The sequence below is a fragment of the Mucilaginibacter sp. McL0603 genome (assembly GCF_049992945.1).
Classification (GTDB): Bacteria; Bacteroidota; Bacteroidia; order Sphingobacteriales; family Sphingobacteriaceae; genus Mucilaginibacter.
The window spans coordinates 1,556,917-1,672,259 of the sequence record NZ_CP188251.1; the positions used below are offsets into that span (position 1 = coordinate 1,556,917).

103 protein-coding genes (2 of these 103 only partly in view) are annotated in these 115,343 nt (G+C 40.4%); 50 read left to right on the forward strand and 53 right to left on the reverse strand.

Going from position 1 to position 115,343, the window contains the following annotated elements; all coding sequences use genetic code 11:
• Nucleotides 1–1,099, reverse strand: the 5' end (the start) of a protein-coding gene (locus tag ACPPVU_RS07230; RefSeq protein WP_426671013.1) for a tetratricopeptide repeat protein. The gene continues 1,994 nt to the left of window position 1, outside the view; 1,099 of the gene's 3,093 nt are visible here — the first part of the coding sequence; it begins with the start codon at nt 1,097–1,099; the stop codon falls past the left edge of the window.
• A gap of 210 nt (nt 1,100–1,309) precedes the next feature.
• On the opposite strand from ACPPVU_RS07230, the gene ACPPVU_RS07235 reads away from it, so the two are divergent.
• Nucleotides 1,310–2,404: a hypothetical protein gene (locus ACPPVU_RS07235; protein WP_426671014.1), complete on the forward strand. Its 1,095-nt coding sequence runs from the start codon at nt 1,310–1,312 to the stop codon at nt 2,402–2,404.
• Nucleotides 2,405–2,485: 81 nt separating this feature from the next.
• On the opposite strand, the gene ACPPVU_RS07240 is transcribed toward ACPPVU_RS07235, so the two are convergent.
• The 3 genes from ACPPVU_RS07240 to ACPPVU_RS07250 all read right to left on the reverse strand — a co-directional run bounded on the left by ACPPVU_RS07240 (nt 2,486) and on the right by ACPPVU_RS07250 (nt 5,273).
• Entirely contained in the window at nt 2,486–2,851 is a 366-nt protein-coding gene (locus ACPPVU_RS07240) for a response regulator (RefSeq protein ID WP_426671015.1), read from the reverse strand.
• Between the two features lie 849 nt (nt 2,852–3,700).
• Nucleotides 3,701–4,060 (reverse strand): response regulator, encoded by a 360-nt coding sequence (locus ACPPVU_RS07245; RefSeq protein WP_426671016.1) that lies wholly within the window; start codon nt 4,058–4,060, stop codon nt 3,701–3,703.
• A gap of 406 nt (nt 4,061–4,466) precedes the next feature.
• Nucleotides 4,467–5,273 (reverse strand): alpha/beta fold hydrolase, encoded by an 807-nt coding sequence (locus ACPPVU_RS07250; protein ID WP_426671017.1) that lies wholly within the window; start codon nt 5,271–5,273, stop codon nt 4,467–4,469.
• A 211-nt stretch (nt 5,274–5,484) separates the two neighbouring features.
• Here ACPPVU_RS07250 and ACPPVU_RS07255 point away from each other — a divergent pair, with 211 nt between their 5' ends.
• On the forward strand, nt 5,485–5,913 hold the full coding sequence (locus tag ACPPVU_RS07255) for a CBS domain-containing protein (protein ID WP_426671018.1): 429 nt from the start codon (nt 5,485–5,487) through the stop codon (nt 5,911–5,913).
• A gap of 2 nt (nt 5,914–5,915) precedes the next feature.
• On the opposite strand, the gene ACPPVU_RS07260 is transcribed toward ACPPVU_RS07255, so the two are convergent.
• Nucleotides 5,916–6,188, reverse strand: coding sequence for a hypothetical protein (locus ACPPVU_RS07260; RefSeq protein ID WP_426671019.1), 273 nt, complete (start codon nt 6,186–6,188; stop codon nt 5,916–5,918).
• Nucleotides 6,189–6,285: 97 nt separating this feature from the next.
• On the opposite strand from ACPPVU_RS07260, the gene ACPPVU_RS07265 reads away from it, so the two are divergent.
• Nucleotides 6,286–7,338: a sterol desaturase family protein gene (locus tag ACPPVU_RS07265; RefSeq protein WP_426671020.1), complete on the forward strand. Its 1,053-nt coding sequence runs from the start codon at nt 6,286–6,288 to the stop codon at nt 7,336–7,338.
• A gap of 6 nt (nt 7,339–7,344) precedes the next feature.
• On the opposite strand, the gene ACPPVU_RS07270 is transcribed toward ACPPVU_RS07265, so the two are convergent.
• Complete coding sequence (locus ACPPVU_RS07270; protein WP_426671021.1) at nt 7,345–11,010, reverse strand: CheR family methyltransferase; 3,666 nt, start codon at nt 11,008–11,010, stop codon at nt 7,345–7,347.
• 304 nt (nt 11,011–11,314) lie between these two features.
• Between ACPPVU_RS07270 and ACPPVU_RS07275 the strand changes: the two genes are divergently transcribed.
• Nucleotides 11,315–11,641, forward strand: a complete 327-nt coding sequence (locus ACPPVU_RS07275; RefSeq protein ID WP_426671022.1) for a hypothetical protein — start codon at nt 11,315–11,317, stop codon at nt 11,639–11,641.
• Between the two features lie 12 nt (nt 11,642–11,653).
• Here the strand turns inward: ACPPVU_RS07275 and ACPPVU_RS07280 are convergent, their stop codons facing one another.
• Complete coding sequence (locus tag ACPPVU_RS07280; protein ID WP_426671023.1) at nt 11,654–12,973, reverse strand: gluconate:H+ symporter; 1,320 nt, start codon at nt 12,971–12,973, stop codon at nt 11,654–11,656.
• Between the two features lie 194 nt (nt 12,974–13,167).
• Between ACPPVU_RS07280 and ACPPVU_RS07285 the strand changes: the two genes are divergently transcribed.
• The 4 genes from ACPPVU_RS07285 to ACPPVU_RS07300 all read left to right on the forward strand — a co-directional run bounded on the left by ACPPVU_RS07285 (nt 13,168) and on the right by ACPPVU_RS07300 (nt 15,172).
• Entirely contained in the window at nt 13,168–14,397 is a 1,230-nt protein-coding gene (locus ACPPVU_RS07285) for a multidrug effflux MFS transporter (protein WP_426671024.1), read from the forward strand.
• A 223-nt stretch (nt 14,398–14,620) separates the two neighbouring features.
• Nucleotides 14,621–14,773 carry a hypothetical protein gene (locus ACPPVU_RS07290; protein WP_426671025.1) on the forward strand — a complete coding sequence of 51 codons (153 nt, stop codon included), beginning with the start codon at nt 14,621–14,623 and terminating at the stop codon, nt 14,771–14,773.
• A 47-nt stretch (nt 14,774–14,820) separates the two neighbouring features.
• A complete protein-coding gene (locus ACPPVU_RS07295; RefSeq protein WP_426671026.1) occupies nt 14,821–14,973 on the forward strand; it encodes a hypothetical protein in 153 nt (50 codons plus the stop codon).
• A gap of 46 nt (nt 14,974–15,019) precedes the next feature.
• Nucleotides 15,020–15,172 (forward strand): hypothetical protein, encoded by a 153-nt coding sequence (locus ACPPVU_RS07300; protein WP_426671026.1) that lies wholly within the window; start codon nt 15,020–15,022, stop codon nt 15,170–15,172.
• Between the two features lie 143 nt (nt 15,173–15,315).
• Here ACPPVU_RS07300 and ACPPVU_RS07305 read toward each other — a convergent pair whose 3' ends face one another.
• The 3 genes from ACPPVU_RS07305 to ACPPVU_RS07315 are packed head-to-tail and all read right to left on the reverse strand — an operon-like array spanning nt 15,316 to nt 16,800.
• Entirely contained in the window at nt 15,316–15,996 is a 681-nt protein-coding gene (locus tag ACPPVU_RS07305) for an ATP-dependent Clp protease proteolytic subunit (RefSeq protein WP_426671027.1), read from the reverse strand.
• A gap of 11 nt (nt 15,997–16,007) precedes the next feature.
• Nucleotides 16,008–16,280 (reverse strand): hypothetical protein, encoded by a 273-nt coding sequence (locus ACPPVU_RS07310; RefSeq protein ID WP_426671028.1) that lies wholly within the window; start codon nt 16,278–16,280, stop codon nt 16,008–16,010.
• Complete coding sequence (locus ACPPVU_RS07315) at nt 16,261–16,800, reverse strand: RNA polymerase sigma factor (RefSeq protein ID WP_426671029.1); 540 nt, start codon at nt 16,798–16,800, stop codon at nt 16,261–16,263. Before ACPPVU_RS07315 ends, ACPPVU_RS07310 begins: the two co-directional genes overlap by 20 nt.
• A 173-nt stretch (nt 16,801–16,973) precedes the next feature.
• Here ACPPVU_RS07315 and ACPPVU_RS07320 point away from each other — a divergent pair, with 173 nt between their 5' ends.
• The gene (locus tag ACPPVU_RS07320; protein ID WP_426671030.1) at nt 16,974–17,768 is read left to right on the forward strand and encodes an SDR family NAD(P)-dependent oxidoreductase; all 795 of its coding nucleotides are present in this window, start codon (nt 16,974–16,976) and stop codon (nt 17,766–17,768) included.
• Nucleotides 17,769–17,825: 57 nt separating this feature from the next.
• Here ACPPVU_RS07320 and ACPPVU_RS07325 read toward each other — a convergent pair whose 3' ends face one another.
• Both ACPPVU_RS07325 and ACPPVU_RS07330 read right to left on the reverse strand, forming a co-directional pair.
• Nucleotides 17,826–18,236: a hypothetical protein gene (locus tag ACPPVU_RS07325; protein WP_426671031.1), complete on the reverse strand. Its 411-nt coding sequence runs from the start codon at nt 18,234–18,236 to the stop codon at nt 17,826–17,828.
• Between the two features lie 19 nt (nt 18,237–18,255).
• Nucleotides 18,256–18,414, reverse strand: a complete 159-nt coding sequence (locus tag ACPPVU_RS07330) for a hypothetical protein (protein WP_426671032.1) — start codon at nt 18,412–18,414, stop codon at nt 18,256–18,258.
• A gap of 284 nt (nt 18,415–18,698) precedes the next feature.
• Here ACPPVU_RS07330 and ACPPVU_RS07335 point away from each other — a divergent pair, with 284 nt between their 5' ends.
• Nucleotides 18,699–20,615 carry an SPFH domain-containing protein gene (locus ACPPVU_RS07335; RefSeq protein ID WP_426671033.1) on the forward strand — a complete coding sequence of 639 codons (1,917 nt, stop codon included), beginning with the start codon at nt 18,699–18,701 and terminating at the stop codon, nt 20,613–20,615.
• 56 nt (nt 20,616–20,671) lie between these two features.
• On the opposite strand, the gene ACPPVU_RS07340 is transcribed toward ACPPVU_RS07335, so the two are convergent.
• The 5 genes from ACPPVU_RS07340 to ACPPVU_RS07360 form a co-directional block, all read right to left on the reverse strand.
• Nucleotides 20,672–21,301 (reverse strand): hypothetical protein, encoded by a 630-nt coding sequence (locus tag ACPPVU_RS07340; protein WP_426671034.1) that lies wholly within the window; start codon nt 21,299–21,301, stop codon nt 20,672–20,674.
• Nucleotides 21,302–21,354: 53 nt separating this feature from the next.
• Nucleotides 21,355–21,702, reverse strand: a complete 348-nt coding sequence (locus ACPPVU_RS07345; protein ID WP_426671035.1) for a hypothetical protein — start codon at nt 21,700–21,702, stop codon at nt 21,355–21,357.
• A gap of 87 nt (nt 21,703–21,789) precedes the next feature.
• A complete protein-coding gene (locus ACPPVU_RS07350; RefSeq protein ID WP_426671036.1) occupies nt 21,790–22,788 on the reverse strand; it encodes an MlaD family protein in 999 nt (332 codons plus the stop codon).
• 15 nt (nt 22,789–22,803) lie between these two features.
• A complete protein-coding gene (locus tag ACPPVU_RS07355; RefSeq protein ID WP_426671037.1) occupies nt 22,804–23,577 on the reverse strand; it encodes an ABC transporter ATP-binding protein in 774 nt (257 codons plus the stop codon).
• A 9-nt stretch (nt 23,578–23,586) separates the two neighbouring features.
• Nucleotides 23,587–24,396 (reverse strand): MlaE family ABC transporter permease, encoded by an 810-nt coding sequence (locus ACPPVU_RS07360; RefSeq protein ID WP_426671038.1) that lies wholly within the window; start codon nt 24,394–24,396, stop codon nt 23,587–23,589.
• Nucleotides 24,397–24,741: 345 nt separating this feature from the next.
• On the opposite strand from ACPPVU_RS07360, the gene ACPPVU_RS07365 reads away from it, so the two are divergent.
• From ACPPVU_RS07365 to ACPPVU_RS07425, 13 genes are all read left to right on the forward strand, one after another.
• Nucleotides 24,742–28,902 carry a two-component regulator propeller domain-containing protein gene (locus tag ACPPVU_RS07365; protein ID WP_426671039.1) on the forward strand — a complete coding sequence of 1,387 codons (4,161 nt, stop codon included), beginning with the start codon at nt 24,742–24,744 and terminating at the stop codon, nt 28,900–28,902.
• A 526-nt stretch (nt 28,903–29,428) separates the two neighbouring features.
• Nucleotides 29,429–32,644 (forward strand): SusC/RagA family TonB-linked outer membrane protein, encoded by a 3,216-nt coding sequence (locus tag ACPPVU_RS07370; RefSeq protein WP_426671040.1) that lies wholly within the window; start codon nt 29,429–29,431, stop codon nt 32,642–32,644.
• 18 nt (nt 32,645–32,662) lie between these two features.
• Entirely contained in the window at nt 32,663–34,285 is a 1,623-nt protein-coding gene (locus ACPPVU_RS07375) for a RagB/SusD family nutrient uptake outer membrane protein (protein ID WP_426671041.1), read from the forward strand.
• Between the two features lie 13 nt (nt 34,286–34,298).
• The gene (locus tag ACPPVU_RS07380; protein ID WP_426671042.1) at nt 34,299–35,513 is read left to right on the forward strand and encodes a hypothetical protein; all 1,215 of its coding nucleotides are present in this window, start codon (nt 34,299–34,301) and stop codon (nt 35,511–35,513) included.
• 273 nt (nt 35,514–35,786) lie between these two features.
• Entirely contained in the window at nt 35,787–36,662 is an 876-nt protein-coding gene (locus ACPPVU_RS07385; protein WP_426671043.1) for an AraC family transcriptional regulator, read from the forward strand.
• Between the two features lie 226 nt (nt 36,663–36,888).
• The gene (locus ACPPVU_RS07390; RefSeq protein WP_426671044.1) at nt 36,889–38,721 is read left to right on the forward strand and encodes a sodium:solute symporter family protein; all 1,833 of its coding nucleotides are present in this window, start codon (nt 36,889–36,891) and stop codon (nt 38,719–38,721) included.
• A gap of 248 nt (nt 38,722–38,969) precedes the next feature.
• On the forward strand, nt 38,970–40,175 hold the full coding sequence (locus ACPPVU_RS07395) for a glycoside hydrolase family 130 protein (RefSeq protein WP_426671045.1): 1,206 nt from the start codon (nt 38,970–38,972) through the stop codon (nt 40,173–40,175).
• A 2-nt stretch (nt 40,176–40,177) separates the two neighbouring features.
• Entirely contained in the window at nt 40,178–41,413 is a 1,236-nt protein-coding gene (locus ACPPVU_RS07400) for an AGE family epimerase/isomerase (protein WP_426671046.1), read from the forward strand.
• The gene (locus ACPPVU_RS07405; protein ID WP_426671047.1) at nt 41,397–43,184 is read left to right on the forward strand and encodes an alpha-L-arabinofuranosidase; all 1,788 of its coding nucleotides are present in this window, start codon (nt 41,397–41,399) and stop codon (nt 43,182–43,184) included. The genes ACPPVU_RS07400 and ACPPVU_RS07405 overlap by 17 nt, the downstream gene beginning before the upstream one ends.
• 21 nt (nt 43,185–43,205) lie before the next feature.
• Nucleotides 43,206–44,417, forward strand: a complete 1,212-nt coding sequence (locus tag ACPPVU_RS07410) for a glycoside hydrolase family 27 protein (RefSeq protein WP_426671048.1) — start codon at nt 43,206–43,208, stop codon at nt 44,415–44,417.
• 65 nt (nt 44,418–44,482) lie between these two features.
• Nucleotides 44,483–45,607, forward strand: coding sequence for a glycoside hydrolase family 26 protein (locus tag ACPPVU_RS07415; RefSeq protein WP_426671049.1), 1,125 nt, complete (start codon nt 44,483–44,485; stop codon nt 45,605–45,607).
• A gap of 130 nt (nt 45,608–45,737) precedes the next feature.
• The gene (locus tag ACPPVU_RS07420; protein ID WP_426671050.1) at nt 45,738–46,970 is read left to right on the forward strand and encodes a cation:proton antiporter; all 1,233 of its coding nucleotides are present in this window, start codon (nt 45,738–45,740) and stop codon (nt 46,968–46,970) included.
• A 76-nt stretch (nt 46,971–47,046) separates the two neighbouring features.
• Nucleotides 47,047–47,316 carry a hypothetical protein gene (locus ACPPVU_RS07425; protein ID WP_426671051.1) on the forward strand — a complete coding sequence of 90 codons (270 nt, stop codon included), beginning with the start codon at nt 47,047–47,049 and terminating at the stop codon, nt 47,314–47,316.
• A 4-nt stretch (nt 47,317–47,320) separates the two neighbouring features.
• On the opposite strand, the gene ACPPVU_RS07430 is transcribed toward ACPPVU_RS07425, so the two are convergent.
• Nucleotides 47,321–48,502 carry an MFS transporter gene (locus ACPPVU_RS07430; RefSeq protein WP_426671052.1) on the reverse strand — a complete coding sequence of 394 codons (1,182 nt, stop codon included), beginning with the start codon at nt 48,500–48,502 and terminating at the stop codon, nt 47,321–47,323.
• A 134-nt stretch (nt 48,503–48,636) separates the two neighbouring features.
• The gene (locus ACPPVU_RS07435) at nt 48,637–49,344 is read right to left on the reverse strand and encodes a DsbA family oxidoreductase (protein WP_426671053.1); all 708 of its coding nucleotides are present in this window, start codon (nt 49,342–49,344) and stop codon (nt 48,637–48,639) included.
• A 210-nt stretch (nt 49,345–49,554) separates the two neighbouring features.
• On the opposite strand from ACPPVU_RS07435, the gene ACPPVU_RS07440 reads away from it, so the two are divergent.
• Nucleotides 49,555–50,781, forward strand: a complete 1,227-nt coding sequence (locus ACPPVU_RS07440) for a DUF3179 domain-containing (seleno)protein (RefSeq protein WP_426671054.1) — start codon at nt 49,555–49,557, stop codon at nt 50,779–50,781.
• Here the strand turns inward: ACPPVU_RS07440 and ACPPVU_RS07445 are convergent.
• From ACPPVU_RS07445 to ACPPVU_RS07465, 5 genes are all read right to left on the reverse strand, one after another.
• Nucleotides 50,778–51,143: a helix-turn-helix domain-containing protein gene (locus ACPPVU_RS07445; protein ID WP_426671055.1), complete on the reverse strand. Its 366-nt coding sequence runs from the start codon at nt 51,141–51,143 to the stop codon at nt 50,778–50,780. The two genes, ACPPVU_RS07440 and ACPPVU_RS07445, sit on opposite strands and share 4 nt — an antisense overlap.
• A gap of 10 nt (nt 51,144–51,153) precedes the next feature.
• A complete protein-coding gene (locus tag ACPPVU_RS07450; RefSeq protein ID WP_426671056.1) occupies nt 51,154–51,447 on the reverse strand; it encodes a type II toxin-antitoxin system HigB family toxin in 294 nt (97 codons plus the stop codon).
• A gap of 89 nt (nt 51,448–51,536) precedes the next feature.
• The gene (locus ACPPVU_RS07455) at nt 51,537–51,950 is read right to left on the reverse strand and encodes a hypothetical protein (RefSeq protein WP_426671057.1); all 414 of its coding nucleotides are present in this window, start codon (nt 51,948–51,950) and stop codon (nt 51,537–51,539) included.
• Nucleotides 51,951–52,053: 103 nt separating this feature from the next.
• Nucleotides 52,054–54,513, reverse strand: coding sequence for a TonB-dependent receptor (locus ACPPVU_RS07460; RefSeq protein WP_426671058.1), 2,460 nt, complete (start codon nt 54,511–54,513; stop codon nt 52,054–52,056).
• A gap of 217 nt (nt 54,514–54,730) precedes the next feature.
• Nucleotides 54,731–55,102, reverse strand: a complete 372-nt coding sequence (locus ACPPVU_RS07465) for a hypothetical protein (RefSeq protein WP_426671059.1) — start codon at nt 55,100–55,102, stop codon at nt 54,731–54,733.
• A 212-nt stretch (nt 55,103–55,314) separates the two neighbouring features.
• Between ACPPVU_RS07465 and ACPPVU_RS07470 the strand changes: the two genes are divergently transcribed.
• Nucleotides 55,315–56,658, forward strand: a complete 1,344-nt coding sequence (locus ACPPVU_RS07470) for a PQQ-binding-like beta-propeller repeat protein (protein ID WP_426671060.1) — start codon at nt 55,315–55,317, stop codon at nt 56,656–56,658.
• 45 nt (nt 56,659–56,703) lie between these two features.
• Here the strand turns inward: ACPPVU_RS07470 and ACPPVU_RS07475 are convergent, their stop codons facing one another.
• The 3 genes from ACPPVU_RS07475 to ACPPVU_RS07485 form a co-directional block, all read right to left on the reverse strand.
• Entirely contained in the window at nt 56,704–57,078 is a 375-nt protein-coding gene (locus ACPPVU_RS07475) for a hypothetical protein (protein ID WP_426671061.1), read from the reverse strand.
• Between the two features lie 126 nt (nt 57,079–57,204).
• Nucleotides 57,205–57,573: a hypothetical protein gene (locus ACPPVU_RS07480; RefSeq protein WP_426671062.1), complete on the reverse strand. Its 369-nt coding sequence runs from the start codon at nt 57,571–57,573 to the stop codon at nt 57,205–57,207.
• A 138-nt stretch (nt 57,574–57,711) separates the two neighbouring features.
• Nucleotides 57,712–58,080 (reverse strand): hypothetical protein, encoded by a 369-nt coding sequence (locus tag ACPPVU_RS07485; protein WP_426671063.1) that lies wholly within the window; start codon nt 58,078–58,080, stop codon nt 57,712–57,714.
• Nucleotides 58,081–58,390: 310 nt separating this feature from the next.
• On the opposite strand from ACPPVU_RS07485, the gene ACPPVU_RS07490 reads away from it, so the two are divergent.
• From ACPPVU_RS07490 to ACPPVU_RS07515, 6 genes are all read left to right on the forward strand, one after another.
• Nucleotides 58,391–60,397, forward strand: a complete 2,007-nt coding sequence (locus ACPPVU_RS07490; protein ID WP_426671064.1) for a glycoside hydrolase family 127 protein — start codon at nt 58,391–58,393, stop codon at nt 60,395–60,397.
• Between the two features lie 170 nt (nt 60,398–60,567).
• Nucleotides 60,568–62,790, forward strand: coding sequence for a putative Ig domain-containing protein (locus ACPPVU_RS07495; protein ID WP_426671065.1), 2,223 nt, complete (start codon nt 60,568–60,570; stop codon nt 62,788–62,790).
• A gap of 115 nt (nt 62,791–62,905) precedes the next feature.
• Nucleotides 62,906–63,844, forward strand: coding sequence for a dihydrodipicolinate synthase family protein (locus ACPPVU_RS07500; RefSeq protein ID WP_426671066.1), 939 nt, complete (start codon nt 62,906–62,908; stop codon nt 63,842–63,844).
• A gap of 132 nt (nt 63,845–63,976) precedes the next feature.
• Complete coding sequence (locus ACPPVU_RS07505) at nt 63,977–65,554, forward strand: aldehyde dehydrogenase (NADP(+)) (RefSeq protein ID WP_426671067.1); 1,578 nt, start codon at nt 63,977–63,979, stop codon at nt 65,552–65,554.
• A gap of 81 nt (nt 65,555–65,635) precedes the next feature.
• Entirely contained in the window at nt 65,636–66,637 is a 1,002-nt protein-coding gene (locus tag ACPPVU_RS07510) for a 4-hydroxyproline epimerase (protein ID WP_426671068.1), read from the forward strand.
• 10 nt (nt 66,638–66,647) lie between these two features.
• Nucleotides 66,648–67,901 (forward strand): NAD(P)/FAD-dependent oxidoreductase, encoded by a 1,254-nt coding sequence (locus ACPPVU_RS07515; RefSeq protein ID WP_426671069.1) that lies wholly within the window; start codon nt 66,648–66,650, stop codon nt 67,899–67,901.
• 4 nt (nt 67,902–67,905) lie between these two features.
• Here the strand turns inward: ACPPVU_RS07515 and ACPPVU_RS07520 are convergent, their stop codons facing one another.
• From ACPPVU_RS07520 to ACPPVU_RS07570, 11 genes are all read right to left on the reverse strand, one after another.
• The gene (locus ACPPVU_RS07520; protein ID WP_426671070.1) at nt 67,906–68,529 is read right to left on the reverse strand and encodes a hypothetical protein; all 624 of its coding nucleotides are present in this window, start codon (nt 68,527–68,529) and stop codon (nt 67,906–67,908) included.
• Nucleotides 68,530–68,637: 108 nt separating this feature from the next.
• A complete protein-coding gene (locus ACPPVU_RS07525) occupies nt 68,638–69,549 on the reverse strand; it encodes a hypothetical protein (protein WP_426671071.1) in 912 nt (303 codons plus the stop codon).
• A gap of 129 nt (nt 69,550–69,678) precedes the next feature.
• Entirely contained in the window at nt 69,679–70,122 is a 444-nt protein-coding gene (locus tag ACPPVU_RS07530) for a hypothetical protein (RefSeq protein ID WP_426671072.1), read from the reverse strand.
• A gap of 69 nt (nt 70,123–70,191) precedes the next feature.
• A complete protein-coding gene (locus ACPPVU_RS07535) occupies nt 70,192–70,812 on the reverse strand; it encodes a hypothetical protein (RefSeq protein WP_426671073.1) in 621 nt (206 codons plus the stop codon).
• Nucleotides 70,813–70,822: 10 nt separating this feature from the next.
• Nucleotides 70,823–71,659, reverse strand: coding sequence for a sterol desaturase family protein (locus ACPPVU_RS07540; RefSeq protein WP_426671074.1), 837 nt, complete (start codon nt 71,657–71,659; stop codon nt 70,823–70,825).
• Nucleotides 71,660–71,704: 45 nt separating this feature from the next.
• On the reverse strand, nt 71,705–72,703 hold the full coding sequence (locus ACPPVU_RS07545) for a fatty acid desaturase (RefSeq protein WP_426671075.1): 999 nt from the start codon (nt 72,701–72,703) through the stop codon (nt 71,705–71,707).
• Between the two features lie 187 nt (nt 72,704–72,890).
• Nucleotides 72,891–75,983: an efflux RND transporter permease subunit gene (locus ACPPVU_RS07550; RefSeq protein WP_426671076.1), complete on the reverse strand. Its 3,093-nt coding sequence runs from the start codon at nt 75,981–75,983 to the stop codon at nt 72,891–72,893.
• Nucleotides 75,983–76,927, reverse strand: coding sequence for an efflux RND transporter periplasmic adaptor subunit (locus tag ACPPVU_RS07555; RefSeq protein ID WP_426671077.1), 945 nt, complete (start codon nt 76,925–76,927; stop codon nt 75,983–75,985). Before ACPPVU_RS07555 ends, ACPPVU_RS07550 begins: the two co-directional genes overlap by 1 nt.
• A gap of 2 nt (nt 76,928–76,929) precedes the next feature.
• Nucleotides 76,930–78,162: a TolC family protein gene (locus ACPPVU_RS07560; RefSeq protein WP_426671078.1), complete on the reverse strand. Its 1,233-nt coding sequence runs from the start codon at nt 78,160–78,162 to the stop codon at nt 76,930–76,932.
• A 202-nt stretch (nt 78,163–78,364) separates the two neighbouring features.
• The gene (locus ACPPVU_RS07565; protein WP_426671079.1) at nt 78,365–79,663 is read right to left on the reverse strand and encodes a sensor histidine kinase; all 1,299 of its coding nucleotides are present in this window, start codon (nt 79,661–79,663) and stop codon (nt 78,365–78,367) included.
• The gene (locus tag ACPPVU_RS07570; protein ID WP_426671080.1) at nt 79,660–80,337 is read right to left on the reverse strand and encodes a response regulator transcription factor; all 678 of its coding nucleotides are present in this window, start codon (nt 80,335–80,337) and stop codon (nt 79,660–79,662) included. Before ACPPVU_RS07570 ends, ACPPVU_RS07565 begins: the two co-directional genes overlap by 4 nt.
• 146 nt (nt 80,338–80,483) lie before the next feature.
• Here ACPPVU_RS07570 and ACPPVU_RS07575 point away from each other — a divergent pair, with 146 nt between their 5' ends.
• From ACPPVU_RS07575 to ACPPVU_RS07595, 5 genes are all read left to right on the forward strand, one after another.
• Entirely contained in the window at nt 80,484–80,897 is a 414-nt protein-coding gene (locus ACPPVU_RS07575; protein ID WP_426671081.1) for an EamA family transporter, read from the forward strand.
• Nucleotides 80,898–81,065: 168 nt separating this feature from the next.
• The gene (locus ACPPVU_RS07580) at nt 81,066–83,546 is read left to right on the forward strand and encodes a TonB-dependent receptor domain-containing protein (RefSeq protein ID WP_426671082.1); all 2,481 of its coding nucleotides are present in this window, start codon (nt 81,066–81,068) and stop codon (nt 83,544–83,546) included.
• 101 nt (nt 83,547–83,647) lie between these two features.
• The gene (locus ACPPVU_RS07585; protein ID WP_426671083.1) at nt 83,648–83,890 is read left to right on the forward strand and encodes a hypothetical protein; all 243 of its coding nucleotides are present in this window, start codon (nt 83,648–83,650) and stop codon (nt 83,888–83,890) included.
• A gap of 111 nt (nt 83,891–84,001) precedes the next feature.
• The gene (locus ACPPVU_RS07590) at nt 84,002–84,190 is read left to right on the forward strand and encodes a hypothetical protein (RefSeq protein ID WP_426671084.1); all 189 of its coding nucleotides are present in this window, start codon (nt 84,002–84,004) and stop codon (nt 84,188–84,190) included.
• A gap of 257 nt (nt 84,191–84,447) precedes the next feature.
• Nucleotides 84,448–87,252 (forward strand): TonB-dependent receptor plug domain-containing protein, encoded by a 2,805-nt coding sequence (locus ACPPVU_RS07595; protein WP_426671085.1) that lies wholly within the window; start codon nt 84,448–84,450, stop codon nt 87,250–87,252.
• A gap of 6 nt (nt 87,253–87,258) precedes the next feature.
• Here ACPPVU_RS07595 and ACPPVU_RS07600 read toward each other — a convergent pair whose 3' ends face one another.
• On the reverse strand, nt 87,259–88,023 hold the full coding sequence (locus ACPPVU_RS07600) for a hypothetical protein (protein ID WP_426671086.1): 765 nt from the start codon (nt 88,021–88,023) through the stop codon (nt 87,259–87,261).
• A gap of 169 nt (nt 88,024–88,192) precedes the next feature.
• Between ACPPVU_RS07600 and ACPPVU_RS07605 the strand changes: the two genes are divergently transcribed.
• Nucleotides 88,193–88,867 (forward strand): cytochrome b/b6 domain-containing protein, encoded by a 675-nt coding sequence (locus ACPPVU_RS07605; RefSeq protein ID WP_426671087.1) that lies wholly within the window; start codon nt 88,193–88,195, stop codon nt 88,865–88,867.
• A gap of 3 nt (nt 88,868–88,870) precedes the next feature.
• On the opposite strand, the gene ACPPVU_RS07610 is transcribed toward ACPPVU_RS07605, so the two are convergent.
• The 3 genes from ACPPVU_RS07610 to ACPPVU_RS07620 all read right to left on the reverse strand — a co-directional run bounded on the left by ACPPVU_RS07610 (nt 88,871) and on the right by ACPPVU_RS07620 (nt 91,636).
• On the reverse strand, nt 88,871–90,520 hold the full coding sequence (locus ACPPVU_RS07610) for an ArnT family glycosyltransferase (RefSeq protein WP_426671088.1): 1,650 nt from the start codon (nt 90,518–90,520) through the stop codon (nt 88,871–88,873).
• 149 nt (nt 90,521–90,669) lie between these two features.
• Nucleotides 90,670–91,086, reverse strand: a complete 417-nt coding sequence (locus ACPPVU_RS07615; protein ID WP_426671089.1) for a response regulator — start codon at nt 91,084–91,086, stop codon at nt 90,670–90,672.
• A gap of 277 nt (nt 91,087–91,363) precedes the next feature.
• Entirely contained in the window at nt 91,364–91,636 is a 273-nt protein-coding gene (locus ACPPVU_RS07620; RefSeq protein WP_426671090.1) for a hypothetical protein, read from the reverse strand.
• Nucleotides 91,637–91,976: 340 nt separating this feature from the next.
• Here ACPPVU_RS07620 and ACPPVU_RS07625 point away from each other — a divergent pair, with 340 nt between their 5' ends.
• Entirely contained in the window at nt 91,977–92,513 is a 537-nt protein-coding gene (locus tag ACPPVU_RS07625; RefSeq protein ID WP_426671091.1) for a DUF2911 domain-containing protein, read from the forward strand.
• A gap of 90 nt (nt 92,514–92,603) precedes the next feature.
• The gene (locus tag ACPPVU_RS07630; protein ID WP_426671092.1) at nt 92,604–93,698 is read left to right on the forward strand and encodes a DUF3810 domain-containing protein; all 1,095 of its coding nucleotides are present in this window, start codon (nt 92,604–92,606) and stop codon (nt 93,696–93,698) included.
• A 264-nt stretch (nt 93,699–93,962) separates the two neighbouring features.
• Here ACPPVU_RS07630 and ACPPVU_RS07635 read toward each other — a convergent pair whose 3' ends face one another.
• Entirely contained in the window at nt 93,963–94,484 is a 522-nt protein-coding gene (locus ACPPVU_RS07635; protein WP_426671093.1) for a hypothetical protein, read from the reverse strand.
• A 187-nt stretch (nt 94,485–94,671) separates the two neighbouring features.
• Here ACPPVU_RS07635 and ACPPVU_RS07640 point away from each other — a divergent pair, with 187 nt between their 5' ends.
• Together ACPPVU_RS07640 and ACPPVU_RS07645 are read left to right on the forward strand one after the other, a co-directional pair.
• On the forward strand, nt 94,672–94,965 hold the full coding sequence (locus ACPPVU_RS07640) for a putative quinol monooxygenase (RefSeq protein WP_426671094.1): 294 nt from the start codon (nt 94,672–94,674) through the stop codon (nt 94,963–94,965).
• A 134-nt stretch (nt 94,966–95,099) separates the two neighbouring features.
• Nucleotides 95,100–96,431 (forward strand): sugar porter family MFS transporter, encoded by a 1,332-nt coding sequence (locus ACPPVU_RS07645; protein ID WP_426671095.1) that lies wholly within the window; start codon nt 95,100–95,102, stop codon nt 96,429–96,431.
• Between the two features lie 71 nt (nt 96,432–96,502).
• On the opposite strand, the gene ACPPVU_RS07650 is transcribed toward ACPPVU_RS07645, so the two are convergent.
• Nucleotides 96,503–97,381 (reverse strand): sugar phosphate isomerase/epimerase family protein, encoded by an 879-nt coding sequence (locus ACPPVU_RS07650; protein ID WP_426671096.1) that lies wholly within the window; start codon nt 97,379–97,381, stop codon nt 96,503–96,505.
• A gap of 77 nt (nt 97,382–97,458) precedes the next feature.
• Complete coding sequence (locus ACPPVU_RS07655) at nt 97,459–98,259, reverse strand: NIPSNAP family protein (protein ID WP_426671097.1); 801 nt, start codon at nt 98,257–98,259, stop codon at nt 97,459–97,461.
• Nucleotides 98,260–98,454: 195 nt separating this feature from the next.
• On the opposite strand from ACPPVU_RS07655, the gene ACPPVU_RS07660 reads away from it, so the two are divergent.
• Nucleotides 98,455–99,651 (forward strand): DUF1624 domain-containing protein, encoded by a 1,197-nt coding sequence (locus ACPPVU_RS07660; protein ID WP_426671098.1) that lies wholly within the window; start codon nt 98,455–98,457, stop codon nt 99,649–99,651.
• 79 nt (nt 99,652–99,730) lie between these two features.
• On the opposite strand, the gene trxA is transcribed toward ACPPVU_RS07660, so the two are convergent.
• The 4 genes from trxA to ACPPVU_RS07680 form a co-directional block, all read right to left on the reverse strand.
• Nucleotides 99,731–100,027, reverse strand: coding sequence for a thioredoxin (trxA, locus tag ACPPVU_RS07665; protein WP_426671099.1), 297 nt, complete (start codon nt 100,025–100,027; stop codon nt 99,731–99,733).
• A 65-nt stretch (nt 100,028–100,092) separates the two neighbouring features.
• Nucleotides 100,093–100,956 (reverse strand): alpha/beta hydrolase, encoded by an 864-nt coding sequence (locus ACPPVU_RS07670; protein ID WP_426671100.1) that lies wholly within the window; start codon nt 100,954–100,956, stop codon nt 100,093–100,095.
• A 17-nt stretch (nt 100,957–100,973) separates the two neighbouring features.
• The gene (locus ACPPVU_RS07675) at nt 100,974–101,690 is read right to left on the reverse strand and encodes a hypothetical protein (RefSeq protein ID WP_426671101.1); all 717 of its coding nucleotides are present in this window, start codon (nt 101,688–101,690) and stop codon (nt 100,974–100,976) included.
• A gap of 5 nt (nt 101,691–101,695) precedes the next feature.
• Nucleotides 101,696–102,592 carry an MBL fold metallo-hydrolase gene (locus ACPPVU_RS07680; RefSeq protein ID WP_426671102.1) on the reverse strand — a complete coding sequence of 299 codons (897 nt, stop codon included), beginning with the start codon at nt 102,590–102,592 and terminating at the stop codon, nt 101,696–101,698.
• Nucleotides 102,593–102,914: 322 nt separating this feature from the next.
• Between ACPPVU_RS07680 and ACPPVU_RS07685 the strand changes: the two genes are divergently transcribed.
• The 4 genes from ACPPVU_RS07685 (at nt 102,915) to ACPPVU_RS07700 (ending at nt 106,714) form a co-directional block, all read left to right on the forward strand.
• Entirely contained in the window at nt 102,915–103,448 is a 534-nt protein-coding gene (locus tag ACPPVU_RS07685; protein WP_426671103.1) for a hypothetical protein, read from the forward strand.
• Between the two features lie 29 nt (nt 103,449–103,477).
• Nucleotides 103,478–103,870 carry a VOC family protein gene (locus ACPPVU_RS07690; RefSeq protein WP_426671104.1) on the forward strand — a complete coding sequence of 131 codons (393 nt, stop codon included), beginning with the start codon at nt 103,478–103,480 and terminating at the stop codon, nt 103,868–103,870.
• Nucleotides 103,871–104,225: 355 nt separating this feature from the next.
• Nucleotides 104,226–104,897 (forward strand): hypothetical protein, encoded by a 672-nt coding sequence (locus tag ACPPVU_RS07695; RefSeq protein WP_426671105.1) that lies wholly within the window; start codon nt 104,226–104,228, stop codon nt 104,895–104,897.
• Nucleotides 104,898–105,049: 152 nt separating this feature from the next.
• Nucleotides 105,050–106,714 carry an ArnT family glycosyltransferase gene (locus tag ACPPVU_RS07700; RefSeq protein ID WP_426671106.1) on the forward strand — a complete coding sequence of 555 codons (1,665 nt, stop codon included), beginning with the start codon at nt 105,050–105,052 and terminating at the stop codon, nt 106,712–106,714.
• A gap of 65 nt (nt 106,715–106,779) precedes the next feature.
• Here the strand turns inward: ACPPVU_RS07700 and ACPPVU_RS07705 are convergent, their stop codons facing one another.
• Nucleotides 106,780–109,164 (reverse strand): ABC transporter permease, encoded by a 2,385-nt coding sequence (locus ACPPVU_RS07705; RefSeq protein ID WP_426671107.1) that lies wholly within the window; start codon nt 109,162–109,164, stop codon nt 106,780–106,782.
• Nucleotides 109,165–109,306: 142 nt separating this feature from the next.
• Nucleotides 109,307–110,173, reverse strand: coding sequence for an alpha/beta hydrolase (locus ACPPVU_RS07710; protein ID WP_426671108.1), 867 nt, complete (start codon nt 110,171–110,173; stop codon nt 109,307–109,309).
• Nucleotides 110,174–110,334: 161 nt separating this feature from the next.
• Between ACPPVU_RS07710 and ACPPVU_RS07715 the strand changes: the two genes are divergently transcribed.
• Nucleotides 110,335–111,597: a serpin family protein gene (locus ACPPVU_RS07715; protein WP_426671109.1), complete on the forward strand. Its 1,263-nt coding sequence runs from the start codon at nt 110,335–110,337 to the stop codon at nt 111,595–111,597.
• A 122-nt stretch (nt 111,598–111,719) separates the two neighbouring features.
• Here ACPPVU_RS07715 and ACPPVU_RS07720 read toward each other — a convergent pair whose 3' ends face one another.
• Together ACPPVU_RS07720 and ACPPVU_RS07725 are read right to left on the reverse strand one after the other, a co-directional pair.
• Complete coding sequence (locus ACPPVU_RS07720; protein WP_426671110.1) at nt 111,720–113,264, reverse strand: S53 family peptidase; 1,545 nt, start codon at nt 113,262–113,264, stop codon at nt 111,720–111,722.
• 152 nt (nt 113,265–113,416) lie between these two features.
• On the reverse strand, nt 113,417–113,659 hold the full coding sequence (locus tag ACPPVU_RS07725; RefSeq protein WP_426671111.1) for a hypothetical protein: 243 nt from the start codon (nt 113,657–113,659) through the stop codon (nt 113,417–113,419).
• A gap of 425 nt (nt 113,660–114,084) precedes the next feature.
• On the opposite strand from ACPPVU_RS07725, the gene ACPPVU_RS07730 reads away from it, so the two are divergent.
• The 3 genes from ACPPVU_RS07730 to ACPPVU_RS07740 form a co-directional block, all read left to right on the forward strand.
• Nucleotides 114,085–114,441 (forward strand): hypothetical protein, encoded by a 357-nt coding sequence (locus ACPPVU_RS07730; RefSeq protein ID WP_426671112.1) that lies wholly within the window; start codon nt 114,085–114,087, stop codon nt 114,439–114,441.
• A gap of 191 nt (nt 114,442–114,632) precedes the next feature.
• Nucleotides 114,633–114,818 (forward strand): hypothetical protein, encoded by a 186-nt coding sequence (locus ACPPVU_RS07735; RefSeq protein WP_426671113.1) that lies wholly within the window; start codon nt 114,633–114,635, stop codon nt 114,816–114,818.
• A gap of 277 nt (nt 114,819–115,095) precedes the next feature.
• Nucleotides 115,096–115,343, forward strand: the 5' portion of a protein-coding gene (locus tag ACPPVU_RS07740) for a response regulator transcription factor (RefSeq protein WP_426671114.1). Its footprint extends 478 nt past the window's final position; 248 of the gene's 726 nt are visible here — the first part of the coding sequence; it begins with the start codon at nt 115,096–115,098; its stop codon lies off the right edge, out of view.

Here is a 115,343-nt window from a genome sequence, read left to right on the forward strand (position 1 = left end):
AAGCATCTTGTTGCAGTTGTGCATCAAAGGCTAGTTTTGAGGCCACAAAGAACGCATTGCGCGCGCTTTGCTTATTTTTCATTTTCAGGAAAACATTGCCGAGCGTATAATTACCGTTCTGTGCATAGATGTCATTCTGATCAACTAGCTTTTCCAACTCAGTTGCGGCTTTGGTGTAGTTGCCTACTTTGTAGTAAGCGTAGCCCATCTGGTAGCTATCCTGTGTATTTTGTGTTTTACCACGGTCCTTATCTTCAAAACGACTGTAATAGGCTACAGAATTATCGTAGTCCTTTTTGGCAAAGTACGAGGCACCAATAATACGCAGCATCTCGGTTTCGTGCTGCTGATGTGTAGTCTTAAGGATTGGCACCGCATAGCTGATCACATCATTATAGCGGGCATCCAAAAAGTAAACTGCCGTAATATAGTATGGATAACTGTCTTCGTATTTTTTTGAGTTTTTTAGTTTCTCAAAATTCACCAGTGCTAAATGGTAATCCTTATTCAGATAAGCAATGTATGCAAAGTAATAAGTGGCGTCTTCAGTATAAGGTGATTTTTTATTTTTTACCTCGCTAAAAAGCAACTGCGCATTTTTATAATCATTAGTGGCAAAATAAGCATATCCTTTGCGGAACTTATATTCGGTCTCCTGGTCGCCTATCAGTTCTCCTGCTCCTACTTTATTGAACCATATCAAGGCATCTGCATATTTTTCCTGCTTGAAATAAAATTTACCGATCTGGAAATAGGCCACTTTAGCCAGTGGATTTTCCGGATGCTCCTTAATAAATTTCATAAACAGGCTTTCGGCATCATCATTCCCTAATTCAAGGGCACAAACTGCTTCGTAATACTGAGCATTTTCTTTTACCAGCGATAGTTCCGATTCGAATTTTGACTGAGTGCTGGTTTGCAGCCTAGATCTTTCTACTAACCTGAATTGCTCGGCGGCGGCAACGTATTTACCTTTACTAAGCAGGTCATTTGCAGTATGATAGGTTCGGTATATCTGGAAAGAGGGGTCTTGCTGAGCGCTGGCGGTTAAGGTAAAAAATACGGGAATAAGTATAGCGGTGTACTTCAATTTGATCATAAGCGCAGGATATCGATATGCGAAAGTAGTTATATCACAAAGATGCTATCAACACAAGTAATTCACAAATGTGAATAACACTTTATTAAAGTGAACGGGTAGTTTACAGGTATGTTATTGGTGTGGAAAACTTTATTGAGTTTAGATTAAATAACAAAACGGCGGTGAACATTAGGTAATTTTGTATGTTGATAATCAACATTTAATAGGATGTCCAAACCATTATATTTATTATACGCTTTTGTAAGCATTTTATTTTTCACAGGTTTTGGTAATGCCCAAAAATCTGATGGACCTATCACGTTGCATGATGAAAAGCTGAATTTTATCCCGCACGAATTTTACATTGCTGATGTGGCAGATGAACGTAAAGACCGTAATACCGTAGCCTCTCTGATCGAAAATAATCCCGATCATTCATCTGCAATGAAGCAAGTCGACCTAAAGGATGGTGCTGTAGTTGCCATCAGCGGTTTTCTTAACCGCAACCTGCATCGGGATACCACACTGCACCCGGTAATGATCACACTTAAGGAATTTAAAATCACCGAAACCAGTGCACCCGGAGGACGGGTAAGCGGCCGTTTGGCTGTAGTGTTTTCCTTTTCACTGCAATTGAGCTATAACACAGTGCACCTGATTGATTATACAAGTGGCATTCGATATGACCGGCCCGATAGCCAGCAGGCTGATGCAGAAGCTATTTTGCGCCACGGTATAGAAGGTGCAATGTCCTTTTTTAATACATGGATAAATAGCCAGGCGGAAACCAATGCACTATTGGCAAAAAAGGTAAAAATAACTTTCACAGATTATACAGAAAATCCGGAAGGCGATACAATCTATTACTCGGCTAATCGACCACTAACCTGGGCCGATTTTAAAGACCGGCCAAGAGAGAATGGCTTTGAAGCCGAAATATTTACAAGCATCGGGTATATTGAACGGAATGAAGTTGTAAAAGGAATTGTAAATGTTAACATGGCCATAAAGGTAGATTTGCCAAAAAACGATTGCTGGGTAAGGGGAGATCGCAATGCTTATACACTTAACCATGAACAACGGCATTTTGATATTGAAAAGCTGGCAAGCGAACATTTTAAGCAAAGACTATTGGCCATTGACCTGCCGGTCGATAATTTCTACGGACCTATTAATATCGAATACCTGGAAGCGCTGCGCGATGCAACACGTATGCAAAAGCAGTACGATGCAGAAACCCAGCACGGCCGTGACAGAGGGGAGCAGGAACGATGGAATGAAAAGATAGACAAGGAGTTAATTTCCTACGGCATAAAAAGGTAAGCTCTTAAGCTTGGCAATTACTATGTGACCGCGTATAAAGCCGGGAAATTTCAATAGAAATTAAAATGCCTGGTGAAGTAATTATGCGGCGGCTAATTGGTGCTGAACCTTATCAACAAGTTCTGAGATATCAAATGGCTTCGCCAAAAAATCGTTAGGAGCATCGTATGGCTTATATTGTCCGGATAAACCATGACTTGCTGATATCATAATGATTGGTATGTCGTGGGTGTCCTTATTTGATTTTATAGTTTTACATAGTTCGCGTCCGTCAATCTCTCCAAGCATAATATCAAGAAGTATCAGATCAGGTTTATACTCTTCTATCTGTTCAACTAATAGACGCCCATCAGCCAGGGTCTTTACATCATAATCGTAATCTTCCAGTATCAACTTTAAAACTTCTAAGATGTCTTCATTATCATCCACCGCTAAAATCTTTTGCATCGTGTCCATTTATTTTATGTGTTTCATATTGTGTGTGATAAACACAATAATTATACCAAGCAGATAATATGGATGTTTAAAAACCCTACGAAGTATAATTAATATAAACAAGAAAAAAATTTAGGACACCATATTTCCTGATTTCAGTACATTAGTTGTCTTTTCAGGAATTTCAGTTTTCTTTTTTTTAACAATAACATAACGTGACTTTTGGCACTTCGCACAAAAATATACTCTTAGTGGGAGAAAAAAAAGAAAGGTCTTTACGAGCCAGTTGCGATGCAGCTGGAAATGAAATGAAGATCCGCATTTGGCGCAATAACGGACAGTAGGGGGTTTAATAAATGCAGTTGTATCCTGATCCACCGATTGTATTTTTTTAGGTCCGAATAATTGGATTACAAAAATAGTAAAATTTAGATTACTACAAATCAGGCTTTAGTGACAAAACAATTATTGTTTCCACACATAATTTTTTTGCCGGCAATTATAGCAATAGTATCTTTTTACGGGAAGGAAGCCCAATAGGTTTTTGAATAAAAAACCTCGCCGAACCCTGAAGCCCAGCTCTAAGTTGCACTTAGGGCAAAGTGGTTTTCTATGTATCTTATCTGCAGGGGTATGTTCTCTGGCTGCTGTTTTCATGTTAATACAATCAGGGCTATTGTATCTTATTTGTTAAAAATTTCCGCAGCAAATATAGATTATTGAGTATTAGTTAATAGGATATTATTGTCAATGTATTGTTACAGAACTTATTTTCTTTATAAGAACATATGGTAATTCAGGCGCAAGATTTGCAGGCGTTTTGACGAAATCGAAATGCCGAATAACTAGCCCGGGACTATTTTAGTAGATCAAATCGTTTACTTTTTTAATCAATTCCACAAGGTCAAATGGTTTATTGATTACAGCATCACAGCCATAGGCAAATATTTCATCGGCGTGATTAATATATGCCGAGAAGATAATAACAGGTACATTATTAAATTCGGGATGTGATTTGATCTGCAGGCAAATTTCACCACCGTTCTCTCCGGCTAATCTGTAATCCAATATAACCAGGTCGGGTTTAAAAGATTTCATTAAGGACATTACTTCTGTGCTTTCAGCAATGCTTTTCACCTCAAATTGTTCATATGCCAGCGTTTCATGAACAACTTCAAGTATATCCTCATTATCATCCAAAACTAAAACGCGCTTTAACATAATTATAATTAATTTAGGTACCGCCGAAAAAGAGTTTACTGGGTCAATCGCGAAATACTCGGTTTAGAGTATGGGTTTGGGCTAAATATCTTTATCGAACTATATCTGAACAAAGATAATAGATTTTTTGAGTTTCGGAAATAAAATATCCAGCTACAACTTTTAACAGTTATTTTGCATGGATGCAGGTATTAAAATGCCTCCCCCAGGCCTAATATCAATGTCATTAAGTTGGGGAAAAACAGAAGGGCTGATAATATCGAATAATGAATTTTGAATACCGAACACCGATGTTTTTACTTCATCATTCAGCATTGGACATTCAATGTTCGATATTTAAAACGCTCGCAATTCATTAACTCTTCCGGATCGCTGGTAAAAATCCCAGCCTATATATACTTGACAGCTACTGAAAGAAAAAGAATACTGCTGCCGAAAACTGGTTGTTCTTCGACGCTTCATTATGGTCGCCAGGTACATAAGTAACCTGAGAGCCTGGTATTAGCAGATGTAACCTGTTTTCAGACCCATTCTCATGATCTTCACTGCCACGAATAATAAGTACTGGTTTTCTTATTTTTGATAATTCTAACGGACTGGTTGATGGCTGGTATTTTTGTTGCAGGGCAAGCGCCTGTTCATCTAAATGCTGACTGCGGACATAATTTACCAGGTCATCCACATCGTGATAGTTTTTGGCGCCCATCAGTGCTTTGTAAGCATGTATCCTTCTTGGCCAGTTAGGGTCAGTATAAGCATCGCCCATGCCGCCCATTACAGTTTTGTTTACCCTTTTGCTATCAAGCACCATCAGCCTTGAAGCAATGATAGACCCTCGTGAGTAACCCACGATATTATATTGGGTAATGTTTAGGGAAGTCAGCAACCCCATAATGTCTTTTGCCTCGGCATCATTTTGATAAGCTTCATCAGTATGCGGCTTGTCTGACAGGCCATTGCCACGCAGATCTAATATGATCACTTTAAATCCTGCTTTAAGCAGATTGGTATAAAGAAATCCACTTTTCCACCCCTGGCTGGTGCCCGAAAACCCGTGAATCATTACCACCGGGAAACCATTGCCACTTGCTTCATAATATATTTTTGTCCCGTCAAAAGATGTATAAAACTGGCCCGTCGCTTTCTGTTGGGCAGAGGCTATACCAATGGTGAAAACTAAAAGCAGAATTAAATTAATAACCGTTTTTTTCATGCGCTATGGTGTGTATGATATTAAAAATAACAATACATCCCGCTTTATACGTTTAAAACGCCGTAAAGGATGCAAAAAGATATTTTTGGCGATTGCAATATTAACTATATCAATTTAACCGGAGTAAATTTTGTCAAAATAATACTCTTATTTATATAATTCTTTTAGTATATTTGATTATAAGCCAGTTAGCCAACTAAATCTGTTTGTTATGAAAAAAGTTTCAAATATTCTTGACCGTAAGGGGTCTAGTGTTATGACTATTGATGCATCAACCACAGTACTGGATGCATTGCGATTAATGGACGATATGAATATCGGATCGGTAGTGGTTACCGATGAGGGGAAATATGTTGGCTTGTTAACTGAACGCGATTATGCGCGTAAAGTGATACTTCGCGGTAAATCTTCCCTGGAAACATCCGTGCGCGAGATCATGAGCACTGATCTACCCCCCATCATCCCTGAAAACTCAGTTGAGACCTGCATGCACATCATGAGCGAGAATAATATCCGCTATCTGCCTGTATTTAAAAATGATCAGCTATGCGGTATTATTTCCATTAATGACCTGGTAACGGAAACCATCCTGACGCACGAGGAAACCATCGAGCAACTAAGAAGCTACATTCAGTCCTGATCTCAGGAAGTGATATGGCGTGAATGTCCGCTGATTTCGTCTTTGCTGTTTATCGGTATTTCAACCTTTTTTATTTGTGGATGTTTATCTGTGGGGAATGATATTTTCACAGCTTCGCGGCATTTTTTTATCGCCCTGCGTAATTCCCTGTTTGCATAGGCTTTTCCGCTGAACATCAATTTTTCATTTTCATTCTTCGTCAGGTCAAACCCACTGCCATTCCACAGGTAATGCTGCTCATCTTCAGCTATGTAAATGATATTATAATCAGCCATAATATAATCAGAACATCTAAAACCGGTAATTAGTTTGTTATCGGGCCCGAATAGACAAGATTTTGTAAATTAGCTGCTTCACCAATTATTCTCCGGGATGAGTTTTCTGAAAGCTATATGGAATGAGTTTACCGGTTTTTTCGGTTTCGGAAACCTGATTGATATTTTACATTCGGGTAAATATAACGAACTGCTTACCTGGCATGGTATAACTTCTGTCTTAGGCCCGCTAATCCCATTTCTGCTGATTATTGAGATCATAAGGGCGGCATTTTACAAACGGTTTAAGGTGATCGATTATAAAATACCCTTCTTTACCTATGTGTTAAATGCATTTGTAGGCAGACTTATCTCTTTTGCTATGGTTGGCCTGTGCATAGGGTTATTTGAGAAGCATGCTATTTTTAAAACCGTTTTTACCTGGTACTGGTTCATATACGGCTACATCATTTGGGAATTTGCCCATTTTATCTATCACCTTTTGGCGCATAAGGTGCGCATATTGTGGTGCCTGCATTCTACCCACCATGCACCGGTATCCATGAATTTATCAGTTACCTATGCGCATTTCTTTTTAGAAGCACCTTATGCTGATGTTGTGCGTACCACCATTTGCATTTTATTGGGAGTAAACCCTGCCATGCTGTTTGTTATTATGTTTATTGATGGTACCTGGGGTGCTTTTATACATATCGGCGAAAACCTGGTTGAGGACGCCCGCTTCGGATTTTTAGGCAGGATCGTTCTTACACCATCTCATCACCGGGTACACCATGCCAAGAATCCGGTTTACATGGATACCAATTTCTGTAATCTGTTAAATGTTTGGGACAAAGTATTTGGCACCTATCAGCCAGAAGATCGTAAAATGCCTATTGAATATGGTATTACACGACCTATGAAACCACATCATTTTTTGGATGCTTATTTTGGTGAAATAGTGGCGCTGGGAAAAGATGTAGCCAAAGCTCCCGGGATCAAAAACAAATTCCTGTATATTATTATGCCTCCCGGATGGAGCCACACCGGCGACCATAAAATGGCAAGCGTGGTAAGAAAGAAATATATGGAAGAGCATGAAAAGAATGTGCTTTCGCACAAGACTATTACTGATGATAAAGGTGATCTAACATCAGTAACCTTTAAATAAATTAGTCTACCCCGGTATTACAAACCAAAAGGTTGATCCTTTGCCCTCTTCGCTTTCAATATTAATAGTGCCGTTATGCTGCCGGATGATCTCTGCCGAGATATACAGACCCAGACCCAGGCCGGCATATCTTTGTGATTTTTCATTTACACGGTAAAACCTGTCGAATATCAGAGGTAACTTACTGGCAGGTATCCCGATGCCAAAATCAGTGACCGAAACTTTTACACCCGCCGTTATTTTTTCAACCCGGATGATCAATTTGTCTGCATCCGGAGAATATTTAACTCCATTAGCAATAAGATTCACCAATACCTGTTCTATACGGTTTCTGTCAGCATTTACAGTAAGATTCTTATCACCCTCTGTAATAAATTGATAATGGGGTGATTGCATTTGGATTTCTTCAATACATTCCACTATCAGCTCATCCAGTAAAAATGAAGTTTTCCGCAGTTCTAACTTGCCTGATTGTATCTTGGTTACATCCAGCAGATCTTTAATTAGCTCAACCAGTTTATCTACCTGCTTCACTGATTTTGCCACAGTTACACTAAAAGCTTTCATTTCCTCGCTCTTAGCGGCTGTACGCTCCATCATTTGAAGTAATAACTTAAGGCTGGTAATAGGAGTCTTTAATTCATGACTTGCTATACTGACAAACTCATCTTTCTTTTTTAATAATTCGATAGTTGCCACATCGATCATTTTTTGAATAGTAACGTCGAGCAAAGTTCCGATAAAACGGGTAGCTAATCCCTGCTCGTTAAAATAGGCCCTGCCCTTTGCTTTTAACCATTTAAATTTTCCGTCAAAGGGAGTAGTCCTGAATTCTACATCAAATTCTCCGTAATCCTTATTCGTCAGGGTCTCATTAATTTTGTTTTCAAGTGCATCATGATCATCAGGATGGATCATTTTATAAAAACACTGCAAGTCAACCGAAGCCAGTGGTATTAAACCGAAAATTTCCTTACAGCGCTTATCGCATATTAAATCCCTTTTTTGCGGGTCGTAATCCCAGGTGCCTAAACCTGCTGAATCAACCGCAAATTTTAACCGTTCCCTGCTCTCACTTAAAAGGCGCTCGGCCTGGGCCAATCCTTCTTCTACCTGGCGTTTGTAAGTGATGTCTTCTATGGCTAGTAATATCAGTGGTTCGCCATTTATATTATCAATTTGCCGGGCATTAAGACACATGCTTCTTTTCCCCAGTGACGGAAATATTTGGGTGACATCGAAATCGTCCAATTCCTTCTTCTCCGGCAAAATTTCATCTAACAATTCCCGTAGTTTTGGAATATCCCATTGCCCATTGTTGATCTCATATAGATAATGGCCCTCGATCTCCTTCTCATTGGTTTTAAATTTATTATAGAAGCCGTTTGTAGCGCGCTTTATCCGCAGGTCAGTATCTAATATAAGCAAAGGGTCGCGTATGGTATTTACGATCCCTTCTGTATACAAACGTGCATTGTTCAATTGCTCATTCCTATCCAGTAACTCCTTATTAACGATTAGGATCTCTTCGTTAATACTTTGCAGTTCTTCTTTGGATGTTTCCAGTTCCTCGTTCAGGCTTTGCAGTTCTTCACTGCCGGATAGCAGTTCTTCATTGGCGCTTTGCAGTTCCTCATTAGCGGTTTCCTGGGCATCAGTGATCGCGCGCATATCTGCACGTGTTTGTATCAGTTCGCGTTCCAGGTGTTCAATGCGCAATTCCGAGGCGTTATAATTCATGTTTTCAGTACTCTGTCCGGTATCGAACATAGGAGCCTGTAAACCGGTTGACGATGCAGGTTGAAAAACAATGAGATAATGCAATTCGGAATTTTGGCTGAGCTGCAATGCCTGGATGTTCACAAATTGCTGCATATCATTCACTTTGAAGAAAATGCCGAATTTATGCACCGGCTGTTTGGTCTTTTGTGCGAGATGCAGGATGTTCCGAAGCTCAAAAGAAAGGCCTTCGCGTGCCATTTTTAATATATTAAAACTAGGCTTCCCGGCGGGGGGTATAAGCCAGGTCTCAGTTGAGCCACGGAACTGGATGATATCAAATTTTTCATTCACCAACACAGCGGCAGGCATAAAATTGGCAAGCATAGCATCGTCTGCTATTTTAAAAACATCCTTATTGGCACTTTCCTTCTGAATGTTCTTATCAATTTCCCTGAATGTTTGCTCGGTATCGCGGGATGCCACATTGATGAATCTGCTCAGCGGGCCTTTCCTCAGATATATTTTTTCAGAATTCTTATAAGCTTTAAAAATGTCTGTGTTATTTCCTATACTTTCTGACTTGCCCAGCATCAGGTAGCCTTCTTCTTCATTTAAAGAGTAATGAAAAGTAGTTAGCGCCCTTTTTTGTAAAACAGGTTCCAGATAAATAAGCACATTGCGGCAACTCACCAGGTCGATCTTCGAAAAAGGAGGATCTTTAAGCAAATTGTGGTGGGCAAATACACACATATCCCGGATCGTCTTGGTCACCTGGTAGCTGCCGTCCTGCTTAATGAAAAATTGCTGTAATCTGGAAGGAGAAACACCTGCGAGCTCCGTTTGGTTATATATGCCGTTTCGCGCTTTAGCAATAGCTATTTCGGAAATATCAGTTGCAAATATCTGAATTTTGATCGCTGCAGCCTTATCACCTAAATATTCCTGAAGGCACATGGCAATTGAATAAGCTTCTTCTCCGGTGGCACATCCTGCTACCCATATCCTCAATGCTTCATTAGCTGTTTTTTTGCTGAGCAATGCCGGGAAAATCGTTTCACATAACACTTCAAAGCTTTGTATGTCACGGAAAAAATCAGTGACCGAAATAAGCATGTCATTATAAAGGGCATCCTGCTCGTTCTTGTTTTCGCGAAGAAAATTCAGGTAATCAGCAGGTTTTTCTATTTTATTAAGCGCCATCCGGCGGATGATTCGTCGTTTTAAGGTGCTCTGTTTGTAGTAATTAAAATCAACTCCGCGCCGGACTCTGAGCACAGTTAGTATCTGTTTAAATACCTCGTTGTCTTGCTGGGGTAATGAGTCTTTAACTTTCTCTGGTGAATAATCCGAATTAAAGGGGTGATTTATGGTGATCAACCGCTTAGCAATTTCTTCCGGAGGCAGAATGAAATCTACCGCGCCGGCTTTAATTGCACTTTTGGGCATGCTGTCAAAAGCCGCAGAGCCTTCATCCTGTGCAAACGTTAATCCGCCATATGATTTGATAACCTGCAGGCCAAGGGTACCATCATTAAGGGCACCGGACAGTACCACCCCAACGGCATAACTTTGGTATACCAGCCCTAATGATGAAAAGAAAAGATCAATAGTGTTGTTTTTTTTATTCTTGCTATCTAGTGGTGTCAGTTTTAGTGCGCTGTCAATTACGGTAACTATTTTGTTTTCAGGTATAATGTATAGATGGTCTGGTTCCAGGTGCACATTATCGGTGATCTGCTGAACAGGGAAAGGGGCTACTCTTTGAAGTATTTCTGGTAAAGTGCTTTCGTACGAAGGACTTAAATGCTGAATAAATACAAAGGCCATTCCTGATTTGGCAGGTAAAGCCTTCAAGAATGTTTTTACAGCATCCAACCCGCCCGCTGAAGCGCCAATGCCTACAACGGGGAATTGCAAATTAGATGGGGCCTCTGTATTAGCTTTTCCCATTATAAATTAAAAGTTGGTTGCACGTGTAGAATTTTGGAAATCGGCACAAATATGACAAGGGATTCCTATTAATTTATTGGTATAACTATTAATCAATGGAATAGTTTATAATTTTTAGCATCATTAATAAGCCAATTGTAACGATTTGTCGAAGTAAACTTAGTGAAAAAATAAGGAAAAGAGGCAGCTTGAAATTGTGGTCTGATAATCAGTCTTTTTCGTAAAAAATTAACCAGAACTTTGATCAGTCAACCCAAACAATATTTGCATAGTTCTTGTATTAATAGCACCAATTAAACAATTTATGATCAACCCGGCATATTTTAATATCCAACATGAGGATGGTTCAAAAAGAGCTGTAATTATTGAACCTGTATTGCAAAAGACCACAGGTGGTGTAATGGCAACCGGAAATTATAAAATATATAAAAACTCGGTCGACAATCAGTCTGGTTTATTCACCGAAAAGCTGGAGATCGATGAAAAAAATGATGACCTTGCGGATGAAAGCAACCCTGACTTTTTAGGAAATATTTCGATAGACGTTAATGGAAAATGGCATTATGAAGGTAGCCTGTTAAATGCCGGAGAACAGGGTGAGGTGGCTGGTTATATTAAAAGGCATCAATAAGTAACTAATTACCTAACTAATCACCGCATTAATTATCAGTACCCCAACTATCCCTACAACCGAAACAATCGATTCCATTACAGACCACGATTTTATAGTGTCTTTTATCGACAAGTTAAAATATTCTTTAAACATCCAGAAGCCGCCATCATTTACATGTGAGAAAGCTAAGCTGCCGGCGCCTATTGCCAATACCATTAAATTGGGGTTGATGCTATGATCATGCGCCACCATAGTTGAAACAATGCCTGCAGCCGTCAATCCAGCTACAGTAGCCGAGCCTAAACTGATGCGGATAATAGCTGCCAGTAACCAGCCCAAAACCAAAGGCTGCAACTGCATACTTTGCATCATAGTTGTGATCTCATTATTAGCGCCGCTGGCAACCAGTACTTCCTTAAATATACCCGAACCACCTATAATAAGCAAAATACCTGCTATGTCTTTTACAGCATCGCCATATAACTCTGCCAGTTTTTTCATGCTGATACCTTGTCTGATGCCCAATGAATAGGTAGCGTAAATGATCGATATCAGCATCACAATAGGTGCGTCACCTATAAAAGTTATAAATTTATGTAAAGGCCCGGTGCTATGATCGATATTGAGATAGAACGCACTTGCCATTAACAATATGACCGGGAGAAGTGCCGTAAAAAAGCTATTAAAGGCTGTTGGCAGTTTATCTGCAGGTAATTCCTCGGCTCTGAAAGTCTCCAATGGCACAGATGGTATTTTCTTTAGTGTGCTGGCGAACACCGGGCCAGCTAAAACAATAGCCGGGACTGCCAATATCAATCCGTAAAGCAGCGTTGTACCCATATTGGCATGGAACATACCCACAAGCGCAGTAGGCGAGGGGTGGGGCGGCAAAAAACCATGTGTAACCGACAAAGCAGCCAGCATAGGCAAACCTATATATACGGCAGGCAATTTATATTTATACACCACCGAAAATATTAACGGAACCATGAGCACGAAACCGGTATTATAGAATAATGGTATCCCTACGATAAAGCCCACCACTACCAATGCCCACTGAATGTATTTAACGCCAAAAAGCTTTACCAGTACTTCGGCTATCTTTTGTGCGGCACCACTGGTGGCCACCAATTTACCTGTCATGGCGCCGAGGCATATAATAATAGTGATCGTTCCTAAAGTATCGCCTAATCCTTTTTGTACCGATGCGGTTACTTTATCCATCGGGACGCCTAATAAAAGTCCTGCTGTTATAGAAACGATAAGGAAGGCCAGGAAAGGGTTAACTTTTGCCCAACTCACTAATACAACGAGCAGGATGATACAAAAAAGGATAGTCAGTAAAGCCATTTGAACGGTTTGCCTTTAGGTTGATAGTGCGATAGGACTAAAGTAATAACAATATTTGGGTTTGAAATTCATTGCTATGATTTTTTATGTTGACACGATTAAGGATCAAAAAGTAATTTTTGAGTCAATGTTGACATTTCCGGGGTGATAGCTCATATAGTTTTTGTAACTATGAAGCGCGAACTGAATATTCCATGACTAAAAAACGCTACTTTTTCCTTGTGCTCATTTTAGGGACACTCACAGCTCTGAGCCCATTTTCCATAGACATGTACCTGCCGGCTTTCCAGGATATTGCGAAGTCGCTGCATACCACCACATCAAGGGTCGACCTGTCATTGTCCAGTTTCTTTATCGGCTTAGCCACAGGTCAATTAATCTATGGGCCATTAATGGACCGATTTGGACGGAAGCGGCCTTTATATTTTGGATTGAGTCTATATATAATAGCCTCAGTAGGATGTTTTTTATCTACATCAGTAGAAATGCTGATCGCTATTCGTGCACTGCAGGCCATTGGTAGCTGTGCAGCAGGAGTAGCTTCTATAGCTATGGTGCGCGACCTTTTCCCAGTGGAAGATAATGCAAAAGTATTCGCCCTTTTATTTCTTGTGCTGGGTGCATCACCACTCATCGCACCAACCGCAGGCAGTTATCTGGCTGAGGGGCTTGGCTGGCAATCAGTATTTATTGTATTGCTTAGTATCGCAGCGCTTATACTTATAGCGGTTTTCTTTACCCTGCCCGAAAGTTATGAGCCGGATGCATCTTATTCTTTAAAGCCCGGCCCAATCATTGGGCATTTTCTAACCGTGATACGCAACCCACAGTTTTATACTTATGCTATTGCCGGTTCGGTTGCATTTTGTGGTTTATTCGCCTATGTTGCCGGCTCGCCATTGGTATTTATGGATGTATTTGGTTTGAGTAAAAAGGAATACGGTTGGGTATTTGCCGGGATATCCGTAGGCTTTATCGGATCAAATCAAATTAATAGCCTGCTTTTAAAACGTTTTAAAAGCGAGCAAATAATACGGGTGGCTTTAACTTCTCAGGTGGTTTGTGGTATCATTTTTTGGGTAGGTGCAATAAATGGCTGGTATGGCCTTGCCGGTACACTTGTAATGATATTTTTGGTTTTATGCTGCGTTGGATTAACCAACCCCAATACAGCAGCACTTTCAATGGCCCCTTTTGCTAAGAATGCCGGCGTAGCATCAGCCTTGCTGGGTACTATGCAATTAGGTTTGGGCGCAGCTTCTTCCTTTGCGGTGAGTATATTCAGCAGCAGGTCAGCAACACCGCTGGCGGCAATAATGGCCATATCCTCAGCCATAGCATTATGTATTTTGCTTATCGGGCGAAGGAATATTGTAGATAAGGTTGAAGTAGATACGTCTGTAGCTGTGAGCACAGGTCATTAAACTCACTACAACAGCTCTCAGCATCAGTAAGCCGAACTCATGCCGAAGAGGGTAATTACTCAAAATAATTGGGGAGTTTGCTGACGATATTCCCCATTTCCCCATCTTTTTACGCTCATCCGGGAAAAATTAATAGGGCTAAAGTGCCTTTGACATGGAAAACCGACTTTGGCACAGGCATTGCAAAATGTACTGTGAACGTAAACTATAAAAAAATATCAAAATGGAAAATCTAATAAACACTCAAGTTGAAGCTTTTAAAGCAGTATTCCTTTTGGGAAAATTTGATAATGTACAGGCAAGAAGAGTATTTGTTCCAATCGCTCTGTTCATGGCATCTGCAATCCTTGTATTTGGTCATCTTCCTAAATTTTAATCATCAATCGTAGCATTCATAACTTAACCAATTAAAAAATTATCACAATGGAAAATCTATTAAACAGACAAGTTGAAGCTTTTAGAGCAGTATTCCTTTTCGGAAAATTTGATAATGTACAGGCAAGAAGAGTATTTGTTCCAATCGCTCTGTTCATGGCAACTGCAATCCTTGTATTTGGTCATATCCCTAAGTTTTAATTATCAATCCTAGTATCATACCTTAACCAATTAAAAAACAGTCACAATGGAAAATCTATTAAACAGACAAGTTGAAGCTTTTAGAGCAGTGTTTCTTTTCGGAAAATTTGATAATGTACAGGCAAGAAGAGTATTTGTTCCGATCGCTCTGTTCATGGCAACTGCAATCCTTGTATTTGGTCATATCCCTAAGTTTTAACTACAAGCCCGTCCCGGATTCTTTACACAAGTCTAGTCCCGTTCCGGCATTGCGTCAACGCAACTAATAAAGAGTTACAAATCGTCACCTGGCTTCCAGCTTTTAACGGAGCCAGGCTATTCTAAAGCGAAGATTAGGTGGAGTTACCCCAATACTTCATCAATTATCCCGAACTCCTTCGCTTCCGCAGCTATCATCCAAAAGTCCCTGTCTGATACATCATGTATTTTTTGATATTCCTGTCCGCTATGTTTGGATAGAATGGTGTATAGCTCCTTTTTTACCTTCAGTACTTCGCGAGCAGTGATCTCAATATCTGATGCCGGCCCTTGTACTCCACCTAATGGCTGGTGTATCATCACCCTTGAATGTGTCAACGCTGCCCGTTTACCTGCCGCACCTGAGCACAACAAAACCGCCGACATTGATGCTGCCATGCCTGTGCAAATAGTGGCCACATCCGGACTGATCAAATGCATAGTATCATAGATGCCAAAACCCGCGTATACAGAACCACCAGGCGAATTGATATACATCTGGATATCTTTTTTCGGATCGGCTGATTGAAGAAACAGTAGCTGTGCCTGGATAATATTAGCAATGTTATCGTCCACTGCAGCGCCTAAAAATATAATACGATCCATCATCAGGCGCGAAAAAACATCCATCTGCGCTACACGCAATTCACGTTCTTCGGTGATGTAGGGCGTCATAGCCATTGGGACACTGTTTTCTACTTTGCTAATGTAGCTGTCTATATGTAAACTTTGGACATGGCGATGCCCTACCGCGTATTTGCGGAACTCGTTTTTATCGATATTCATAATTTATTGGATTACTTTTTTGAAAAGAGCCGCATTATCTTTTGCCTGAAACCGGCATGTTCCGGCTCTGTAAATAATTGCTGATACACAGCCTCAATCTCCTGTTTAAGCTGATCACGGCCATATTGCCGGATGATGCTGTATGTTTCTTTCTGCCACTGCATTTTATCACAAAGTTCCGGTTCAAGCAATAGCCTGGCTTCAAACACCAGCGCATCGCCAGGCTCTGAAAGCTGCAATAAATGCGCTTCTATCTGTTGGGTCTCAATCAAGGAAGTCCTCATAGGTCAATGATTTTTCTTTTACTGTTTCCCTTACTTTTTCAAGGCATTTATATTTCTGTACCGTAGCAGAGCGTACGCCCGAAAAGCCGAACGACTCAGCAACTTCAGTCAGCGGTACACCATCGTAATAAAATGAGCGGAGCAGCTCCATACACTTCTTACCTGCAGTTTGCAGAAAGCTGAGTATTTTGTTGCCTGATGGTTGTGCTTCTGCTTCGCTTTCCACATCAAATCCTTCAAGGGGTACCTGTTTACTATTTGCATGGTGTTTCTTAAGCCACAAATGTTTGGCTATACCCATTAAATAGGCTTTTTCGTTTGTTTGGACGGATAATGAACGAGCCACTGCTTTTTCATAATAGATCACCAACGCATCCTGGAAAATATCCTTTGCCTCATCAAACGAGCCACCCATTTTGCTGGTATACTTCGCTACAGCAGGGAAGGTGCTTTTATAAAGCGATATAAAAAGCTTTTCTCTTTCCTCCGCATCCCGATTTGAAAATTTTATATCCGGCATAAGCTTGCTCTTTATTACTATGTGCAAATTACATATAAAATATCACCGCGTTTTCTATTTTTTTCTTTAAAGTCTTGATTTAGATGCCGAAAATTTCCTAATTATCCCTATTCTCCCTTTAGAAAGAATGTTTAATTTTAAGTTTGTTTATATCTTTAAATAAAATAAGCACGATGATACTTCAAAACAAGAATGCTATTATTTATGGCGCCGGTGGATCTATAGGCAGCATCGTGGCCAAAGCATTTGCCAATGAAGGTGCCAAAGTGTTTTTAACCGGCCGTAATCTTGATGCTGTGCAAAAGGTGGCAGAGGAAATCATTGCTTCGGGGGGACGTGCCGAAGCAGACCAGGTGGATGCATTGGATGAGGAGGCGATCAATGATCATATCGATAAGGTAATAAGCAAAACAGGTACAATAGATATCTCATTTAATGCTACTGGAACCAGGGTAGTGCAAAATATCCCTTTGGCGGATATAACGGCGGAAGATTTTATTAGCCCTGTAGCTTTTATGCTGAAAACGCAATTCCTTACAGCAATTGCTGCGGCAGATGCGATGGTTAAACAAGGATCCGGGGTTATTTTATCTCTTACGGCAACACCAGGAGGGATAGGTTATCCATATACAGGAGGCTTTGCACCGGCCTGTAGTGCTAAGGAGAGTTTTTCAAGGAATTTGGCCTCGGAGTTGGGCATATATGGAGTACGTGTGGTCAATATCCGTTCCGGTGGTTCTCCTGATTCAAAAGTATTCAAAGATGCAATTGATAATTATCCCGATGAGATGGAAAAAGTTCTACGAAAGATGGAAGCAGATACTATGCTGAAAAAGCTCCCGCTAATGGCCGATATTGCAAATACCGCGGTGTTCCTGGCGTCTGATCTGGCAGGCAAAATAACAGGAGTAACCATTGATGTAACCTGCGGCACAACAGCAGCGCTCAATTACAGGACTACTTCCTGAAACGGAAATAAGTACACATTAAGCTTATAAAAAACTGCAAACTGCTACTGCAAACCGCTACTCCTTCACTGTCGTCACTCTCGCTCCGTCATCACCGGTTGTTTCAAATATTAAATTCTTGTCGTCTAATTTAGAAACGATAAACGGAAATTCCCTGGTTTTTCCATCAGCCAGAATTTCCTTAAACTGGATCTTATCACCCTCAATTTTATAACTTCCGTGCGATAATACCTTGCCGCCCCACCAGATAAGCAGGCTATCGTTTTTTGAAAATTGGATGTATGGTTCTTCAGACTCCAGTTGTTCACTTGTAACGTTGGTTGTAGAACTGACACTGTTGTTTTCAATTTTTACGTACTTCCATTTGCCATATAAAACATCGGGTTGAATTGTGTTTTTACATGAGGCAAACAGGGCCAATGCGGCGGCACCGGCAATGAGCTTGTTTTTTATAGAAGATCTAACCATAACGGGCTAAATCTAAGTATTATCTGCCGATGTTTTTCTTCATCCTTTCCTCGGCCCTTTTTACTTCATCCTTTTCGCTCAGAGGTGGATCGGTTTTTAGTTCTTCGCCTTTGCGTTTTTTGAGTACCGGCTTTTTAAAAGCCGTTCCTTCCTGGAGGTTTTTTTCGTTTGCTTTCATGATATCCGGATTTTTTACAGATAACAGAACGGGTCAGTTCTACTTAATCCAACCATCCATAAACAAATAAGTTTACGATAAATTAATGAAAATATTTATCGTGTTATGTTGCAAATGTTTACGGCAAAAGGCATATTTGGGAAACCAAAATCTTATCAAAAAATGTAACATTATGCCAAACCCTGTTTCTAATAAGTGCTATTTAGCTAAGGTCTCAACAAAGCTATAAGTTATTGTGAGGAGCCCGCACCTTAAGGGTTCTGTTAAAAAATCTAAACAAAAAAATGAACAATTTAATTTTTCAATTAATGTGGTGGGTTGTGCCTGTCATAATCCTTCTTGTGGCGTACAAATTCGTACTCCGTGTTTTCTTTGGTATGGTTATCGTACCTGATGACCGTATTGGTCTGGTTGTTAAAAAGTACGTACTATCCGGCAATAAACGCCTTCCTGATGGTCGCATCATCGCCACTAACGGCGAAGCAGGTATGCAGGCCAGGGCATTGGCTCCGGGTTTATACTGGGGCATGTGGCCATGGCAGTATTCAGTGATCATGCAGCCATTTGTTATTATTGAACAGAACAAACTCGGACTGGTAAAAGCAAAAGATGGTGCTTCATTTGATACCGGCCGTGTACTGGGTAAACCGGTTGATTGCGACAAGTTCCAGGATGCAACGGCATTTTTGGATAATGGTGGTCAGAAAGGTCCGCAGGCAGCATTTTTAACGCCGGGCAACTATCGTATCAACGCCTTTTTGTTTGAAATCGAGATGGTCCCAATTACTCAGATACAGGAAAACAAAGTGGGTATTATTACTACATTGGATGGTGAGCCGCTGGATAAAGGCGAGATAGCCGGTGTATCTGTAGCGGGTCACAAAAACTACCAGGATCCGATCTCATTTATTAACGCAGGCGGCAGAAAAGGTTTGCAGGAAGATGTGATTCTGGCAGGTACTTATTATTTAAATCCCTGGTTTGTTATTGTTGAACAGGTGGATATGATCTATATTCCGATTGGTTATGTCGGTGTGGTCAACTCATTTGTTGGTCCGGAGGGTAAAGATACCAGCGGCGACAGCTTTAAGCATGGCAATATTGTTAAAAAGAGCCAGAAAGGTGTTTGGGATGAACCACTTGACCCAGGCAAGCATCCGGTGAATATTTATACCCATGCTGTCGAAGTAGTGCCTACAACCAATATCGTGTTGAACTGGGCTAATAGCCGTACAGAAGCGCATGAACTGGATAAAAATCTGTGTACCATTACCGTGCGTTCATCAGATGGTTTTACCTTTAATCTGGACGTGTCACAAATCATCCATATACCGCGTAACGAAGCACCTAAAGTAATTGCCCGTTTCGGTAATATGAAAAACCTGGTATCACAGGTGCTGGAGCCTACAATTGCTAACTATTTCCGTAACTCGGCACAAAAGAGTGACGTAATTGAGTTTTTGGCTAACCGTATCCAGCGTCAGGATGATGCAAAAGGACATATCAGCAAGGTTTTAGGTGATTACAACGTGGTAGGTGTTGATACACTGATCGGTGATATTGTTCCTCCTGAAGCTTTGATGAAAACGCTGACCGACCGTAAACTGGCCGAACAGGAAAGGATCACTTATGAGATACAACGTAACGCACAGGTAGAACGTAAGGAATTTGAAAGTGCCAAAGCTGGTGCCGACATGCAGCCGGAGGTTGTAAAATCAACCCGCCAGGTGGAAATTAATACGCAGGTTGCTGCCTCCAAAGTAGCTGTGGCAAAAGGTGAGGCCGAATCAAAAACCATCAATGCTGAAGCTGATGCAAAAGTGAAGACGATCAACGCAAAAGCTGATGCTGAAGTGAAGAACGTGAACGCTACTGCAGATGCTAATGCAACCGATGTAAATGGTAAAGCCGAAGCCGGCAAGATCAAAGCGATTGGTTTGGCAGAAGCTGAAGTAACCAAGCAGAAAACACAGGCCATGGGTTCAGAACAATATGCGATTGTACGTGTGGCCGAAACACTGGCTGTCAACCACGTTAAGCTGGTGCCTGATATCCTGGTAAGCGGTAAAAGCGGTGAGGGTAACGGTATGATTGATGCCTTGATTGGTACCGAATTATTGAAAAAACTTCAGAATGAAGCGATGAAGGAAAAGGATCAGCCTAAAAAGAAAGAGGATAACTCAGATAAAAGAAGCGAATAAACTTTTACTATTTGATTATCAAAGGCGTACTGAAAAGTGCGCCTTTTTTGTTTCACCTAAACTCTCGAAGATTTCCGAAAACTACGATTACTATACAACTCAAAGATATAATTACCAATCAATAATGCAATTCCGATTATCGGGAAGGACTGTCTAACCATATAATTCTTGGTATAAAATCGTAGTATGGCACCTGCCAATATGAATACCGTACCTACAATTAAAATAATTGTATTTATCCATTGTCTTTGTTTCTGCAGTGAGTGACGAAGCCAATTTCCGTATTTTTCATTTTGGGGATCAAATAGTATTAATACTTTAAAAATAGGGGTGGCTGTTTTGAAATCTTTAAGGGAATAGCTTGCCATACCTTTTAAGAAAAGGATACTATAATACCAGTCATCTTTTATTTCATCCGCATTGAGCCTCAATATTTCTTTGTCTATAATAGACAAAGAATCGGTCGTGGAATCAACCGTATCATTGTAACGACCTTTGTTATAAAGTGACTCAGCATAGACGCACGATAATTCAATGTATTTGCGCAAATCATCTTCATCGTTGAATGCCTTAACATTATTAAATACAATGATATTTTTTTGAAAGAAATCTAATATAAATTGAGGGTTATCCTCATATGTCTCTCGAAAGTTGTCATAAATATTGCTGATAAGACTTATTGCCACTTTACTTCTTTGAAGGTTAGATTGTTTAACAAACCTAAATTATAAATTCAAGCTTAGAATTTTTCAGGATTTCTATTTGGTAATGTCTTTTTGGGCTTTTCAACTTCAACCAATTCTGCTTCATGTTCTTCAGCTTCGCTAGCAGTAGCGTAATTTAATTTTCTGAAACGCCATAGGGCAAATGCCGGTTCCTGGAAACGGTCTATCAGTTTGAAATATTTGGGGAAATTATGTACCTCATCCAACAGCACACCTGGAACTATTCCGTTATTTTCCAGTATCTCGCGGATGGTATATTCCTTATCTTTCGTGATCCAGATTTCAAAATCCCGTTTTACCTCTTCCGCTTTTTCCGGATCGATACTAGCATCGATGCATATCACTTTATCACCGGGTTTCATACTTTTTTTATTTTGACCATAGTCGATGGTCAATAGTCCATAGTAAAATCTAAGTCAGCCATGGTCTATTGACTATGAACCATTGACTTATTTACCGCCAGCTTTCTTCAAACTATCTTCTTTCGCCTTTTTTGCTTTATCCTTAAAATAGCCTTTCAGGAAAAAGTTATGTTGAGCAGCTTCAAGGTCGGCATTTAATTTAACAGAGCTTTGCTCCAAATTGTTTAGTGATGTTCTTACTTGTTCAGCACCTTTAGGGTCATTTAATAACACACCAATAGCATTATCGGTGGTAGTCAGCTTTTTACTGGCAGTATTCAGATTTTGAGTAAGCTCACCGGCACTGGCCACTGTTTTTTGCAATTCCGCAACTGACGCCTGTATCTTATTAAACGTAACAGTATCTGTCAATATTTTATCAGCAAGCCCGCCTTTAGTACTTAGTTTTTTACTGAAATTATCCAGTTGAACAGCCATGTGTGCCGCACTCTCAGTAGTAGCCTGCAGATTCCTCATGGCGCTGCGTAATTGTATACCCATGCTGCTATCTGCTAATAATGCGCCTACAGCGCCTTTGCCCTGCAATATCCTATGACTCAATTCTTTAAAATCATTGGTTATCGCAAGCAGGTTCTGATTATTTTGTTGCAATGTTTTTAGCATATCGTCGGTTGATGCCACTTTTTCGGTCTGCAAGATATCTCCGTCTTGTACTGCGGGCACCTGTGAACTCCCACCCTCTATCACAATGATCTTATTGCCTATCAAACCATCCGCCCCTATCTTTACCTGGGCATTATGGCGTATATATGGCTGTGAAGCCTCATCGATACTCATTTTCACATCTACCTTCGACGGACCGGTAAATTTCACATCACTGATTGTACCAACTTTAACACCTGAGAACCATACATTGTTCCCCTTTTTTAGCCCGGCAACATCATCAAATGTGGCACTTACATGTATGCTTTTGTTGAAGGTTTTTTGTGCGCTTCCCAATGTAAGTATACCTACTACAAATACAACCAAGCCAAGGGCTAAAAATATCCCGACTATAATTGCTTTCCTGTTTTCTGATCCATCCATATTGTTATGGTAATGCTATTGTATAAAGTTATATTCAAAAAATGGTTTTACGCGATCATCGTTTGTATTAAATACTTCATCAAACGAACCAACACGTTGAAACTGCCCATCGAGCAGCATTGCTATCCTGTCACCGGTGCTTTTTGCACAGGTAAGGTCATGTGTAATAATGATCGAAGATGTATGAAACCGTTGCTGAACCTCATTGATCAGGTCGTTTATCTCGATACAGGTAATTGGGTCGAGACCCGCAGTAGGCTCATCATACAACATAACTTCGGGGTTCAGTATCAAAGTACGTGCTATGCCTATACGTTTACGCTGCCCGCCGGAAAGTTCAGATGGCATCTGGTTAATAGTATGTGACAAACCGACAGCCTCCAGTACAGTTTCAACTGAATTATTTATTTCTTTACGGGTCAGGCTTTTACGATTACGCACCAGCGGAAATTCCAGGTTTTTGCGTACCGTCATACTATCATATAAAGCACTATTCTGAAACGAAAACCCTATCCTTACCCTCAATTCCTGTAATTCTTTATCGGTGATTGTGTTCATATTGCAACCCAACACCTTCACTTCCCCTTTATCAGATCGTAATAAGCCTGAAATAATTTTGATCAGTACTGATTTTCCCGTTCCGGAACGGCCAAGTACAACCAGGTTCTCTCCCTGGTAAAGATCAAGATCGATTCCGCGCAATACTTCATAATCGCCAAAGGATTTTTCAAGTCCCTTTGTGGTTATTACCGGGTTTTTATAGTCTATATCTACTTTTGTCTTTTCCATATTAACTATTTAGCGGAACCAGCCTGCTATTTGTACGATCAATATTTCTTCAACAAATACTAAAAACATAGCTGTTACAACAGCGCCGTTTGCTGCCTTTCCCACGCCTTCTGTGCCTTTATTAGAATAATATCCCTGATAGCACCCTACTATCCCTATTGTAAAACCAAAAACAATGGCTTTAGCCAAAGATGCGACAAAATCAACAAATGTTAGCGGTTCAAAAACCTGTTCCCAAAAAGTGGTATAACTGGTACCTTCATTTGCCGCCACATTTAAGTAACCGCCCAATAAGGCAACAAATCCTGTATAAGTGGCCAAAATAGGTATGGTAATAGTCGTGGCCAGTACCCTTGTACATACCAGGTATTTAAAAGGCTTGGTGCCCGATACTTCCATCGCATCGATCTGTTCCGTCACCCTCATCGAGCCCAATTCGGCACCAATACTCGATCCTACTTTCCCGGCAGCGATAAGTGCGGTTATCAACGGTGCCAGCGCCCGCATAATTGCTATGGATACCAATGATGGAAGCCATGATTGTGCCCCGAAATTCAGTAACGAGGGACGGGATTGCTTGGTAAAAATCAGGCCTGTTATGAAACCTGTAAATGTGATCAGTGTAAACGAACGAACCCCGGTTTCGTAACACTGGCGCATCACTTCTTTTATTTCGAACGGTGGAAGAAATGCTTCCCTGAAAAAACGCAGTATAAAGCTATTGATGTTAGATAACGAGACAAATGCATCTGATAAGCGTGTCTTAATGGAAGGTCCCTTTTTAGCAGCCGGTGCCGGTGGTCTGTTTATGTTGCTCATTAATGGCGATAAAGGTATTACTTATGGAGATAGAAACTATGCTGTCGCTGCAAAAACTTGGGGGTATTGATCGAAAAATGATTTTCCATAAACAATAAATTAACAGCGCAAATTTAGGACAACTTTTTAAATGCCTTCACAAAAAAATAGCTTCATCGCCCAAAATGAAAGAATAGTATCAGGTAACTTTTTAAATACATGGTGTTTATTGGCTGTATTAGCAATTTTTTATAGTAGATTAGTTCTTTTTAAATTAAAAAATGCCAAAATAGTATTATGCATTGTTTACTGATGCAGGTACATTTGAGGTGCACCAATTATAACCTTTTACTGTTAGTATCCTGCATGAAATGTAAGGCCCTCATATTGCTGTTTGGTATGCTTTTGGCAACCAATTTGTTAAAAGCTCAGAATGATCAATTTCAATTTTCACATTTAGATATTAACAACGGCTTATCACATAATCAGGTAAACTGTATTTTAAAAGACAGCAAAGGGTTTATGTGGTTTGGCACCTTGTCCGGATTAAACAGGTATGACGGATATAAGTTTAAAGTGTTTAAACATTCTGGTAATGATACAGCCTCATTAAATGATGATTACATCATAAGCATCAGCGAAGGGCCTGCCAATAAGCTTTGGATCGAGACACGTACCGGGTTTAATATTTATGATCCTGCTACAGAAAAATTCAGTCATGATATTAAAGGCTACCTTCGGTCATTTGCTATACCCGATGCGCATATCACCGCTATAAAAAAAGACAGAAGAGGCAATTTTTGGTTTCTGCATGCCACTATGGGACTTTTTAAATATGATCCCATATCAAGCAAAGTAACACATCTGGCACATAGTTTAACGGACACTACTTCGATATACGCCAATACAGTATCAGATTTTGCCCAGGATTCAAAAGGGAATATATGGCTTATTTATTACAGCGGCGTGCTGGAAAGGCTTGATCCTAAAACCCACCACGTTAATTACCGCTCATATGCAATCAATAAGTTACCTCCGGGATTAAATACTTCTTATAAAGTTTATATCGATAACCAGGATGATATATGGGCATATTCACCCTCGTACTCATCCGGCGTTTATTATCTAAATAATCAAAGAACTGTTTTGAAGCATATTGGCAAAGGGGTAGGGCCAACGCACCTGAATACCGATGTAATATCCAATGTGATACAGGATGACAAGAACAGGATGTGGATAGCCACTGACCATGGCGGTATAAATCTTTTAAACAAACAGGATTTTAAATTCAGGTATTTGCTTAACCGCGAGGATGATAACAAAACAATCGGGCAAAACAGTATTGTAATTATATACAAGGATAATACCGGTATCATTTGGATAGGTACTTATAAACGCGGAATAAGCTACTATCACGAAAGTATTATCAAGTTTGCACATTATACCCATCACTTATCTGATCCTAACAGCTTACCATTCAGTGATATCAATAACTTTGCCGAAGACAGGTCGGGCAATATCTGGATAGCTACCAACGGTGGCGGACTGATATATTTTAACCGCAAAAACAGTACGTTTAAACAATACCTTCACGATGCTAATAATCCAAATAGCCTCTCAAATAATGTGATCGTATGTATGTATATCGACCATGCCCAAAACCTATGGCTGGGTACTTACTATGGCGGTTTGGATTGTTTTGATGGTAAAACATTTAAGCATTATAAACACAATGACGCGGTGCCAACAAGCCTTTCTGAAGACAGAATATGCTCTATAAGGGAAGATTCGGAGAATCATTTGCTGATAGGTACGCTGGCAGCGGGGGTTAATGTGCTTGATAGTAAAACACAAACATTTTCGCACTATAAATATAGCGGTATTGATAATGCCATACATTCCAATTATATAAGTTCTATTTTAGAAGACAGGCGTAAAAACCTGTGGATTGTAACCTCATACGGCGTAGATGTGTTGATGAAAAAAACACACCAGTTTGTACATTATATTCATGACGACAAAGATCCGAACAGCATTGTTAACAACAACACAAATAATATTTTAGAGGATAGCCGCGGGCTGATCTGGATAAGCACACGCGAAGGGATAGGCATTTTTAATCCCGAAACAGGCAAGTTTACTAATATTGTTAAACAGGACGGTTTGTCTGATAACACAGTAATTGACCTGCAGGAAGATAACAATACTAATATATGGGCAAGTACCCCCAACGGGTTAACCAATATCCTTGTTTGGAAATCTAAGGACGGCCTCAAATTTCGTTTTATCAATTATAATGATAACGATGGTTTGCAAGGACGCGAGTTTACTGAAAATTCCTCCCTCAAAACCCGTGATGGCTATCTGTTGTTTGGCGGCGGCAACGGTTTCAATATATTTAAACCATCTGATATACATTTCAGCAAAAGTGTGCCAAATCTGGTATTTACTGATTTTGAGATATTTAATGAAAGCCTTGATCCGGGTAAAAAGACCAATGGGCACATCATTTTACCCCAGTCCATTACTGAATCAAAATCTGTGAACCTCAAATACAGCGAAAATTCATTCTCAATTGATTTTGCCGCTCTCAATTACTTCAACCCGGATAAGGTAAAGTATAAATACAAGATGGACGGTTTTGATAAAGGATGGATAACCGTTGATAATAAAATACGGAAAGCAACTTATACCAATCTTGATCCGGGTGATTATGTTTTTAGGGTTCGTAACTCTAATAATTCGATCTGGAATAAGCAGGAATTGGTTTTACATGTGAGCATCACACCGCCATTTTGGAAAACTATATGGGCTTATATGCTTTATGCGGCTATAATTACAGGAGCATTGCTTTACTTGCGCAGGCAGGGCATACGCAAGCTGCGTATGCAGTTTGAATTGGAAAAGGAACGCGGGGAAGCCCAGCGCATGCACGAACTCGACCTGATGAAGATACGCTTCTTTACCAACGTGAGCCACGAGTTTCGCACACCATTGTCGCTGATAATGGCACCTGTTGATAAAATATTAAAGCAGATCAACGATCAGGATATACAGCGCCAATTGCAATTGGTAAACAGGAATGCCCGCCGCTTGCTCAATCTGGTTAACCAGTTGCTTGATTTCAGGAGGATGGAATACCAGGAACTCAAGCTGCATGTAAAATCGGGCGATATCATCAAATTTATAAAGGAGCTATCTTACTCGTTTAACGATATAGGCGAACAAAAACATATCACTTTTATGTTTGATACGGAAGTGGATGAGTTTTATACCGATTTTGACCATGATAAAGTGGAGCGGATCATGTTCAACCTGTTGTCCAATGCTTATAAGTTTACACAGCAGGGTGGCCAGGTAAGTGTTTTGGTTAATGTATTGACGCAGGATGATAAGGCTGGTCGCTTATTAGAAATAAAAGTTATCGATACAGGCATTGGCATCCCTAATGATAAAAGGGAGAAAATATTCGAACCATTTTTCCAGAACGATATTCCCGGATCAATGCTAAACCTCGGGAGCGGTATAGGTTTATCCATCACCAAAGAGTTTGTTAAGCTGCATAAGGGAAGGATATATGTAGAAAGCGAGTTTAACCAGGGAAGTTGTTTTACCGTTTTGCTGCCGGTTCAGCAGTTGGATGCATCCTTGTTTACTGATACTGAGCTGGTGTTGGAGCATGAGAAAGGTTATTTACCCAATAACGGGATACAAAAAAATATCAGCACCAATAATTTAAACCGCGATGCTAAAAAGCCTACAGTATTACTGGTGGAAGATAACGACGATTTCAGATTCTATATTAAGGATAACTTAAGAGAATCTTTTAATATCATAGAAGCTGAAAATGGCAAAAAAGGATGGCAAAAAGCATTGGCCATGCACCCTAACCTGGTGGTTAGCGATATCAGTATGCCCGAAATGAATGGCATCGACCTGTGTAAAAAATTAAAAGCTGATAGCCGCACAACTCATATACCTGTAATATTATTAACCGCACTGATAGGTGAGGAGCAGCAACTAAAAGGTTTGGAAACGGGTGCTACGGATTATATGACCAAGCCGTTCAATTTTGAGATATTGCTCTCCAAGATCAAAAATATCCTGAGCCAGCAGGAACATATGCGGAAGACCTATCAGAAGCAGGTTGAAGTTAAGCCTACCGAAATGCATGTGGAGTCGCCTGATGAATTGTTTATCAAAAAGGTACTATTATTGATCGATAATAATATATCAAACCCTAATTTTTCTGTCGAAGAATTGAGTGACGATATGTTTGTTAGCAGGTATACACTGTACAAAAAAATATTAAGCATGACCGGCAAAACACCAAACGAATTGGTGCGGTCCATGCGTTTAAAACGGGCAGCCCAACTGTTAGAGACAGGGCATCTTACCATTTCACAGATCGGTCATAAAGTTGGCTTTAAGAGCCAGAAATATTTTGTAAAAGCCTTCAAAGCCGAGTTCGATACCATCCCATCTCGTTATGCCGAAAAGATGCAGGCACAGGATGACCTTGATTGATCCATTTTAAATAAATGTAGTTTCAGGCCTGCAAATGTACCGGCAATATTAAACTAATGCAATCCTCTCAAAAATGCACCCTTTTGATACATTTTTGACTATCATCACTACATCAATTCTTACACTTTAAAAAGTTTACCCGGCAATAATTAGGGGCTCATTTGTCTACTTCTAAGTCAAAATTGCTCTGCTTAATTATTTAATTGTCTGATTTATAATAAAATATGTCAGGTTGACATTTGTACCCCTATTTATCCACAACCGGGGCTTTATTAGCTTATAGTTTTACCTCTGTTATAATGAGAATTTAACAGCAGTGTTGCAGCTTCTGTTAAGATATAAACTTAAATAAACCACTTTTTAAATTTTAGTAAAGCAATAACTGCCATTTGGTTTTATTGCAACATGCCTTAAGGGTTCTGTTTTACAGACCATTAAAAGCGTATAGCTGTCATTTATTGAGTGGATTAATAAACCAATTAAGCCAACAATCTAAATTCAAAATCAATATAAACTAAAGTTCATTATGGGAAAATTTCTACGAATGGCATTGCTGTTCGCTTCCTTTTTTATCTGCTCGTTAGTAATAGCGCAGGGAACAGGAACAGCAATCAAGGGAACAGTTACTGATGATAAAGGGGTCACGCTCCCTGGTGTTACAATTACTGTAAAGGGTAGTAAGATAAATACTACCACAAATGTTGACGGGCAATATAACATTACCGTTCCCCAGGGTGGCACTACACTTGTTTTTTCATTTATTGGTATGGAAAAAAAGGAAGTCGCTATCGGGAATAAAACTACTATTAACGTATCACTAAGTGCAACAGCAACTGCTTTAAATGACGTAGTAGTTATTGGTTACGGTACACAAAAAAGAGGGGACGTTAACGGTGCAATTTCATCCATCAGCGCCAAGGATATAAAAGATATTCCGCAAGCAAGCGTTGACCAAATGTTGCAGGGTAAAGCTGCAGGCGTAACGGTAACGCAAAACTCAGGCGAGCCGGGCAGTGCAACATCAGTGCATATACGTGGTATCACATCTTTCGGGCAAAGTGAACCCTTGTATGTTGTTGATGGGGTAGAAATACAAGGTAATGCAGGCAATGCCTACAGCGGCGGTCCGCAATTAACAAGCCCGGGAGCAAGCTCGATGGAGACAGCAGTAAGTCCGCTTGCTATGATCAACCCCAACGATATTGAGTCTATTGATATCTTAAAAGATGCTTCGGCAACTGCAATTTATGGTAGCAGGGGTGCTAACGGTGTAATTATTATTACCACAAAACGCGGTAAAAATGGGGCCGCACGTGTAACTTATGATGGTTTTGTTGGTTTACAACAACAAGGGAAATTCTTAAAGGTTGATGATCTGCAGCAATACGCAGATTTACAAAATCGTCTCGCAACAGCTTTTGGCATCACACCAAGAGCTGAATTTGCTAATCCAAGCGTATTAGGTCCGGGTACTAACTGGCAACAAGCTATATTCCAGAATGCTTTGGAGCAAAGTCATAACCTTTCGGTATCAGGCGGTTCTGACAGATCTGATTACTTTGTTTCTGCAGGTTACTTTGATCAGGATGGTACGGTTTTAGGTTACAATTTTAACCGTTATACGATCCGAGCCAATATAAATTCGCAGGCAAAGGACTGGTTGAAAATTGGTAATACCTTTGGCGCTACCCGCAGTAATCAAAATGTTGGTCTTGGTAATAATACAGGTATTATTTATAATGCCTTGTTAGCTGCTCCGGATCAGGCTGTTTATAATGCAGATGGTTCATTTGCAGGTCCTTATGTTACACCGGGGGGAACCGTTGAAGGTGGCCTTAACCCCGTACAACAGGCATTAAACATCAGCAATACCTTAACCAGGAATGAAATAAACGGCAATTTATATGCGGAAATAAAATTCTTTAAGGATCTTACTTTAAGATCTGAAGTTGACGGTGATTTTAATTGGGCAAATGGTCAAACATTTAATCCTTCTTATGATTACGCTGCTACGGGTGTTCCTGAGCAATATCACATCACTAACCCTACAGCTACATTGAACCGCTTGGTTTCAAGCAGTACTTACTGGAGCTGGAAGGAATATTTTAACTACGGACATACCTGGGGCAAAAGTAACTTAACTGTATTGGCAGGCCGTGAAGTTTGGGAATCTGCTTTTGATCAATACTCGCTTTCAGGTTCAGGGTTTGTGGCCGGTAATAATATCCAAAGCATAGCCCTGGCTAACTCGGTTGCAGGCTCTATTCCCGAAAATAAACAAAGCCAGGTGATGGAGTCATATCTTGCCCGTGCTATTTATACCTTTGATAATAAATACAGCATTACAGCAAATATCCGTAGTGACAGGACCTCAAATTTTGCAGAAGGTCATCAGACCGGTTATTTCCCCGGTGCTTCAGTATCCTGGAGACTTTCGGACGAGGCTTTTATGGCCGGGATAAAAAAGGTTGCTGATAATATTAAGATCAGGTTAGGTTATGGTACAACGGGTAACTCAAACGTTCCTCCTTATGTATATGGGGCTTCGCTTAAAGCTGTACCTACTGCTTTCGGAACAGGGTTTATTATCAATAATGTAGCTAACCCAAACCTTACCTGGGAAAAAGCGATACAAAAAAATGCAGGTATTGATTTTACCTTATTTAACAGTCGCATTGAGGGTGCTTTTGATTACTATATTAAAACATCCAGCAATTTCCTTTTCCAACAACCGTTGCCGGCTTTTCTTGTGGGCGGACCTAATGAATACGGCGATAACCCTGCCGGTATTCAGCCTCCTTATATAAACGCCGGTCAGATTGAAAACAAAGGATTTGAATTTACGATCAACAGCAGGAACATTGTTAACAAAAACTTTAAATGGAATACAACTTTAACATTCTCGCACTATAACAATAAAGTCCTTTCGCTTAATGGCGCACCGGCTATTAACCAGAATATTACACTGAGCTATATTAGTTTACCTAATGCTACCAGTACGATAGTTGGTCAGCCGGTTGGCGAGTTTTACGGATTTAAAGTTCAGGGTGTAGTTAAAACCCAGGCGCAACTGCAATATTTGGCTACCCATCCGCAAAATGTTACCGGATCACCTCAAACAGTTACCAATGATCCGTCTGTAACCAGCTCAATCTGGCTGGGTGACCTTCAATACCAGGATACTAACCATGACGGTAAGGTTGACAATAGCGACCGCGTTCCGCTGGGCAACCCAAATCCTGATTTTACTTACGGTATAACTAATACTTTTAATTATAAACAATTTGATCTGTCAATATTCATTTACGGATCATACGGTGGTAAAATATTGAATGCATTGGAGTATCAAACTGCAGGTTTATCAACCTTATACCAGAACCAGTTAGCATCTACAGCCAATTACTGGACGCCGACCAATCCAAATTCAAATATTCCTGCACCACGTGCTGGCATAGGAAACCCGAACCTGGTAATGTCTGATCGCTTTTTAGAAACAGCATCTTTCCTGCGTTTGCAGAATGTTAGTTTCGGATATAATCTGCCTGCAGAATGGGCAAAATATGTAGCCATGAAAAGCCTGAAGGTTTATGTGAGCGGACAGAACCTGTTTGTAATTACCAAATACCCTGGCCTGGACCCGGAAATAGGTTTAACAAACCAAAATCCAACCTTACAGAATATCGATTTAGGCAGATATCCAGGAGCGCGTGTTTTTACATTAGGTGTTAATGCTCAGTTTTAATTTTTAAAAAGATTTGATATGAAAATACATATAAGATATATAGCAGGTATGGCAGCAGTGGCAAGTATGCTTGCAACAAGCTGCAAAAAGGACTTTTTCAACCGGCCTCCTGAATCCGGAGTGGTGGTAGATAACTATTATCAAACATCTGCACAAGTACAGGCAAGCACTAATGGCTTATACGGTTCAGCATGGTTTGGATGGAATAACAAAGTTGGGTGGGCAATCACGGAATTTGCCAGCGGTAACGGCCGTTCTTATTCATCAGACGTGGGTCCATTTGGTACGCCACCTGTTCCAAATGATAATACTGAGCTTCTTGCAGCATGGAATTCACCATTTACTGTAATCGCACAGTGTAATGGAATCCTTAATAATCTGCCAACCTCTGTACCGGCTTCGGTTCCGGCGAATGTTGTGAACAATGCACTGGGTGAAGCGCATTTGATGAGAGCGACGGCTTATTTTTACCTGGTACGCACTTTCGGGAATGTTCCATTGGTTGAAAACCCGTTGCAGGATATCAATAATTTCCAAACAGTACCAACTAACCCTATAAGCGACGTTTACAAATTTATAGTAAGAGACCTGCAATTTGCCGAGGCAAATTGTACGCCTAATGTCGCAAGTTCGGGTCATGGGTCAAGCGGCTCAGCATCTGCTATGCTTGCAAAAGTTTACCTGTACATGCAGGATTATGCCAATGCCCAAAAGGAAGCTGAAAAAGTGATTAACAGCGGCGAATTTTCGCTTCTGGCTAACTTCGGCGACCTGTTCAGAACTATTAATAATAATAACAAAGAGTCTATCTTAGCTATGCAATGGATATACAATGGTCCTAACGGCGGCTATGATTATGGCAACTCTATACAGGCATCATGGGCATTCAGCAGTGCTATTACCGGTACAGGTGATGGTTATGGTGTATTTGGGCCTACAATTGACCTGCAGAATGCTTTTAAGGCAGAAGGTGGTGATACAGTACGCAGGCATTATACCATTATGTTACCTGGTAGTTATTATTCTGAACTAAACAAGGCTGCCGGTGGCTATACTTTGCCTTTAAATGCCAGCTCGCAAGGAACACAGGCCGAGCCAAAGAAATATGTAATAGGTACACCATCAGATCCGGATAACAATGGAAAAACAGCAGCCCAGGCCGGCGGTAACAATACTTATATCATGCGGTATGCAGATGTATTGTTAATTGAAGCGGAAGCAATCCTTGGACAATCTGCCAATCCGGGAGTTGGTCACGGTATAGCTTTAACAGCATCCACTTCAAATGCTACCGCTTTAAACTATTTTAATATGATAAGAACCAGGTCAGGCGTACCGGCTGTTACATCGTTTACCTATCAACAGCTGTTGAACGAAAGACGACTGGAATTTGCTCTTGAGCAGGATTATTGGTTTGACCTTTGCCGCATAGACGGTTTTAATTCAACTACACACCCTACAGCTATTGGTATTATTAAAAATCAGGAAAGAGGTACTTATAATAATGCTTATCCAGATCAGACATCGATCAATTCTATGAAGTATACATTTACTGATGCTTATTTTCTGTTCACTGTTCCTGTAGCGGAATCTGCGGCTGATCCAAATCTGTTGAAGGCACCTGTTCCATATAAATTTTAAATAAAAATATATCATGAAAATGAAGTTTAAACTTTCAAAAAATTTAGGCTGGATGCTATCGGTGTTGATGGCGTTTGGCTTAGCTTCCTGCAAAAAGGATAATAGTACAGGATTTACTCCGGGTACGGGAGCGCCGGTAATTACCAGCATTAATAAAATAAGTAATAGTGTTGTTGACTCCTCACGGACAAGTTCTGTAACAACGTACGATGCCTCTGGCAATCCTACAACAGTTACCAGCCCAAATTATAATCCGCAGATGGTCGGACTGGATTCGGCAACCGTTACCGGTACTTTGGGCGGTTATTATGTAATAAAAGGATCAAATCTTGGTACTACAAGTAAAATTGTCATTAATGGTGTTTTAGTTTATTTTAACCGGGGGCTAAGTTCTGATAATTCAGTTGTATTTACTATTCCTACAACTATCCCTTATGTACAGCCACAGGCAAATACAATTGTAGTTACCACACTGCATGGAACCGTAACCTATAAGTTTACGACCTTGCCGCCGCCGCCAACGATCGTATCAGAAACAACCAATAATTTCCAGGCTGGTTCAACGATAACATTAACAGGTAAGGGCTTTGCTTCCGTATCATCTGTTAAGTTAAAATCAACGGGTGATGTGGTTACTATTGTTTCTCAAAATGATAGTACCCTGGTTGTGAAGATGCCTCAGAGTACAGCTACCCAGACAAATTTATTATTTACCTACACATCGGGTACAAATACAGGCGCGCAAACAATCTCTGCTAATGTGTTTAATGATTTGGATAATGCTGCCTACCAGGTGTTTATTGATAAATATGGTACCGGCGTTTATGCAAACTCATGGGGACCTTCAGGGATATCTACAACTGTTGCCAAAACCGGTACAAGTTCTTTCTATATTACTTATCCGAAAGGTAATTACTGGATCGGCGGCTGGGGCTTTAATACTCCTTTGGCTAACAATTACAAAAGCCTTACTTTTTGGGTTAAAGGTGGCGTACAGGATGAAATACTTGATTTCATAAGTGCTTCAGGTAATGGTGGTTATAACAATACAGATCAGACCTTCACCATTACAGTACCCGCAAACGTGTGGACTTATTTCCAAATCGATGTGAGTAAAACGGATATGTTCCTGACTGCTCAAACAACATCAGATTTCGGATTTTATATCCGCGGCCCTAACGGTACAGATGAGACACTGTATTTTGATGACGTGGTATTCTGGAAATAAAAACATTCAGGCTTACGAAGTTTTAACCCTTCGTGAGCCTGTTTTAAATTATGCTTGAGATTAGTTGATTAGTTTTTCATATGCCACCATCGGGACGCCCTGGCCAACTTTGGTGGTATTTTTAAAAATGTATCGTAATATTTTGAAGGAGTGAAACCTGGTATTTTAGTGAGAAACCCCTGTGTTAAATTATGTTATGTAATAATTTATTACATTTATGTTAAATTTATATTACATCAGGGTAGCCCATTATAACCTAATATTTTTGGAAATATGACAAGTAATGTGATGCGGGAAATAACCCCTTTAACACCGAGTGATTGTTTTACAATTTTTTCAAGGGTTAAAAACAAATTTGATTTTCCATTGCATTATCATGAAGAGTACGAACTTAACCTGATATTGCATGCAAAAGGAGCCAAAAGGGTAGTAGGAGGCCATATTGAAGTTATTGAAGACCTGGAACTTGCACTGATTGGGCCAAACCTTTACCACGCCTGGTTTACACACCAGTGCCAGAACGATGAGATCACCGAAGTAACGATACAGTTTCATAAAGACCTTTTTGATGAGAAATTCCTGAAAAGGAACCAGTTAAGCTTTGTGAAAAGCATGCTGGAGCGTTCACAACGGGGCATCCTTTTTTCGCCGGAAACTGTATTGGCGCTTAAGGACAGGTTATTATCACTTGATAAAAAGACAGGTTTCGACTCAGTGCTGGAATTGCTTTCCATCCTGCATGATCTATCGATATCGCGTAATATGCGTACGCTTTCGGACCCAAGCTTTACCAACGAAAAGTTCTATTATAACAGCCGACGTATCGAAAAGGTATTTGAATTCATGAATAATAATTACAATAAGCCGGTATCACTGGCCGAAGTATCAAGGATTGCTAATATGCCCGAAGCTTCGTTCAGTCGGTTTATTAAAAAACGTACGGGTAAAACCTTCATTGACAGTCTGAATGAAATAAGGCTTGGCCATGCTTCGAGGATGCTGATAGATACAACCAATACCGTTGCCGAAATTGCCTACAAATGCGGGTTCAATAATATTTCAAACTTCAACAGGATCTTTAAGCGCAAAAAGTTTTGTATCCCAAAAGAATTCAGGGAAACCTATACGGGTAACCGGGTTTTTATTTAGTGCTTCGCAGTGATCGGTTATTAGTGATCAGTCAATGGTAAATCAACTGGTCAACAGTCGCTGATTAACTAATCACCAACCACAAAACGTTAAAATAGTATTAGAGTAGTGTTATCTGCAACACTATTTTTAGGTAGAACCAATATTGCCTGTTTTCTAATCTTCAATTGTTAATGAGAATGAATAATTCTGCTAATTCCGTACTGCTGCAAATCTTTGTTCAGATATGAGATTATCTGCCGTGGACATTGCTATTATCCTGCTGTACCTGTTAAGTACCATATTCATCGGGCTATGGTATCGTAAAAAAGCCCGGCAGAACAAGGATAGCTATATGCTGGGCGGCAGATCACTGCCATGGTATAAGCTTGGATTAAGTGATGCATCAGATATGTTTGATATCAGCGGTACCATGTGGATGGTGAGCCTCTGCTTTGTTTATGGTATGAAAAGTATCTGGATACCCTGGCTTTGGCCGGTATTTAACCAGGTGTTTTTAATGATGTATTTATCAAGATGGCTGCGTCGCTCAAACGCTTCAACCGGAGCTGAATGGCTGGCAACCAGATTTGGGAAAACCGGGCCGGGAGTAAGCAGTTCGCACAAAGTAGTGATCGCTTTTGCTTTGTTGAGTTGTCTTGGTTTTATGGCTTACGGCTTTATCGGCCTGGGCAAATTCATCGAAATTTTTGTGCCCTGGGATATGATAAAAGGCTATATCCCTTTTAATATGGCACCGCAATATGTGCCGCATGTCTATGGGGTCATCTTCACACTTTTTGCCATGTTCTATTCCATTTTGGGTGGGATGCACAGTATCGTGGTTGGCGATATGGTCAAATACAGCATTATGACGGTTGCCTGTATCTGGATAGGTTTTATTGCCGCCGGTCAGTTAAGTGGGCATCATTTAAATGTGCCGGGTGGGTGGTATAGCCCGTTCTTTGGCACACATTTAGGCCTAAGCTGGACAGGTATTATTAACGAGGTAAATGACAAAATAAAAAGTGACGGTTATTCGCTTTTCGGTCTCTTTTTTATGATGATGACCTTTAAAGGTTTTTTTGCAGCATTGGCTGGCCCAGCGCCGAACTATGATATGCAGAAAATTCTTTCCACACGGTCGCCAGAGGAGGCTAGTAAAATGAGCGGGTTTGTAAATATCATCCTGTTGCCTATCCGCTACACATTGATCATCAGTCTGACCATTTTGGGACTGATATACTATCATCAAATGAATTTGAAGGATGCTACGGGAGCGATAGATTTTGAGCGGATACTTCCTGCGGTTATCAATAATTTTCTACCCGTTGGTTTAGTAGGCCTTCTATTAGCTGGTTTATTAGGCGCATTCATGAGCACTTTCAGTGGCACGATGAATGCTGCACAGGCTTATATTGTTAATGACATTTATATCAAATATGTAAACCCGCAGGCATCCACCCAAAAGATAATCACTATGAATTATATCGTCGGGGTGATTGTAGTGGCAACAGGCGTGTTCCTTGGATTTTTTGTAAAAGATGTCAACAGCGTATTGCAATGGATCGTGTCGGCATTGTATGGAGGCTATATAGCATCAAACGTATTGAAATGGCATTGGTGGCGCTTTAACGCCAATGGATTTTTCTGGGGGATGCTTACAGGTATAGTTGCTGCAATGGTATTCTCATTATTAATCCCTGACGGGCAGTTGTTGTACTGGTTCCCATTATTATTCGCATTATCATTAGCAGGATCTATAATTGGTTCTTATGCTACAGAATCAACAGACATGACGGTGCTAAAATCATTTTACTCCAATGTACGCCCATGGGGCTTTTGGGAGCCGGTAAAGCAGACTCTTTTAGCTGATGATCCCTCGTTTCAGTCTAATAAAAACTTTAAACTGAATATGTTCAACGTGGTGATTGGCACAATAGCACAATGTTGCCTTACCATTTTGCCTATGTACCTGGTATTGAAACAAAAAATACCACTGCTAATAACTGTAGGCATACTGGCTGTTATCATAGCGATATTAAAGAAAACCTGGTGGGACAAACTTAAAGACTACTGATAAATGTTGATGGAAAATATTACTTATCCTTCTTTCCGCCTTTGGCGGAGAGAGGGTGGTCGAGTGAAACAAAGACCGGGTGAGTCGACTATGCAAGCGATATTAACGCAATGCATTACGGCGGGTTAACTCACCCCGACATCGCTACGTTTGTCGACCCTCTCTTCGCTGCGTGGAAAGAGGGTTGTCGAAATGATCGACTTAGAGCTAATTACAGGGACATTAATAAACGATAATATAATCTGTATATGACTGAATTTAAAAAACGGTTAAACCAGTTGTACAACAATTACGAACAACTGACAACCAAACCCAATAAAAAACAAGAGTCAGGCAACGGTATTTTTGACCGTTATCAGCACCCGGTATTAACCGCCGCACATGCCCCGGTTTTTTGGAGATATGATCTGAATCCCCAAACGAATCCTTACCTGATGGAGCGCTTTGGCATCAATGCAGCGTTCAATGCAGGGGCTATTAAGTGGAATGGAAAATATTTGCTGGTTGCAAGGGTTGAGGGTTGGGACCGTAAATCGTTTTTTGCTGTAGCCGAAAGTCCTAACGGTATCGACAACTTTACTTTCTGGGATTATCCAATTGATCTGCCCGAAACGGATGAGCCGGATACCAATGTGTATGACATGCGCCTAACCCTGCATGAAGATGGTTGGATATACGGCCTATTCTGCACCGAACGCCGTGATCCTGAAGCACCTGCACATGACCAGTCAATGGCCGTGGCAGCTTGCGGCATAGTACGCACAAAAGATATGGTAAAATGGGAGCGCTTGCCCGATTTGGTTACCAAATCGCCTCAACAAAGAAACGTCGTGGTGCATCCTGAATTTGTGAATGGAAAATACGCCATGTACACCCGTCCGCAGGATGGCTTTATCAGTGCTGGAACTGGTGGAGGCATCGGTTTTGGCTTGGCAGATTCGATGGAGAATGCTGTGATAGATAAGGAGACCATCATCGACAATAAAAACTACCACACCGTTTACGAATCTAAGAATGGCCAAGGACCGGCGCCCATCAAAACTAAACAGGGCTGGTTGCACCTGGCACACGGGGTGCGTAATACGGCAGCAGGTTTAAGATATGTACTATATCTGTTCTTAACTGATCTGCATGATCTGACCAAAGTGATACACAAACCATCCGGGTATTTTTTAGCTCCTGAGGGTGAGGAAAGAGTAGGAGATGTATCTAACGTAGTGTTTTGCAATGGTTGGATAAAAGATGATGATGGTACGGTTTATATCTATTATGCATCATCAGATACGAGAATGCATGTTGCCACCACAACTGTCGATCAATTACTGGATTATGTGATAAACACACCAGAGGATGGTTTACGGTCGTCGCTATCTGTAAAAAGATTAAACAGTGTGATTGACAATAACAAAAAGTTTATGAGTACCGCCAAGGATGAGGCTATCCAGGCAAGCTAAAAATGATCAAAACAGGAACAGTGGAGTCGCGGATCAATACTTATAAAAAAGAACTGAGTGCCGAATTAGGCTATATCATGGATTATTGGATAAATAATACGCAGGATATTGCTGAAGGCGGTTTTTACGGGAAGATAGATAATGATAATCGTGTTATTCCCGCTTCACCTAAAGGATCGGTATTGAATGCGCGTATCCTTTGGAGTTTCTCTGCAGCTTATAATCTCACTGACAAAAAAGAATACCTGGAAATTGCTGATAAGGCTTATCAATATATTATTGACTATATCATCGATAGGCAGTTCGGTGGTGTTTACTGGACGGTAGACCATTTAGGCAATAAACTGGACATCAAAAAGCAGGTTTACGCCAGTGCGTTTGCCATCTATGCTTTCAGCGAATATTATAAGGCAACCGGGAAAAAGGATGTACTAAATGAAGCAATAAGATTGTTCATGCTTTTGGTTGATAAGAGTTTTGATCAACATAAAACCGGTTACCTGGAAGCTTTTACTGAAGACTGGCAGCCAATAGGGGACCTGCGTCTGAGTGCCAAAGATGCCAACGAAAAAAAGACCATGAACACGCACCTGCATGTTCTGGAGGGCTATACCAACCTTTACCGGGTATGGCCTGGTGAAACACTAAAGAAGCAGATCGGGATATTACTCAATAATTTTTTAGATCATTTTATCGATACGGAAACAGGACATCTCAACCTGTTTTTTGATGAAGAATGGAATAAACGATCAACATTGACCTCCTACGGGCATGATATCGAAGCCGCATGGCTGATGCTGGAATCAGCAGAAGTAATTGGTGATGGTGAACTGACTGAAAAGCTCAAAGCCATCGCCATAAAAATATCCGAAGCTACACTGGAAGGTTTGGATACCGATGGTGGTTTATGGTACGAATATGAGCCTGCCAAAGATCATTTAACAAAAGAAAAACACTGGTGGGTACAGGCCGAAGCCATGATAGGTTTTTTTAATACCTGGCAAATAACCGGGCATGAAAAATACCTGGATGTATCAACAAAGAACTGGGATTTTGTAAAGAACAAAATACTGGACAAGGAAAACGGTGAGTGGTTTTGGGGGATATATGAGAACGGAAAAGTAATGGCTACAGAAGACAAAGCAGGCCTATGGAAATGCCCATATCATAACAGTAGGGCCTGCATTGAAATAATTAAACGAATTGACGAAATATCGAACTATGAAAAAGATCTATAAAATAAGTATTGTGCTTTTATCGGCATTGATGATGGTATATTCCTGTAAAAAAGAACCTACAAACAATAAGCAGGATAATAACAACAATAACAATCCCGCCCCGCCTACCTCTACCGGGAACACGCCTTCTACATTAGTAAAAGGAACCGATCCGGATAATGCAGCAACGCAAGGGTTCTTTCTTACCAACTCGTGGCAGGCAAAAACATTCACTGTTCCTACTGCTGCTACAACTGTACCAAAGCCCAGCGCAGGCGAAAATATTTATGTAAGTGTTGATTTAAGTAAGATTATTACCAAAACATCACCGTTACTATTTGGGAATAATACTAATCCATTTATGGGGCAGTTTGTAGATCAGCCTGCTTTGATGAGTGGCATCACCACTTTAGCTCCTAACATTTTGAGGTTCCCGGGTGGAAGTTTGTCTGATATTTATTTCTGGAACCAATCCGCACAGGGGCCAGCCGACGCTCCGGCACAGTTGTTAGATTTGAATGGTACTGCTTCTGCTGCCGGTTACTGGTTTGGAAATAACACACAGTCGTGGACGTTTACTTTGGACAATTATTACAAAGTATTACAGCAAACCAACAGCATCGGTTTAATTACTGTAAACTATGGCTATGCACGTTACGGCACTAGCGCACATCCCGACCAGGCCGCCGCGCACCTGGCGGCTGAATGGGTGAGATATGATAACGGCCGTACCAAATACTGGGAAATAGGGAACGAAAACTACGGCAACTGGGAAGCCGGTTACCGTATCAACACATCAACCAACCAGGATGGGCAGCCGTTAATATTAACTCCAACCTTGTATGGTACCCACTTTAAAGTATTTGCCGACTCGATGCGGGCCGCAGCCCAGCAGAAAGGCGTTACTATCAAAATTGGTATCGTACTAACCGAGGCTAATGACAACAACACCTCATCAGGCAACGTTGCCGGCTGGAACGCCGGAGTATTAGCTGCAGCGGGTAACAGTCCAGATTTTTTTGTGGTGCACAACTACTATACGCCGTACAATCAAAACTCAACTCCTGATGTGATTTTAAATACCCCGGTTTCGGGTACGCAATCAGCCATGGCGTGGGTGAAAAGCAGCGTGCAGGGAGCAAACGTTACACAAAAACCTGTGGCAATGGATGAATATAATATTTTTTCTACTGGGTCAAATCAAATGGTATCACAAATTGCCGGGGTGCATGGCGTAATGGTTTTAGGCGAAGCATTGAAAAATCAAATTAGTATGACAGCCCGTTGGGATTTGGCCAACTCATGGGATAACGGAGATGATATGGGTATGTTCAGTAATTCCTCAAATACTAGTGAAGCTGAACCCGGTGCTGCTTCATGGAATCCACGCCCGGCATTCTATTATATGTACTATTTTCAACATTATTTTGGCGATAGGATGGTATCATCCACGGTAACCGGAAATAGTAATATTTTGAGTTATGCATCCACATTTACATCAGGCCAGGCAGCGGATATTTTAGTGAATAAAAGCTCAACTGATCATACAGTCACTGTTTTGATCAGTAATTTCCTGTTAGGGGATAATTATTACTACTATGTGCTCAAAGGTGGGCCTGATGCAACTTTCTCGCGCAAGGTGGTTATTAATGGGAATGTTCCGTCAGCGACTTCGGGAGGGCCTGCTGATTTTACAAACATCCCTCCTAATTCGGCTGCAATAAAGGGCGGTATTACCGTTACTGTTCCGGCTTACGGAGTTGTATATTTAGTGGCCGATAAAAGTAATTAATGAACCTGATCTAAATAAGTTATGATGAAAAAACTATTGTTTACCGCTTTGTCCGTGATCGTTGTAAATGCACAATTATTCGCCCAGCAAAGTGTAGAATTAGCTCCAACTCCGCCAATGGGCTGGAACACATGGAATACTTTCCAAACCAATATTGATGAACCTTTGCTGAAAGGTATGGTTGATGCTTATATTTCTTCAGGGATGCGGGATGCAGGTTATATTTATTTTGTGCTGGATGATGGTTGGATGACGATGGAACGTGACAGCAATGGTCAACTGGTAGCTGATCCGAAGAAATTCCCTAATGGGATGAAAGCTTTTGCTGATTATGTACACTCAAAGGGGATGAAATTCGGCATCTACAATTGTGCCGGAACAAAAACCTGTGCGGGCTATCCCGGAACTCGTGGTCACGAATATGAAGATGCCCGCCTTTATGCCTCGTGGGGTGTTGATTATCTGAAATATGATTGGTGCAACACCGACAGCCTGAACGCGCGCGAGGCCTATATCACCATGAGCATGGCCCTGAAAGCAACTGGTAGGCCAATAGTGTTCAGCTTATGCGAATGGGGAAACCATCAGCCATGGTTATGGGCAAAAGGTGTTGGTCAGCTTTATCGTACTACAGGTGATATCTATGCAGGATTTGACAAGAATTTGAGCAAAGGTACCTGGACTGCGTTAAGCGTATTGTCAATTTTAGATAAACAGGTTAACATCAGGCAATATGCTGGACCCGGTCATTGGAACGACCCCGATATGCTGGAAGTGGGCAATGGAATGAGTTTTATTGAAGACCGTGCGCATTTTTCGTTATGGTGTATGCTCGCGGCCCCGCTGATGGCAGGGAACGATCTGCGTAAAATGTCAGACCAAACAAAAAGTATTTTAACTAATAAGGATGCCATTGCTATTGACCAGGACCCATTAGGTGTAGAAGGTTTCAGGTATTCTTCTGCTGATAGTTTGGAAACATGGATTAGGCCTTTAAGCAACGGAGACCTTGCGGTTTGTTTCCTGAACAGATCAGTGCAACCGATAAATGTTAGTTATGATTGGGCGACCCATGTTATACAGGATAAGATATCTAACACAGATGTCGACTTTACTAAAATCACTTATAAACTGCATGATCTGTGGACAAAGAAAGATGTCGGAACCACCAAAAAGGCATTTAAACAATCCATAGCATCACATGATGTGGTACTGCTTAGATTGAGTAAATAATAAAAATCAAACATTCTGCATTTACGTAGCTATTATAGATTGGATACGTAAATACTTCTGAAATAATGAAATACGTTTTTAATTATACTTTTATTCTTTTTATACTGATAAGCAGCCAATTTTCAAAGGCGCAAACTTATAGTCCCTGTGATAGTCTGGCTACAAAAGAAACTCGCTGGCTGTTCAGCAGTATGCAACGATTGGTTGATGCGGGAGTGATGATTGGTCACCACGATGATCTGGCCTATGGAGTAGGGTGGCGGTTTGATCCTAATCGGTCTGATATAAAAAGTGTATCAGGTGATTATCCTTCGGTTTATGGCTGGGACCTGGCAAAGATTGAACATGATAGCACAAAAGATATTAACGGCATCCCTTTTGCCCTGCAAAAGAAACTGGTAGAACAGGTGTATGCTCGCGGCGGTATCAATACTTTTTGCTGGCACATGGATAATCCCGCTAATGGAAAAACAGCGTGGGATACCAGCATACAAACGATAAAGGAACTAATCCCCGGTGGCGCACATCACCAGGATTACGTAAATAACCTGGATAAAGCAGCTAAATATCTCAAAAGCTTAAAAGGTCCTGAGGGCGAACCTATACCTGTATTATACCGCCCTTTTCATGAGCTTACGGGCAACTGGTTCTGGTGGTGCAAAAACACTTCTTCGGCAGATGATTTTAAAACCTTATGGCGCTTTACCATTGATTACCTGCGTAATACTAAGAAGTTGCATAATTTACTGATCGTTTATTCGGTAGCCGATTTCAATTCCGAGGCTGATTTTATGGTTCGTTATCCCGGTGATAGTTACGTGGATTTTATAGGATTTGACAATTATTGCTATAAAAGCATTCCTTATTACCAAAAAAACCTGGATAAACGTTTGGCTCTACTGGATGTGATTGGAACTAAGCACCACAAACTGGCGTGCCTTGCCGAAACCGGGTATGAAGGCATACCTGTCGCCGATTGGTGGACAAAGACTTTATTAGCCACCATTTCAAAACATAAAACTTCTTACTTGCTGCTATGGCGCAATGCCAATACACATCATTTTTATGCACCTTATCCGGGTCAGCTGAGTTTTGATGATTTTAAGCAATTCTCCGAAAGTCCCCAGACCATGTTTCAAAAACGTTTGACACCATTGGCAGTGTACGGAAAGTTAATGGATGGGAGATAACCCCTCCCAACCCTCCCCGGTAAGGAGGGCTTTATTATTTTTATAAAAAGTCTCCCCTTACGGGGGAGATTTAGAGGGGGTTTCACACCAAAACCGTATTTTAGGGGAGTTCACTTTAATACAGGCAACATTGGCAACCTACCAGATCATATCTATTATTGTAATGCTGGCGGCGATGTTTGCCTATATCAACGATCGCTGGATAAAATGGCCGCCTACCATCGGTATCATGGTACTTGCCCTGTTCTCATCCATTCTTATTGTAATATTAGGTAACCTGATGCCTGCTTTTTCGGCAAATGCACTTGGATTGGTATCTCATATTAATTTCGGGCAGCTACTGATAAAGTTCATGCTAAGTTTCCTGTTATTCGCCGGGGCTATTCATATCGATGCAGTTAAACTGAGAAAAGAATTCTGGCCGGTAATGACTTTAGCCACTGTCGGCACATTTATGTCGACTTTTCTCATTAGTGTAATGTCGTATTACCTGTTCCATGTATTTCAATTGCAAATACCTTATATCCATTGCCTGCTTTTTGGCGCATTGATATCGCCTACTGATCCAATAGCTGTCATGGCCATACTGAAAAAGGCAGGTATCCCACAGACGCTCGAATTGAAAATTATGGGCGAATCGTTATTTAATGACGGTATAGGAGTAGTAATTTTCTTAACCATCCTTGAAGTAGCTTCTAACGGCACCGGCAATTTTTCTGCATCGGGGACGATCGTGCTTTTTTTAAAAGAGGCCTGCGGGGGTATGTTATTTGGTGCCCTGATGGGATATGCCGCCTATTTGTTGCTAAGATCGATAGACAATTACCGTGTTGAGGTTTTGATCACGCTTGCGCTTGTGACTTGTGGTTATACGCTGGCTGATGAGTTACATTTATCCGCCCCGCTTGCCATAATCGTTACCGGTATAATGGTTGGTACAAGAGGAAGAACTATAGCCATCTCATCTACATCATGGGATTATCTCGGCAAATTCTGGGACCTGATCGACGAGATATTTAACGCTATTTTATTTTTACTGATCGGACTGGAAATGCTCATTATAAAAATCCATCCAACCATAATGATTATAGGAGGTATTATGATCTTCATCGTATTATTGGCACGATGGTTCTCCGTATCATTGCCTGTAGCTGTATTACGCTTCAAGATAAAGTTTGAGAAAAATGCGGTCACGATACTTACCTGGGGCGGACTTCGGGGTGGGCTTTCTGTTGCAATGGCACTCTCATTGCCACAAAATATGCATCGCGACGGATTTGTGCTGATCACTTATATCATTGTTATTTTTTCAATCATTGTACAAGGCCTTACCATAGGGAAAGTGGCGGAAAAATTAAAATAACTGGTGGAATTTATAAATCGGCTTAAGGGGAAAACTATTCCTTCTAAACTTTCTTTTTAAGTTAAAGAGAAAACACATGAACCCATATCAGGAAAAATGGATAGAAATGTTGAAGGCCGCTAACCTGCGCGATTGGAAGATTGAACCTTTAGGGGAAAACATCTTGGTGGAAATGCCGGATGTAACCGACCTCAAACTCGTCAGGGATAATCTGCCCGGGGTGATCGGGGCACTTTCACTGGATATCCACGAGCCGAAAGAGAGATTGCAATTTGTATTCAGGAACGGGCGTGAGAATTTTGAATATGTTTTGAATCCAACTGAAAAGGATTTGAGCAGACCTTAATCCTTTACAGTTTCGATTTTGTAGAGAGTATCGCCACGCTCAAACCCATGCAGGCTATAAGTAAGAATGATGCCCGAAGTGTAGCTATCCCCGCTATAAAACCAATGATAGCAGGACCGATCAGTAATCCGCTAAAGCCTATTGTTGATACCGCTGCCAAAGCAACACCGGGAGACATATTAGGCGTTTTTCCGGCTGAACTATAGATCATCGGAACAACAGATGATACCCCCGCGCCAACCAGCATAAAGCCTAACATGCTTGGTAATAAATAAGGGAACAAAACGGATATCAGCAATCCGGCGGCAGTTAATGAGCCACTTAGCTGAAGGGTTCGTTTCAGGCCATATTTGCCGGCAAACCAATCTGCTGTGAACCTGCCCATCGCCATAGTGCTCATAAATGCAAAATATCCCGCACCGATCCATCCGGCTTGTGCGTTGATCACATTTTTAAAATATACACCGCTCCAGTCTACCATAGCCCCCTCGCATATCATCGAACAAAATGCAATGATACCCAACTTCAAAAGTGGCGACATCAGCTTTAACCTTTCACGTATAGATAAAACAACAAGGGTTTCTTCTGATTGTATTTTATCGCTGTCTTCAGTTAGGTTACGGGAAGTTATAACGGTGCCAATTATCATTATGATCAGTATAACGATAAAGTGATGAAATGGGATGATGTGGTTGCCGATCATGAATATCCCTATACCCGCACCTATAAATCCGGCTATACTCCAAATGCCATGGAACGAAGCCATAATGGGGTGGCTTTCATATAGCCTTTCAGCAGCGACAGCCTGTGTGTTAAAAGATATATTAGCAGCATTCCCTACAAAGCCATAGCAAAATAGACACACAACGAGCTGGAAAATATTTTGCGCAGCACCCAATCCGACTAATAAAATGCCATACAATACCATAGAAATAATAAGCAGTTTACGACTACCTATTTTAGGAATTATCCACCCTATAAATGGCAATGAACACATTAAGCCGGAGGGTATGGCCAACAATACACCACCCAGACCTGCTTCTGACAAATGCAAAAATTGCTTGATAGTAGGTATGCGGGATGCCCAGCTTGCAAAACACAAACCCGACATAAAGAACATGGCGGCAACAGCTATCCTTAATGATAACCGGGATTTAATGACAGGACGCAAGGTAGTTGTATCCATAGGTGTGATCTTGCTAGTGTAATATATACACTAAGTTGGTCTATTACAAAGTTATAAAGATTTATGCAGATGCAAAGCTTTATATCTCCATAAGACTTATGATATAACCCTGAAAATAAAGATCTATTTGGCAATTAACCGCAATCACCATCTGGTGTGCAGCTTTCCCCTTCTATTATGGTTAGTTTAGGTTTATCATTTTCCCGCTGCCACTCAGCAAATGATTTTTCAAGCGTTTCTGAAAACACAGGTACGGCCTGTGCGCCTGATACACCATATTTATTATTCATCACAAAAAAGGGTACACCACTTATGCCCAGGTATTGCGCTTCGGCTATGTCGTGTTTTACAGCATCGGCATAATCATTACTATCTAAGGTTTCTTTTACATCATCACCTTTTAAGCCAATGGAAATGCCTAGATCGGTCAGCGTATCCTTATCGTCTATATTTTTGCCTTCAGTAAAATAGGCTTTGAATAACGCTTCTTCTGCAGCGGCACCTAAACCATGCTTTTTAGCAAGGTGACTTAAACGGTGCGCATTAAAACTATTGGCCACAATTGCCTTATCAAAATCATATTGTAAACCTACCTGTGCCGCCATTTCAGTGACATGACTATTCATTTGTTGCGCATAATCCAGGTTCCAGCCTTTTATATCAGCCAGGTATTGGTTAATGTTCAGATTTGGATCGGTCTTCATATCCGGGTTAAGCTGAAAGCTTTTCCATTCTACCTCTACCTCATCCTTATGTGCAAATTGCTGTAAGGCATCCTCAAACCTGCGTTTGCCGATATAGCAAAACGGGCACATCACATCAGACCAGATTTCAATTTTCATTTGTTCCGTGGTTTTAATAATGTCAAAGCTATATCAATCTGTGGCCATCATGGTAAGTAAAAAGTAAAAATTGACGTAAATAGCTATTTTTTAATTAAATTAATATCTTAGTATGTTATAAACCGATTGTATAGAATTGACAGAGCACTGCGCGATGACAATCTTTTAACCATAATTTCAATGCGACATATACTTAATGCCGACTAGCGTATGAGGAATAATACTAACCCATTATTATTCTGGACGGGCATATTCCTGTTATTCTTTCCCGGATTATTACATGCTTACCTGCTAATGCCATTCCCGGGCAGCCAAAACCTGGAAGCGATAAAGCTATGCTACTATCTTGAAAAGATCATATTGCCACTTCGCATAATAGGCGGCCTGATGCTGGTGTGGTACCTTGTAAAATATTTTACTAAAAATACTATGAGGGGAATGATTGTAAAGGGTAGCGTATTCGTATTGTTGCTCGGTAGCTTGTATGTAACCGACATTGAATATAAAGCTTCGAGCATGTTTGAGGAGCCTAAAACTGTAAGGTTTGCTAACGCGATAGAGAATAAAGTGCCCGAAAGTTATATTGTTTTAGGTGTAGTAAATAATGGTGTTGCCAAGGCATATCCGCTTATTTATTTAGGTTATCATCACAAAGTTCAGGATAATGTAGGTACGTTGCCGGTATTGGTTACTTATTGTACTATGTGCCGCACGGGCAGGGTTTTTAGTCCGATGGTTAACGGGGCACGCCAAACTTTCAGGCTGGTAGGTGCCAGGCATTATAATGCTATTATTGAGGATCAAACTACGGGCTCATGGTGGTACCAGGCTACCGGCGAAGCAGCTGTTGGGCCGATGGCCGGAGCAAAACTCAATGATGTATATTATGAACAATCTACATTAGGTGCATGGTTAAATAAGCATCCGTCATCCTTAATATTACAGCCAGATAGTCATTTTAGATCTGATTATGATGATCTTAAAAATTATGACCGTAAACAGCCTGTTGATAAGGATTCGACATTAAAAAACAAAGATTCGCTGGTACGCAAAAGTTGGTTAGTAGGTGTGATAATTAATAAACAACCTAAAGGCTATAATTGGAGGAAATTAGAAAAAGTACGTTTATTGAATGACCAGGTAGGAACAACGCCATTACTGATCGCGCTTGAAAACGATAGCCTCACTTTCCATGCGTGGAACCGGAGAATTGACGGGAAAGATCTTAGTTTTAAAATTGACACAGCCGGACAACTTACTGATAAAGAAACCGCCTCGGTATGGGATTGGGATGGGCTGTGCACAGCCGGCACCGAAAAAGGTAAACGCCTCACCAAAGTACAGGCCTATCAGGAATACCGTCATTCATGGCTGCATTTCCACCCGACCACCTTGTTTTGGGAAGGTGAGTTAAAAATGCTTAGTTATCTGCCTTAAGCATGTTCCAAAATAAAATCAGCATCAATATGTAACTCTGAATGAACAGCTTTTAAAAATTCAATATCGGGTTTTTGTTTGCCATTCAATATAAGTGAAAGTTTAGCTTCACTTATATTGAGTTTTTCTGCAAGACTCTTTTGTTTGAACCCCATTTCAAACATTTTCATTTCTATCATGCCTGTTAATGTGGTTGGTGCTTCAATTACATATTTTTTGCTTTCATATTCCTGAGCAGATAAAGCCATCTTACGAATTTCTTCTAACTCAGTTTTGGAAACGTTATTGCTGCCCTTTGTCATTAGGGCTTCAATCCTTAGCATTAAACTTTTATAATCCGTATCATTATTTATCTTTTCCATCGGTTCCTTTTTAAATTGTTGCGCTATCAATTCTGTCGTAATCAGCGTGGGTTCCTACAAACCTTATGTAAATAGTTCTGATATCAAAAAATATCATGACTACTAAGCGATAAGTGTTTCCCCTGATATTGAAAACAAAACGATCATTGCCAATTGCATCTACAGAATTGAACATTTCTTTTATTTCATGATAATTTGCCCAATCAGCTTTAGAAGCTAAACGATACCAATTATTTAAAGCGTCTTTTGCATCTGCATGCACTTCGAAAAAATCACGAATTGTTCCGTAACTAATTATAACCATTGATTAACAAATATACGAATTTAGCATTGCATAATAAAATTTAGATTTTTGAAATTATATTATGCAATGCTAAGAAATAATTTAGGTTTTTAAAAGAACATTGCTACCCTCAGTTTTGCAAAAAATGGAGTACCAGGTGTAAAACTCATCTGATCTACGGGCGCACTTTCACCTCTCAACTGACTAATCTCTTCCGCTTCAAATTCGTTCCATTTGGTGTTCAACAAATTCTCAATAGTTAAACCTACGTCATAGCGTTTTTTGGCATAGTTCAGTTTTAGGTCGATTACATAATAGCCGTCGGCAACCAACATATTTGTATTATTGCCCGGGCGGCGATGCATGTAGCGATAACTTAAACCGCCGTTTATGCCGTTATCAAACTTAAAATCAAGTCCGGCGGTGCTGGTAAAGGTTGGGGCCAGTGCTAGGTAGCCTGTATTTTTTGCACTATCGGCCAATCGTGGCCTTGCCAGGTTAACATTCAAATCAGCAAAAGCCATTTGGCTAACTGATACCGTGCAGATAGGTCGACACCCAAACATTTTAAAAACCTTCCCTCTTCAATCGAAGGGGGAAGGTAATGACGCAAGTGATGGTGCGAACTTACTCTGCTGATACTGTTTTATTACTGTTACCACCAAATGGGAAAATCAATTTAAAGCTGATGTTTCTGCCCATATTGTAAATGCCCTGGCTTTGTTTAGTTACTGTAACCGGTGTTCCGTTATAGGCAAGGAAGTATTGTGCCAGGTTCAAGTGATCAGCATATGCTACATTGGTCAGGTTGTTACAATTAATGTATAAAGAGCATACTGTTCTACCTGTTTTAGGGTTAACAAAATTGGTTCCCACGCCTGCATTAAACAGGGTATACTGTGCAGAGGGGATTTCAGTATAGAACGCACTGTAAACATTATTTTGCGCCCAATCATGCTGTAAGCCGAACTTTAAATAAGTCCCTTTTAAAATAGAGTTGTGCCCGTCGTTCAACCTTAACTTAACTTCTGAATTTAAATGCGGGGCCGGTATATAGGGCAGATGCTTGGTTGAATCCGTCTCATTAGGAATATGAGAATAAATATAAGTGAAGCCGTTATCTATCTCCAGCCATTTAGCGGCTGCCGGATGAATATTTAAAAAGCCGGAAATACCGGTTATGATTGCTGTATTGGTAGAAAGGTATTGGTATATAGGAAATCCCCCGGAAAGAGAATCCGTGCGGTTAGCAAATATGAAATTGCTGATATGGTTATAAAAGCCGTCTGCCTCCACACTCACATCTTTGCCATCATAGCCATAAACTAAATCTATTTGGTAGCCCTGTTCCGCTTTTAGGTCCGGGTTACCCACCTGCACCAAGTTTGAACCAATATTCAAACCGTTACTGGTCAATTCGTTGATCGCAGGGGCGCGATAGCTTTTTGAAACATTCAGTTTCACATAATTATTATCCGGTAACTGGTAAGATGCACCGATGCTCCCTGATAAACCGCTATAAGTATTGTTAAAGGCTGAAAATTGCACAGTAGATCCCGGCGTTCCAGTCGGGACAATATTACCGACATCATTTAAAGACATCGGGTCACCTACAAAGTCCGTTCGGTCAAAGCGTAAGCCACCGCTCAATGTCAGGTTTTTAAAGTTCTTTTCCACGATGGCATAGCCCCCAATTTCAAAATTGGTATAGTTGGGTATTTCATAATCGGGTACATACGGTGGAGGCGGGGCAGCTCCATTACGCTGGAACTCGTAAGTGCCATTAATACCGGTGGTCAGCTTCAATCCGGAATTATCGCCCGCTATCTGGTATTTGAAAGAGAAAGGTATATCGTTTACCAGCAAATTTAGTGAGCCAACACTCCCGGTATCGATATCGTGGTGAACGCTCCGGGTAAATCCGACATCCAGCCCGAGACGGCCTTTGCCCACATTGATGCTGTTTTGCCACCAGGCCTGGTATTCACCCAAATTTTTATCACTGGCTATGTTAGCGTTATAAGATAAGAAGTCAGACCTTGTAGGGTATATCTTTCCGTTTTGCGGAAAATCAAACATAAAGCGTCCTGTACTGTCGCGGTTGCCATTAGGCAATTCTATCCTGCGGTGCAACGCGCTTAAGGTAAGGCGTGAATAGCCCCATGACCGATTGATGCCGAGTACCAACCTGCCATTTAATTGGTTCCAGGCAGTACCCCAAACATAGCCGTCTTTAGGGTTAGAGTAACTGTGCGCTGCTTCGCCGCTTGCTTGCAATCCCCATACAAATCCATTGTGGTTGCCTGCTATGTTTAGAGAGGTTCCCAGGTAGCCATTATTTGTGTGGTATTCAGTAAGCACACTTCCCAAAACGGTTCCGTTTTCAGGCAAAGGCGCCGATTTAAAACTGATTACACCAGCTTCCGCACTGGCACCATATTGCAGCGAAGCCGGCCCCCTTATAATTTCGGCATTATGCACCGCATAAGGATCAATTAATATACCATGATCGTCTCCCCATTGAAAATCTTCCTGTGGCACGCCGTCCATCAGGGTCAATACGCGATCAAATCCCAATCCGTTAATCTGAGGCTTAGTGGTACCCGATCCTTCCGTAGTCGCATTAATGCCGGGTAGTGAGGAAACCAGGTCAATAGCTGTATTCGCAACACCTTCCCGGATCATTTCATTGGTCACTACGGTAATGGGTATGGTTGCACGTTTTCTTGTAGTTGTGTTACCCAAAGCTGTTACCACAACGTCTGAAAGTTCATAATTGGAGGTTGATAGCTTAAAATCAATAGAATACGTATTGCCCAGATCGACCACTTTGGTCTCGCTGGCATAACCAATTGCACTTACCTGGAGCATGTATTCGCCCTTGGGCAGTCCTTTAAGCAAATACGTGCCATTTGCATCTGTACTTGTTGCTATTTTTAAATCGGGGATAGTAATGGTTACACCGGGTACAGGCTGGCCAGTAACTTTATCGGTCACTTTACCCTTAAACAGATGTTGCGCCTGTGCTAGTTTACCGGCAAAAACAAGGAAAATGGTAAACAGTACCACTTTTTTAAAAATGTTCATGTTATAGAATATAGAGTTCACAGCTTTTAATAAGGCTTTTGAGCTATTAGTAAATGAATAGTTAAGATGATCTTACTTTTTCCAGATCTAACTCAATTGGCATTTCGGAGAAATCTTATACACGCGCTAAGCAAATCGCATAAGATTTCTCCGCCTTTAGGCGAATCGAAATGACATTTCGGTTTTAGTAGTTCTGGAAAAGAAATAAATGGATGAATTATCCTAGCTGTGGAGGGCGGAAAATAGCATTGTAGCCATCGGGTAGCTTAATGCGGTTATTGGGAATAGCGATTACCTGCAGCAGCTGCGTGTAAAACTTAATTTCGGGGATAGCTTCGCAATAAGATTCCTGTACCAGGTTCTTTTGCGCTTCGCGTTCCGCGGCGTTTTGTTTTTCTTCAGCCTGTTTGATCTTTTTCATCAGGTAACACTTACCGTTACAATGCAGCCATGGCTTGTTACGGTTCTCACAAAGCTTGGTAGCAATGTAGTTTTTGTTGAGTTGGTACCCCGCGTAAATAAAAAAACGCGAAAAACTACAGCTAATGATAGCGATGATGAGCAATACGGCTGTTAGTTTGTACTTCATGAATTAATGCCGCAAAATTAGCCGCATTTGTATGTTTTGCAACCTTATCTGTAAAAAAAGTACTTTCCTGATATTTTATAGTGAATAGGGCTTTGAAATATATTGAGTAGTGTAAGTAAAACCCCGATCAGTTAATTAATTGGATAATACCCAAGTCTTTACTATATTTAAGCCTTCTCAATTTATAGCCTTACCAGTTTACAGCCATTTTTATGTACAAATATTTTATCGTCCTTATTTTTTTATGGGCCAATTATGCCTGTGCCCAATCAGCAGTTCAACCCCGGTTATCTATGTTTCAGGTAACGCTAACCCATCAGGGCGTGTATCCTTCAAATAATTATACATCACTAGGAGGCACAAAATGGAAACTGCAAACCGGTGGCAAGATATTTTCTTCTCCTGTTGTATATAATAATGTGGTTTATGTGGGCAGCGGAGATAGTAATCTGTATGCCGCAGATAAAACAACCGGCAATATCTTATGGAAATTTAAAACCGGCGGAGCTGTACATTCAACGCCTGCAGTCAATAAGAATATAGTTTACTTCGGTAGTTATGACGGCTTCTATTATGCGCTAAATGCGACAACAGGTAAGCTGAAATGGAAATTTAAAACAGGTGGCGAAAAGCATGTAGGATCAAAAGGACTATGGACAATGAAACCTGACGATATGTATATGGATGATCTTTATGATTTTTTCCTGTCGTCGCCAATTGTTAGTCCTGATCCAACAAATCCGGTGATATACTTTGGCAGCAGCGATGGTAACCTATACGCCTTGAATGCACTTACAGGCAAAAAGAAATGGTCGTTTAAAACCAATGGCATTATACACACCAGTCCAGCTTTATACAATGGCAATATCTACTTTGGCAGTTGGGACACCTTCCTATACGCAGTTGACGCCCAAACAGGTAAATTGAAATGGAAGTTCGAAACCGGCAAACAACCTGTATATCATGTACTGGAAGGTATCCAGGCGTCTCCAACATGTGCTGACGGCATGGTATATTTTGGCTCGCGCGATGGATATTTTTATGCACTTGATGCTGCTACAGGTTCTACCGTGTGGAAATACGCTGCCGATAACTCGTGGGTTCTAACTACAGCAGCGTTAAAAAATGGTACGGTTTATTTGGGAACATCGGATACTTATCTTTTCGTGGGCTTAGATGCTAAAACCGGCAAAGAAAAAATACGTTATAAAACCAACGGCTATGTTTACTCATCGCCTGCATTAGCCGGCAACACAGCCTATTTTGGAGATTTTACAGGCAGTCTGTGTGCTGTGGATATCAATTCTGGCAAGCTTACGGGCCAATTTACGACACCTGACAGAGCAGCAAATGCTAAACAGGTATTGAATGATGAAGGTAACATTGATTTTAACCTGTTGGTGAAAGGTAAAGATCTGTCGCAATATGCAACCAGCGTAGGTGCTATGAATAAACTCTATACGCTTGGGTCTATTGTTTCATCACCTGCAATCAGCAATGATGTAGTTTATTTTGGCAGTGCCGATGGTTGTTTATACGCTGTTGGCTTGAAATAATGGAACAAGTAAGCCTCGCTAACCGGCGAGGGGCTACTTAATTATTTATTTATCGGAAGCACGTTTAAGCGTACTGTGAAATTTCATGTCCTGGTAAGTGATATTCATAGAGATAGAATCTCCATCGGCAAAATATTTACCGGCGTGGGGTATAACAATACCTTCGGGATTGGTGATGCTGAATTTAATGTCAGTACCGCTTATCTTGCCGCTATCTAACTTTAATTCGATATTCTGCGCGTTGGCTGTTCCGGTTAATTTGTCGCCATCAACTTTAAAAATATAATTGAGGTCGATGTTATTACCGTCCGGACCTGTAATAGCACCGGCCCATTTTCCGTTCACATCGGCTATAACAGCAGCGATGGAAACTACAAAACAGCAAACCAATGCTGTGGCAATTAAGATCTTGGTTTTCATAATGCTTAGTTTTTATCTATGATGCTATAATTTGACAATGCGTTACAATAAAAATCATTTAAAATATAAAATCCTCTTTTCGCGAAATAAAAGGAGGATTTTATGTAAAGCTAAGAGTTGATGATATTATTTGTCAACGGCTCTTTTTAATGTGGAATGCATAATCATACCCTGGTAATCAATATTCAGGCTGATAGAATCACCGGCACTGAAATATTTTCCTGAATTTATCACTTTCACCCCATTCACATCAATAGCAAATGAAAGGCTGTCTCCTTTTACTTTCCCCTCAGTCAGGTCAATAGATCCCTGTGGAGATTGTCCCGTACCGGTTAACTTATCGTTGTCTATTTTAAACGAGTAATTAAGCGGGTATTGGTTGCCATCGGGTGCAGTCAAAACGCCGCTCCATTTGCCATTCAGATCTGCAAAAAATGCAAATGCACCAATAAAACAGCATACCAGCGCAGTTGTGATAAAAAATTTTCTTTTCATGAGTTTTTAGCGATTAAATTGTGTTGATGTATTTTAATTAAGACAACAGATTAATACTTATGTTACAGATAATCAGGCTATAAAAAACCCCGCCATAAAGCGGGGTCTTTCTTACTATGAACTATTTTAGGTTGAATGTCATTTGTCAGCAGGGGCGCGTTTAAGCGTGGTGTGTATTTTCTGTCCCCCGAAATCTATATCCAGACCGCATGAGTCAGCATAAAGCTTGCCGCTGTGCGGATAATCGTTGCCATCAACAGTTACTTTAAAAGTAAAGGTATCACCGGTTAATTTACCGTTATCAACAGTTACTTCTCCTGCAGGTGACTCAGCAGTTCCTGTCAGTTTATCACCATCTATTTTAAAGTTATAGGTAACAGCAAGATCGTTGCCATCAGGAGTTTTAATAACGCCGGCCCATTTGCCGTTCAGGTCGGCAATAACAAACGACATTAAAAGAATAAAGCAGCAAACTAAAGCAATGGGGGCGTAGAATTTTCTTTTCATATTTTGGAGGTTTTTAAAGTAATAAATGTAAGATTTTTATTACGAAATGAAAATAAACAGGATGTTAAATTTTGATGTCTGAAGCATGATTTATAGGATTTTTAAATTTACATGATTATTGCCTGTCCGCGATTAAAATCAAGATAATCTTTTAATCCTACTAATCATAGTTCAGATAAATTTATTCCCCTATTTTACCAGCCTCATTAATACATTTTACATTATCAGGTTAAAATCCGGTTAATATCGGGTAAATTTCCTGCTTATTTTGGTTGGTAATGCCTGTATCTTTGGATATAGGTAATACTGAATGAAGAAATTAAGTGCCCTTATATTAACCTTTTGCAGCCTTGGTGTTTTTGCGCAGAACAAGGATTACCCCATACAACCAGTACCTTTTACCAGCGTAAAACTGACCGATCAGTTCTGGACATCACGTATAGAAATTAACCGTACCGTTACTATCCCGGCATCATTTGCCAGGTGTGAGAGCACGGGCCGTGTTAAAAATTTCGAAATGGCCGCAGAGCATAAGGGCAAGTTCTGCACAGTATATCCTTTTGATGATACTGATATTTATAAAACTATAGAGGGTGCGTCCTATTCATTGGCCGAACATTCAGATCCAAAGCTATCTGCTTACTTAGATTCTCTGATTACTATAGTAGGCAAAGCGCAGGAACCAGATGGCTACCTGTACACTGCACGCAGTATCGACCCTTTACATCCGCAAGCTTGGGCAGGCCCTGAAAGATGGGTGAATGAGCAAAAAATGAGTCATGAGTTGTACAACTGCGGTCACCTTTACGAAGCCGCCGCTGCACATTATATGGCAACAGGAAAACGTACTTTACTTAACATCGCCCTAAAAAATGCTGACCTGCTGGTACGCACTTTCGGACCGGATAAGCTGCATGTAGCACCTGGCCATGAGATTGTAGAGATGGGTTTGGTAAGACTGTACCGAATCTCAGGGAAGAAAGAATATTTAGACCTCGCCAAGTTCTTTATCGACCAGCGTGGCCATAAACAATATGATGCCAAAAGTAAGGATGAATGGCAAAATGGCATGTATTTCCAGGACAATAAACCCGTAGTTGAGCAGGACGAAGCCGAAGGGCATGCCGTTAGGGCGATGTATCTATACTCTGGCATGGCCGATGTCGCCGCATTGACTGGCGATACAGCATATCTGAAAGCCATCGATAAGATATGGGAAAACATGGTGGGCAAAAAAATGTACGTGCAGGGTAGCATCGGTGCTGTTGGCGATGGTGAACGTTTTGGTGACAACTATGAATTACCCAACGCCACTGCTTATAACGAGACCTGCGCAGCCATAGGCAGCGTGTTCTGGAATCAGCGCATGTTCCTGCTGCATGGTGATAGCAAGTACGTCGATGTAATGGAAAAAACGCTGTACAATGGTTTAATATCAGGTGTTGGTTTGGATGGGAAGTCGTTCTTCTATACCAATGCCATGCAAATCAAAAACAGCTTCGCCGGACCGGATACTGAGCCTGAACGTTCAGGGTGGTTTACCTGTTCCTGCTGCCCAACCAACGTGGTGAGGCTCATCCCGTCAATCCCCGGTTACATCTATGCTGAAAAAGGCAATGCGATTTATGTGAACCTGTTTATCAGCGGCACGGGTAATTTGACCGTGAACAACAAGGCGGTAAAGATTACCCAGCAAAATAATTACCCATGGGATGGGGACCTGAAGTTCACCATTGACCCAGCTGAAAAAATGGATATGAACCTTAAAATACGCATCCCCGGCTGGGCACAAAATGAGGCCATCCCATCGGACCTGTATAGCTACGAGAAAAAATCAATACAGGGAGTAGAAATAAAAGTGAACGGTATGCCGGTTAATTACCAAATAGAAAAAGGCTATGCCGTATTGAGCCGTAAATGGAAGAGGAACGATAAAGTAGAAGTTATCCTGCCGATGGATGTGCGCAAAGTTGTAGCCAACACCAACATACCTGATGATAACGGTAAGATAGCCCTGCAACGCGGCCCGATTATGTATTGTGCTGAATGGAAGGACAATAATGGCTTGGCTAGCAACATCATCGTACCAAAAAACACGGTATTTAAAACGCAATATGAACAGGGACTGCTAAACGGTGTTATGGCATTGAAAGCAGATGTGAAAAGCATTAACGTAGATGCATCAGGGCAAAATGTAAATACTCAGGATGCTACGTTAACCGCGATACCTTATTATGCCTGGGCCAATCGTGGTAAGGGGGAGATGATGGTTTGGTTCCCGGAGCAGATAAAGTATGTGGATTTACTGACGAAGTAAACTAGACTCACCCCCCAACCCCCTCTCTACAAAGTAGCGAGGGGGGCTAAAAAATAGAAAATCCCTCTTTGCATAGCAGAGAGGGTGGTCGAGCGAAGCAAAGACCGGGTGAGTCAACTATACGCTAATGCGGTTTTAAAAGGATAATAACGGTAATTAATCAATTATAAATGAAATTAAAGCTCTGCCTACTAATTGCCGTCCTGACAGCGTCCTTTTTAAGGTCATCCGCCCAGGAAATCAACCTTTCACAAGGCTGGAAATTTAAGATAGGCGATTCAACTGCATGGTCATCCCCACAATACAACGATAACGGTTGGCAAGCAGCAGATGTAAGCAAACCCTGGGAGGAACAAGGTTATGCTAAAACGGATGGATTTGGTTGGTATAGGGTGCGAGTGGAAATCCCTTCATCGATAAAAGAAAAGGCATTTATAAAAGACAGTCTGCATTTCAATTTGGGTTACCTGGATGATGGCGGCGAGGTTTATTTGAATGGCAAGCTGGTTTATAAAAACTATAAGACCGGCAGCGATATTCAGCATGGCATTTACGGGCCCGGGTCTTTTTCAGTAGCGGCAAATAACCCGGCTATAAATTGGGATAAAGAAAATGTATTAGCTGTTAGAGTATTTGATACAGGCGGTGCAGGTGGCGTATACGGCGATAAATTCGATATAAAAATGGTGGATCTGATGGATAACGTGAACATCAATACCGATGGCAGTTTTTATTACGAAGAAAAAACCATGAGCAAATCCATCAGGCTAACCGCTTCTGGTGGAAGTTACAATTATGTGGGCAAACTCTATTTTAAAGTGACTGATCCCGAAACGGATACTATCATCTATCAAAAAACAAATGATGCGCATTTTGCAGCGCACAGCCCATTTACCTATACGTTTACTTTAGCCAGGCTGGAAAAGAAATCATACAAGATCACTTACACTTTTACCGATGAACATTCGGGTAAGCAGATCACCAAAACTGAGGGTGCGCCCTATATTTTGACGCCTTACGTAAAGGCAAAACCCAGGATTAATGGCCCGGACGTTTTTGGGGAACGTCCGGCTAATCCGTTCTTGTACAAAATTCCGGCAACTGGGCAAAAACCACTGACTTACAAAGCGGATGGTTTGCCTGCAGGATTGACACTAAATACCACAACCGGCATCATCACTGGTATTGTAAGCGATAAAGGTGACTACCCGGTAACATTTACAGTAACCAACTCACTGGGCAGCAATACTAAAAAGTTCACCATCAAAATTGGTGATTTGATTGGCCTGACGCCTGCTTTGGGATGGAACAGCTGGAACGCATGGGGCTTGACAGTGAATGATCAGAAGGTAAGAACATCAGCCAATGCCATGGCCGATAAACTAAGCGCTCATGGCTGGAGTTATATCAATATTGATGACGGGTGGGAGGCTGCAAGCAGAAATACCAATGGCGAGATCGTGACAAATTCGAAATTCCCGGATATGAAGGGATTGACTGATTATGTACATAACTTGGGTTTAAGAATGGGTATCTATTCATCGCCAGGTCCTAAAACCTGCGGTGGCTATTTGGGCAGCTGGCAACACGAAGATCAGGATGCCAAAACTTATGGCGATTGGGGAATTGATTATTTAAAATATGATTGGTGTTCTTACTCGCAGGTTAGTCCGCAAAATCCTACGCTGGAAGATTTTAAAAAGCCGTACCAGGTAATGCGGGCCTCATTGGATAAGGTACACAGAGATATATTGTTCAGCTTTTGCCAGTACGGTATGGGTGATGTGTGGAACTGGGGTGCTGAAGTTGGCGGCAATAGCTGGCGCACTACGGGTGATATTGAAGATACCTGGAAAAGCATGTCAACCATTGGTTTTAGTCAGGATAAAACAGCAGATGGCGCAAAGCCCGGTCATTTTAACGACCCGGATATGCTGGTAATCGGCAAAGTGGGTTGGGGCGATCACCAGCATAATACAAGATTGACGCCGGACGAGCAATACACGCATATCAGCTTGTGGAGTTTATTATCAGCACCGTTGCTGATCGGCTGCGATATGGGACATCTGGATAGTTTCACCTTAAACCTGCTAACTAATGATGAAGTACTGGCCATAGATCAAGATGCATTAGGCAGGGCAGCAAGACAGACATTTAAGAATGACACCTACCAGGTTTGGACAAAAGACCTGGAAGATGGCAGCAAAGCGATGGGGATATTTAATACATCAGACAAGTATCAAACTATCAAATTAAATAAAGCAGAAACAGGTTTTAACGGATATACCAAAGTGCGTGATGTATGGCAGCAAAAATACGTCATCACCAGCGGGCCGGAGTTTGTGACGAAAGTGCCGCCACATGGGGTTATTTTGATCAAGGTATCGAAGTAAAGCCCCACCCAACCCTTTCCGCCAAAGGCGGAAGGGCTTAATAGAAACGGATTAAATAACATAAAATAAAAAAAGTCTCCCCGCCAATTGGGGGGGAGATTTAGAGGGGCTAAATATGAAATTTACATGGAAAGGGGTATTCCCCGCAGTGACAACAAAATTTACTGATAATGATGAACTTGATTTTGCAGCATTTGATCATAACATCACAGCGCAGTTAGAAGCCGGTGTTGATGGGTTTATTTTAGGCGGATCATTAGGTGAAGCCAGCGTATTGAGCGACGAAGAAAAATTCGCTTTGCTAAAACATACTGTTGAGTTTGTGGATGGAAAAGTGCCTGTACTATTAAATATAGCAGAGCAAACCACCAAAGCAGCCGTAGCCTGTGCCAAAAAAGCTTTGGATTACGGAGCAAGCGGTTTAATGCTATTGCCACCGATGCGCTATAAATCTGACGATAACGAGACGCTTGCCTTTTTAACGGCGGTTGCCAAAAGTACACCACTGCCTATCATGATCTACAATAATCCTGTTGATTATAAGATAGAAGTGACTTTGGATATGTTTGCAGAGCTGGCAAAGTACGATAACATACAGGCGGTAAAAGAGTCAACAAGAGACGTATCCAACGTTACCCGTATGATCAACCGCTTTGGCGACAGGTTCAAGATCATGACAGGGGTTGACCCATTAGCTATGGAAAGCCTGGTTATGGGCGCCGATGGCTGGGTAGCAGGTTTGGTTGATGCTTTCCCGAAAGAAACAGTTGCTATTTATCGCCTGATCAAAGCCAACAGGATTAGCGAGGCGTTAGCTATTTACCGTTGGTTTTTGCCTGTGCTGGAACTGGATATCCATCCAAAATTGGTACAGTATATTAAGTTGGCAGAGGTTGCAACAGGCATCGGTACCGAAAATGTGCGTGCACCACGATTAAAAGTTGAAGGAGCTGAGCGCGAAAAAGTGTTGAAGACAATCAATGATGCGCTGGCTCTTCGTCCGAAATTGCCGGAAGGTAGCTGGGGCAGAGTGGGTAAATTACAAACTGCATAAGCCTCACCTAAACGGCTAAGCCATCATGAACACCTTATAAAATCAAATTATGGGTGAATAATCCTCTCCAAAGGAGAGGACTTTACTTACTTTTATAACAAACTCTTTTGATCAAAAAAGAGTTTAGAAACTATGGAAACAGGAAATTTAATAGGATATCAATATAAAGAAGCAAGAGGCAATGGCTTTAGAGCGATCGACCCATCTACGGGCAACCAATTGCCAGGGGATTTTTATACAGCGGATTCGGCCGATGTAGATTCGGCTTTAAATCTTGCAGAAAAGGCGGCTGCTATTTACCGGTACGTCGATAAAAAAACGAAAGCTGCCTTTTTGCGGAGCATTGCCGAGGGAATCACCAACATTGGTGACGAACTGGTAGAACGTGCCATGGCCGAGACCGGTTTACCGCAAGCCCGTTTGCAGGGTGAGCGCGGAAGAACAACCGGTCAGCTGAACATGTTTGCCGATTTGGTGGAGGAAGGCTCATGGGTGGAAGCAGTGATAGATAATGCTTTGCCAGACCGTCAGCCTGCCGCACGTCCGGATATCCGTAAAATGCTGATTCCAGTGGGACCTGTAGTAGTATTCGGAGCAAGTAATTTTCCTTTGGCATTTTCTGTGGCAGGTGGCGATACCGCTTCGGCGTTGGCAGCCGGTTGCCCGGTGATTGTTAAGGTACATCCTGCACATCCGGGTACAAGCGCATTGGTAGCAGAGGCTATAAAAAAAGCCGCTCAAAAACATGAGTTGCCAGAAGGTGTATTTTCTATCCTCTATGATAACGGCTATACTATTGGAGAGGCGTTGGTAAAGCATCCCAAAACCAAGATCGTAACTTTTACAGGTTCTTTCAAAGGCGGTACAGCGCTGCTCAAAATGGCGCAGCAACGTGACCAACCTATCCCGGTATTCGCCGAAATGGGCAGCGTCAACCCGGTGATCTTATTGCCGGATGCTTTGGAAAGCCGTTACAACCAGATCGCAGAACAATACGCATCATCCATAACTTTGGGTGCGGGGCAATTTTGTACCAATCCGGGTTTGTTGATAGCGATGAAATCTTCAGGACTGGAAAAGTTTAAAAAAGCTTTGGGTGATGCTTTGGCTAAGATCAATTCGTCAACAATGCTTACGCCGGGTATCTGCAAGAACTATTCAGCGTTATCAGCAGAAATGCTGGCAGAACAGGGTGTGTCCATAATTGGCAAAGGCAATCTGAATAACGATAAAGCCAACCAGGCACAACCAATAGTAGCCACGGTAAGTGCTTCGTCGTTTTTGGTCAACCCTAAATTGAAAGAAGAAGTATTTGGACCATATTCATTGCTGGTAGAAGCAGATTTTGAAGTGCAATTGCAACAGGTTTTGGATGATCTGCAAGGACAGTTAACGGCAAGTATAGTGGCTGATGACACCGATCTGGTGAAATACAAATCACTTATACAGGGTATTACAAGTATTGCCGGGCGTGTTATGCTGAATAATGTTCCGACCGGTGTAGAAGTATTACAGGCAATGCAACATGGCGGCCCTTTTCCTGCAACTTCTGATAGCAGATTTACGTCTGTAGGCACAGGAGCGATCAAGCGTTTTGTGCGCCCGGTTAGCTGGCAAAACTGGAGCAATGACTTATTGCCTGATGAATTAAAAAATGGGAACCCGCTAAAAATTTGGCGTTTGGTGGATAATAAAATGAGTAAAGAGTAGTAGTCAGTTCTGCGTTTTGAGTAGGCAGTATCCAATCTTTTACTCAAAACTTAACACTCAATACTCAAAACTAAAAAAACAATGTCGAGTAAAACTTTTTTTTGTATAGACGCCCATACCTGTGGCAATCCCGTTAGACTGGTAGCCGGTGGCGGACCGAATTTGACAGGCGAGAACATGAGCGAGAAACGCCAGCATTTTTTAAAAGAATACGACTGGATACGCAAAGGCCTGATGTTTGAGCCGAGGGGACATGATATGATGTCGGGCAGTATTTTGTACCCGCCGCATAATCCGGCAAATGATGTGGCAGTATTATTTATCGAGACCAGCGGATGTTTACCTATGTGCGGGCATGGTACTATCGGTACAATTACTATTGCTATTGAAGAAGGGCTGATCATCCCAAAAACACCAGGCACTGTGCGCATGGAGGCGCCTGCGGGATTAGTTTTGATCGAATATAAACAGGAAGGTGCTAAAGTAAAATCTGTAAAGCTGACCAATGTACCTGCTTACCTTGCTGCTGAAAACCTGGATATAGAATGCCCTGATCTTGGTACGCTAACTTTTGATGTAAGCTACGGCGGTAACTTTTATGCTATTGTTGATCCACAAGAAAACTTTAAAGGACTGGAAAACTATACCGCCGATCAGCTGATATCATGGAGCAGGGTAATGCGGCAACGGATAAATAAGAAGTATACTTTCGTTCATCCCGAAAATCCGACCATCAATACCTGCACGCATATCCTTTGGACCGGAAAAACCATTTCGCCAGAGGCAACTGGCCGTAACGCTGTTTTTTATGGTGATAAGGCCATTGACCGTTCACCCTGCGGAACAGGAACATCGGCCCGTATGGCACAATGGCACGCAAAAGGGAAACTGAAAAAAGGCGATGTTTTTATCCACGAAAGCATTATAGGCAGTCAGTTTATCGGCAGGGTGGAGGATGAAGTGAAAATAGGCGATAAGCCGGCTATCATCCCAAGCATTGAAGGCTGGGCTAGAGTGTATGGTTACAATACAATAAAAATTGACGATGAAGACCCTTACGCTTATGGGTTCCAGGTGATATAGAGAATTAACAATGAGTAAAGCAATTATAATTGGTGGTGGTATTATAGGCCTTTTTTCGGCGTACTATCTGCAAAAATCAGGTTGGGAAGTAGAGATCATTGATCAGGGGGACCTGTCGGATAACTGTTCGTACGGCAACGCCGGGATGATCACGCCGAGCCATTTTGTGCCCTTGGCAGCACCGGGCATGGTAGAGCAGGGTATACGCTGGATGTTCAACAGCAAAAGCCCGTTTTATGTAAAGCCTTCGCTTAATCCCGAATTGGTTGGCTGGGGATTAAAATTCCTTAAAAGCGCCACAAAAAAACATGTGGATCATTCGGCCGGGGCGTTAAGGGATATATCCATGCTGAGCAAGAGGCTGTATAAGGAATTCGAGAAGGACTCTAATATTGATTTCGGATTGGAGGATAAGGGGATACTGATGCTTTTTAAAAGCCCGAAAATGGCCGAAGAAGAGCAGCATCTAGCCGCGCATGCAACTAACCTGGGTCTTGATGCACAATATTTAAGCCCGGATGAATGCCGTAAACTACAGCCTGGTGTAGAGATAGATATTTTAGGTGCGGTACATTATCATTGCGATGCACATTTATATCCTAATAAATTAATGGCTGGTTTGATTAATTACCTTGAAACGACTAAAGGAGTGACCATTCACCGTAATACCGAGATCGTTAAAATTGCTCATGATGGAGGCAGAATAACTTCAATTAACAGTGCAGATAAGGAATTTATAGGCGATGCTTACGTAGTTGCAGGTGGTGCATGGTCACCTTCTATTGCAAAACTCGCCGGGTTACGTGTTCCATTGATGCCGGGTAAGGGATATTCGTTTATGGTACCACAGGATGAATCTAAACGGATGACCATTCCATCGATATTATGTGAGGCAAGAGTTGCTATTACCCCCATGAATAACAGCATTCGCTACGGCGGTACTATGGAAGTGGGCAAGATCAACACCCAGGTAAATATGAACCGGGTAAAAGGCATTGTGGAATCAGTACCAAAATATTTCCCGAATTTTAAACCGGAAGTTCCGGCGCAGAAGGATATCTGGTTTGGTTTCCGCCCGGTATCGCCGGATGGTATGCCCTATATCGGTTTATCCGGTAAATATAGCAACCTGGCCGTAGCAACAGGTCATGCCATGATCGGGCTGAGCCTGGGACCAGCCACGGGTAAAATTATTAATGATGTGTTGAATGGCACTCAGCCGGAAATGAGTATTAATCCGTTTGCAGTTGATAGGTTTCAATAGCTGTCTATTGCACTTCGTTAATGTAGGCAATTTTTTCAGGGAGGTTTTTGCTAAAAAACTCTTTAAGTTCTTCAGCAGAAGACGGATCCAGGTTTAGTAAAGTGGTCTTCTTACGCTCATCATAAATATTGATAAAGGAGATCGTATCATTTCTCAATACAATTTCCTTTATCTGCCTGATGTCGATTTTCTTTTCATCAAATTTCTCTTGATCATCAAAATTAAAAGCAGATAAAAGATTTTGGTCGAGTTTTATCCATCCTGTTGGCGTATTAATAATTCCTATCAGGATTGCAACTATTCCCGTAACAAAGCCAAGAATAGCGTACATGATTTTTATGTTGAATGCGAAGCAGCCAATTAATGAAAATGCAAATAACAATATTCCTGCAGATACATAGGTCATCATTGAACTGTTGTCATTTAGCGTGGGAACCCAAATTATATCAGCGCGTTTGCCGCGCCGATATTGTATCCTTTCATTGATCCTATAAAATATTAATCCAACCCAAATTAGAAGGAATAAATAGCTGAAGATGTCATATATAAATCCTATAGTAAAGCAAGCCAACAGGTAAGTCGATACTTCTATTATTGTCCTGATGTCTTTTTTCAGTTGGTCGTTCATGCGAAAAGGCTTGTTACTAAGATAAGTAATTTTTTCGCATCAAGTCCAATAGTCGTTTATAACTATAAGATGAAATCGTGGTAAATAGGTTGCTTGTGGGATGTAAATTTAATTACCCGGCACACTATAGTAGTAGATAGGAGCAAAAACACCTTCACTGGTAGTATAATAGCCCTTGCCATCAGGCGTAAAACCGATAGCTTCTCCTTGTTTTTCTGCCTGGTAGGGCAATTCCATAGGCTTGTTTTGAATGGTTTTCCAGATGGGTTCATTATTACTGCGTTTCCAGTAATATACCTTCACATAATCTTTTAGTAATACCTGCTGTCCGTCTTTTGAAATGTCCCCGGCAGTGATCCATTTAAAGGGTTTAAACCCATTGAAAAATAGCTTACAGCGCTTTGTAAGGGTCAACGTATCATTAGCCTTAAAATTTAAAGGAGTGGAGTAAACGGTTACTGAATCGGTGCGTTTTGAGACGATATAGATCAGCTTCTCAACAGGATCAACCATTAATGTTTCTGCATCGCGGGGGCCGTCCGGATATTTTAAATGTAGAGGAACAGCATTGGCATTTATGATACTGTCCTTACCAATCCACGACTTTTTCTCTTCCAGGCGGTAAATGGTAATATAAGGGTGCATGGCACCATTATCGCCAATATCACCTAAGTACACATAGCTTTTACCTTTTACAGGACCAATGCCCACGGCTATGTCCTCAACATCCCGGGCGCCAAGTGGTTCTTTTGGGTCTCCTTTATAGTAAATAACCGATTTTATATTTCCTTGTGGCGTAATCGCAAAAAAGCGGCTGGTGTCGCCGCTGTCATTATGAACATAATAGATGCCATTATGGATACCCGATGCCGATATACCCGATATCTCGTCCATCTGTTTATTTTGCAGACGGCCGGTTATATCCAATTTATGCTGCGTATACCGGTGTTCGGCAAACGCTCCCAGGAACAGGATAACTACAATCGGAAGTATGATCTTTATTTTTTTCGACCGGCTCATATACTATTAAACCCTAAGCTCTAAAATCTAAAGCTCAAAAATCAGGCAAAGGAACTAAAATTTTTAAAATAATTGTCTGACCCGTTTTTAACGGTCAAATTAGGTATATGTTTTATGTTCGTATTAAAATTACATACTGTGTACAATTAACACTTTCTGATTGTCTTCAATAATTTCAGCAATGGTACGGTAATCAGCAAGATCAAGCTCCTGTACATATTTACAATTTGCGCTATGGCCCGGTGCTATAAAAACAGGCATATCAAAGCCCATTTGTTGATAATAAGGCGTCATAAATGCCTGTACAGGCAGGCTATTGGCGGTATTAATAATAGGAGTGGTCAGTTTTTTTAACGGTTTCAGCAATAGTCTCACTTCACAAATCTTAAAATTATCATTCAAAGGTATCCAGCGGTTCACCTCGTCAATATCTATCAGCAAAGCATTTTGCCTGATACCTTTTAGCGTACCAATAGTCTCTTCACCATCATTCAATAAGCTTTTTATAACTACCTGCTGCCCTATATATCTGCTAAAAATTATTAGCTGTTCTGCTGTTGTGATCTTATCCATTTTGCTAATTATATTAGCAAATATAATCAAACAGGATTTAAAAACACAAGCAAAATGCTAATATTTTTATTAAAGTATGGTGGTAGCTAAACCAATATTAAAGCCGGTAAACCTTGAGTTTGATGTATTAAAACCGTTGTTGTTGAACAGTTTATAAAATGACGGATCAAAAACTGCTGCAAAATGCCGGGTGATATAATATTCCATCCCGATGTCAATTTTTGTGGCGAGGTTATAACTGGATATGTTATTTATTATAACGCCGCCGGATGTACTAACGGCACGCTCAAAGGTGTGGATGCCCAGCCCTGGTTGGATAAGTCCGTATAATGCCCACCTGCCGAATTTTTTACGATAACCTGGTCCGGCTATTATAAAATCCGTTGATAACTTACCGTGTATGATATTAGTGGGAATAGTGCTCACAAAACTTGTATAGTTATTGTTTAACGCATCATAATTTATCCTGAAAAATATATCATTGATATAAGTGGGCCTGTATTCAATTGCTGTATTTATTGCAAGTCCGTTATATAAACGCGTGTGGATGTTTTCAAAAGGCATGCTTATACCTATAGAACCCGGGAAATAAAACCTGGAGCTTATGTCTTCGATTTGTGCAAATGTGGTAGACACAGAAATGCAAAAGAAGATCGTTATCAATAATATAATGCCCCTGGTGGATAGCATAAATATTGATTTAGAGATGATCTTCCGTATAATTTTTGCGTTCCAGTTTCTGAAAAGGAATCTTAACTACGTTCAGAAATTTGCCATTCACATCCTCATCCATATGAGTATCAATACCAAAATGGGTATCTTCTCTATCCAGTTCCTTAAAAGTGCCGAATATCCTGTCCCATATACTTAATACATCTCCATAATTGCAATCGGTATAAGGTAACCTGTAATGGTGGTGCACATGATGCAGGTTCGGGGTGATGAATATCAGACCGACGATTTTATTAGCTCTGTCTGATAACCTGAACTCAGTATGCGCAATGATATTTGCGAACGTTTGGAATATCTGCCGGATGATCAATACCCCGATAACCGGGCCAAGCAGGAATACCCAAAGCGTTAAAAAGCCTGTGCGTACAAATGTTTCGACCGGATGTTCTCTGGTTGTAGTGGATACATCTACCTTAAGATCACTGTGATGTACCAGGTGGAACCTCCATAATGCATCAATCTTATGCATAATAACGTGATAGGTGTACTCGCAAAGGTCCATCAATACAAATGCAACGATATAATACATTATTCCATGAGTATGGAAATGCATTAGATTAAGCAATCCCCAATGATGGAAAGTGTCCCACTTTAATACAATAATAATAAAGGTGGTTAATAAAAGCTGTATCGGCAACGCTGTGAAAATAAACATCAGGTTGACCGACGAATGTCTGAACTTTGATCTTAAGCCATCAGCCGAAACCAAAACTTCGGCGAGCCATAAAGATGTAATTACTGTTGCGTAGAGAATGATCTGGGTTAGATCCTCATGAGTTGAAAAAAAATGACGTAGCAATGCCATAGGGGGTTAGCAAAATTAATCAGGGTGCGAATATATAATGTTGTGTTAAACTTTTACTTCCATATCAGGTTTTGATACGTCTGTAAGAGGAACTCTTCCTCTCTCTTTACGTAATATCCTGTTAAAAAGTGACACTTCACGATCAAAAAGAAATTGAAAAAATAGTTTTGTCCACGAAGTGTGATAATATAGGGTATCATAATACTCGGGCGCAGTCTTTCTTATCTGCGGAAGCTTGTTCCATGGTATCGACGGGAAATCATGATGTTCGTTATGAAAACCTACGTTGAATGCCACGGTATTCCATGAGCCGTAATAGCTGTAAGTTTCCTGTTCAACTTTGTGAGTTAAATAATGTTCCTGTATCCAACGCGCTCCAAGAGGGTGCAAACCCACAGAAAACCAAAAGCTAATAAATAAAAAGCCAATAGCATGAAACCCCATAAAATACCATATGGCCGTAGTAAATGCTGCCTGTAAAATGAAGTTGGTGATGATCCAGCCATCAACAGGATGTATCTCTTTTAAGCGGGATAAACGGAATATCTGGAATATCGGGAAAAAAAGCAGCCATAACATTTTACCCAGAAAATAATTATTGATCAGCTTCGCTTCCCATTTGTTGGGCAGATCGGCATCCAACTCATGCACGCCCTGAAAAGAGTGGTGCTTGATATGATATTTTTCAAATGAAATAGCGCTCGGTAATATTTGCGGCAAGTTTGAAAGCATGGCCGCCCAGCGATTGGCATTGGCGTTTTTGAACAAAAGCTTATGTGTGCACTCGTGTATCATTACAAACAAGGCATGATCTGCAAAAGCTCCCAATAAATAAGCTGCGGCAAAAATAAGCCACCACGATTGATCACGTAATAAATAAGCGCCTGCCACCTGGAAAAGCACAAGGCCAATAATAGCAAAAATGGTATATGGATTCTTACCGATCAGGTTTCTCAGGTCAGGAAATTGTTTCAGAATTTTTTTAGTGCGTATACGGTGTGGTTCGGATTCTGTAGAGTAAATAAAATCGGTCTTTGAGGCCATTGTTCTTTCCTTTTTGCTTTAGAGTGTTTAATATTGGTTAAAGATATTTATATTAATAACTGTAATATGTCGGATAAATTACATTTAGTGTAATTTATGAGGGGCGCTCACTAAAATTCCAGTTTCTAAATATAGGCTATAATTCTGTAACAAATTTGGTTTTTCTGGCATTTTGTTTACAAATTCTTTACAAATGGTTGTGATTAGGCTTATGAAACTCGCCCGATTGGTACAATATTCTTAGCATACTTGGCAGTACAATAAGCAGTAATGGTAAGGCCACTATGAACCCGCCAATAACCGCAATTGCCAGTGGCTGATGCAGTTGTGCGCCTGCCCCAATCCCTAATGCTAACGGCATTAACGCAATGATAGCGCCCAGGGCCGTCATTAATTTAGGGCGCAGCCTTGTAGAAATGGAGAACACAATGGCTTCATCAACACATTGACGCCTATCGGCATTGACATCACAAATATTTTCTAATGTACGCTGTTTAAATTGCAGAAAAGTGAATATGGCGTTTTCACCAATTATTCCTACGATCATGATAAGGCCGGTATAGCTACCAACATTTAGTGGTGTATTGGTAATATACAATGCAAGAAAACTGCCACTGATACCCAATACAGCAATTATTAAGATCAAAAATGCTATCCTGAATTGCTTGTACAAAAAAAGGATCACACCAAATACCAGCATACTTGCGGTGATCAGAATAATTAATAGTTCTTTAAACGACTGTTGTTGTTCGGCATAAGCACCCCCGTATTCTACATGGTACCCTTGTGGTAAATTGACTTTTTGAGCTATGTTTTTCTGAATGGCCGGTATTACGGTGCCTAAGTCGCTATTTTCAAGCCTGGCGCTGATTACACCCATTGATTGCAGATCCTGACGATTTATTTCTGCGTCCCCTGCTTTCAATTCAACATTAGCTAATTGATTTATAGGTATTAATTTGCCATTGGGTAAAAATACAGTCAGATTTTTAATGCTTGCAATATTCAAATATCTGTTACCCGGGTACACAATTCGTATGGGCGAAAGTTGTTGGGGTTCATATAAACTACCTACCACATTGCCATCTAAAGCTGTTTGCACCTGGAATTGTAGATTAGTAGGAGTTATATTGTATTGTGCCAGTTTGTTGTAGTTTGGAACGATGCTTACGGATGGGCCGGCGATAACTATTCCATCAAAAACATCGGCTGTGCCTTTTACAGCGCTAACTTGCTCTGCTATTTGTTTTGACAGGTCACGGAGTTTTTGCTGATCATTACCAAAAACTTTAATCTCAATGGGTTGGGTTGAACTCATCAAATCGCCCAGCATATCGGTTATTACCTGGCCAAAATCAACTCTTAAAGCTGGCTGTGTACCTGCAATTTCTTTTCGTATATCGCTGGTTACCTCTTCAGTTGTTTTTTCATGATTCTTTTTTAATTGAATAAGGTAATCACCGGTGTTAGGTTCAGTAATAAAAAAGCCCATTTGTGTTCCTGTACGCCTTGAATAGGTTTCCACGTCGGGTTGTTTTACAATTATTTTTTCAATCTCACGCAGCATCCTGTCAGTTTCTTCCAGCGAAGTTCCAGGGGGCGAGCTGTAGTCTAATACAATGCTGCCCTCATCCATATCAGGTAAAAAACCAGTTTGTAATCCTGATGGAATAAAGATGATCGCAGCAATTAACGCCAGACATATAACAATACTGATAACCGGGTTAAGTATAAAGAAAGAAACCCACTTTTGCTTTTTTACAACATGTGCTTCTTCTTTTTTGGCGCCCGTTGGTTTTTTATCGCGTGTGAGCATTAAATAGATTACAGGTAGCCCTATCCAGGTCACTAAAAAGGAGCAGACCAGTGTAATGATCATGGTGTTTGTCATCACTTTAAAATAGGCTCCGGCCACCCCGCTCATTAGTATAAAAGGCACAAATATTACTATGGTGCTTAATGATGAACCTATCATTGCCGGGAAAAGATAATCTATGGCTTTTTTCAGCAAATCCCTGGTCGGCTCTTCGGGGTGCTCTTCATGTGTGCGATGTATCTGTTCAACCACTACAATAGCATCATCAATTATTAAGCCTATAGCCGCCGCAATGGCGCCCAATGTCATAATATTGAAACTGTAACCAATTACATATAATACAGAAAGTGTCAGCAGGAGCGTAACAGGTATAGTGATCAGAATAGTTGCGCTTGCCTTTATTGAACGCAGGAAGATGATAGCCACTATGATAGCCAACAATAGCCCTATCCATACACTATCGGTAACACTTTTTACAGAATCATTCACAAAATCAGCCTGCACATAATACGGCCTGATAATTACACCGGGAGGTAGTAGCTTTTGCAACGCCTTTACCTTGGCAGCCATATCTGTTGATAAGGTAATAAGATTAGTATTGGGTTGTTTTATAACAGCAACCAATACGCCATCGTGCCCATTTGCATTTATTTTTGTGTATTCAATTCCCTCACTTATTTCAACACTGGCAATATCTTTAATTTGTATAATCCTTTTTCGGTTATTACTGATCACAATGTTTTCAAGCTGGTCCTTTGCATTTACGGTAGCGTCCGTAACGGTAAGGTAAAGCATTTTATAATCAGACAGGTAGCCTTCTGATTTTACAAAATTGGTTTGCCCCAATGCGGTGCTTATCAGGTCGGGAGTTAATGCCAGCGCGCTCATCTTTTCGCGGTTAAGCACCAGCCAGTATTCCTTGGTTTTGCCGCCGATAACCCTGATCTCGGAAACGCCGCTTACTTGTGATAAAAAAGGTTTTACAGTAAATGTGGCAATCTGTTTTAATTCTATAGGCGATTTATTATGACTTTCCAACGTATAGCCGCTCACCGGAAGGATGGAAGGGTTCATCTTCTCTACAGATATATTTACATCAGCCGGCAGATCGTTACGTATTTTTGCAATTTGCGATTCAATTTGTTCCTTGCTCAGATCAATATTGGCATCCCAACTCATAAAGGCAGAAATTTCACAACTGCCGCGGCTGGTAGTACTGCGTACCACCTGCAGATCGGGCACCTGTTTAACTGCATTTTCAAGAGGTTTGGTAACGGTAATCATCATTTTGTTTACCGGCTGTAGCCCTTCATCAGCTATGATTTTGATTTTTGGAAAGGTGATCTCCGGAAATAATGATGTTTGAAGTTTGGTATAGCAATAAGTGCCACCCATAATAATGAGTGCCAAAACCATCATTATAGGTTTACGGTGGGTAACAAAGTAACTATTTACACGCTCCATTATTGCACAATTTTAACTTTGGCAGTATCCGCTAAACCGTAATTGCCGCTTACTAAGATCTTATCCTGCGCTGAAAACTTCGGAGAGAGTATTTCAACACGATCTCCTTCCTCTATGCCTTTGGTAATTGGAGTTTTTATTGCCGTGGATGGATTGATCATCTTCATTACCCAAAATTCTGTTTGTGTCTCATTTGATAGAATAGCAGATTTTGGCAATGAAATGGTATTGCTTTTTTCTGTTTTTATAATCCTGGCTTTGGCTATCAGGTTTTCTGGTATCTGGCGATCTGTATTTACTTTTATGGCGATACCCTGTGTTTGAGATAAAGTATCAACAGTTGGCATAAACGAAGCTACTTTCCCGGTTAGCTTATAACCATCAGGAAGCGTAAGCTGTACACTTTGATCCAGTTTAACAGTCTGGCGCAGTTCATAAGGCAGCTGCATTAAAAACACAAAGCTTGAACGGTCGCTAATTACTGCCAGTTGTTCACCATCCTGAACATAATCGCCGGCCTGGTGAGTTAATTGTGTAACATACCCGTGCAAAGGTGCTTTTATTGTATTGATTCCTGAGAATCTAAATGCAGAATCTAACGAATTAATACTATTCCCGATACTTTGCGCTTCTTTTGTTTTTATAGTAAACAACAATTGTCCTTTTTCAACATAATGCCCTGGCTGGATATTAGCTGATTGTATGTAACCATTAACATTGGCCTTAACAAAGTTTTTTTGAAGAAAAACTGAGGCCGCGTTCAGCTCAATGTAACTTACCATTGAAGTGTCATTTACTGTAGTAACTGTAACAGGTGTTATAGCTTTAACATTATCGCCAGTATCATCTGCAGGTGCTTTGCTCTTGCATGAAAATAAAAGCAATGACATACCTGCTACGTACAGCGTATATTTTAATGGATAGGTAAAACTTAATCCTTTCATGATTATTTGTTCCAGTAATTTAACTGATTGATCAATTGAAGTCTGTTGACCAGGGTTTGGGTTAGCAGATTCTTAACAGTTAGGTAATTGTTTATAGCCAATATAAAATCTGATATTTTCAGATCTCCGGTTTGTAACAGGTGTGAATCAATTTTTATTAAAGCCTCACTATACTTGATCTGTTCATTTATTTGACTAAAAAGTTTTTCAGTTTCGTCTATTTGCTGGTTAAGCTGATCAATTTGTTGTTTGTATTGCCTGCTATAAAAATATTTGTAGTATTGCCGGGTTTCTTCTTCTAACTGAATTTTTTTATGCAATAGTTTACGTTGGCCGCCATCATATATTGGCATACTTACACTAAAGCCAAAACTTGCACCAAAATTTTTAGCCGGTTGTACAAAATCGGTATTATAGCCTGCATCGGCAAAAATATTGGCTTTGGGTTTATAATTATAATCGATCAGGCTATTACTGTTGGAAAGTCTAAGGCTATCGAGTTTGAATTTTTTAAAGAATATACTGTTTTGCAGATCGGGGTATATCGTTTTGGTTATTTGAGGTTCACTTAATTCAACCATACTGGTATCAGTAATACCTGAAAGGTAATTTAGTGTGGCAAAGTCGGTTTTATATTGAATGCGCGACTGTGAAAGCTGTATTTGCTGCTGTTTTAAAGTGACCAGGAAAGTCATGTAATCGGCTTGTTTATACACATTACTACGTGTAAGTTTTATAAATATAGTGTCCTCTTGCAATAAGCGGTCCACTACCGCCACGTTGAATTTTAACTGCTGTAAACTGCCATATGCTGTTATGTACTGACCTATTACCGCTTTTTTTAAATCTTGTACAGATAACTGGGATGCATTGACTAATGAATCCTGTTGCAAAGCAATAGCAGCCAATTGGCTACTACGGTAATTTCTTCCAATAATTTGCTGATTAACTCCTGCCAGGGCACTGAATGTTTGCACATTGGTAATTGCACCGGCATATCCAAAACCGTTTATAACCGGGGAAAACGCCCCTGCGCTTGTACCGGTAACCTGGGGTTTTAAACCTGCTCTTAATCGCATGCTATCCAGCCTGGCTGAAGATATCTGGTTTTTTAGATCTTTTAACAGTGGGCTATTATTTTGGGCAGCTTCAAGATAATGATCCAACGCATAGGTTTGAGCCAGCGAAACAGAATAAGAGAATGCGCAGAGTATAATGCTGAAAAACCACTTCATTGATTAATGGGATGCTGTTAGTATTTGCTAAAGTAAAAATTTAATTCTGTAAAAATTTGGGATTGGTTTAGTTGATTAAGTTAGATTGAGTGAGTAGTTGATTAGGTTCAAATTCAATGAGTAGCTAAATTAATGATTTATTCTTCCTGATTTAATAAACTTAATCAACCCATTCTAACTCAATCAACCTAATCAACTCAACCTACAACTTTACTATAAAAGTATGATAGGGGTTATCATAACTATAATTTAACGTAAACGTTAAGTTCTCGCATATTTGCCTCGAAATGGTTAATCCCAGGCCGCTGCCCTCCGAGTGAGATGATTTATGAAAACGGGTAAATATGTGTTCATCTTCCAATGCAATATCTTCTCCTGTATTTTGAATGATCAGTTGCTCGCTGGTCAATTTAATGTTGATGGTGCCACCTTTATAGTTATGTCTTATCGCGTTACTTAATAAATTATTCAGCAATATATCTATAAGGTAAGGGCTTGCGTGCAATTCTTTATCAGCCAGTTCGAAGTTTACTTTTAGCTCCTTGTCCTGGAATATCTCTTCAAACTGAGAAAGCAGTTCTTCCAGGGATAATCGCAGGTCGATAGATTCATTACCACCTACTAAATGATTCTCGATCTTTACCAGTAATAAAAGAGATTGATTTAACCGGGTAAGCCTTGAAACAGCGCTATAAAGGTCGTTAAGCAATTTGCTTTGCTGCTGGCTGAAGCTTTCGGTTTGTATCAGGGAATCCAGTTTTGAATTGATGACCGCTATTGGTGTCAATAACTCATGCGAGGCATTTTCGGTAAATGTTTTCAAATCCTTATAGTCACTTTTTACCCGGGTTGCCATGCTGATGATCGCCTGGTTAAGTTCGTCAAACTCATCAATACTGGTAGTTACCGGTGGAATATCTTTACTGTCGGCTACATTAAAAAGGCGCAGTTCTTTTAACAGGTTATAAAAAGGCTGCCATAAACGGTTCAATAACAGTCTGTTGGTTATGAATAAGGTGATTAGCAGCAGTAAAATAACACCTGCTGTAATACCAAAAATGATCTTGATCAGATCTTCCGTTTCTACTTTGGATTCTACGATCAGTATTTTATAAAATTTGTCACCCACTGCAACTGAGCTGATCAATCCTCTGCCTGATTCAAACTCTTCTCCATGGCCATGCCTGTGCCTTCTTTTTTCTTCCTGTTCGTCATCCTTTTCCCTTACACGTCGGTATACTGTATTAATAAAGCCGCGCTTTACTGATCCGGGAGTTGCTTCAGTAAAGTCTATCTGGAGATCTTTTGATTCAAAAACCTGTGGTAATTTGTGGTTTAGGTTAACATATTCAAATACCTCGTTCTCCTCAACTGCGAGGTCCTTGTCAATTTTGTTAGTTAATATCCAATTGATGGCCAGGTAGTAAATGATACCTGTTATCAGCATCACAATGATGGTGGTTAACAGGTTTACGCGGTTGTATCGGGCAAGAAGCTTCATTGATCAGTAAACTTATAACCCATGCCATAAGCAGCCTGAATATAGTCATTGCTTCCGGCTTCAATCAGTTTTTTTCTGAGGTTTTTTATGTGAGAGTAAATGAAATCAAAGTTATTAGCCATATCAATACCATCGCCCCAAAGATGCTCGGCTATTGCATTTTTTGAAACCACTTTACCTTTGTTGGCGATGAAATAAAGCAGCAAAGCATATTCCTTGCGGGTAAGTTTAATCCCCTGGTTGTGCGCCTTTACTGTTTTAGCTAACAGGTCTATGGTGAGTTCGTTAAAGATAAGCAGGTTGCTGCCATTAAAAGTTTTACGACGGATAATAGCCGATACTCTTGCCTTAAGCTCTGATAAATGAAAAGGTTTTACCAGATAATCATCGGCACCAAGGTCAAGGCCCTCCAGGCGGTCATCCAATGAGTTTTTTGCAGAGATGATCAGCACACCATCTGTATTGTTATTTTGTTTCAGGGATTTTAATATCTCAATGCCGTTGCCACCGGGAAGGGTAATATCCAATAATATGCAATCATAACTATAAAGGCTTACTTTTGCCATCGCCTCCGGGTAGTTTGAAGCGGTTTCACAGATATTGCCGGCCTCCATAAAATATTCCTCAATACTTTCCCGCAAACCCTTTTCGTCTTCAATGATCAATATCTTCATCCGGGTATTTTTATATAAAAATACAATTTCAATTTTGGATACATTTTGGATTGTTCAAAATGCTATAGATTTTAAACAGAATGTGTTTTTTATCTTTACCATTAAATCAATAATTCTGTCAATCAACAATTCAATAATTAAAAAGCATGTGGTGGATATACGCTTTACTTTCGGCAACATTTGCTGCATTGACGGCAATATTTGCAAAAATCGGTATCAAAGGAGTTGACAGCGATCTGGCTACTGCTATCCGTACCGTTATTATTTTGATCATTGCCTGGGGAATAGCTTTGTACAAAGGAAGCGCGGAAAATATGGGCGCACTGAATAAAACAAACTGGCTTTTCCTGGTACTTTCGGGATGCGCCACGGGTTTGTCATGGATTTTTTACTTTAAGGCTTTACAGTTAGGAAAGGTATCGCAGGTGGCTCCGGTTGATAAGCTGAGTGTTGCCCTGGCCATTATTTTATCTGTTATATTTTTGAAGGAACCGCTTACGCTGAAAACCTCTTTAGGTGCTTTGCTGATCATTTCAGGTACATTAGTGCTGATATTTTAGGATGACGACGATCCGTAAATAAATTGAAATTATTAAATTGGGAATAACATTTAATTTGTCATTCTCTCACCTGGTTGTGTAAAAATTACACTACAAAGTATTCTGCTTCAATTTTAATCCAAATTTTCTGAGCAACTTCGCCCGATTCTAAAGATCAGTAACCTAAGTATGCGAAATTTTTTTACCCTTTTATTTTTTCTTTGTTCTGCACTCGTTTTAAACGCGCAACCTTATAATAATCCTAAGGGACGTTTAACCGGTAAAGTGATTGATGCCAGTACCAAGCAGCCTGTTGATTATGCTACCGTAAGCATTTTTAAGGATGGTGGCGCCAGCCCTATTAACGGTGTGGTAACAGATCCCAAAGGCGTTTTTGTGATTACTAATTTAAATCCGGGTGAATACAGCATTTCAATTGATTTTATAGGATACCAGAAAAAGATCGTCGATCATTTAACTATAGGCGCAGCTACGCCAAATATTGAACTGGGTACAATTTCTATTGCACCTATTCAAAACCAGTTAAAATCGGTGGAGATAGTTAGCAAGGCGCCGGTTGTTGAAAATAAGATAGATAAAATGGTTTATAACGTGACCAATGATCTTACTTCACAAGGGGGGTCAGCGGCTGACGTATTACAAAAAGTTCCGCAGGTTACGGTTGATATTGACGGCAATGTGCAGTTGCAGGGTAACTCTAATATTCGCTTCCTTATTAATGGGAAACCATCAAGCATATTCGGAGCAAGTTTAGCTGATGCATTACAATCTATACCCGCAAGCCAGATCAAGAATATCGAGGTGATCACCAGTCCGGGAGCCAAGTACGACGCCAACGGAACAGGCGGTATTATCAATATCGTTCTAAAAGATAGTAAGATAGAAGGGGTAAATGGCAACGTTAATCTTTCGGCCGGTACGCGTCGAGAAAATGCTAATTTAAACTTAAACGTACGCGAAGGTAATTTCGGTGTTAATGCATTTTTTGGTGGAGGCGAACAGATCAACAGCACTACGCTTAATACCAATAATAGCTTATCGTATAGTCAAACACGTGATACTACAACTAAACTACTTCAAAAAGGGACTAACTCGTTTACCCGTGGGGGCTTTCAATCTGGCATAAGTTTTAACTGGGATATAACTAAAAAAGATGCACTGACAGCCTCGTTTGGTTATAACTATTTTGCCAATCATAACCATGGATTAACAAACCAGGAAAGTACAGAGTTTGATATACCTAATAACAATACCATATCAGATATATTCAGTTTACGCAACTCAGAAAGCCGTTTCAGCGGCAGATACCTCGATTATAGCCTTAACTATAAAAAGACCTTTGCTAAAGAAGGGCAGGAACTTGATGTGTTGTTTAACTCAAGCTATGGAAATAATAAATCTTATTCTTTCCAGAAGCAGAATTACTTGAATGGCGGATATCCTACTTCAGGTACACAGAGCGATAACCCTGGTACGGATCATGAAACAGACATCTCCATTGATTATACACAGCCTGTCACCAAAACTTTTACTATTGAAACAGGAGCCAAAGCAGTGCTTGAAAATATTAATAACTCAGTTGTTACAGATACATTATTAAACGGCGCTTTTGTGCCTAATGCCAATCAAACCTATGGGTTTAATTATAACCGTAAAGTTTATTCTTATTACCTGTCAACAACATTTTCCTTATTCAATAATTTCATTAATGGTAAAGCAGGACTGAGGGATGAGTATACTTCAACTTCTGATAATTTTCCGGGGGCAAATATCCCGGGATATAATACACTTGCGCCTTCTGCAGTGCTGTCTCATAAAATAGATGAGTCTCAATCTTTTAAATTAAGTTATAGCTACCGTATACAACGGCCAGATTATGGCGACCTTAACCCGTTTTATAATATAAGCGACCCGCATAATATAAGTGTCGGTAATCCAAACTTAAAGCCTGAGATAGGGCATAATTATGAGTTTGGTTATAACAAATCATTCAATCAGGGCGCTAATATTTATATAGGGGCTTTTTATCGATACAATACCAATGATATTCAGACACTTACCACACATTATGATGCTAAAGACATTAATGGAACCACTTATTCTGATGTGTATCTAACCCAGCGCTATAATATAGGCACTGAAACTACTGATGGTGTTAGTTTATTTGCTTCGTTACCAGTGACAAAAGCGTTGAATTTGCGCACCAATATCATGTTTGGTGATAGGATAACTACTAATCCGGGTTTTTCAACAGTAAGCGGATATGTCTCCCGCATCAATCTAAATGCGACCTATGATTTTGGTAACAACCTGATCGGTGAGGTATTTGGCAACTATAACTCATCACAAAGAACCATACAGGGGACCCGGCCGGCATTTGCTTTTTATAACCTTGCAGTGCGTAAGCAATTATGGAATAAAAAGGCAAGTATCGGCTTAACCGCTACAGATCCTTTCACTAAATATATCAATCAGACAACTACTACCAGTGGTGCTAACTTTACCCAAACCAGCCTGAGGCAAGTGCCATTCCGTTCATTTGGGATCACGCTAAGCTATAAGTTTGGTAAGCTGGAATTCAAGAAGGAAAAGGATAAAGACGATAACAATAATGACGCTCCTGCGCCAGAAAATAGCAGCGGCAAATAAACTTACAAACAAGCATAGTGTTAATTACGTATAAATTTAAAATTAAACTTTAACATAAAATTAATGTTTAATTGTTATATACTTAACGTATTTTTGACACTATGCCTCAAAGTAATTTGCCCACTTATGCTATTGTAGAGTTGTTGATCCGGTTAGAAAAGCATAATCCTGCTATCGGCGATTATAAGAACCATACTGTATACGATAGTAGTGTGATCGTGAAAACCACTGGCGGGAATATCAGGTTCCCGCAAACATTGATCATGCAGCAATTTGAAGACCCGGATATGATTACCGATACCGAACTTGCCGATACCGCTTCATTATTTTTGGCTGCAAATTAAATTTCGCACAGGTTTATAACTTATTTATTAATACGCATATTGTAAACTTTTCTCCGTCATTTTGGTTATATAATTAGCAGCAGGAGGGCCGCCAGATTTTTGGCTCGGTAAATGAAAAAATCCAGTAAACATTACAAGTTTATCAATAACAATACAGGTAATGCAATTTATTATTATTCCATAAGTGACGACCTGGAACCAAAAAAAGTTAAAGAAGAACTCGAAAAGGTACAGGCAAAAGTGGCTATTCAGAATGGGATATTTATAGAGACTGTTTTTTGGGAAGAAATAAAAGATTAACAAATAAGTCCCGTATATTTATAATTCGAACCTGAATTATAATTTTCATTCTGGCTGTTTAGGCCGGAATTTCAATCTGAAATTATACTACAATTTATTGATATATAGCTATCTGTCTATAACTGAATTTTTTAATTCATTTTTAAAATTAAAAATTTAGTTATAGATTTATTTAACCAATTATAATCCAGTCTGTACCCGGAATCAACCCTTTTGATGCTAGGTACAGATAAAACCAATAATCAAACCTAATCGCCATGAGGAAAATAATTTACGCTATTTTATTTTTTGTTTCCTGTTTTGTTTCTACGGCCTACAGCCAGGAAGATAATTCTGTCACCAGGAACGCCGTTGCCGGATTGAAAACACTATCGGGAGATCATATTATTGAAAAGGCATATCTGCATTTTGATAAACCTTATTACGCTGCAGGGGATACCATTTATTTTAAAGCTTATGTAGTACTTGGCGAACATTTTGATCTGTCAAAGGCAAGCTGGGTATTGCATGTTGATTTAATAGACCCTAACAATACGATCATCAATTCTATAAAGCTGCAATTAATAAATGGTATAGGCTGGGGCGATTTTGCATTGCCGTTTGCTTTTCCAAAAGGCAATTACCGCGTAAGGGCTTATACCAGGTATATGCAAAATGATCCGGATTATTTTTTCGATCAAATCATACCTGTCGGCTCAGTAATGAATAGCAGCCTTGCTGCAAATAATACAAACCAGGTTCAGACTTCTAAAGCCGATCTGCAATTCTTTCCTGAAGGTGGCGAATTGATCAATGCAATGGTATCAAAGGTGGCTTTTAAAGCCATCGGTACAAATGGTATGGGGGTAAATGTGAAAGGCACAGTCGTGGATAATACCAATAGCCAGGTGGCTGTTTTTGCATCCTCACATTTGGGAATGGGAACATTTTATATTGCACCTGAAGAAGGGAAAACCTATAAGGCCAAAGTTACTTTTGCCGATGGTGCACAAAGCACATTTGATCTGCCAGCCCCGGCGGGCAAGGGTATAACATTGGCGGTGAAGGATACATTAGATAAGTTGTCTATTGAAATTCGCAGCAATAAGGCATACTTCCAGGAAAATCTTAATAAGAATATCAGCCTCGTGATCTATGGCAGCGGGCTTGTTAATACAGTAAATACCAAGCTTGATAACCGCAGGCTTAGCATGGATATACCCAACAGCAAGTTCCCTTCGGGAATAGTGCAGGTAACGTTATTTTCGCAAGCAGGCGAGCCCCTGAGTGAACGCCTGGTGTTTGTACAAAACCCCGACCTGGTGAACCTTACTGTAAGTACTAAAAAAACAAGCTACAGCAAACGCGAACGGGTTGCGGTTAAAGTAAATGCGAAAGACAAGGGAAATGATGTTGAGGGACATTTCTCAGCCTCGGTTATTGACGAAAGTAAAATGCCGTTTGATGAGAATAATGAAACCACGATTTTAACCTATTTGTTGCTCACTTCGGAATTACGGGGGTATGTTGAACAGCCCAATTATTATTTTATACATAATACCAATCAAACCAATGCCGACCTTGATGCATTGCTGCTGACTCAGGGCTACAGGCGTTTTACCTGGAAGCAGTTGCTCAGTAATAATGAAATTCAATTTTCCTACCCGCCTGAAAAATCATTGGAAATAACGGGTACGGCTAAAACTTCAACAGGCTCACCGGCTGCTAATATTGATGTAATGCTGTTGACTCCAAATAAGGGAAGTATGTTAGGTGAAAGAACCGGTAGCGACGGCAGATTTAAATTTGCCAATTTACCCCCGCTTGCAGATAGCTCATTATTTACGTTACAAGCTACCGGATCAACAAAAACCAGGAATACCACCATGTTTACTGTAGATGCCGATAAGCCCGGTCCGGCTGTTGAAGATAAAAAGCTGCAAGGATTAAAAAATGATGTTAATGCCACTATGGTTACATACCTGAGTAACAACCAGGCTATGCACAATATTGGTTATGGTGTTGCTAATCGCCCGGTAAATGGTGTGAAGGCCGACCAGGTGATATTAGGCGATGACTTAAAGGGCACCGCTTCGTTGGTCACCGCGCTAAACGGACGCTTACGGGATGTGAATTTTGTACAGGGGATTCCCTATTTAAAGGGTGGGGCGAAAGACCCAATGCTTATAGTTGTCAATGGGAAAATAATGGGCAGTTATGTTAACCTGGATAATATAAATACAGGCGATATTGCAAAAGTGGAAGTATTGAAAGGCAGTAATGCCGATAATTATGGCGTATATGGTAACGCGGGTGTTTTAGCTATTACTTCCAAAACTGGCGCTACAGCCGGAATTATGCAAGAAGCATCGTACAAGTATAATTCAAAGAATGTGGTTAAGCAGCAAATTGTTTCTTATGATGGCTCTAAAACTAATTACCGGTCATCAAATTTAGGTGGTTCAGGGCATGCCGACCAGATAATAAAAGGAGATGTCATAAAAAATGCCACTTCACTTTCAACAGGTTTAAACGGACTGCTGCATGGTGTAAGCTTTTCTAACGGGGTGCCTTATTTAAACAACAGTACGGTAGTAACAGGATCAGGCATGGTTACTGATGCTATGTATGTACTTCTTGATGGTAATCCTATGGATATGAACGGCACTGGCATTGACAATATTAACCCTGCAAGTGTAGAAACTGTGGAAGTATTAAAAGGTGCCAATGCCAGTATGTATGGTGTTAATGGTGGTTCGGGTGTTTTGGTGATCACTACCCGCCAAAATATTCAATTAGATCCGGAAATTAAAACTGCTTTAGGCACGCTTTCATTCAGGCCCAAAGGCCTTTACAAAGCCCGTGAGTTTTATTCGCCAAAATATGAAACTACAACAAATGATGGTCGCAAGGATTTGCGCAGTACTATATTTTGGGCACCCGAACTGCAAACCAATAAAGACGGTGGGGCATCATTTGAGTTTTACAATGCTGATGGAGCCGGTACTTATCGTGTAGTGATAGAAGGGATTGATAATGCCGGCAATATAGGCAGGCAGGTGTACAGGTATAAGGTGGAATAATATGATTTAAAACCGCCTGCCGATAATCATTTTGATTATAGAACGATCGGTACTGTTGGTTAACCCAAGGCCGAAGCCTGCATTAAATTCCCAATTTGGATCAAAATTAAGATCGGTAGCTATAAATATTTGGTGCTGCTGCTGTTGTATTGGATCGTAATTAAAAAACGGACCTGTGCTGCCGTAATATTCAAACCCTAATGCTACAACTTTGGTGATGTCATAACTTTGCTTAAAATTAGGGGAGAAGATCAGCCCCCTGTTAGCATCCGGCCCGGCAAAACTTTGGTCTAGTGTGGGGTTAAAAGATAAATACCATTTCCCCATTTTTTTATCAATTATCGGCCTGATCTCAAGTGTAGCGGTGTTTGCTGAAAATGCACTTTTTTGGAAGCCAAATTCGGTAGATATACTCACACCCACCGGCCACTTCCAACTTTCAGGAGCAGCAACGCGGGGGCGAATATGTGAACCGACATAAGCCGTACGCCCATCGCTGCCTATGGAATTAAAAAAATAAAATCCGGTTTCGAACCAGGGTGTCCAGCCGTGCGTAATTTCAATGGTTTCATGAAATACATGGTTTGTGGGCAGTTCACCATCAATAACTGTTTTGCTGCCGTCAAGGGTATAGTTACTATGCAATTCAACCATCGTGTGCCCTTGTTCTACGGTTTCGGAACCATAAACTTGTATTTCGTAATTGTCTTGTGCTTTAACTTGAATTGTAATTGCTATGAGTGCGAAAGTGAACAGAATAAATTTGCGCATAGTTCTTTTGTAAAACCAAACCTAAATAATTAATCAGAAGTGGCTTAGTAATTTCTGTAATAAAACTATTACCCAAATTTGTAGAGTTTCTGAATTTGGGCGATTAATTCAGTTTTACTATAGATTTTCTTTTTACTTTTCATTGCCAATTAAAATCAGGTAAAAAATTATGACAGTTATCGAACCTTCAATTAAAGATATTGAGCATCTAAACCAAAAAAAGAAATATTCATCGCCATTAAGGCTTTGGCACTGGCTAAGTGCTATTGTTATAACAGGTTCATTGCTTACTGTATTGGCTAATAGTACCATTACTAATAACCGAAAAAATGCGGCAATAATTAAAACAGAATTATTAAATAATAAAATAGCAGTAAACTCAGATCAGGCAAGGTCAGCGGCTCATGAAATAAGTGATAAAGTTTGGGAGTTGCATACTTATTTTGGTTATATACTCGCTGCTTTGTTGCTGTTCAGGCTTATTGTAGAAATATTGCAACCTGCGGATCAAAAACTTATCCCGAAAATTAAAAGTGCATACAGTAATTATTTGGTTATTAAACAACACAGGGAATTAGCCAGGCAGGAGTTTGTAGTAAAAACATTATACGCAGTGTTTTATTTATTGCTGATGATAATGGTTGTTACCGGTTTATGCCTGGCATTTGAGGATAATGTTGCTGCCTTAAAAAAGATCCATGCTATAAAGGAGATACATGGGTTTTGCATGTATCTTATTATTGCTTTTATAGTTGTGCATTTAGCGGGGGTATTTTTAGCCGAAAGAAAAGATAGCCCCGGTATTGTATCGGATATGATAAATGGGGGTAAGGCGGATAGCTAAATGTTATTTGGTGATCAGGTAAACGCTGTCCAATGTTTTATGCCGGGTTGATTTGTTGATAAAAGCAAGGTAAATGATCTCCTGCGGATAGTTTGGAAATGCTTTCATAACCTTAAATTCTATATGATTTTGTAATAAAAAATCTTTGGTCACCCGGGATGCAAAAAAGATCGAATGCGGAGGCGCGTTAAATGTTTTAAAAGTATCTACTGAAATAAGATCTATTTGCCTTTTAGAATAAAACTGGAAAATATTGTTCTCGAATTTAAGCGAATAGAGATGATGGTTGGCAGTATCACGGTTAAGATATTCAGCCGCTTTGATCTGCCCGTTATAGCTTGCTACAACATTATAAAAAATGGTGTTGAGGTAAAAGTTGGCAAAAAGAGCCGCTAAGCAAGTGAGGAAAAATCCCTTCAGATAGTTCTTGTCAACTTTAAACAGGATGATGGCGGCAACGAGGGCAAATGCTATACATTCCATCACAAATAAAATCAGATGACCGGGGCTTGCAAAATAGTTGATCACTAGTATGGCTAATACTAAGACCACGCCATATAACCAAAAGCTCACCATTCTGAACGTTGTGCCGAAGCGGCTTAATTGATTGCAGCAGAACGGCGCCGTTATAACCGCGAAAAACGGGAAAATAGTATTGGTGTAAAATGGCAGCTGGAAACGTGATAATGAAAAAAGCAGCAACAATAATAAACCTCCGCTCAGGGTGTAGTATTCTGCCAACTTGTGCTTTTGCCAAATCTCCTTTATATTTTTGAAAACAGCATAGTAAAACAACAGGCACCAGGGGGCAAAGGCCCATAACAGGGTGTGTACATAAAAGAATGGATCGCCTGACCTTTTTTGGCTGATAGGACCACTGTTTACAAAGCGGCCAAACTGGCTATCCCACAAAAACCATTTTATGCCGGATACATTGTGTTTGCCGAAAACTGTTTTTTCGGGATGCAGGTCAAACTGGACATATAGAGCATAAAATTCGGGTAGCGTAAAAATGATGGTGAGCAGAACCAGTGATATCCATTTAAACCGGAATACTTCTTTGAATCTTTTCTGAAAAATAAGCTGCCCGAATAATGCACCATAGATAGTTATCACCACAAATATCCCTTTGGTCATGATGGCGCAGCTTGTTAAAATGGCTGCTAACAAGAAATCAGTAAAGGTAAAACGCTCATCAAGGCGACTAATATGGTATACACTGCCTATTACCAAAGCCATCAGGTAAGGCTCGGCCCGCACATCGGTATTCAGCATTATCAGGTGCTGGGCGGTGGTTAATATCAAAACGGCCATCCATGCCACCTGTTCGCCATAATATTTTTTGCTGAAAAGATAGGTGTAAAGCAAGGTTAGTAAAAAGAAGAGCAAAGCAGGCAGACGATATGCCCAAACTGATACGCCGAATATCTTAAAACTTAACAATCCCATCCAGAACGGAAAATGGGGTTTGTCTAACCAATCCTGGTTGTAGGTGAATAGTTCAAAAAACTGCTGACGGTAAAGCAGATTTTTAGAGATGGAGGCATATAAGCCGGGATCGTCTGTAAAAAAATTTACATTGATGCCGGCAAAATTAACAATAAGCGCAATTACAAACAGAAGGATATAAAAGGGCTTGTTGTTATCTTTCATTTAACGGCTGATATTAAACCGGCATCAAAAGTACATTGTTTATCATTAAGATAATAATTGAGTGTTCAGTCTCACTTGCCGTACTTAAAAAAAGAATGCCCCGCATTAATTTGCAAGGCATCTTATATCATTGATTAATAAGAAATTGGTTAATTAAGCTGGGCAGGGGTTAGTTTTAAATTCCTCCCTCTGATGCCGTCAAAAACATCCTTCATCATGGGTTTTGTGATATAATTTTTAACAAAAGGATAGCCTTTTGAACGATTGATATCCATCTGGAAAATGGAAGATGAAACCACATAGATATGGATCTCTTTTTTCAGGGTTTTATATATTTTCTGAAATCCGTTTAAGAAATCCCATCCGCTATTGTTGGGCATATACAGGTCCAGGAATATAAAATCCGGGAGCGCACTTATCTTCATCCGGTTTTCTGACAAATAGTCAAGTACAAGGTTGCCGTCAAAAGCATATGTTGTTTCTTTAGCCAACTCGTTTTTTGTAAGCATAAATTGTACGATCTTGTGATGGATCGGATCGTCATCAATAATTACCAGTCTTGACATATTAGTTTAGATTGAATGTAACAAAATGAACCCAAGGTTCGTAAAACAAATTTACGTTTATATCCGGGTATTTTTATGACTTGTCGGGAATATTTTACCCCAATTTGTCAATTGCCTTTTGTTGCCCGGACAATTTTACCATTTAAAAGAACCCCAGCACAAGCTAATAAGGGGTATATCTCTTTTATAGCAGCATCGCTATAATAACAATTGCCAACATCATGCCAGCATTCTGCTTCCAGCTTGTAATGTATTGTAATAAATTTGCGATTAACTATTAACAAGCTGTTTTGAAGCTGTTTATTGTGTCAAAAAAACCGAGCCTTTTATCTGGTTCCGGCATCTGCAGTTCGGTTAATTGTTCATTTACCAATAATAGCATATTCTTATTTTCGGCAATGGAGACGTTTATTCGTTCGATATACTTTTGCAGTCCTTTTTCAACAGCAAACTCACGTTCTGCAAGCAAAGAAATAAATACTTCTATTGCCTGCGATCTAAGCAATATGAACAGCTCTTTATCCAATGTTAAAAGGACTAATTTTAACAATGAATGTAGTAAAAATTAATTAAATATACTTTGTGATTAATAATTAATTATGGAGAAATATAATCTACTGTTTTTGGGTTGATAACAAGGTGAAATTGAGTATAAAAAAACCCCCGCCATTACAGCAGGGGCCAACTCACAACAATTGTTTAACCTTTCGGTCAATTCCTAATTGCAATGTGATCTTAGCAGTGAAACATTTGGATCATTAATTAGTTTTATCACAATAACATAATAGCGTCAGAATTTCATCATATAATAAATAATGTAATAGTGGCTTTCGCATATATCATCATTCAAAATTTCAACTTATCTTTACTCAAATCAATAAAAACTTACTATGAAACGATTATTTAAATTAAAGGCGTTAGCATTAGTTGTAATTGCCTTTTTAGTGTCAACCGTTGCCTTTGGGCAAGGCAAACAACAGGCAAGCCCGGCAGATAGCACCAGCGGTACTGTGGCAGGCTCAATGGTCAAAATATCTTACCACAGCCCTTCTGTAAAGGGAAGAAAAATCTGGGGGGGACTGGTGCCTTACAACAAAGTTTGGAGAACAGGTGCTAATGAGGCTACCATTTTCACAACAAGCAAGGCTATTAAAATTGGAGGTAAAACATTACCTGCAGGTAAATACAGCTTGTACACTATTCCTGGCGAAAGTGAATGGAAAATTATTTTTAATTCACAAACCGGGCAATGGGGTATAAAAATGGACGGATCAACTACTGATGATGCCTCGAAAGACGTATTGGTAGCTACAGCAACGCCAATGAAATCAAAAGCACCTAACGAAAGGTTTAAAATCGAAATTAACAGCACTGGCTTTGTTCTGCTTTGGGAAAACTTAGCGGTACCTGTTACAATTAGCAAATAATAAAAGCTAAAACATTAAATAAATAATGCACAAGCTCCGGAAATGGGGCTTTTTGCTTATGTATTCATACTATCCATTATATTTGCTTTAATGGCAAACCGGTTAAAGAAGCAACCCGTCAGATCAAGAGTAATAACAGTAATAGTACTGGCATTGGTAGTTTTTATACTGATGCTTATTGCCGATCACCCTGATTTTGTGGAACGATACTATTCAAATGGTTTTTATCGCGGAGTTATCTGCATTTTTCACCCGGTTTTTAATCTCTTCCCTTTTAGCGCAGGGGATGTGATCTACATTTTTATTGTAGGTTACCTTATTTATGCTGCTGTAAAACTTATCCGTCTGGTCATCAAAAAGCAATGGCGTTCAGCAGGTGTGTTCTTTCTCGGACTGACAATAGGAGTGGAAGTATTTATACTAAGTTTCTATTTGTTGTGGGGGATGAATTACTATCGGCCATCAGCAGATATAAGATTGAATCTGCCTGATAGTAGCTATACCACCGCAGATTTGAAATCCGTCACTTCTATATTAATTGATAGTGCTAATAACTGCCGGACAAGGTTAACCCAGGCTGATCTACAGCAGGATAACAAAGCCATCTACCAAACTGCTGTAAAAGCGGTCGACACACTTTCTGCAAATTACAAAGGTTTTTACACTTTTAAGCCAACTATTAAACCGTCTATCCTGTCGGGTTTATTAAATTACATGGGCACGTCAGGGTATTATAATCCGTTTACTACCGAGTCACAGATCAATTACCAGATGCCTGTATTTTTAAAACCCTTTGTTGCCTGCCACGAGCTATCGCACCAGATGGGTTTTGGGCCAGAAGACGAAGCTAATTTTGCCGGATTTATGGCAGGTGTAAATTCTAAAGACCGGCTACTGCGTTATTCAACCTATTATGTGGGCGTACAGGAATTTATGTTTGCATTACGACATCAGGACAGCTTAGCCCGCAAGGAACTGAAAAAAAATATCTCGCCAGCTGTTCTGAATGATTTTAAAACGGAAAGAGAATACTGGTTAGCTTACGAAGGTAAACTTGGTGTATTAAGCAGCCTGTTTTATGACGATTTCCTGAAAGTCAATAATCAGCCACAAGGACTGAATACCTACAATCAAATGGTAAGGTTAGTAATGGGTTGGTACAAGAAAAATGGATTGGTTCATTGAACGGCTGTATGTGATGTTTTTTTATGATTTACCTCATCGGGGTAAAATGTCGGTAGAAAAAAATATACGATAAAAAATTTGCGCCGTAGGTGCAATACATTTTTCGCAATGCTATTCGAAATGCATGATCCAGGTATTGCGCCTACGGTGCAAAAAACCGTTTTAATTATTCTTCTACCAACATTTAGCTCCTAAAGGAGCGGCTTTTCTTAAGAAGTATGTGGGTGCACAGCAGGAACCATAATCTATTAACTATCAACCGATCTATATCACTACGCCTTCATCGGTAAACTGCAAATTGGTTTTGCCGGCAAGTGTTGAGTTAGCGTATGAATTTCCGTTAACAAACACTTTTTCGTTATCGATCTCGATGTGCAGGTCATTGATCATAAAATTACCCCTGATACGAATAACGGCTACCGGTGAATGTACCTCCAGTTCGGCAATAATGTTATGCTCAAGTTTCATAGCTGATACATCATCCAGTTGGTGTACGTCAATAACCGTCGTTCCATCGGGTTTGGTTACCAGCAGCCTGTCGCGATCTTCTGTTATCTTAAACAGTGAAGTATTTTCGCCATTATTTGCTTGTAATTTCAGAGGGTTTCCATCAATATCTTTAATATCCAGATCAACCGCTAAGGCAGTTATTCCCTGTCCCGCCGGTCTGTCATGATAAATAGAAGTGATACTTAAAAAATCGATGGCCTCACCGTTATGGCTGTAGATTAAAGTATTACCGGGAACTATGTAAGAGTTTGAACCCAAAATGAATGCGTATTTCATGGCTTGTGGTTTAAAGTATGAGAGATTTAGATATAATGAGCAAGGCATATAAATTGTTTTACATCTTTTGAGATTGATGAGTGAATTTTCAACGGATAAAAAAATGACAAATCTTTTTGGCAACTGCAACAACTACTGCTGCGTAAGTTTGTTATACAAACATCAATAACCTAATAAGACAAAGAAAATGGAAAAAGTAGCATTGTTGGCCTGGCTGCAGGCAAAGCCGGGCAAAGAACAAGAGTTATCGGACTTTTTAAAGAACGCCTTGCCTTTGGCACAGGCAGAAACAGGTACCGTGAGCTGGTATGCATGGCAAATTGACGACTCGGTATTTGGCATTTTCGATACATTTGAAGCTGAAGAAGGTCGCGAAGCACACCTGAGCGGACCAATTGCAGCCGCATTAATGGCCAACGCAGACACGCTGCTTGCCAAGCCACCGGTTATTGAAAAGCTGAACATCCTGGCAGCTAAGTAGAATTTTTATAACTGATTTATAAGGAACATAGGCCGCGACTATTTATTTAGTCCGGCTTTTTTATTTGCATGTTTAGGCCATCATATAAACTATAAATTTATATTTGAGAAACCTTCACTTATAAATCTCTTAATATGATCCAAAGAAAAGTTATTGCATGGGCAATAATAACCGCATTGGGCGGATTCCTGTTTGGTTTTGATACCGCAGTGATTTCGGGTGCCGAACAGGCTATCCAAAAATACTGGAGCCTGACCGATCTGCAGCATGGCTTTACTATTTCGATTGCTCTGATAGGTACGGTTACCGGGGCACTTTTTGGCCGCATACCGGCTGATAGCCTTGGGCGCAAAAAATCATTGATCATCATTGCCTTTATATTCCTGTTCGCCTCGCTGGGTACTGCTGTAGCCACTAACTGGTACTTGTTTGTTATTTTGCGTTTTATGGGAGGCCTGGGAGTAGGGGTATCATCAGTTATTGCACCTATTTATATATCAGAGATTGCACCCGCCAAGGCAAGGGGGAGGCTGGTGATACTATTTCAATTCAACATCGTATTTGGTATATTGATATCTTACTTGTCAAACTACGTGATCGGACTTCTGTTCCAGGATTCGTGGCGGCTGATGCTGGGTATTATGGCCATACCTTCATTTATATTTTTGGTGCTGCTGAAGTTCGTGCCCGAAAGCCCGCGCTGGCTTATCCTGCATAAATCACAAAATGACGAAGCGAGGGAAACTTTGCGGCTCATCAATCCCGACACTTACCAGGAAGAGATGGACAGCATCATCAACGCCAAAAACGAAGAGGTTACTGATGTAAATGCCGAAAGCCTGTTTAACCCACGCTATCGTTTTCCAACGATGCTGGCTGTGCTGTTTGCCTTTTTTAACCAGGTATCAGGTATCAACGCTATCATTTATTATGCCCCCCGTATTTTTACTGCTGCCGGGCTTGCAAAAAGTTCATCTTTATTATCCACCGCAGGTATTGGATTGGTGAACCTGGTATTCACAATGATCGCTATCGGTTTTATAGATAAAATAGGACGTAAACAATTAATGCTGATCGGCTCCTTTGGACTGATCCTTACCTTAGGATTGGTATCATACTCCTTCTACGGAGCAGGATCGGGCGGTTTTATGGTTGCTTTTTACCTGATGATCTATATCGCGTTTTTTGCTTTCTCGCAGGGTGCCGTTATCTGGGTATTTATTTCGGAGATATTTCCCAACCAGGTAAGGGCAAAAGGACAAACCCTGGGCAGCAGTACACATTGGGTGATGGCTACTATAATTGCTTTCTCGTTCCCTTACATCACCGGGAAAATTGGCGAAAGCTGGACATTCCTGTTTTTTACAGTGATGATGGTATTACAATTGATATTTGTTTGGAAGGTAATGCCTGAAACTAAAGGCAAATCATTGGAACAAATAGAACATACCTTGACCATGCATTGATCGGGTATCTTAAAATAAAAAAAGCCGGGCCTCGAGCCCCGGCTTTCACATCAGTTTATTCAAAATTTAGATTATACGAGGTTCTTTTTGATGTAAGTAATGCTTTTTGTAATACTGTCGAAAGGATCGCCGGGGCAGATATCCTGTTCTACAAACACATATTTTACGCCTGCCTTGTCGGCGTGCGATAATATCTTTTTGAAATCTACAATACCGTTACCCACCTCGGTAAACATTTGTTTATCAGTATTGTCCATATCCTTTAAATGTAATAATGGGAACCTGCCGGGATTTTTGTTGAATGTGGCAATAGGATCTTGCTTGGCTTTAGTCATCCAATAAAGGTCCATTTCCATTTTTACCAATTTTTTATCGGTATCGGCCAATAATATCTCGTATGGATATTTCCCGTTTTCCTGTATAAATTCAAAATCGTGGTTATGATAGCAAAGTTGAATACCTGCTTTTTTGCATGTTTCACCGGCTTTGTTCAAATCGTCTGCAACTTGTTTGTAATGATCAAGGCTACCGCGTTCAGATGGGGCCAGCCATGCACAAACCATATAGTGTAATCCTACCTTTGCAGCATCATCAACAGCTTTATCCCAACCATTTAGAATGGTTCCGGCCGCTGCTACGCCATTCGTTTTTTCTTCGCCTAAACGGTAATGGCAGCTCGGCATGATCAACCCATTCTGCTTTAACAGTGCGCTGAAGGCGGCTCCATCAAGCCCATAAAACTTACCATCTGCATAACCTGCTTCAACAGAGTTATATCCTATCTGCGCTACTTTGGCCAATGTTGCGGCAGGGTCTTTGCCCATAGCATCACGTACAGTATATAATTGCAGGCCGATGTATTTTTTATCGTAAGCAAATAAATTGGGAGCAATTAATATCCCGGCAGAAAGCAGGGCGGAGGTCTTCAAAAATGAACGTCTGGTAGTCATAATTAAGTTGGTTTAATTGGTCTATGTGTAAAAGTAACACATTAACTTTAATATAGACCAAATTTTTTTAAAAGGGTTTAAATCTGAGAATACGCAGTAGGAACTATAAAAGTAGAGGCGATCTTTGATACCAGTTTTGCATCTGCATACTCAGGTACAGCGCTTATCTTTTTCCATTCGGGATCGTTACTAAACGCTTTCCAATGACTGTCATGTGCAGCCATATCATCAAAGGTTACCATGTAGGTTAAATTTGGTCGCAGATTGCCGATCAGAGTTTGGCCATAGAATACAGGTTTAAAGCCCAGACGTTTAAAAATATCAATCTCACCTTTGTCATTAAACATTTCTATCTTCTTTTTGCCTGCATTTTCTGTGGCACTTTGGTACTGGCGCAATTCGAAGATGCGGGGCTGTGTTCCGGGTAAAGCCAGTTTTGGTGTATGGGCAAAGGCTTTTAGTAACGAACTTTCGATACGTTCATAGGCAGGCTCAGTAGCCAGGGCGTTCAGGTAGGATGATCCCTGCTGCTGGTATGCTTTATCCTTATCAAGATTATCCGTTACGTGCATAAAATCAGCCATATTATTATAGGGGATAAACACATAAACTTTAGTTTGGTCAGCAGATTTCAGTTCGGTAAAAACGCCGACATTCTTTACGCCTAATCTGTTCAGTGCCGGTATAGCTGCATTTTTTAAATAGTCTTCTACCAGCTTTTGTTGCGTATCATTTTTCAGGGTATAGATCCGCAACTCATACAACTGGGATTCATTCTTATGCTGATCAATTACTGATGAGGCCATACTTGCTGAAGGGATAATTGTTGCGGCGGCACTTGTTACCAGGGACGCCTTTACAAAGGAACGTCTTTTCATAGTTGTGTAGTTGCAAGCTAAGGTAGTTGATAGAACCATTAAATAAAAAATACATTATCATTTTGTTAACATCAATGATATGCTGTATAAGTATTTAACGCATAATTTACGATAGCACGTAGCGGTGTTAGTAAATCTTTTGCATCAGGTTTCAAATTCAATTATATTCGTTAAACATTTTAACCCCCTATCATAATGGCACTTACGGCAGCACCAGCAACAAAATACCGTATAGAATCAATTGACATTTTACGTGGTTTGGTAATGCTGATCATGGCCATTGATCATATCAGGGATTTTTTTCATGGGTCGCCAGAGCCAACCGATCTGGCAGTAACTACGCCTATTTTGTTCTTTACACGATGGATCACTCATTTTTGTGCGCCAACGTTTGTGTTCCTTAGCGGTACATCTGCTTTCCTTGCGGGTACGCGACGTACCAGGGGACAATTAAGCGCATTTTTGATCACAAGGGGCCTGTGGTTACTCGTAGTTGAGGTCGGATTGATCACATTGGCTATCACGCTTAATCCGTTCTATAATGTTTTGATACTACAGGTAATATGGGCCATAGGCGGCAGTATGATCCTGATTGGCATACTGGTTAGGCTCAGGGCTTCGTTGCTTTTTATAGGCGTTGTTGGCGTAGCTATATTTTTGGGGCATAATATTATAGATAAGGTCAACTTCGGACATGTTACACATACACTTTGGTGGCGATTACTACTTTCAGCCAATGGCTTTGGTGCATTTTACCAGACCGGGGTTAATCGGGGAATTCTGATGGCCTATGCATTACTTCCATGGACAGGCGTAATGATGCTGGGTTATGTTTTTGGGATGGTTTATAAAAGCTCATTTGATGCCCTTAAAAGAAGAAAAATATTACTGAATTCGGGTTTGGCGCTATTGGGATTTTTCTTCCTGTTCAGGTATTTTAATATTTATGGCGATCCTGCTCCATGGTCGGTTCAAAAAACAACCTCTTTGAGCGTTATTTCATTCTTTAATTTAACCAAATACCCTTGTTCATTGCTATACCTGTGTATGACTTTAGGTGTAGCATTAATTATACTCGCATTGACTGAACATATTAAAAACAAATTTACCGCCATACTGATCATATTCGGTAACGTGCCATTCTTTTATTACCTGTGTCACTGGTATTTAATAAGACTCATTACTGTGATCGTGTTCTTTGCTCAAGGCTATAATTCCAGCCAGATCATTGACCCCAAACAGCCAATGCTTTTTCAGCCTAATGGATTCGGATTCAATCTATTCGGGGTTTATGTCATATGGATCATCGTTATTACGATCCTATATTTCCCATGCCGCTGGTTTAGCAATTATAAGAAAACACACCGCCAGTGGTGGTTAAGTTATTTGTAAGCGCGTAATTTACTCACCCCCGATCTTTGCTACGCTCGATCACCCTCTCTTCGCTGCGCGGAAAGAGGGGAAGGATAGGTTATATAAACTGTTCTATCACCTGTTTTAGATGAGTAGCTTGCACCACACCGCTTTGGCGCCATTTGGTTTCGCCTTTTTTAAACAGCATTAGCGTAGGTACGCTGCTGATCTTGTAGGCGCTGGCTGCAGCAGGGTTTTTGTCGATATCTATTTTAAGGATGGTCACCTTGTCGCCCATGGAGTCTTTGACCTCTTTTAATATGGGTGGCATCATTTTACACGGACCACACCACTCTGCCGAAAAATCGATTAATACCGGTATTTCAGCGTTTATTATTTCCTGGAAATTTGCCATAGGTTGATTTCTTTTATTTTTATTCAACAAACTACATGGTATTACGTTTCATAAAATGTAATAATTTACTTTACCTCCATTGGTCTGGCAGTTGACTTAAGGTAATTATTGTCGGATAGCCAGTCGGCGAGGCGTTGCGGCCAGGTGTTAATCGATTTTAACTTAGACCGGTTGCCCATATTAAAACCATGATCGCCTTTGGTGAAAATGTGTGCCTCTACAGGCACTTTAGCTTTGCGATAACCTTCCAGTAATCGTACTACCGATGGTGAGCAGCAAAGATCATCATCTGCAGCCAACAGGAATGCCGGCGGTGCGTTGGCAGGTATCTCATCGGGAATAAATGATGGCCCCGGATAGATTTGTATCAGGAAATTTGGTTTAGCGCTTTGTTTATCTATTGCATCAGTATTAGCAGTGTTGGGTGCAAAGGTTGTCATATCCACTACTTCGCCACCTGCAGAGAAACCCATCATGCCAATCTTGGTGGTATCCAAGCCAAATTCAGCGGCCCGGCTGCGCACCAGTCGCATAGCCCGACAGCCATCCTCACGGGCATGTACTTCAACCTTATAAGGTGAATTGGTATCGCGGCCCAAGCGGTATTTTAGTACGAATACAGTTACACCCAAATCGCTTAAAAATTTGGCTGGCTCAATGCCTTCCGCATTAAAAACAAGCAACCTATGACCGCCGCCCGGACAGATCACCACAGCTGAACCTGTAGCCTTATCCTTTGGCGGCAGAAAAACTGTCAGAGTGGGATTGTTGACATTCTTCACCCAATAATCTTTAGCCTGTTCGGGCACATCGCGCAGTTTTTCAAAGCCGGGAGCACCCTTTTCCCATAGCGGTATTACAAATTGTTTGGTTTGTGCCGATGCTATGGCAGGTAGCAGGCAGAGTAGGAAGATGAGTTTTTTGAGCATGGTTTTGTTTTTAAAATCTATTTCCCAATCATCCCTGGATCAAAAATGCTTTTATCGATCGGACCGCCAGGAACAATATCATGGTATTTCTCAACCTGTAACAGTTTATCGTTCACATAAAAAGTACATTTGGTTTCGCTCCAGGCATTTTTTAGAGGGATGTGCTGTTCAAACAGACCTTCTTCTTTGCTTTTATCATCATACTTAATAAAACGCACCGGGATTAGCTTATCCTGATCTACCCATAGCTGGTTTACTTTTTCTTCATCCTTATCAGCACCGATCACATAAACCGGGTGACCCTTCCATGTGGAGGCATGGAATTTGGAAAGATCATAATGCAGGGCTTTAAAATGAGCAAGCACATCATCAAACGGAACAAAATATAATCCACCTAAAAAGAAGATCAGCTCGTTCTCATTTTTGATCGATCTGGTGATCTTATTATTGTTGAACACATAAGTAGAATCTTTCCTGAAAATTATACCGTTACCGCTATTTGGATTGCCAATATCGATCCTGAGCATATCGGGGTAGGCAATTCGCTCATACCAGGCATCTGATTTTACCAGACTGTCATTTTTGTACCTTTCGGTAGTTTGATTAAATGATAAGCTGCTGTGCCATTTGTTATGATAGCGGTCATACATCTTTTGCAGCACAATGGTTGAGTTAAGCTCCTTTTGCTGAGAAAAGGGTAGAAACAAGAAGAGTAGTAAAGATAATATTTTCATATCTATCAAACGCTGAATTCTTCATAAGCAGCAGTCAACCCGCGTTCTATTCCATCGCCCTGCCATTCTGTTATGCCCGGTATAGATTTAGCCTGTAATATCTCGTCTTTTGTTTTTCCTGCTTTGATACTGGTTTGTACAAAATCAGCCAGTTTTTCCATAAAGTTTTGCATGGCCTTTACATCCTCCATGGTCCCAGTTACTTTCTGCGGATCAAAGGCATGGCCGAATACAAACAGGGTATCTTTGTCAAATTTCTTTTGTGCCATTTCCAGTGTGACGGGCCAGTTTTTAACTGATGCACCGGCACTGCGGTCGATAAACGGATAGCGGCGGTTAAATACCAGGTCGCCCATGTGTACCACGTTGGCATGTTCAAAGTGTATCATGCTGTCGCCATTGGTATGGCCTGCGCCAAAGTAGTAAGCTTTTATACTTTCATCACCGACTTTAATTTTCCAGGTATCGGTAAAGGTGGTATCAGGATATAACTGAACATCTTCTTTTTTCTGTGCTATGGCCACATTTTTTTGATTAGTAAGCGAGTTAGCATGTGCTGCTACATTTTTTACCAAGCCTTTAAAAGATATATTGCCGCTGGTATGATCGCCGTGGTGATGGGTATTGATGAGCCATTCAAAAGGCTTGTCGGTTTGTTTTTTCAGTTCGGCTATCAGGTGGGTGGCTGGATCTGGGAATTCTGCATCCACTACTACGATGCCTTCCTTATTCACCAGCCAGGCAATGGTGCCGCCCTGTTCAGCAAACATGCCTACATTATTACGTAGTGGTCTAAACTGATAGGCGGGGTCGGCTATCCATGAAGCAAAACTTTTTTTACCCAGCAGAGTAAACGCACCTGCCGCTACAGCAGTATTTAACAAAAAATTACGACGTTGCATGCTTTATAAATTTTGATTTGAAGTTATAGAAATTTATATATTCAATAGGTTATTACATGTAAAAATTCTGAGAGGTTGCTTAAAGATATTCTTTTCACCTTTCATGCTGAATAAAGTGAAGCATTGGACGCAATCGAAAAACTATAGCACGGAAATATTTATTTAAGAACAAAATCATTGGTTTATGAAATAAATATTATAGATTTACCAATAGGTTGCAAGGGCCGCCTGTTCCCACAAAAGATAAATTCACCCTTAATCACTGGATTTTATTTGTTTATTAATTCCGCCAAACGTGGGGTATTGGCTTAAAGGGAATTATATGAACATTTTAAAACCGGTACGATTAAGCGAGTTAAAAACTCAGGCTTCATTTCTTCTAAAAGATTTATACAGGCAAACTGAGATTTCCCTGCCGTCAGCAAATCGGTTTCTCCAATTACCAGACTTTCGTTTTAAAACAGCAAACTGGCTGTTAGAAAATCCTGATAAGATTTTGCTAAAACATGCCTATAAGGTAATTGCCCTTGAAAACAATTTCAAAGAATGGACTGATCTTAAACACGCTGTTATTGAAAATGACTGTCTCTACAGGTCTTCTGGTGTAGCATTCATACATCAATGGTTCACTGACTACCAACAAGCTGAAACTTACTTTCAAAAGAACGGCGGCTATCTGTTGATATTCTGGAAGGATATCGTGGTGTGTGGTGACGAATATATCAACTATATCGGGCTTGGTGATTTCCAAGACCTCTGGAAGAAAATAGGGTACAACTGGGCAAATCCGGCTGATGTTAAAGCATTTCAATCCTTAAAAGAAATAGCAAAAAAGAATTATCTATCTCAGAAATAAATCTGAAATAGTAAAACCAAAATCACACAATGAAAAATTATCTCGGAAGAATTATCCTGCTTGTAAATGATTATGAAGAAGCAGCAAGTTTTTATGAAAACAACTTTGGCTTCACAAAAATTTACGATGTTACCACTGATGTAGGTCAGCGTTTTTTACATATGGGAACAGATCCTTTGGATGCACTTGGTATTTGGTTTCTTAAAGCAGATTCCAGAGAGCAAAGGGAACGGGTAGGGAATCAAACAAGCGGGCAGCCTACAATGGTTATATATACGACAAAATTAGAGGCGCTTTTCCAAAAGCTGAAAAGTAACGCGGTGAAAATTAAAGTGGAGCCTGTACTGACCCCGGAATATAAATTTTTCCATTGCTTTGACTTGTATGGAAATGAAATAGTGGTTGTAGAAATAAAGGATTGAAGGATTACATTATTGCGCCATGGTTTAAACTGATAGGTGGGGTAGGCTATCCATGAAGCAAATTTTTTTTGCCCAACAGGGTAAAGGCACCTGCCGCTACAGCAGTGTTTAACAAAAAATTACGACGTTGCATGGCTTATAAATTTTGATTTGAAGTCATAGGAATTTATATGAAAACAGGATGCAAGCGGCCGGCGTAATATTTATTTTACATAAATACTTCTGTTACGCCTATTTTTAAATGTGTTTAAGAAAATCTGATATTGAACTTTGAATACCTAATTCCATTTTGTCTAATAATTTAAAACATCGTTATTAATTTCTTAGAATTGATGCTATCAAATAAGAAAATTATATGGTTGAAAAAAGAACTTTTTTGGACTTTTTTAATGATCCATCACCTGCATTGAATGTAAAATTCTCCAATGTAGCTGAAGAAGAATCAAGAGAAGTGTTAGTGAAAAACATACTTGGTTCGCCTATTGATAAGAAAGGAAAAAAATATATTGAATCGATATGTAAAGATGTTCGATTGAATGATTTTTTTGAATTTTACACCACTCATGATGGATTTGAGTTTTGTAAGCCGGTGTACCCAGATAATTATTTGAAGACTCCGCTTTTTAAATTAATTTCGTCATTAAATATTTCAAATTTCAATAAGCAATATATTAAAGGTGGAAAATGGGCTTGGAGTATTGATTTAAATAAAAGCAAAACACTTTATCGTGGTAATGACACTTGGGTTGCATTTGCTGAAATTGGTCAAGGACCAGCATGTCTAACTATTTTTTTAACTGGGGAGAATGCAGGGTGTATTTATCTTGTCGCGCCTCAACCGGCATTTAACATACTTAAACCAATAGCGAAAACTTTTAATCTTTTTCTTGATAGAGTAGCTAAAGATCCGGCTGCTTTTTTGCGTTTGGTACGTTCATATGTAGTTATGCAAGGTACGGATGGACAAAATTATGGATTAATTCCAGTTGAATATCTGAGCAACTCAAACGAGCAAAAGATAGTATAAAAAAGCTACACAACTTACTTGTTCTTTGCAATTGCCTAAGATAAACATCGAACACCGAACAAGGAATATCGAATCTTGAAGTGTTTACTTCGATATTCATTATTCAGAATTCATCATTCGATATTACCTTTACAGCCAATATTTAATTTTTGATGAACGAACAAACTACCGCTACCAGCTTCAAATGGCTTTATATTTTTATAGCAATGGCCGTTTTGGTGAATTTCAGCGGATTGTTTATTCTCATCATAGGCCCCGACGGCACTTTGTATGCCACCATTGCCAAAACTATGGTGCTACGGCATGATTATGTGAACCTGTATGCACTAGGCGCTGACTGGCTGGATAAACCGCATTTCCCATTCTGGATTACTGCCTTGTCTTTTAACCTGTTTGGTATTAGTACATGGGCATATAAACTGCCGGGCATCCTTTTTATGATGATGGGGGTGTGGTACACTTATCTGTTTGCCAAAAGCCTGTATAATAAAGAAGTTGCGCTGTGGTCTGCATTGATATTGCTTACGGCACAGCATATCGTTGTTTCAAACTACGATGTTCGTGCTGAGCCTTATTTAACCGGGCTGGTGATCGCATCGGTTTATCATTTGTATAGAGCTTATATCCAAAATAACTTTTGGCAATTACTGGCGGGTTGTGTATTCGCCGCCTGTTCTATCATGACCAAGGGTATGTTTGCGCTGATACCTATTGGAGGGGCCATTGCGGGCCATTTGATCATTACCAAACAATGGAAACAGTTGTTTAACTGGCGCTGGCTTATTGCGGCTGTGCTTATCATGATATTTACCCTGCCTGAATTGTATTGTTTGTACGAACAGTTCGATCTGCACCCGGAAAAAGTGGTTTTTGGGCATCAGGGTGTATCCGGTATCCGTTTCTTTTTCTGGGATAGCCAGTTTGGGCGTTTCTTTAATACCGGCCCCATCAAAGGCAGCGGCGACCCGACATTTTTTGTGCATACCACCCTGTGGGCTTTTCTGCCCTGGTCGCTTTTGTTATTTGCGGCGATATTTCAATTTATCAGAAAAGGAGCTAAGAATGTACAAAGTCACGAATGGTATTGCCTGTGCGGATCGCTGCTTACATTTTTGGTATTCTCTGCATCAAAATTTCAGTTGCCGCATTACCTCAATATTGTATTTCCATTTTTTGCCATTCTTACTGCGCAATATCTCTATAATCTGAAAGCTGAAAAAAGTATTCGCGCTCTGCGCATCACACAGTTGATCGTCATTTTTTTATTGTCGGTGATCATTATTGCGCTGCATTATTTCTTTCAGCCGGAAGAGTTTAACTGGATAACCGGGACAATTTTGTTAGTGTTGCTGATATTGTTGCCGTTTTTACCAAGGACTATTACCAGTAAAGCTTTTTGGAGGATAGGCTTTAGTACGCTATTGGTATCCTTTATTATCAACCTGTATTTAAACCTGGCGTTTTACCCTTCGCTGTTGCATTATCAGGCGCTAACCCAGGCAGCATTATGGATAAATAAAAATAATCCTGATAAACTGCCCGTTGTACAAAGCGGCGATGTACCCTTTGCAATGGAGTTTTACCTCGATCAGCCACTAACCAATATCGGTACCGATGGTAACGGACCAACGCCACCAAAGCCTTACCTGTTGTTTGCCCAAACAGATGTGATCAACGGATTAAAAGCAAAAGGCTGGCAAATGCAGCCTGTTAAAACTTTTGAACGGTATTGGATATCAAGATTAAAACCTCAATTTTTAAATAAAGGCACACGCGAAAAAGCGCTTACTTATAGTGAATTGGTGATTGTGAAGTAAGAAAGGCGTCATCCTGAAATCTCAATAACAACACCTTTCTTTGTTAATGACGGTCTCCCGGCACATTAATAATCTCTCAAATTTTTCATCGGATTCATGGTGGCTGCCTTGATGCATTTATAGCTTACAGTTAGTAGCGTTATTAAAATGGCTCCTGCACCCGCTGCGACAAAAATCCACCACGAAATTTCAGACCTATATTGATATTTCTGTATCCAATTGTGCATCAGCATAAACGAGATTGGAAATGCAATGAGGACTGAACATAAAACCAGGGCAATAAAATCCTTCGACAACAAACGCCATAAGTTAAAGATCGAGGCTCCCAATACTTTTCTAATCCCTATTTCCTTAATACGCTTCTCAGTCATAAATGAAGCCATTGCAAAAAGACCCAAACAGCTGATAAATATGGCAATAACTGAAAATGAACTGGCAAGCTTGCCGATCCGTTCTTCTTTTATGAATTTACGCCCGTATTCTTCGTCTACAAATCGATAATCAAAAGGTTGAGCGGGATTATATTTCTTAAAAGCAGATTCAATCTCTCCAAGCGCCTCAGCTGAGCCAATTCTGGGATTTAGCTTTACTAATATAATATTCCCCGGACCAGACGATAAATGAAAAATAGACGGCTGAACAGGTTCGTAAGGAGACTCCACAACCATATCTTTAATTACACCTACAACATGAAATGGTGCCCCATTCCATTTAATTGTCTCACCAATGGGATTTTTTAAACCCATATATTTCATCGCGGTTTCATTAATGACAAACCCGGAAGAATCGGAAGCAATACCTTTTGTAAAATCCCTGCCCGCTATAAATTGCCATCCAACAGTCTTTCCAAAATCTACAGACATATCTGAATTAGGAAAAACAACCCCCAAATTAGGATCCTTACCTCTCCAGTCAAGGCCTCCAGTTCCACCCCACACCTCTGTTGTTGGTGTAGCTGATTCAGCCATAGATACTATTGCGCCATCATTTTTTAATTCTTCCTGTACAACGTCAAATACCTTGTGTATATCATGAGTCATCATCCGTATAGCCACCAAACCATTCACATTATAACCCATTGGGCGGTTTTTAGCAAATTGAATCTGCCGAAAAACGATTATAGTGCCAATGATAAGAACAATTGATACTGTGAATTGAACAACCACTAAAACCTTACGGGGAATGGCAGCAAGACTGTTTATTTTAAACGTACGGTTTAATACTTTCACCGGTTTAAAGGATGATAAATATAGCGCCGGGTAACTGCCCGAAATCAGACCCGTAATTATACTGAAACTAATAATTGCTATCCAAAACACAGGCTTAGACCACAATATGGTCATTTTCTTATCGGCCAATTCGTTAAAAAACGGAAGCGCAAGGAGAACAAATACCAGTGATAATATAAATGCAAACGCTACTATAGTTAATGATTCACATAAAAACTGAAGGACTAACTGGCTGCGGAGCGATCCAAAAGTTTTTCGTATTCCCACCTCCATTGAACGTTTTTCAGATTGTGCGGTGCTCAGGTTCATGAAATTAATACATGCCAGCAACAGCACAAAAACGCCAATTATTCCAAAAATCCATACAAATTCAACCCGGCCGCCAACATTCACCCCGTTTTTGAAATCAGCATAGAGATGCCACTTGCTCATTGGATGAAGAAAAAGTTCGGGTTTATGGGTTGCTTCCTCTGGTGCCTTATTAGTTCTTACTTTTCTAATTTTTTCGGAAACCTTGGCCATATCTGCATTATCTGCTATTTGAACATAGGTTAGAAAAGAGCTCCGCCCCCAATTATTTTTTAATCCATTAAAAAACTGCGCATTGGTATTGATCAACAGTGCCCATGGTGCGATAAATGTAACATCAGCAAAAGTTGAATTGGATGGCTGATCTTCGTAAATACCAGTGACTTTAACATTCATTTTATCATCAATTTTCATCACCTGGTTCATCGGGTCAGTATCCCCAAAAAATGCTTTGGCTACTGATTCGGAAAGCATGATCGACGAAGGATCATTTAACCCACTTCGGTTTCCTCTGATCATGTGTAGTCCCAGCATTTCAATTGCTTGTGGTTCAAAAAATACACCACTTCTGGTAAGCTTTTTTTCGCCGGATGCTAACATAGAATTTCCGGCCCCTGTAGCCATAGAAACGTACTTCAAATCGCTGCCATAACTTTTAATCAATTCTTCACCTAATGGAAAAGGTTCATTGGGCATAGTTTGTACCTCCCCATTATTTGTCTGGTTTTGCATTACTTGTGCTATCCGATCATGGTTCTTATAGTACTTATCAAATGATAGTTCATCAAAAACCCATAGACCAATAAGGATGGCGACTGCCATACCAATGGCAAGGCCCGCGATATTGACAAATAAATGGAGCTTATTTTTGCCAATGGCGCGCCAGGCAATTTTGAAATAGGTTGTTAGCATATCGGTAGATTTTAATAAGGTTTATGTTGATTATTAATTCAAATATTTAAAGATCAGCATAATAACACAACGATTTAGCTTTAGGTAAATAATTTTTGTAAAGGCTTACAAAGTTCTTAAAACATCGTAAGCCTGATTTGTATCAATATTGATGAAATCCCTGCGATACAAAGGCCAGTACCTCAGGTAATGATGCGCGCCAGTATGTCCAGGTATGGCCGCCATCGCGGATACGGAATTCGTGCGGGATGTCCTTTTTGCGCATAGCGATATGCACCAGGCAATTGCCTTCGTACAGGAAATCATCATCACCATCATCAATATACCAGCGTACTGCTTTTTTCTGATCGTCGGGCACATTATTGACCAAAGCTACTACGCTTTGACGGTTATAATAAGCGGTAACTGTTGAGTCAGCTACATTGGGGTTGCTCTTGATCAGTTGTTTCTTAGCGTCATCCACAGTAAGCGGACCGGTTGCTGCGCTTAGCGGACAGGCTGATGAAAACATTTCAGGATGGTGCAGGGCGTACACAAAACTGCCACCGCCGCCCATTGAAAGACCAGCTACTGCGCGGAAACGTTTATCGCTTTTGATACGGTATTTCTTTTCGACAAAAGGCACTAGTTCTTTAAAAAAGAAATCCTCATAGTTCCAGTCATCTTTAGGGTCGTTAAAATAACCACGGCGACCGGTATTAGCGTCAGGCATAATAATGATCATTGGGGTAGCATTACCTTCCCTGATCGCTTTATCTGTTATATTCAATACTTCGCCAAATTGTACCCAGCCGGTCTGGTCGTCGCCCGAGCCGTGTAGCAGGTAAAGTACAGGGTAACTTCTGTCTGATGTTTCATAATCAGGCGGCAGGTAAACTGCGTATTTGCGTTCACTTTTTAAAATCTTACTGGGCAGGCTAAGGTTGTCATACACTTTGCCTGATTGTGCAAATAAGCTAGATGATAATAACAGGAATAAGGCGATAAACGCCAGGCTGGTTGTTTTCATTTATCAAGGTTTATTGATGGAAGAGAAGTAAATTTATAATTAAATCGCAGGTAATAGAAAATGTAATAATTATTTTACTGCCATTGTATCAATCCATTACCGGGCCGCGTAATGTTTAATAATTGAGTAAATAGTTTTAATTAATTAGTGATCTAATCCTTATGAAACGCATTAATCCGTTGTTTGGCCTTTTGCTATTCGTTTTTGTGATCATGTCCTGCGGTAAAAGCAGTGTCAAACCTAACCCCGGTCCCGGTATTAACCTTGTCCTTAGTGCTACGGAACAGCAACAGGCCACAGCGGATAATGCGTTTTCATTTAATTTATTTAAAACTGTACAGTCGGCCGATAATAGCGGCAGCAATTTGTTCCTGTCTCCATTAAGCGTGAGTATGGCTGTGGGGATGACCAGCAACGGGGCCAATGGCGCTACGCTGGATGGTATTAAAAGTACACTTGATTTTACTGGGTTTTCGCAAGACCAAATAAACACGTATTACAATAAACTGATCACCGATCTGCCTAAGCTTGATCCGCAAACAACGCTAAACATCGCTAATTCGATTTGGTACAGGCAAGGGCTTGATGTATCGGCACAATTTTTAAAAACTAATTCTACTTATTTTGATGCACAGATACAGGCGCTTGATTTTAACAATCCATCGTCTGCAGGTACGATCAATAATTGGGTGAGCAAACAAACCAATGGTAAAATACCCTTAATAGTTGACCAGATATCTTCTGATGATGTGATGTATCTTGTTAATGCCATTTATTTTAAAAGCATCTGGCAAAGCAAATTCGACCCGGCACAAACACATCAGCAGGCTTTTCACCTTCCTGACCAAAGCACCGTGCAGACTGATTTTATGCAGGGCAACTCCATCACTTACAATGTGTATACAGATAATGATAAACTGGTTGCGGAATTTCCTTATGTTAATGGCAAATACAGCATGGTTATTGTATCTCCAAATGGTACTAACACATTAAATAATATTACCCAGGGTTTGGATACTACTACCTGGAATAGCTGGATGGGAAAATTGCATAGCGTGACAGGTCCGGTGATCATGCCAAAATTTAAATTCAACTATAGTGTTTTGCTGAATAATGCACTTAGTACTTTGGGTATGGGTGATGCCTTTTCGGGTTCAGCGGATTTTACGGGAATTAGCAGCGCGGGAGGTTTGCACATCAGTAAAGTGCAACATGAAGCATTTGTTGCCGTAGATGAGACAGGTACCGAAGCGGCGGCAGCAACATCAGTAGCTATAGGTGCTACAGCAGTGGCAAACCCGCCAACTCTTATTCTGGATCATCCGTTTTTCTTTGTGATACGGGAAATGAAAACCGGTCTTATTTTATTTGCGGGAACTGTAAATAATCCACAGTTAGCCGGACAATATAAAGTAATCCACTAGCCTCGCCTAAACGACGCAGCCCTCATAAATGCCTTAATAATGAATAATCCTCTCCAAAGGAGAGGATTATAAAATAGTTTCTTAAAGCCCTTCTCCTTTGAGAAGGGTTGGAGGAGGCTTCTTCAACTAATATTCGAAAGCACGCCAAGTCCGGTGCAGGGATCCCATCCCGGGCCTGCGGTGTAACCGGTATGTGATGATGTGGTTTTATTATCGCCCTGTATAATATCCCGGCACATTGAAGGATTTGCAGCGTATATCGTAGGGTTAATAAAACCGGCCCATTGTCCTTTTTGCTGATTAACACGGGCAATCAGCCCCGCCATTAAAGGCGCAACAGCACTTGTACCGCCAACTACTATGCTCTGGCCATCCACTAATACTTTATAACCTGTATCCGGATCAGCATCTCCGGCTACATCCGGTACGCCACGGCCTTTAAATTGTGTATCAAGTGCTAAAGGTATTTGGGCGTTTGCCTGGTAACCTGGCATTGGGAAGAAATTACTTACGCCGCCGCCTGTTGCTGAATTATCTGAGTCGTGCCAAACAACCTCGGAGCTTACTAAATTGCCATTTGCTTTCAGGCTTGTTCCGCCGCAGGCCAGCACGAATGGACTTGATGCGGGAAAATCAACGTGAACCTTACCATCTTTCATCCCGTCGCTTGACCCATTATCGCCCGCAGCCACACAAATAGTAACGCCCAAAACTGAGGCCGCTTTAAAGGCTTCGTTAAAGTTGTTTAGTGATTGGGTGGTCCAGTTAACTTCTGCCGCACCCCAGCTAATTGATATTACAGACGGCTTATTGGTGCCATCGTGTATCGCTTTGGTTATTGCATCAAGAAAGCCCTTATCGGTATTGGGGCAAAAATAAACTACAATTTTTGCGCCGGGTGCTACAGCTCCTGCTACCTCAATATCAAGCATTACTTCACTGTCGGCGCTATTGGCATTGGTAGGGGTATTTTTGCCGTGATCAACTGATATGGCTTTTACGGATGGTTTTTTGATACCGAGGCTTTTAAAATATGCTTTGATATCTTTTGCACGGTAGCCACCGCCCAGTTCTATAATGGCTATGGTTTGCCCTTTGCCATTAAAGCCAGAAGGGAATCCATAAATATTGGCAAGCTGATCTGCTGTAAATGCAGCAGGAGCAGCCGCGTGTGATATGATCTGACCGTCCCTTTGGGCTAATCTAAAAAGGGGGCGGGCAACGCGGCGGTTATCCAACCCAAAAACGCCTTCGACAATATCTTTTAACGCAGCCGGAACATATATATCCCCTTCGCGGGTTCTTATATCATCTCCATGGGAGTCTATTTTACCCGACAGCGATACGCCAAAAGCACTTTCCATATCGGCAATGCTCCCGCTTAAAATAACACTTCTGCGTGCCAGGCTGGCTTCAACTGTGGTTAAATGATGTTCGTGTGCAAAAGTCTCCACTTTATCAACGTCACTCTGCGAAGCGCCAAACTGTTTCTCATAAGTTTTATGGGAGACACGCAAATCTGATGCAACGTGTGCTTCAAGTGGTTTTTTCCTTCGGATACGAACTGTTACTTCTATAGATTCATCCCGGTTGATTTTGCCGCTAGTTTCACCACTGTGCGCAGCTTTATTACTGCCGGTTACTGCTACTTTTTTAGGAGGTGCCATGATCGGTATTGCTTTTTAGGTTAATGATTAAACTTCTTAATCAAAATTAACCAAAGATTAATGAAATAACACAAGTATAATTACGGTTTTTAATGCGTGTTTTTGCGCTATTTGATAAATGGCAACGCAATAAGCATCAAAAACCTTGATTGTCAGGAAAAGTGGTTTTTTATTGCGCTATTCAACTGCTTTAGGATAGTTTCATCCAGCTCACACTCACATGATACACAGTTAAGATGCTTATCATAGCCAAGCTGTCCCAATACTTTACCCTGGTCAATTACAAGGAATTTACCGGTTTCGTCGGGCAAAACAGCTACGCTTCGTTCATCATTATTAAAATTGATCAATATGTGAAACTGACGTTCGGGATAGAATGATGGTTGCTGTCTCATAGTCGATTCTTCTGGTTTTAAATTTAGCTCGTGTCTTCAAATTTAGTGAATAATTACACAATATGATGCAAATTTTCTGTTAAATTTTTGTTAAAAAACCCACCTGTTTTAAATTAAAACACTTTTTAGACTCGATGAACAGAAATAAAAATGCAAGTTCAAAACACTAACGTTTAGATTTTGTTTTGAAAATTATTAAAAAATTTCAAATTGCTTTTCTATCGACATTAAGAAGATTCCTCGCTGCGTAATCGGAATGATAGACTATAATGACTAACGTGTTTAGCGATTAGATTTTGAAGGGATAAATTCAAAAACATAAGGCAAAAGCCATGTATTTCACTGATAATAAGTATATTAGCAGTGTAAATTCTCACATAAACGCTACCAAAAACATGCATGACTTAACCGTAAATTTCCAAAAAATGCTCCAGATTACCAACTCTGCGCTCAAACAAGACATGAATCAGGACGGAAACCTGCATTTTTATCCACGTAAACCCAAACTATCCGATGCTGAAATCATCGCATTATCATTGTGCCAGGAATGCCTGGGGATTGATAGCGAGAATTGGTTTTTAGCGAAGTTAAAAAGTGATTACCGGGATGATTTCCCCAGCTCGGTACATATTACCAACTATAATAAGCGGCGCAAAAGGCTGACCGCCTGGACAGAGCAGGTTAACCGCCGACTGGCTGCTGTGCTTAACGAGGGAGTATGTATTTATGGTAGACAGTGTGCCTGTTCCCGTATGCAAACTTGCCAGGGAACAACAGCTTAAAATTTGCAGACACGATTTTGAAACAGCCCCGGATAAGGGCTACAGTGCTGTGTATAAGCAATATTATATCGGTTACAAACTTCATCTAACGATTGGAATGAATGGGGTTTACCAGGGAATGGAGCTTACAAAAGCCAGCGTACATGATCTACAGTACCTTTAAACGAAATTAAACATAGTGGATTAAAATCATGTGTATTACTGGGGATAAAGGCTACTTGTCAACCGAATGGCAATTGGATTTGTTCACCAGCGTAAATATAGAATTGCAAACTCCTAAAAGAGCTAATCAGAAGGACTACCAGCCATGGCCATGGGTTATAAATCAACCCGTAAAAAGATTGAAGTCGTCTTTGCTCAATTATGTGACCAGATGATGCTCAAACGGAACTATGCTAAAACTTTCGAAGGATTGAGAACAAGAATTATGGCTAAAGTAGCCGCTGTGACAGTCCTGCAATATATTAATCATTTAAACGGCAAGCCGCTTAACCATATTAAACATGCACTCGCCGCTTAATTCAATCGCTAAACACTTTAATGTTATTTACTTTTATTCTCTTTTCTGTAAATAAATATAACACAAAAAGTATATATTTAAACTTTGTGTTAATCTGCTTCGGTATACTCAAAGAACTCTCAAAGGACAGTTATATGAATTTTGAAGGAAACAAAGAGGATCAAGAAAGGACTATTTGCCAGGCGGGCATTTTTAATCTGGGAAATAAACTTCAGCAACATAAACTCAGTGTTGAAGATATCGGTGATTACATACCTGGTAATGTAATGGTACAGGACTTAAGCCGAATGGTAAATACATACATGAATAAAAGTGGTTGTGAAATTCTTAGGCACAGTAAAGAAGAGCTAGAGGAATTAGGACCAGATTATTTTAATTTGTT

What these genes read in the sequence shown, in the direction of transcription:
- ACPPVU_RS07235 (WP_426671014.1), top strand. Translation starts at nt 1,310, where the DNA reads ATGTCCAAACCATTATATTTATTATACGCTTTTGTAAGCATTTTATTT.
- ACPPVU_RS07240 (WP_426671015.1), bottom strand. Translation starts at nt 2,851, where the DNA reads ATGCAAAAGATTTTAGCGGTGGATGATAATGAAGACATCTTAGAAGTT.
- ACPPVU_RS07245 (WP_426671016.1), bottom strand. Translation starts at nt 4,060, where the DNA reads ATGTTAAAGCGCGTTTTAGTTTTGGATGATAATGAGGATATACTTGAA.
- ACPPVU_RS07250 (WP_426671017.1), bottom strand. Translation starts at nt 5,273, where the DNA reads ATGAAAAAAACGGTTATTAATTTAATTCTGCTTTTAGTTTTCACCATT.
- ACPPVU_RS07255 (WP_426671018.1), top strand. Translation starts at nt 5,485, where the DNA reads ATGAAAAAAGTTTCAAATATTCTTGACCGTAAGGGGTCTAGTGTTATG.
- ACPPVU_RS07260 (WP_426671019.1), bottom strand. Translation starts at nt 6,188, where the DNA reads ATGGCTGATTATAATATCATTTACATAGCTGAAGATGAGCAGCATTAC.
- ACPPVU_RS07265 (WP_426671020.1), top strand. Translation starts at nt 6,286, where the DNA reads ATGAGTTTTCTGAAAGCTATATGGAATGAGTTTACCGGTTTTTTCGGT.
- ACPPVU_RS07270 (WP_426671021.1), bottom strand. Translation starts at nt 11,010, where the DNA reads ATGGGAAAAGCTAATACAGAGGCCCCATCTAATTTGCAATTCCCCGTT.
- ACPPVU_RS07275 (WP_426671022.1), top strand. Translation starts at nt 11,315, where the DNA reads ATGATCAACCCGGCATATTTTAATATCCAACATGAGGATGGTTCAAAA.
- ACPPVU_RS07280 (WP_426671023.1), bottom strand. Translation starts at nt 12,973, where the DNA reads ATGGCTTTACTGACTATCCTTTTTTGTATCATCCTGCTCGTTGTATTA.
- ACPPVU_RS07285 (WP_426671024.1), top strand. Translation starts at nt 13,168, where the DNA reads ATGACTAAAAAACGCTACTTTTTCCTTGTGCTCATTTTAGGGACACTC.
- ACPPVU_RS07290 (WP_426671025.1), top strand. Translation starts at nt 14,621, where the DNA reads ATGGAAAATCTAATAAACACTCAAGTTGAAGCTTTTAAAGCAGTATTC.
- ACPPVU_RS07295 (WP_426671026.1), top strand. Translation starts at nt 14,821, where the DNA reads ATGGAAAATCTATTAAACAGACAAGTTGAAGCTTTTAGAGCAGTATTC.
- ACPPVU_RS07300 (WP_426671026.1), top strand. Translation starts at nt 15,020, where the DNA reads ATGGAAAATCTATTAAACAGACAAGTTGAAGCTTTTAGAGCAGTGTTT.
- ACPPVU_RS07305 (WP_426671027.1), bottom strand. Translation starts at nt 15,996, where the DNA reads ATGAATATCGATAAAAACGAGTTCCGCAAATACGCGGTAGGGCATCGC.
- ACPPVU_RS07310 (WP_426671028.1), bottom strand. Translation starts at nt 16,280, where the DNA reads ATGAGGACTTCCTTGATTGAGACCCAACAGATAGAAGCGCATTTATTG.
- ACPPVU_RS07315 (WP_426671029.1), bottom strand. Translation starts at nt 16,800, where the DNA reads ATGCCGGATATAAAATTTTCAAATCGGGATGCGGAGGAAAGAGAAAAG.
- ACPPVU_RS07320 (WP_426671030.1), top strand. Translation starts at nt 16,974, where the DNA reads ATGATACTTCAAAACAAGAATGCTATTATTTATGGCGCCGGTGGATCT.
- ACPPVU_RS07325 (WP_426671031.1), bottom strand. Translation starts at nt 18,236, where the DNA reads ATGGTTAGATCTTCTATAAAAAACAAGCTCATTGCCGGTGCCGCCGCA.
- ACPPVU_RS07330 (WP_426671032.1), bottom strand. Translation starts at nt 18,414, where the DNA reads ATGAAAGCAAACGAAAAAAACCTCCAGGAAGGAACGGCTTTTAAAAAG.
- ACPPVU_RS07335 (WP_426671033.1), top strand. Translation starts at nt 18,699, where the DNA reads ATGAACAATTTAATTTTTCAATTAATGTGGTGGGTTGTGCCTGTCATA.
- ACPPVU_RS07345 (WP_426671035.1), bottom strand. Translation starts at nt 21,702, where the DNA reads ATGAAACCCGGTGATAAAGTGATATGCATCGATGCTAGTATCGATCCG.
- ACPPVU_RS07350 (WP_426671036.1), bottom strand. Translation starts at nt 22,788, where the DNA reads ATGGATGGATCAGAAAACAGGAAAGCAATTATAGTCGGGATATTTTTA.
- ACPPVU_RS07355 (WP_426671037.1), bottom strand. Translation starts at nt 23,577, where the DNA reads ATGGAAAAGACAAAAGTAGATATAGACTATAAAAACCCGGTAATAACC.
- ACPPVU_RS07360 (WP_426671038.1), bottom strand. Translation starts at nt 24,396, where the DNA reads ATGAGCAACATAAACAGACCACCGGCACCGGCTGCTAAAAAGGGACCT.
- ACPPVU_RS07365 (WP_426671039.1), top strand. Translation starts at nt 24,742, where the DNA reads ATGAAATGTAAGGCCCTCATATTGCTGTTTGGTATGCTTTTGGCAACC.
- ACPPVU_RS07370 (WP_426671040.1), top strand. Translation starts at nt 29,429, where the DNA reads ATGGGAAAATTTCTACGAATGGCATTGCTGTTCGCTTCCTTTTTTATC.
- ACPPVU_RS07375 (WP_426671041.1), top strand. Translation starts at nt 32,663, where the DNA reads ATGAAAATACATATAAGATATATAGCAGGTATGGCAGCAGTGGCAAGT.
- ACPPVU_RS07380 (WP_426671042.1), top strand. Translation starts at nt 34,299, where the DNA reads ATGAAAATGAAGTTTAAACTTTCAAAAAATTTAGGCTGGATGCTATCG.
- ACPPVU_RS07385 (WP_426671043.1), top strand. Translation starts at nt 35,787, where the DNA reads ATGACAAGTAATGTGATGCGGGAAATAACCCCTTTAACACCGAGTGAT.
- ACPPVU_RS07390 (WP_426671044.1), top strand. Translation starts at nt 36,889, where the DNA reads ATGAGATTATCTGCCGTGGACATTGCTATTATCCTGCTGTACCTGTTA.
- ACPPVU_RS07395 (WP_426671045.1), top strand. Translation starts at nt 38,970, where the DNA reads ATGACTGAATTTAAAAAACGGTTAAACCAGTTGTACAACAATTACGAA.
- ACPPVU_RS07400 (WP_426671046.1), top strand. Translation starts at nt 40,178, where the DNA reads ATGATCAAAACAGGAACAGTGGAGTCGCGGATCAATACTTATAAAAAA.
- ACPPVU_RS07405 (WP_426671047.1), top strand. Translation starts at nt 41,397, where the DNA reads ATGAAAAAGATCTATAAAATAAGTATTGTGCTTTTATCGGCATTGATG.
- ACPPVU_RS07410 (WP_426671048.1), top strand. Translation starts at nt 43,206, where the DNA reads ATGATGAAAAAACTATTGTTTACCGCTTTGTCCGTGATCGTTGTAAAT.
- ACPPVU_RS07415 (WP_426671049.1), top strand. Translation starts at nt 44,483, where the DNA reads ATGAAATACGTTTTTAATTATACTTTTATTCTTTTTATACTGATAAGC.
- ACPPVU_RS07425 (WP_426671051.1), top strand. Translation starts at nt 47,047, where the DNA reads ATGAACCCATATCAGGAAAAATGGATAGAAATGTTGAAGGCCGCTAAC.
- ACPPVU_RS07430 (WP_426671052.1), bottom strand. Translation starts at nt 48,502, where the DNA reads ATGGATACAACTACCTTGCGTCCTGTCATTAAATCCCGGTTATCATTA.
- ACPPVU_RS07435 (WP_426671053.1), bottom strand. Translation starts at nt 49,344, where the DNA reads ATGAAAATTGAAATCTGGTCTGATGTGATGTGCCCGTTTTGCTATATC.
- ACPPVU_RS07440 (WP_426671054.1), top strand. Translation starts at nt 49,555, where the DNA reads ATGAGGAATAATACTAACCCATTATTATTCTGGACGGGCATATTCCTG.
- ACPPVU_RS07445 (WP_426671055.1), bottom strand. Translation starts at nt 51,143, where the DNA reads ATGGAAAAGATAAATAATGATACGGATTATAAAAGTTTAATGCTAAGG.
- ACPPVU_RS07450 (WP_426671056.1), bottom strand. Translation starts at nt 51,447, where the DNA reads ATGGTTATAATTAGTTACGGAACAATTCGTGATTTTTTCGAAGTGCAT.
- ACPPVU_RS07455 (WP_426671057.1), bottom strand. Translation starts at nt 51,950, where the DNA reads ATGGCTTTTGCTGATTTGAATGTTAACCTGGCAAGGCCACGATTGGCC.
- ACPPVU_RS07460 (WP_426671058.1), bottom strand. Translation starts at nt 54,513, where the DNA reads ATGAACATTTTTAAAAAAGTGGTACTGTTTACCATTTTCCTTGTTTTT.
- ACPPVU_RS07465 (WP_426671059.1), bottom strand. Translation starts at nt 55,102, where the DNA reads ATGAAGTACAAACTAACAGCCGTATTGCTCATCATCGCTATCATTAGC.
- ACPPVU_RS07470 (WP_426671060.1), top strand. Translation starts at nt 55,315, where the DNA reads ATGTACAAATATTTTATCGTCCTTATTTTTTTATGGGCCAATTATGCC.
- ACPPVU_RS07475 (WP_426671061.1), bottom strand. Translation starts at nt 57,078, where the DNA reads ATGAAAACCAAGATCTTAATTGCCACAGCATTGGTTTGCTGTTTTGTA.
- ACPPVU_RS07480 (WP_426671062.1), bottom strand. Translation starts at nt 57,573, where the DNA reads ATGAAAAGAAAATTTTTTATCACAACTGCGCTGGTATGCTGTTTTATT.
- ACPPVU_RS07485 (WP_426671063.1), bottom strand. Translation starts at nt 58,080, where the DNA reads ATGAAAAGAAAATTCTACGCCCCCATTGCTTTAGTTTGCTGCTTTATT.
- ACPPVU_RS07490 (WP_426671064.1), top strand. Translation starts at nt 58,391, where the DNA reads ATGAAGAAATTAAGTGCCCTTATATTAACCTTTTGCAGCCTTGGTGTT.
- ACPPVU_RS07495 (WP_426671065.1), top strand. Translation starts at nt 60,568, where the DNA reads ATGAAATTAAAGCTCTGCCTACTAATTGCCGTCCTGACAGCGTCCTTT.
- ACPPVU_RS07500 (WP_426671066.1), top strand. Translation starts at nt 62,906, where the DNA reads ATGAAATTTACATGGAAAGGGGTATTCCCCGCAGTGACAACAAAATTT.
- ACPPVU_RS07505 (WP_426671067.1), top strand. Translation starts at nt 63,977, where the DNA reads ATGGAAACAGGAAATTTAATAGGATATCAATATAAAGAAGCAAGAGGC.
- ACPPVU_RS07510 (WP_426671068.1), top strand. Translation starts at nt 65,636, where the DNA reads ATGTCGAGTAAAACTTTTTTTTGTATAGACGCCCATACCTGTGGCAAT.
- ACPPVU_RS07515 (WP_426671069.1), top strand. Translation starts at nt 66,648, where the DNA reads ATGAGTAAAGCAATTATAATTGGTGGTGGTATTATAGGCCTTTTTTCG.
- ACPPVU_RS07520 (WP_426671070.1), bottom strand. Translation starts at nt 68,529, where the DNA reads ATGAACGACCAACTGAAAAAAGACATCAGGACAATAATAGAAGTATCG.
- ACPPVU_RS07525 (WP_426671071.1), bottom strand. Translation starts at nt 69,549, where the DNA reads ATGAGCCGGTCGAAAAAAATAAAGATCATACTTCCGATTGTAGTTATC.
- ACPPVU_RS07530 (WP_426671072.1), bottom strand. Translation starts at nt 70,122, where the DNA reads ATGGATAAGATCACAACAGCAGAACAGCTAATAATTTTTAGCAGATAT.
- ACPPVU_RS07535 (WP_426671073.1), bottom strand. Translation starts at nt 70,812, where the DNA reads ATGCTATCCACCAGGGGCATTATATTATTGATAACGATCTTCTTTTGC.
- ACPPVU_RS07540 (WP_426671074.1), bottom strand. Translation starts at nt 71,659, where the DNA reads ATGGCATTGCTACGTCATTTTTTTTCAACTCATGAGGATCTAACCCAG.
- ACPPVU_RS07545 (WP_426671075.1), bottom strand. Translation starts at nt 72,703, where the DNA reads ATGGCCTCAAAGACCGATTTTATTTACTCTACAGAATCCGAACCACAC.
- ACPPVU_RS07550 (WP_426671076.1), bottom strand. Translation starts at nt 75,983, where the DNA reads ATGGAGCGTGTAAATAGTTACTTTGTTACCCACCGTAAACCTATAATG.
- ACPPVU_RS07555 (WP_426671077.1), bottom strand. Translation starts at nt 76,927, where the DNA reads ATGAAAGGATTAAGTTTTACCTATCCATTAAAATATACGCTGTACGTA.
- ACPPVU_RS07560 (WP_426671078.1), bottom strand. Translation starts at nt 78,162, where the DNA reads ATGAAGTGGTTTTTCAGCATTATACTCTGCGCATTCTCTTATTCTGTT.
- ACPPVU_RS07565 (WP_426671079.1), bottom strand. Translation starts at nt 79,663, where the DNA reads ATGAAGCTTCTTGCCCGATACAACCGCGTAAACCTGTTAACCACCATC.
- ACPPVU_RS07570 (WP_426671080.1), bottom strand. Translation starts at nt 80,337, where the DNA reads ATGAAGATATTGATCATTGAAGACGAAAAGGGTTTGCGGGAAAGTATT.
- ACPPVU_RS07575 (WP_426671081.1), top strand. Translation starts at nt 80,484, where the DNA reads ATGTGGTGGATATACGCTTTACTTTCGGCAACATTTGCTGCATTGACG.
- ACPPVU_RS07580 (WP_426671082.1), top strand. Translation starts at nt 81,066, where the DNA reads ATGCGAAATTTTTTTACCCTTTTATTTTTTCTTTGTTCTGCACTCGTT.
- ACPPVU_RS07585 (WP_426671083.1), top strand. Translation starts at nt 83,648, where the DNA reads ATGCCTCAAAGTAATTTGCCCACTTATGCTATTGTAGAGTTGTTGATC.
- ACPPVU_RS07590 (WP_426671084.1), top strand. Translation starts at nt 84,002, where the DNA reads ATGAAAAAATCCAGTAAACATTACAAGTTTATCAATAACAATACAGGT.
- ACPPVU_RS07595 (WP_426671085.1), top strand. Translation starts at nt 84,448, where the DNA reads ATGAGGAAAATAATTTACGCTATTTTATTTTTTGTTTCCTGTTTTGTT.
- ACPPVU_RS07600 (WP_426671086.1), bottom strand. Translation starts at nt 88,023, where the DNA reads ATGCGCAAATTTATTCTGTTCACTTTCGCACTCATAGCAATTACAATT.
- ACPPVU_RS07605 (WP_426671087.1), top strand. Translation starts at nt 88,193, where the DNA reads ATGACAGTTATCGAACCTTCAATTAAAGATATTGAGCATCTAAACCAA.
- ACPPVU_RS07610 (WP_426671088.1), bottom strand. Translation starts at nt 90,520, where the DNA reads ATGAAAGATAACAACAAGCCCTTTTATATCCTTCTGTTTGTAATTGCG.
- ACPPVU_RS07615 (WP_426671089.1), bottom strand. Translation starts at nt 91,086, where the DNA reads ATGTCAAGACTGGTAATTATTGATGACGATCCGATCCATCACAAGATC.
- ACPPVU_RS07625 (WP_426671091.1), top strand. Translation starts at nt 91,977, where the DNA reads ATGAAACGATTATTTAAATTAAAGGCGTTAGCATTAGTTGTAATTGCC.
- ACPPVU_RS07630 (WP_426671092.1), top strand. Translation starts at nt 92,604, where the DNA reads ATGGCAAACCGGTTAAAGAAGCAACCCGTCAGATCAAGAGTAATAACA.
- ACPPVU_RS07635 (WP_426671093.1), bottom strand. Translation starts at nt 94,484, where the DNA reads ATGAAATACGCATTCATTTTGGGTTCAAACTCTTACATAGTTCCCGGT.
- ACPPVU_RS07640 (WP_426671094.1), top strand. Translation starts at nt 94,672, where the DNA reads ATGGAAAAAGTAGCATTGTTGGCCTGGCTGCAGGCAAAGCCGGGCAAA.
- ACPPVU_RS07645 (WP_426671095.1), top strand. Translation starts at nt 95,100, where the DNA reads ATGATCCAAAGAAAAGTTATTGCATGGGCAATAATAACCGCATTGGGC.
- ACPPVU_RS07650 (WP_426671096.1), bottom strand. Translation starts at nt 97,381, where the DNA reads ATGACTACCAGACGTTCATTTTTGAAGACCTCCGCCCTGCTTTCTGCC.
- ACPPVU_RS07655 (WP_426671097.1), bottom strand. Translation starts at nt 98,259, where the DNA reads ATGAAAAGACGTTCCTTTGTAAAGGCGTCCCTGGTAACAAGTGCCGCC.
- ACPPVU_RS07660 (WP_426671098.1), top strand. Translation starts at nt 98,455, where the DNA reads ATGGCACTTACGGCAGCACCAGCAACAAAATACCGTATAGAATCAATT.
- trxA (WP_426671099.1), bottom strand. Translation starts at nt 100,027, where the DNA reads ATGGCAAATTTCCAGGAAATAATAAACGCTGAAATACCGGTATTAATC.
- ACPPVU_RS07670 (WP_426671100.1), bottom strand. Translation starts at nt 100,956, where the DNA reads ATGCTCAAAAAACTCATCTTCCTACTCTGCCTGCTACCTGCCATAGCA.
- ACPPVU_RS07675 (WP_426671101.1), bottom strand. Translation starts at nt 101,690, where the DNA reads ATGAAAATATTATCTTTACTACTCTTCTTGTTTCTACCCTTTTCTCAG.
- ACPPVU_RS07680 (WP_426671102.1), bottom strand. Translation starts at nt 102,592, where the DNA reads ATGCAACGTCGTAATTTTTTGTTAAATACTGCTGTAGCGGCAGGTGCG.
- ACPPVU_RS07685 (WP_426671103.1), top strand. Translation starts at nt 102,915, where the DNA reads ATGAACATTTTAAAACCGGTACGATTAAGCGAGTTAAAAACTCAGGCT.
- ACPPVU_RS07690 (WP_426671104.1), top strand. Translation starts at nt 103,478, where the DNA reads ATGAAAAATTATCTCGGAAGAATTATCCTGCTTGTAAATGATTATGAA.
- ACPPVU_RS07695 (WP_426671105.1), top strand. Translation starts at nt 104,226, where the DNA reads ATGGTTGAAAAAAGAACTTTTTTGGACTTTTTTAATGATCCATCACCT.
- ACPPVU_RS07700 (WP_426671106.1), top strand. Translation starts at nt 105,050, where the DNA reads ATGAACGAACAAACTACCGCTACCAGCTTCAAATGGCTTTATATTTTT.
- ACPPVU_RS07705 (WP_426671107.1), bottom strand. Translation starts at nt 109,164, where the DNA reads ATGCTAACAACCTATTTCAAAATTGCCTGGCGCGCCATTGGCAAAAAT.
- ACPPVU_RS07710 (WP_426671108.1), bottom strand. Translation starts at nt 110,173, where the DNA reads ATGAAAACAACCAGCCTGGCGTTTATCGCCTTATTCCTGTTATTATCA.
- ACPPVU_RS07715 (WP_426671109.1), top strand. Translation starts at nt 110,335, where the DNA reads ATGAAACGCATTAATCCGTTGTTTGGCCTTTTGCTATTCGTTTTTGTG.
- ACPPVU_RS07720 (WP_426671110.1), bottom strand. Translation starts at nt 113,264, where the DNA reads ATGGCACCTCCTAAAAAAGTAGCAGTAACCGGCAGTAATAAAGCTGCG.
- ACPPVU_RS07725 (WP_426671111.1), bottom strand. Translation starts at nt 113,659, where the DNA reads ATGAGACAGCAACCATCATTCTATCCCGAACGTCAGTTTCACATATTG.
- ACPPVU_RS07730 (WP_426671112.1), top strand. Translation starts at nt 114,085, where the DNA reads ATGCTCCAGATTACCAACTCTGCGCTCAAACAAGACATGAATCAGGAC.
- ACPPVU_RS07735 (WP_426671113.1), top strand. Translation starts at nt 114,633, where the DNA reads ATGTGTATTACTGGGGATAAAGGCTACTTGTCAACCGAATGGCAATTG.